Here is a 109,171-nt window from a genome sequence, read left to right on the forward strand (position 1 = left end):
TGGCTGCTGTCGCTCGCGGCGAGGACTATTGATCCAGGCGGAAACGCTCGCGGCGGCTTATCCCTCGCGCGCTGCCCGCTCGAATTTCAGGCAGTCGAGGATCTTCGCGCCCGCCATGAACACCGCGCCGGTGCAGGCGAGGAACAGCAGCTTGCCGCCCCAGCCGGGATATTGCGTGAGGTAGTTCGCACCGCGGCTCGTCGCGCCCAGCGCCAGCGCATAGATGATCAGAAACGCCTCGAACCGGGTCTTGATCACGAACAGGCGTGAGATTTTGCGAAGCATCCATCATCCTTAACGCGCGTGGCAACTTTCCGTCGCAAACAGCATGCCAACCGAGCATTGCCGCGAGTCGGTAAAGTTAACGTGCGGGCCAGTGTAAGCCTGCCCGACATGGTGGCCAGCGCGTTAACCCAATTCGGAGAGATCGAGCGCCTCGAGAAGCGCGTTTCGCGCGGTCTGCACCTCCTGCGTCAGCGCTTGTGTCCCAAGCTGGGCCGGTTCGATGCTTTCCGGCCAGTGCTTCGCGATCACCGCCTCGATCCGCTCCGCCTTCGCCTCGTCCAGCAGGAAGCGCGCATCGACCGTGGCGGGGTCTGCGACCACGCGGAGGCGCAGGCAGGCGGGGCCGCCGCCATTGGCCATGGACTGGCGCACGTCGACCGGGATAACCTGCCGGATCGGGCCGTTGCCGGCGGTCATTTCTTCGCAGAAGCGCCACACGCTCTCGCTCTCGCGGCATTCGCTCGGGACGATCAGCGCCATCGTGCCGTCGGGCAGGGTAACGAGCTGCGCGTTGAACAGGTAGGTGCGGATCGCCTCTTCCAGACTCACCGCGCTCTCGGGCACTTCGACCAGTTCGAGCGCGGGGAAGGCCTCGCGCATCGCGCCATAAGCGCCCTGCGGATCGGCAAAGGCGCGCGCGTGGGTGAACAGCACGCGCTCGTTGGCCACCGCGACCACGTCGTTGTGAAAAGCCCCCGCCTCGATCGCTTCGGGGTTCTGTTCGACGAACAGCGCGCGCGCGGGATCGAGGCCATGCTTGCGTGCCACTGCCCGGCTCGCCTGTTCGTGCTGGCGCGCGGGGAATTTTCCGCCGGGGCGGCCATAGACGAACACTTCGACGCCCGGTTCACCGTGGCTCTCGCAGAGCCGCATGTGGTTCGCCGCGCCCTCGTCTCCGAAAGCGGGCGGCACTGCATCGTGCACCGCGAAGTGCTGCGCGTTGCCAAAGGCGATGTCCAGCTGCGCCTTGGTGTCCTGCCATTCCTGCGCGCGGTGGAGCATGGTGATGAGGTTGGCGGGCGTCAGGTGGCAGCGCCCGTCGCGCGTGTCGGGGGCAGGAGAAACGGTCGCCGCGTTGGCGGTCCACATCGCAGAGGCCGACCAAGGCGCGGCGCGCAGCGCGGGGTCGGCGGTCTCGTCGAGCGACAGCGCGTCGGAAAGCACGCCGTTCGGACGCGGCAGCGGCAGCAGGAAGCCCTGCGGCAGGCCGCGCGCCATATTGCCCCGCATCTTTGCGAGGCCCTGCAGCGCCGCCTCGCGCGGGTGACTGGTCTGCCCGCCATGGCTCGCGCTGGCGATATTGCCGAGGCTGAGCCCTGCGTAATTGTGCGAGGGGCCGATGATACCGTCGAAATTGATTTCTGTGAGCTTCATTCAGAACTCCGCTCGCCCTGAGCTTGTGAAAGGGCTGTTCTTCGCTTTGGGACCCGCTCCCCGAAAGGAAATGGCAGGGCTTCGACAGGCTCGGCCCGAACGGGTTCGGTCAAACTGAGTTATCTGGTCACGCTCCATACGGTATCGCCCTTGCCGACGCCCAGCGCCTGGGCCCCGGCATCGTCGATGGCGATCTCCTCGCCTTCGACAGTGCGCCTGCCGTAGCAGCAGCGGAAATCGGTGAGCGTGCCGCTCGCCAGCAGCGCCCGTTCCCCTGCCTCCCCGTCGACCGTATCGAGCGTACGCGGCTCCGCATCCGCCACGCTCACCACATCGTCGGTTCGCGCTAGCATGGTCGGGCCGCCGTCGAAGATGTCGACGTAATTCTCGAACCGGAAGCCTTCCTTCTCTAGCATCCGCATCGCCGCACGCCCCGTGGGGTGGGGCAGGCCGATGACCTCGCGCGCGTCGTCGTCCAGCATGGCGACATAGACCGGGTGCTTGGGCATCAGGTCAGCGATGAACTGGTTGCCGTTGATGGCGTTGAAATAGTCCGCTTCCTGGAAGCTCATCCCGAAGAAGCGGCCCGCAACCCCGTCCCAGAAGGGCGAGCCGCCGCGATCGTCGATGATCCCGCGCAGTTCCGCGATCACCCGTTCGGCAAAACGCGCGCGGTGCATCGCGATGAACAGGTAGCGGCTGCGCGCGAGCAGCAGGCCGAGGCCGCCCGCACGCTCGTTGGGATGAAGAAACAGCCCGCCGACTTCGCTGCACCCTTCCAGATCGGTGACGAGGTTGAGCATTTCGGCCCGCACCGTGCGGTCGAGCTCCTTGGAATACTGCGTCAGCGTGTTGAGGCGGTAGGAATAGAACGGCCAGCGCTGGCCGACCTGCGTCATCAGCTGGCAGGTGCCGCGTACCGCGCCGGTTTCGGTATTTTCCAGCACGAGCACGAAGGTCTCGTCGACCAGCTCGTCGCCTTTGTTGGCAAAGGCCTTGGCCGATGTCGCCAGCTTGCCCGCCAGCGCATCGCGGTCGGCAGGCAGGTTGGTGAACCCGCCACCGGTCAGCTTGGCCATTTCGTACAGATGCTCGAGGTCGTCCTCGCGCGAGGGGCGGATCACGAAGCTCATGCCAGGTTTCCTTCGGCCAGGCGGCTGATGACAAGGGCGGAAAGCGCGGCGCGTTCCTTCAGGCTGGGCACGATCATGAACTCGTCCGCCGAGTGGATCTTGCCGCCACGCACGCCCATCGTGTCGACAACGGGCACGCCGGTGGCCGCGATATTGTTGCCGTCGCACACGCCGCCGGTCGATTTCCAGTCGATATCCTGTCCCAGCTGCGCCCCGCAATCGCGCACCAGATCGAACAGCGCCTGCGCCTTGCGATCGACCGGCTTGGGCGGGCGGGATATGCCCCCGTGCACCGCAATCTCCACCTCGCGCGACTGCTGCACCGCGCCGATCACCCCGGTCAGCTGCTGCGCGAAGCGTTCGGCTGCGTCGGGCGCCTTGGGGCGGATGTTGAACCGCAGAACGGCATGGTCGGGCACGACATTGTTGGCCGACCCGCCTTCGATCCTGGCCGGGTTGATCGAGATATCCTCCTGCTGCAGCGCCTCCAGCCGCAGCGCGATGTCCGAGGCCGCGAGCACCGCGTTGCGCCCGTCCTGCGGGTTACGCCCTGCATGCGCGGCAAGCCCCTTGATGGTCAGCGCATAATTGCCGCTTCCGCCGCGCGCATGGGCCAGCGTGCCCTCCGGCGTGGCGGCTGGTTCGTACGTCAGGGCCGCGTATTTGCCCTGCGCCAGCTGTTCGATCAGCGGGGCGGAGGAAAGCGAACCGGTCTCCTCATCCGCGTTGATGAGCACGTCGTAGCCAAGCATTTCGCCGCGCCCGCTGCGCTCGACCGCCATCAGCGCATGCAGCATCACCGCGATGCCGCCCTTCATGTCGGCGGTGCCCGGTCCGTTGACCGTATGATCGTCCAGCCAGGTGTTCTGCTGGAAGGGATGATCGGGCGAGAAGACGGTGTCCATGTGTCCGGTCAGGATCAGGCGGCGCTGCGCGTCGGGGCGAACGCGGCAGATCAGGTGCCTGCCATTCGCCACCTCGACCTCGCGCCCATCGCCGTCGATGGCGGTGACCGGCGCTGGATCGACCAGTTCGACCTCCCCGGGCAGGGCGGAAAAAGCCTCGCTCAGCTCGCTCGCCATCTTCGCCAGGCCTTCGAGGTGGCCGGTGCCGCTGTTGATCGCGGACCAGCGCAGTGCCTGTTCGCACATGGCCTCGCCATCGATGCTGTCGATCGTTTCATTGTCCATATGCGGCGCGGGTCTAGTCTGCCACGGCGGGCCTTGCAATCGCAGGCCCGGCACCGGATCAGGGGCGGCATGACGAATAGCGGAGTTATAGGGCGAATCCTGCTGCTGGGCGCCATGGGACTGGTGCTTGCGATCGCCTGGCAGAACCGAGATGCGCTGGTTCGCCAGGTGACCATTCCGATCCCCGTCTCCGGCGTTGGCAGCACGTCGAAACCCGCCTTCGACGCGTGGCTTGCGCAGGACGAAAGCCGCGCGCGGGCTTTCGCCCAGTTCGAGAGGTTCCTTGCCGAAGAGGGCGTCGCCGAGGTCGTGGAGCCATGGCAGCTTGCCAGAATAGACGGCTTTGTGGCGCGCGAATGCGACGCGGAGCCGTTCCTGATTCCGCCCGAAGACCTATGGCCCAAAGTGTTGCCTGCGCTCAGACTGTTGCGTGAGGAAGTGATCCCGACGTTAGGCCCCGTGGAGGTGCTTTCGTCCTATCGCAGCAGTGCGCTCAACAGCTGTGCGGGCGGGGCCGGGCGATCCAACCACCTCGAATTTTCCGCGCTCGATCTGGTGACCGCGCCGCGCAGGCGGGGCGAAGGCCTGTACCGTGAGTTATGTGCGATGCACGATGATGCCGGGCCATCGAGCCGCATGGGGTTGGGGGCCTACTACGATCTTGCGGAAGGCGACTACTCGGGCGGTCGCTTCCACATTGATGGCGAGGGCTATCGCACCTGGGGCCGCAGCTATACTTCGGCAAGTAGCCCCTGCGGTCGCTTCGACTAACGCGTCAGCGCGCGGGCGATGGCAACGAATTCGTCGATGGAGAGCGTTTCGGCGCGCCGTTGCGGGTCGATGCCCAGGGTTTCCAGCGCATCGGGCGCACCCGCAACGCCCTTCAGGCTCTGGCGCAGCATCTTGCGCCGCTGGCCGAAGGCAGCGGCGGTGACGGCCTCCAGCTTCGCCGCCGACACGCCTTCGGGCATTGCGGCGGGCTGCACGTGGACGATGGCGCTCATCACCTTGGGCGGCGGGGTGAAGGCGCTGCGGTGGACCTTCATCGCCAGCCTTGCGATGCCGCGCCACTGCGCGAGAACCGCGAGCCGTCCGTAGGCGCTGCTGCCGGGCTGTGCGACGATCCGCTGCGCGACCTCCTGCTGGAACATCAGCGTCAGGCTGGTCCAGTTCGGCGGCCATGCCTCGCCCCCCATCCAGCGCGTGAACAGCGCGGTACCGACGTTGTACGGCAGGTTGGAAAGGATCGCGTAGGGCGCTCCATCGAACAGCGCGTCGTGATCCATCTTGAGCGCATCGCCCTCGATCACGGTCAGCCGGCCAGGGAAGGCGTCGCCCAGTTCGGCCAGCGCGGGCAGGCAGCGGCGGTCCATCTCGATGGCCGTCACCTGCGCCCCCGCACGCAGCAACGCGCGCGTGAGCCCGCCGGGACCGGGGCCGACTTCGAGCACGTTTCGGTCCGAAAGGTCGCCGGGGATGGCGGCGATGCGATTGAGCAGCTGCTCGTCGAACAGAAAATTCTGGCCGAGCGATTTGGACGCGCTGAGGCCGTGCGCCGCGATCACTTCGCGCAAGGGCGGAAGGCCGTCACCCACGAGCGGCTCCGGGGGGCAGGCTGCGCCGCGTCATGATCTCGCCCGCCAGCCGGATTGCCGCGATGGTCGGCCCTGCGCTGGCCGCGCCCGTCCCCGCAATGCCGAACGCCGTTCCGTGATCGGGCGACGTGCGGACGATCGGCAGGCCTATCGTCACGTTCACGCCATCCTCGAAGTCGAGCGCCTTGAACGGGATCAGCGCCTGATCGTGGTACATGCACAGCGCGGCATCGAAGGTGGCCAGCGCGGGCGGGGAGAACAGGCCGTCGGCGGGGAAGGGGCCGCGCACATCCATTCCGGCTCCGCACAGCGTCTGGATGGCGGGGGCGATGATCTCCGCTTCCTGGTTGCCGAAGCGGCCGTCCTCGCCTGCATGGGGGTTGAGCCCGGCCACCGCGATGCGGGGGCGCGCTATTCCAAAATCGCGTCGCAGGGCCGGTACGGTGGCCATCGCGGCACCCAGGATCGCATCCTGTGTGATTCTGCCGGGTACGTCTTCCAGCGCGATGTGCACCGTCACCGGGACCACCCGCAGACGCGGGCCGGCCAGCATCATGGTGCCGGCACCGGCGTTGAACCCGCAAGCTATCGAGACATATTCGGTCTGGCCCGGGTGCGCGAAGCCCACCTCTACCAGCCGGGACTTGGAAATCGGCGCGGTGACCAGCCCTCCGGCGTATCCGTCCACCGTCATCTGTGCGGCATCGCCCAGCGATTCGAGCGCCAGTTTCGCGCCGTCGCGGCTGGGGGCGCCAGGCGTGTAGTCTGCATCGAGATCGCCATAGACGGGCAGCGCATCGGGGAAGACGCGCGCGGCTTGATCGCGCCTGGCAATCGGTTCGACCCGAATGTCGATCCCGCGGGCCTGAGCTGCCGCCAGCAGCACTTCGCGACCGTGGACCACGAAGAAGGGCGGCAGCCGCCGCTCCTTGCGGCGGGCCCAGGCCTCGACGATCAGTTCCGGCCCGACACCCGCCGGATCGCCGATGGTAACGGCCAGCGCAAGCGGGGCCATTGCCGGTTCTGGCACCGCCTCAGTTATACTCTATCAGGGCGTCGGTGCGCAGGTCGCGCAGGAAGCGCTGGGCGCGCTTGCTGATCCGTTCCTGCTCGATCCGGTCCATGATCTGGTCGAAATCGGGCTCGTTCGCCATCTGCGGATCGTCGCGGCCACACAGCAGCAGCACGCGCACGCCGTCTTCCAGCGAGCCGAAGGGCGGCGTCGACTGGCCCACCTGCAGCTGCAGCAGCGAACCCTGCAGCTGTTCGGGAAGGTCGCGCACGGCAATCGCGTTGTTGTCGACCACGGTCGCGTTGACCGTCTGGGCCACGCGCGCGGCATCGCCGCAGCCGCGGATCGTCCCGACCGCATTGGCGAATTCCTCCACCTTGGCGGCGGCCTGATCCTGGGTGATGCCCTCCGGGAAGTCGATCGCGATCTGCTTCAGGCTGAGCGTCGCATCGCGCGGATCGGCGGTGAGCACCTGGCGCTTGTCGAGCAGCAGCATGATGACGAAGCCGCCGGGGATCGGCACGGGGCCGACGATCTGGCCAGGCTGCAGGTCACGCGCCACCTCGGCCATTTCCTCGGGCAGGGTCGCAAGGCGAACGAAGCCCAGATCCCCGCCGACCGCGGCGGTGGTCGATTCGGAGAACTGGCGGGCATAGGCCTGGAAGCTGCCGCCTTCACGGATCTGCCCGATGATGCGGGCGGCGTTCTGGCTGACCGCCTCGGAGGTTTCCGGGGTGGCGGACAGATAGATTTCGGCGATCCGGTATTCTTCCTGCCCGCGCGATGTCTTGAGCCGCTCCATCGTGTCGTTCACCTCTTCGGACGACACGTTGATGAAGGGGGCGACGTTGCGGCGCAGCAGATTGTTCCAGGCAAGCTCGCCCTCGATCTGGCGCTTGAGCGCGGCGGGGGAGGAGCCAACGCCGATCAGGTAGGCGTCCATCTGCGCCGGGTTCTGGCTGAAGTTCTGCCGGGCGAGCGCTTCGTAGCGCTGTTCGACCTGTTCCTGGGAAACGGCCATGTCCTGCGCGGCCGCGGCCTGGATCTGCAGGGTTTCGTCGATGAGATTGCGCAGCACCTGCATGCGCAGGGCGTTCATTTCCTCGGGTGGAAGACCGTCGCGCTCCGAAGCGGCAAGCACCAGCGCAACGCGCTGGTTGATGTCCGTGCCCGTAATCACCGCGCCGTTCACCTTCGCGGTGGCCGTGCGCACGTTGGGGTCCTGCTGTTCGAACATCACGATGTCGGCCGGGAACCCGAATGGATTGGTGGCGGCGCCCGCCTCCTGCCCGCCCTGCTGGGCGGTCTGCTGGGCCTGGGCGGCCACCGGCAGCAGCGCCATCGCGAGTGCGGCGGTGGTGCTGAGGATTTTCGAGAAGATGCTGTCGGTCACGTAGAACGCCTGTCTTTCGCAATTATTCGAAGGAGCGCAGTATTCGCGCCATCCCTGCCTTTGGGTCGGGGAGGCTGAACCTGCGCTGAGTCCGGTTGCTGCCCCTAGCGTGTCTGGCCTTTCATGCCAATGCGGCTGGCCGGGGCGGCATGCTGCGCGGTTATCCGCTGAATCCGAGGTTGAGCAGGCGGAACGTCAGTTCGATGGTATTGCCGCGCAACGCATCGCCCTGCGTCACGAAGTCGCGCCGCCAGGTGATGCCCAGATCGATGCAATCGTCCTGGTAGGCAATGCCCAGACGCGTGCGGATCGGTTCGAATCCGTCGGCCTGCAGGGTCGGGTCCTCGTCGCGGTTGGTCATGTTGACCACTGCCGAGCCGAACAGCGACCAGTAATCGGCAAAGGCCACGCGGCCCGCGGCGCGCAGTTCCTCACGGTCGCCGAGATCCTCGTTGAGGAGAGGGATGTTCCGATCCAGCCGCAGATAACCGATTTCGGCATAGGTCCGCCGGTTGCCGACCGTCGCGTCGATTTCCGTCCGCCGGGCGGTGAGGTTGTCCTTGTCGAGCCGGAAGCGGTAGGTGAGGGAAACGAAATCCTTGTAGCGCACGCGCGTCCGCCCGACGATGTCGGAGAACCTGTCGGACAGGCCGGTGCCGTCGGGAAAGATGATCTGCTTGTCGTCGAGGCGGTAGGACTGGCCGATATTGGCGGAAACCCGCCAGTCGGGCTTGGTCAGTTCCCAGTCGACCCCGTAGGTGATCCGCGTGCCGTCTTCGAACCGGTCGTCTCCGGGGAAGCGGTTGAGCGAGAACAGGTTCACATCCTCCAGGTCGATCGCGCGCGAATCCTCGTTCGGGATGTCGGTATTGCGGATGGGCAGGGTGCCCACGATCTGGACCCGCGGGGTGAGGACCTGCGATCCCCCGAAAAGCGGCCCGACAAGGGGCCATGAAACGTCCATTGCGGCAAGCCCCAGGGTGCGGCCCTGCCAGCCTTCCTCGCCGCGATAGCTGGCCACGCTGGTCAGCGCGGTGTTTTGCGTATGGTAGACATCGCCGCGCGCCAGCGCGGTCAGTTCCACGACCTGGCCCAGGGGCGTCACGCGGCGCAACTGCCACTGCGCACTGGCGAGAGCGCGCTGCGTATCCTGCCCGTCGCTGCGCGTGACGGCCAGCGAATTGCCGCGCAGCGTGATCGTGCCGCCCAGCAGCGGGTCCTTGATCCGGTGGCGATAGTCGATCAGCGGCAGCGCGATCGGCACTTCGCCCTGCTTCTGGTCGAGCCGAAGGGTCTGCGTGGCGAAGCCGGCGACCACGAAATAGCTGTCGTCGTCGATCCGCTCCAGCTCGGCGACGGTGCGCAGGCGGTCGTCCCGGCTGATGTCGTAGCGGCGCAGGAAGGTCCGGTCGCTCGTGACCCGGGTCGCCCCGGTGAAGCTCCAGTTCTCGTCGAACTGGTAGCGGCCGTTGATTGCCAGGTAGCCGCGGAAATCCTGCGTGCCACGTGGGGTCTGCGTGAAGGGATTGATGCGGCGGCTGCGCGTCAGATAGCCGGTGGCCTGAAACGCGCCCTTGTCCGAAAGTTCGCGGTAGGTGGCAGTCGCCATCGGCGCGGCTTCGGTGAAGATGTGCGCACCCAGCTTCAGGTCGCGATTTTCCGCCAGACGCCAGTAATAGTCTCCGCTCAGCTCCACGCCGTTGGAGCGCGATATGCTCAGACTGGGGACCAGCAGCCCGGAACTGGGCCCTCCATCGGTGCGCAGTTCCAGCGTGGGAAGCGGCAGGATGCGCTGGCCGAACAGCGAGAAATATCCGCCTTCGAACCGCACCCGGCTGGCATCGGGATCGTAGACGACGCGCTCGGCAGTGATCTTCCAGCTCGGGCGCTTTGGGCAGCCTTCCGGGGTGGTGACGGCACAGCCGGAATAGGCGCCGCGCACCAGCGCGATCCGCCCGTCGTCGGTCCGCTCCCCGCTTTCGGCCGCCAGCCGCCCGCCTTCGCGCAGCACCAGCAGCAGGTCGCTCAGCGCGCCGGTTTCGAACTTGTCGGACAGCTCCAGCTGGCTGGCGTAGAGCTGGTTTCCGTCGCCATCCACGTAGCGTACGTTGCCACTCGCATCGATCCTGCCGGCGGGGCGGTTCCAGCGAACCTCGTCCGCCCGCACGGACCGGTCGCCATCGCGCAGCAGCACGCTGCCGCGCGCGAAGATGATGTCCTGTTCCGAATCATATTCGAGCGTGTCGGCCTCGAATCCGATCTCGCGCTCGCCGCCGGGCGGGGGCGGATTGGCGCCGTCGATATAGTCGGCGACCGCCTCTTCCACGCCGTCATCCTGCTGGTCGGATTCGGCCTGGTCCTGCGCGCTGGCCGGGGCCGCCAGGGCGAGCGACGCGAGCGTGGCCAGGCCAACGCCGCCGAGCAGAAAGGTGCGATGCGATGCTGACATCGGGGCGGAACGATCCTTCGGGCGCATCGCTTGCCTATTGCACTCAGCCCCCGTAATCGCAATCGCGCTTAGCGGGGCCTGTGACTGCAAATGTTCATGGCTGCCACGCGCCCCGGCAGCGGGGCGCCGCAGCATGCAGCTTTCGCCCGCACAGAAATTTCCGAAGGATCCTCCACATCATGCAATTCACCTTCGCCGACAGCCTTCCTGCCGACGCCGCCCTGGTCGCCAGCATCGCAAACAAGGGCGCCATGCCCGACGGGATCGAACCCGTGCTCGCCGAAGGTGCGAAGCGCGGCCGGTTCAAGGGCTCGGCGGGCCAGCTGGTCGAAGGCTTCGTGGAGCGCGGCGGCAAGGTCGTGCGCGTGGCGCTGGCAGGCGCGGGCGAACCGGGCGCGAAGGACCGGCGCGCCAATCTCGAAAAGGCAGGTGCCGCGCTGGCCGCGAAGTTCCTGACCTCTGGCGAAAGCAGCATCGCGCTGGATCTTTCGGGCAGCGATCTTTCGGCAGAGGATGCGGCGGCGGTACTGCTGGGCCTGCGGCTGCGCGCCTGGCGGTGGGACGAATACCGCACCACCCAGAAGGATGCGGAGAAGGTCTCCCTCAAGGCGGTCGTCACGGTCGGCGCGCCCGACGGCACCGATAGCGCGTGGGAACGCGAGAGCGCGCTTGCCGACGGGGTGGAGTTCACCAAGGAACTCGTCACGCTGCCCGCCAATATCCTCTACCCCGAAAGCTTCGTGGAGCGCTGCCGCAAGGCGCTCGACGGCACCGGGATCGAGATCACCGTGCTCGACGATGCGGAGATGGAAAAGCTCGGCATGGGCGCGCTGCTGGGCGTGGGGCAGGGGTCCTCGCGCCCCTCGCGCATCCTCGCCATGCGCTGGAACGGCGGCAAGACGGACGACAAGCCGACGCTGTTCGTGGGCAAGGGCGTGACCTTCGATTCGGGCGGCATCTCGATCAAGCCGGGCGCGGGCATGGAAGACATGAAGTGGGACATGGGCGGCGCCGGCGCGGTGGCCGGCGCGATGGTCGCGCTCGCCCGGCGCAAGGCGAAGGCCAACGTGATCGGCGTGTGCGGCCTGGTGGAGAACATGCCCGACGGCAATGCCCAGCGCCCCGGCGATGTCGTCACCACGATGAGCGGGCAGACGGTGGAAGTCATCAATACCGACGCCGAAGGGCGGCTGGTGCTGGCCGACGCCCTCCACTGGGCGCAGGAAGAGTACAAGCCTGCCGCCGTGATCGACCTCGCCACGCTGACCGGCGCGATGCTGATCTCGCTCGGCAACGAACAGGCGGGCGTGTTCTCCAACGACGACACGCTGGCGGAGCGTCTGCTGGCCGCCGGTACGACCAGCGGCGACAAGGTGTGGCGCATGCCGATCGGCCCGGCCTACGACAAGCTGATCGACAGCCCGATCGCGGACATGAAGAACGTCGGCCCGCGCGAGGCCGGATCGATCACCGCCGCGCAGTTCCTCAAGCGTTTCATCAAGAACGGCACGCCGTGGGCGCATCTCGACATTGCGGGAATGGCTTGGTCGAACAAGCCGGGCGCAACCTGGGGCAAGGGTGCCACCGGGTATGGCGTGCGCCTGCTCGACCAGTATGTCCGCGACGTGCTGGAAGGCTGATCGCGGAGCGCATTTTCCCGTGGGACGCATGCGCAAGAAGGGCGACCTGCCGAGCAAGACCTGCGCGGCCTGCGGGTTGCCCTTCGTGTGGCGCAAGAAGTGGGAGCGCGACTGGGATGCCGTGAAATATTGTTCGGAGCGGTGCCGCCGGGCGGCCAAATCGGCTAGTCCGGGCTCGTGAAAGTCGATTTCTGGCTCCTCTCCCGCGATCCGGCGGAACGCGTGGTCGCGATGATTGCCGAGCGGGTGCTGGCCGATGGCGGGCGCGTGCTGGTGGTCAGCGGCGATGCCGCGCAGCGCGAATCGGTCTCCGCCACCTTGTGGGAGGCGCGGCCCGAAGCCTTCCTCGCCAACGGGCAGGCGGGCGGGGTGCATGATGCGGACCAGCCGATCCTGATCGGCCAGGCATGCGTGCCCGCCAATGCGGCCACCGCCTGCATCCTCGCCGATGGGCACTGGCGCGCAGAAGCCTTGTCGGGTGACCGTTTCGAACGCGTGTTCCTGCTGTTCGGCGACGAGCAGCGGGACGCCGCGCGCACCGCCTGGCGCGAGGTGAGCGCGACCGACGGCCTCGAACGCAGCTTCTTCGAACAGAAGGACGGGCGCTGGGTGAAGGTCGCCTGATGCGCTTTCGCAACGCGTGACCGGGCGATGGATCGTGCCGGAAACGCGAGGGCAGGAAATGGCGGCGCGGGCAGTGAAATGCTAGCCGGCCCGCGAAGGAGATTCGATATGCGCACCCTTGCCGCCACCGCCCTCCTTGGATTGCTCGCCGCCTGCGGCAGCAACGAGGATGATACGACCACTTTCAAGACCCCGGATGGTGAAACGGTCACCATCGCGGAGCGCAAGGGCGAGAGTGCATCCTGGCCCGAGGGGTTCTCTCCCTATCCCGACGCGCAAGTCGTCAGCGACATGAGCATGGGGACCGACGAGGCATCGGGCCAGATCATCACGTTCGAAAGCGATGATCCAGCCGATGATATTGCGGACTTCTATCGCGAGCAGGCCGAAACCGCGGGCTTCGCGATCAACATGGACTTCAAGGTCGATGGCGACCGTTTGCTGACCGCTGAAGCGCCGGACGGGCGCACGTTCTCGATGAACACCGAGACGGCGGCGGATGTCACCGAAGTCTCGCTCTCCATCAGCGGTGGGGGCTGAGCGCCCCCGCCGGACTCCGGGCACACGGCGGTGGGATGGGATGCGGGGAAGCCTGCATCAACGCCGCCGCATCTTGCAGGCCCCGTGGAAGCTGCTAGGGGCGCGCGCAACGCATTTTCCCCCCGACAATTTGCAAGGAACAACACCATGGCGGCTACCCGCACCTTTTCGATCATCAAGCCCGACGCCACCCGCCGCAACCTGACCGGCGCGGTCACCAAGATGCTGGAAGATGCAGGCCTGCGCGTCGTCGCTTCCAAGCGCATCCGGATGACCGAAGACCAGGCGAAGAAGTTCTACGAAGTGCACGCAGAACGCCCGTTCTACGGCGAACTGGTCGACTTCATGACCAGCGGCCCCGTGGTCGTGCAGGTCCTCGAAGGCGAAGACGCCGTGAAGCGCAATCGCGACGTGATGGGCGCGACCAACCCGGCCGACGCCGAAGAGGGCACGATCCGCAAGGCCTTCGCCGAATCGATCGAAGCCAACTCGGTCCACGGTTCGGACAGCGACGAGAACGCCGCAACCGAAATCGCGTTCTTCTTCAGCGACGACGAAATCGTCGGCTAAAGACCTTCACCGAACGGTTGGAAAAAGAGGGCTCCGGAGCGATCCGGGGCCCTTTTTGCTTGGTCGTTGAAGGCATCCAAAGCGTGATCGCCGGGAAAGGGCGGCGCGCGTTGCCCTCCGGCTGAGGTCACGATAACCGCCTCCTGGATCGTTCGTGCCGTTCTGCGAACCATTTCGCCATGTTTCCGGTTCCGCCTCGAACTCGGTCATCGAAGCTGGGCGGGCCGCTACCTGAAGTCCGCTCTAAAACTCTTCCGCCGCATCGATCAGCCTCGTCAGCCGCTTGGGCGCGACGCTGCGCCATGAGCGTTCCAGCCAGTGTTGCACCTGGTCCCAGTCGCAGTCCGGGCGATTGAGCGCGATGCCGACCCAGCCGGTCGCGTGGTAATAGGCGGGGCGGAAGAACACTTCGGGGTCGCGCTCCACCAGATTGGCCAGTTCGTCCTGCCCGCTTGTTTTCGCGAGCAGCGCGATCTGGTGCGCGCCGTGGTGGCGATCTGCGAAATGGGCGAAGAACTTGCCGGTCTTGCCCGCGATCTTGAAGGCGGGGGAGCCGTGGCTGGCCTGTTCCTCTGCCTCGGGCAGGGCCAGCGCCAGTTCGCGCACCCGGCGCAGCAGCCAGTCGGCATCGTAGGGCCGCGAGACATAGTCCGCCAGCACGCGCGGGTAGAGCTGATGCTCGGCCACCTGCACCCGAAGGGCCAGCGTTTCGGGCGTGTCGCCCGCCATCACCGCGACCTGCGCCTGCCCAAGCACCTCCCCCCCATCGAGTTCGGTACTGACCAGATGCACGGATGCGCCCGCAATCTCGTCGCCCGCCTCCAGCGCGCGGGCGTGGGTCTGCAGCCCCTTGTATTTCGGCAGGAGCGAGGGGTGGATGTTGAGCATCCGGCCCTCCCACCGCTTCACGAAGTCATCGCCGATCACGCGCATGTAGCCCGCCAGCGCCACGAATTGCGCGCCGCTGTCGCGGATCGCGGCATCCATCGCGGCGTCGTGCCCGGCGCGGTCCATGCCCTTGTGCGAGCATGCGAAGGTGGCAATCCCTTCGGCCTCCGCGATGGCGAGTCCGCCCGCGTGCGGATCGTTGCTGGCGACCAGCACGATCTCGAACGGCGCGCCCTGCCTGCTGGCATAGAGCAGCGCGGCCATGTTGGTCCCGGCGCCCGAAATCAGCACCGCGATCCTGGCGCGCGGTGCAGCGACGTCAGTGCTCATGAGTCTCAGTGATCATGCTGGGCGACCCAGTCGCTCTGCGCGGACCACAGGCCTGCCGTTCCGTCGACATCGCAGCCGCGCGTCCCCGCCTCGACCTCGCCGATGGCGAACACGGTTTCGCCCGCCTGCGTCAGCCTTTCGGTAACTGCCTGCGCGTTCTCCTGCGTTACCATCAGCACCATGCCGATGCCGCAGTTGAAAGTGCGCGCCAGCTCGCCCGGCTCGATGTTTCCCTGCGCCTGCAGGAAAGACATCAGGCGCGGCAGCGGCCAGCGCGATGCGTGGACCTTCGCGCGGGTGCCATCGGGCAGGGCGCGCGGGATATTCTCCAGCAGGCCGCCGCCGGTAATGTGTGCCAGCCCGTCGATCAGCCCGTCACGGATCAGCGGCAGCAGGCTGGCGACGTAGATCCGCGTCGGCTCCATCAGGTGGTCGACCAGCAGCTTGTCCTGGTCGAACAGGGCGGGGCGGTCCATCTTCCAGCCCTTGTCCCCGGCCAGTCGCCGTACCAGCGAGAAGCCGTTGGAATGCACGCCCGAACTGGCGAGCCCCAGCAGCACATGGCCGGGTGCGATTCGCTCTCCGGTAAGCTGCGCCCCACGCTCCACCGCGCCGACGCAGAAGCCCGCAAGGTCATAGTCGCCCGGCGAATACATGCCCGGCATTTCGGCGGTCTCGCCGCCGACCAGCGCGCATCCCGCCTGCTTGCAGCCTTCCGCAATCCCCGCAATCACGCGTTCGGCGACGCCGCTCTCCAGCTTGCCGGTGGCGAAATAATCGAGGAAGAACAGCGGCTCTGCGCCCTGCACGATCAGGTCGTTCACGCACATCGCCACCAGATCGACGCCCACGGTGTCGTGCCGGTCGTGATCGATGGCCAGTTTCAGCTTGGTGCCCACGCCGTCGTTCGCGGCGACCAGCAGCGGGTCCTTGAACCCGGCGGCTTTCGGATCGAAGAAGGCACCGAAGCCGCCCAGTTCGGCATCCGCGCCCGGTCGCGCGGTCGCGCGGACAAGCGGTCCGATCGCCTTGACGAGGGCATTGCCCGCCTCGATCGAGACGCCTGCGCCTTCGTAGGTGTAGCTTTTTGTGCCGTCGGCTTTGTCTGCATCGCTCATGCGGGCCACGTCTTACGCTTTCGCGCTTGGAAATCCATCGCCACTTGGGCAAAAGGCTGCCAGCTTTCCCCCATGACTCTCCCAGCCACCCCCTTGCCGCGCATCGCACTCGTCCTGCTCGCCCTTCTGGGCGGGCTCGCCGCGCTGTATGCGGGCGGCGCCTTCGCGCAGGTGGAAGGGGATCGCGGGATCGCCCCGCTGATGGCCAGCACGGACATCAACGTGGGCGGGATCGAGGTGAACGTCACCGCCGACACGGCGGAGGAAGCGCGGCAGACCGCGTGGAAGGAAGCACAGCGCAAGGCGTGGGAAAAGCTGGGCGGGCCCGATATTTCGGACGGCCAGCTGATGGGCCTCGTCTCGGCCATCGTGATCCAGCACGAGGAAGCGGGCCCCCGGCGCTATGTCGCAACGCTGGGCGTGGCGTTCGACCGGCAGAAGGCGGCGGGCTATCTCGGCCGTTCGGGCGAGACGCGCCGGTCTGCGCCCATGCTGCTGCTGCCGGTTACGCTGAGCGCGGGCAGCGAACTGATGTACCAGCAGGTCAATCCGTGGCAGCGCGCCTGGGCCGAATACCAGCCCGGCGCCAGCCGGATCGACTATGTCCGCCCCACCGGCGCGGGCGGCGAATCGCTCCTGCTCACCTATGGCCAGACGGGCCGCCGCAGCCGCAACTGGTGGGCCACCATCCTCGACCAGTTCGGCGCAGCCGACGTGCTCGTGCCGATTGCGGAGATCGATTACAGCTTCCCCGGCGGGCCGGTGACCGGGCGCTTCACCGCGCGGCACGGACCCGACAACGAATATCTGGGCAGCTTCACCTTGCGCGCGAAAAGCCCGCGCGAACTGCCCGCGATGCTCGAACGGGCGGTGGCGCGGTTCGACGAGATGTTCGTGGAAGCGCTGGCGGAGGGCACGATCAAGCCCGATCCCACGCTCAGCCGCGGTTCGGGCATGATGGATTCGCAGATCGCCCGCCTGATCGAACAGAGCCGCGCGATCCTTGCCCGCGCGGAGGCTGCGCGCAACGCGGCGACACAGACTCAGGAAGAGGAAGACGTGGCCGACGCCAATACCGCGCAGGCGGGCGCGGCCGCCGGGGGCGAGGGCGCCAGCGTCATCAACCTGTTCATCAACTTCCCGACGCCCGACGCCTCCGCTTTCGACGCAGGGCTTGCGGCCGTGCGCGGCACGCCGGGCGTGCGCGGTGCGTCGGTTTCCAGCACCGCGATCGGCGGGACTTCGGTGATGAGCGTGAGCTATGCCGGCACCCTCGACGAGCTGGTCGGCGCGATCGCCTCGCGCGGCTACAACGTCCAGCGCGCGGGCACCAATCTCACCATCAGCCGCTAGAGCGGAGGACCAGCGTGGGTCGATCCGTTTCGCAGATTGCGCTCCCCTTGCCCCCGGCGCGGGAGGGGGATCCGGACAGCATCGTGATCGGCAACGCGAATCAGGCGGTGGTCGAAGCCTTGCGCGATCCCTCGGGCTGGCCTTTCCGCACCGCGATCCTGCGCGGGGCCGCCGGTTCGGGCAAGACGCTGCTGGGCCGCTGGTTCGCTGCCGCAGGGCTGGGAGAGACCATCGACGGCGCCGACACCATCGACGAGACGGCGCTGTTCCACCGCTGGAACCGCGCGCAGGAAGACGGCACGCCGCTGCTGCTGATCCCCGACGCCGACATTGATGGCGAGGAAGGCTGGGAGATCGCGCTGCCCGATCTCCGGTCGCGGCTGGGCGCCGCGCTCGCGCTGGAGATCGGCACGCCGGACGACGATATGATGCGCGATCTGATCGTGAGCCATGCGGAGCGGCGCGGGCTCGTCCTGCCCGAAGATGCGCTCGCCTACGTGGTGCCGCGCATGACGCGCAGCTTCGCGGCGGCCGAACGCTTCGTGGCCACGCTGGACCGTCTCGCTCTGGAACGACAGGCGCGGCCCACACGTAATCTGTGCCGCGATGCCCTCGAATACGTCGATGGTCCCGCGCAAGGCCGCTTGATTTAGCGAATGAAGGGTGAAACACTCGTGAGACGATGTTCGTGGGTCTGATCGACTATCTCGACTCCGTGAAAAAGCGGGACCCCGCGCCACGTTCGCGGTGGGAAGTGCTGCTCTATCCGGGCGTGCTTGCGCTGGGCCTGCATCGGCTGGCGCACTGGCTGTTCGAGGCGCGGCTGTATTTCCTCGCCCGGCTGGTCAATCATTTCTCGCGCTTCCTGACCGCGATCGACATCCATCCGGGCGCAAAGATCGGGCGGTATTTCTTCATCGACCATGGCTTCACCGTGATCGGCGAGACCGCGGAGATCGGCGACTGGGTGACGATCTACCAGTGCGTGACGCTGGGCGGCACCAACCCGACCAACGGCAAGGCGGGCAAGCGCCACCCGACCATCAACGATTATGCCATCATCGGTTCGGGCGCGCAGGTGATCGGGCCGATCACGGTCGGCGAACGCGCGCGCATCGGGGCCAATGCCGTGGTGACCGACGATGTGCCCGACGGCGCGACGATGATCGGCATGAAGGCGCGCTCCACGCTGGTCCCGGCGGAGGAATGGCTGCGCGAGTTCATCCCCTATGGCACGCCATGCGACGAACCGTGCGAGGATCAGACGATCGGCGGCAAGCGACGGACCGACGCGCTGGAGGCGGAAATGGCTGCGCTCCGCGCCGAGGTGGAAGCGCTCAAGGCCGCGCAATCCGACGAACCCCGGCGCAGCGGAACGGGTAGCTGATGGTCGGCAATCCAGGCGGCACCGTGCTCGCCTTCCCCGGATCGAAGCCAAATCAGGTGGGCTTTGCGCGGGAAGAGCTGATGCGCATCCTCGATCTTTACGGCCGGATGGTCGCGGCGGGCGAATGGCGCGACTATGCGATGGATTTCGGACGCGATGCCGCCAGCTTCGCGGCGTTTCGCCGCACCGCCGAACGCCCGCAGGCGCGGGTGGAAAAGCGCCCCTCGCTGCGCAACCGGCAGGGCATGTGGACGCTTTTCGGCGAACACGGGCAGGTCCTCAAGCGCGGGCACGATCTGGCGGGCGTGCTGGCCCCGCTGGAACGGCGGCTGGTCAAGGCCATCGACGACTAGGGCCTCGCTGCGAGCCGCATGACAAAAGGCCCGCCATCTTCAGCGATGGCGGGCCTTTTCTTTTCTCCCAATCGCGCGCTGGTCAGGCTGGAGCGGCGACCAGATCACGCTCGCTGCTGGGCAGGGCATCGCGCCAGTCTTCGGGTACGATCCCCATCACGCCGCGGCGGATCGGTGCCCAGAAGGCCGAGAGCGACAGCAGCGCCGACCCGATCACCAGTGCCGTGAGTGCCACGGTCAGTTCCACCGCGCCGAAGCGGTCGAACAGGAAGGCCAGCGCCACCAGCACGTAGATCAGCGCGGAGACGAGCAGCGCGCGCCGATCCACGATCAGCGCCACGATGCCGAAGGCGATGTAGATCGCCAGCACGGCGATCGCCTTGCCCACTCCGATTTCCGAACCGCCCATTACGCCCAGCGTGTAGAAGATCGGGTGCGCGATCATCGGCGCGGCGAGCAGGTGCAGCCAGAAGGCCACATCGCTGCGCCGCGTCGTGCGTGCCGGGTCTTTCAGATCCCACACCATCGCGAAGGCGAAGATGGCCAGTCCGGCCACGAAGGTGAGCCACAGGGCGACATCGCCCTGGTCGAGACCGGTCGGTTCGAGTGCAGCGACAATCAGGCCGATCAGCGTCGCGGCAAGCGCTGCGGAGCCTGCCGCCACCGTGATCGGCACCTTGAAGCGCAGCCAGTGCAGCCATGCGGCCAGCGCGGCAATCACGCCCGCTCCGGCCACGAAATAGCCCGCGATCGGTTCGCTCTGTTCGGTACCGACAAGCGCCACGCCGAGCGCGGTGCAGCCGACGAACACGCCGCCGACGAAGCCGAGCAGCAGGATGATGGAGGGCAGGGCCATCCGGCGGCGCAAAGTGAAGAATTCCGCCAGCGGCCAGCATGTGAGCGCGATCAGCCCGGCGGCGATGGCGATCTGCGTCGCGGTTCGCAGACCGGAAAGCTGCTGGTAAGCCTGGTATTCGGCTTCGGTCCACTCGCTTCCCCAGTCCCACGCGGGAACCTCGACGAGCATGTTGCCCAGCTGCTGTCCGATCGCGCCTGCGGCGAACAGCATGATGGCGATGCCGATGGCGACGAAGATGTCGTTGAAGGAATTGAGGAGCTTGAAGTTCTCCTCGTCCCCGCGCGAGATGCCGCGCACCTCGCTCATGTGCGCGCGGAAGGATGCGGCAGCATCCTCGCTCAGCGCGCCCGCCGCGACGGCGGAATTGATATCGTCTTCGGAATACACCGGCCAAGCCTCCCCTGCCTGTTCAGCGCAAAAGGCTAGGACTGGTGTATTACGCTGTCAATACAGCACGACGGTATGCGTTCGCCTTCCCGGCACGCGTGCCCTATTCGAACACTGCGCGCATGTTCACCTCGGTATTCTGTGCCGACGTGATGTCGCGGATGATGGTGCGCAGCAGGAACGCGCAGGCGATCAGCATCGCGCCCGCCACGACGGAGAGCGCAATGGCGATGGTGATGCTGTCGCCGGTGCCGTAGGACGTCATCCGCAGGCTCACGTTCGAGAGGATGTTGCCAACGATCCAGAGCCCCCACCACGCGCCGATCGCGCCGGGTGCCGGGTCGCCATAGCTGTCGCTCTCGAAGTGGCTCTCGCTCCACAATTCGCGCATCGCCTGGAACGGCTTGAACAGGTTCATGATCGGCACGAAGAACCACCCCACGGCCCAGCCGGGCGAGGTTTCCATCTCGATCCCGCGATCTCTCAGATTGGCGTGCGCACGGTAAATCCACATGCTCACCAGCACGACCGAGCCGACGAAGATCACGAACATGAGAATGGCGGCGAGGCCGTAGGCGTCTTCCAGCGGGCCGGGGGTCAGGCTCATCAGGTCGACGAGGCCGGCCAGTTCGAGCAGCTCGAACACCAGGACGATCGCCGAGATTCCGATATAGGCGAAAATGGCATATTCGGCGTTGCGTGCGCGCGAGCTCAGCCGCGCGAAGTCGTTATCCGTGCCGGTCGCGGCCGGGTATTCGGTTGTGGTCATGCAAAAATCCCCCGGAGGGATCGCCGACTGGTGCGCGGCTCTCCTGCCCCCCCGAGGGATGAATATTCCGATCGGGCCCGGCGCGCTATCGAAAAAGAGCGCGGGGCCTTCGGGTTTTTGGCTTAGCCGCGTGCGCTGCCCGGCCCGCTGCCCGTCACCTTCTGCATGGCAGCGAGGATCGCGCCCGACTGCTCCTGGCCCGACTGCGGGGCCTTGAGGTTGGACTGTTCGCTGATCTTGTCCCAGTTCTCGGCAAAGCCTTCGACCGTGCGCTCACCCTCGGGCAGCCACACTGCGTCGTTCATCACCACCCATGCCGAGTGGAAGCCGCCCGCGCCCGCGCCGACGATGGCGTTGGTCGGGGAATCTTCGCTGACGAGGTAGAGCGCGGCGGGAACCACGTTTTCCGGCGCGAACAGCTCGAAGGCTTCCTTGGGGAACAGGTCTTCGGTCATCCGCGTGCCCGCGACGGGCGCCAGCGTGTTGACCTTGATGTTGTACTTCGCGCCTTCGAGCTGGAGCGTCTTGGTCAGGCCGGCAAGGCCCAGCTTGGCCGCGCCGTAGTTCGCCTGGCCGAAATTGCCGAACAGGCCGGTGGAGCTGGCGGTCATCAGGATGCGGCCATAGGCCTGTTCGCGCATGGTTTCCCACACGGCCTTGGTGGCGTTGGCCGATCCGTTGAGGTGCACGTCGACCACGAATTCGAAATCGGCCGGCTCCATCTTGGCGAAGCTCTTGTCGCGCAGGACGCCGGCATTGTTGATAAGAACGTGGACGCCGCCCCACTTCTGCTTGGCGTCGGCGACCATCTTTTCCATCTGCTCGTATTCGGTGACCGACGCGCCGTTGGCCATCGCTTCGCCGCCCGCGCGCTCGATTTCCTCGACCACTGCCGAAGCCGCGTCGGAAGACCCGGTGCCGTCACGCGAACCGCCCAGATCGTTCACCACGACCTTCGCGCCGCGCCGTCCGAGTTCGAGCGCATAGGCACGGCCAAGGCCGCCGCCTGCACCGGTTACAATGGCGACTTTGTCTTTGAACGAGATGCTCATGAGGGGACTCTCCGCTTGGCGTTTCTAGTAAGAAAATCGGCAGCGGAGTGGCAGGTTCCGGCCATTCTGGCAACACCGCCGAAGCAAGCGCCGGATGCCGTAGGGGCAGGCCGCGCCTGCATCGCGCGGCCTGCCATTTTGCGGCGCCTCAGTCTGCCAGCTGCTGCAGCAGGTAGACCATCTGCATTGCGCGCAGGGTAGCGCGCTGTTCGTTGTCGACGCCGCCCGAGTGGCCGCCCTTGGTATCCTCGTAATAGAGGTAATCATCGCCCTGCGCGGACATCCGCGCGGCGGCCTTGCGCCCATGGCTGGGATGGGTGCGATCGTCGGCGGTGGAGGTGACGAAGAACACCCGTGGGTAGTCCTTCTCCTCCAACAGCTTCTGGTAGGGCGAATAGCCTTCGATCCATGCGCGCTGCTCGGGAATGCGCGGGTCGCCATACTCGCCGATCCACGACGCGCCGCGGCCGATATACTGGTAGCGCAGCATGTCGAACAGCGGGATCTGGACGATCGCGGCGTTGAACAGGTCCGGCGCCTGGGTGAAGGCGGTGCCGACCAGCAGCCCGCCCTGCGAGCCACCCTCTACGCCCAGATGCTCGGGGCTGGTGATCCCGCGTTCAACCAGATCGCGGCCCACGGCGATGAAATCGTCCCACGTGCGCTGCTTGTTCTCGCGAATGGCGCTCTGGTGCCAGTTCGGCCCGAACTCGCCGCCGCCGCGGATATTGGCGAGGACATAGGCATTGCCCCGCTCCAGCCACATCTTGCCAGTGCTGCCGAGGTAGGAGGGCAGGCGCGGCACCTGGAAGCCGCCATAGCCGCCCATCAGCACCGGCGTGCTGCCGTCCATCTCCATGCCCTTCGGCTTCACGAGGAAGTAGGGGATCCTGGTGCCGTCCGGGCTGGCCGCTTCGAACTGTTCGATCGTCATCCCTTCCGCGTCGAAGCGGGTGGGGCTTTCCTTCACGACCTCCAGGTTCACCCCGTCCTCGGCATAGTAATACGTGCCGGGCGAGAGGAAATCGGTGGAGGTGAACATGATCTGGTCGGTGTCGTCCGACGCGGTGGCAACGCCGACCGTGGCGTTCTTCGGCAGGTCGATCTCGGTCCAGCCCCAGCCGCCGTCCTCGTAATCGAACTTGAGGACCTTGCCCTTCACGTTGTCGAGGATGGAGACATACATGCTGGACTTGGTCGACGCGCCGCCGCGCTTGGTCTGGCGTTCGCCCGGCGCCCAGACGAGCACCTTCTGCGCGCCGTTGGGGTCGGCCTTCCATTCCTCCAGATCGGCTGCAACGATCGAATCCGCCGGGAACATCACGCCGTTCGATTCCCAGTCGACATCGGTGGTGAACAGCATGTGCCCGTCGATGATGCCGAAGGGGCCGGCCTTGGCTGGCAGGTCCAGCTTCACCCACTCGCCATCATGCTCCACGAAATATTCGCGTTCGTGGAAGGAGATGCCGCGATAGCCGATCCGCGCGTGGATCGTGCCCTCGCCGTCGCGCAGCAGATAGGCCCCGGCAGAAACGTCGGTCGGCTCGCCGCGGAAGATTTCCTTCGCGGATTCCAGCGGGGTGCCGCGCTTCCATTCGCGGGTGGTGAAGGGGTAGAAGCTCTCCGTCACCGTGCCTTCGCCGAAATCGCGGCTGACCAGCAGCGTGTCGCGATCGACCCAGCTGGCGCTGCCCTGGCTCTCGGGAAGCTCGAAGCCGCCATCGACGAAATCGAGCGTCTCGAGGTCGAATTCGCGCGCGATGCTCGCGTCCTTCCCGCCGTCGGACAGGTAGACCATGCAGCGCGTGCCGTCGGGCGGGAGGCAGTTCATCCCGCCATAGACCCATTCTTTGCCCTCTTCCGCCGCCAGCGCGTCGATATCGAGGATGGTCTCCCATTCAGGATTGTCGGTCCGCCAGCTTTCCAGCGTGGTGCGGCGCAGGATGCCCTTGGGGTTCTTCGCGTCCTGCCAGAAATTGACCATGCCGTAATGCGTGAAGCTGACGCCCGGAACGCGGTCCTCTGCGTCGTAGATGGCCAGCGCTTCGGCCTTCAGTTCCTCGAACCGGGGGTCGGACTGCAGGGCGGCGACCGTCTTCTCGTTCTCGGCCTCGACCCATTCGAGCGCGCGATCGCTGCGGGTTTCCTCCAGCCAGATGAAGGGATCGTTCTCGGCTTCGAATTCGGGTTCGACCACGGCGTTGGTGTCCTGTGCGCTAAGAGGTGCGACGGCCAGCGGTGCGCCCGCCATCGATGCGGCGAGTGCCACGCCAAGCGCGCGAATGGATACCGGTTTCATAAGCGAATCCCCCAGGGTGTCGTTTCGGATCGATAAAAAATCGCAGGACTGTCCAACGGCTTGTCCCGCTTGCCAATGGCATTCGACGGGCGGGACCGTGAGTTGGTCGATTGACCTCGCGCATCACGATGACCCGAGGCGCTCCAGCGCGGGGATGAGCGCATCGAACCGGTCGATCACCGCGTCCGCGCCCAGTTCATTGGCGGGCCTGTCGCAATAGCCATAGCCTGCCGCCACCACCGGGACCTGCGCGGCGCGCGCGGCCATCACATCGTACGTGCTGTCGCCCACGAAGGCGAGGCGAATGGCGGCGCAGCGCTCGATTGCGGCGTGGATCGGATCGGCGGCGGGCTTGGCGCGGAAATTTCCTTCGGCGTCCTTGCCCAGGCTGTCACCCCCGATCAGCGTCACGAAACGGTCCGAAAGGCCCAGCTGGTCCAGGATTTCGGCCGCGAAACTTTCGAACTTGTTCGTCACCACGGCCAGCTTCACATCCTTCGCGGCGAGTGCGTCCAGCGTTTCGATCACGCCGGGGAAGGGCGCGGTGTGGACTGCGTTGTGCTCCGAATAATAGCGCAGCAGGGTCTTGTAGAGCGGGCGGAAATCCTCGCGCTCCAGGCTGCCGCCCTGATGCTCTATCGCGCGGGCCAGCATCACCTTCGCGCCGCCGCCGATCAGGCCTTCCACCTTTTCGGGGGGCACCTGCCGGTATCCGCCTTCGGCCAGCGCATGGTTCACTGCGGCGGCGAGGTCTGCCTTGGTGTCGAGCAGGGTGCCGTCCAGATCGAGGCCGATCGCGTCAAAAGGAAAATCACTCATGCGCCCTCGCGTGGCGAAACCTTCTTCATTCTGCAAGCCGATGGTGGCACAGCGCCGGTTATGAGAGATTTCGCCGCCATCATCCTCGCCGCGGGCAAGGGCACCCGCATGAAATCCGATCTGCACAAGGTGCTGCACCCGATTGCCGGGCGCCCGATGCTGCATCACCTGATCGACTCACTCGATACGCTTGGGCCGAAACACAAGGTCGTGGTGGTCGGCGCTGGGCGCGAACAGCTGGAGGCCGCACTGGGCGAGGAAGCGCAGACGCGCGTGCAGGAGCCGCAGCTAGGCACCGGCCATGCGGTCCAGCAGGCGGAGGACGCGCTGGGCGATTTCACCGGCGACGTGCTGGTGCTCTACGGCGACGTTCCCTTCGTGCGCGGCGAGACGATGCAGGCGATGCTCGACCGCCTGCATGCCGAGGATGCGCCCAAGGTGGTGGTGCTGGGCTTCGAGCCCGAAGACGCGCTCGCCTATGGCCGCGTGATCGCGGACGACCAAGGCAAGATCGCCAAGATGGTCGAATTCAAGGACGCGTCCGAAGAAGAGCGTGCGTGCAATCTGTGCAATTCGGGCCTGATGGCCGCGCGCGCTGCCGACATGTTCGATCTGCTGCGCCGCGTGGGCAACGACAATGCGCAGGGCGAATATTACCTGCCCGATATCGTCAATATCGCGATTGCCGATGGCGACACCTGCGCGGCGGTGACCGCGAGCGATCCGGGCGAGGTCGCGGGGATCAACAGCCGCGCCGAACTCGCCCGCGCCGAAGCGCAGTGGCAGGATCTGAAGCGTGAGGAAGCGATGGCGGGCGGCGCGACTTTGCGCGCGCCCGAAACGGTGTTCTTCAGCTACGATACCGAAATCGGGCGCGATGTGACGATCGACCCCAATGTCGTCTTCGGCCCCGGCGTGCGGATCGCCGACGGCGCGCATATCAAGGCGTTCAGCCATCTGGAGGGCGCCACGGTGGGCGAAGGCGCGCAGGTCGGCCCCTACGCGCGCCTGCGGCCGGGTGCGGTACTGGAAAAGGACGCCTTCGTCGGCAATTTTGTCGAGATGAAGAAGGCGACGCTGGGCGAAGGCGCCAAGGCGAGCCACCTCACCTATTTGGGCGATGCCAAAGTCGGCGCAGGCGCGAATATCGGCGCGGGCACGATCACCTGCAATTACGACGGCTACTTCAAGTACAAGACCGTGATCGGGGAGCGGGCCTTCATCGGATCGAATTCGGCACTGGTCGCACCCGTGACCATCGGCGCGGACGCCATCGTGGCGGCGGGCAGCACGGTGACGCGCGACGTTGCGGCGGGCGAGTTGCGGATGGAGCGCGCCGAACAGTCCATCAAGCCGGGCTGGGCGGATCGCTTCCACGACACGATGAAGAAGAAAAAGGCGGGGCAGGGCAAATGAAGCATGCATGGCTAATGGCGGCGGCCGCGCTGTCTATCGTGGCGTGCGACCAGACGGGTGACGGGGCCGACCAGCTCGACACGGCCGACCTTGAATCGCGCGAGGATACGCCCGCCTCCCAGGCGCCCGAAGGCGCCGACAGCAATGCTGCGGACGACGCACAGGTGGCAGAGCAGGCCATGCAGCAGATGGCCCAGCCGGTCGCCTGCTCGCAGGACGAGCAGACGCTTTTCTTTTGCGAGGCGGGGCGCAAGCAGATCGCGGTCTGCGGCGTAAGCGACGCGCAGGGCAATCCCGTTGCGCAGTATCGCTACGGCTCGGACACTGCGGAAATCATGCTGACCGGCGGGCGCTTTTCCAACACGCCCTACTCCGGTGGAGGGGAATCGCAGATCCAGTTCGCCAAGGGCCCGGTTCGCTATATTGTCTACAGCCGGACGATACGCACCAATTTCGCGTCGGGAGAGCCGAACAATCCCGAATTCACCGATGGCGTTCTCGTCGTGCGGGACGAAGAGGTCGTGGCGGACCGGCAATGCACGGCCCGGGTAGAAGCGGTCGATGTGATGGCTGGCGAATCCTATGGCGGAGTAAGCAAGGATATCTTCTACGCCGTCGATTGAGGGCAGGGGCGGCCCGCTGGTGTGCTGGCTGTGCGGGCGGCCCGTCGAAAGCCGCCTGCAGTGGCATCATCCCGTGCCCAAAGCGAAGAAGGGGCGTGTGACGGTGCCGGTTCACCCGATCTGCCATCGCACCATCCACGCGAATTTCACCAATGCGCAGCTGGCGCGGATCGGCGACGATCCGGCACGGCTGAAGGAGAACGAGACGGTCGCGAAATTCGTGGCCTGGATCGCGGACAAGCCGCCCGATTTCCACGCGCCTACGCGCTGAGCGTCAGGGGAGCCGGGTAAGGATCCGGGCCATCACGATACCGATGAAGGCGCCGGCCATGTCCGCGCCAAGGTCGGCCCATTCGGCGGAGCGGCCCCAGTCCGTCAACCACTGCGCGATCTCGATCAGACCGCCGAAGATCGTCAGAAAGATGAAGATCCCCACACCGCTGCGACGGCGGAAGCCGGCACTGGCCAGCCCGCCCAGGCCGAAGAAAGTCATCGCGTGCAGCAGCTTGTCGTTCATGTGTCCCGCGCTGCCGCTGCTGGGGACGAGGGCGATGACGAAAGCGCTGCAGAGGGCCACGACCAGCGCGAAACGCGCCAGCCAGACCAACGGACGGTTCATGGCGATACGGGACATTGGTAGGTGTCGCCGGAAGCGGCGATCAGCTCTCCACGTGTTCGGCGAGGATGGTCAGCCCGTTCTCGCCCACTTCGGCGAAGCCGCCGCGCACCTCGATCGTCTCGGGGCTGGCACCGGCGGTCTTGAAGATCTGCACCGCGCCGTCGCGGATCGTCGACATGAAGGGCGCATGGCCTTCGAGCACGCCGAATTCGCCTTCGGTACCGGGCACGACGACCATGTGGACATCGTCGCTGCGCACGTGGCGGGCCGGGGTCACCAGTTCGAAATGGAGGGGCATCTTGTCAAATCTCCGTAGCGGGCTGCCGCATGGCGGCGGCCTGTGATGTGCTGTCGAGCCGCAGCCCGATAATGATCGCAATCGCGCCGCCGATCCCATAGCCGATAAAGCTCAGAATGTCCGGCCAGATCATCCGGTGGACCACCGTCTGCCACGCCGCCAGCGGCATTGCGGCAATGGCGATGGCGCTGATGGCAAACAGCGGAACCATGATCGGCGCGCGCTTGCCGCGAAGCCACTGGACCATGCAGCCGAAATTGGCGGCCACAAAGGGGAAGGCGAAGGCGTAGAGCCAGACGGGCTGGGCAGGCTGGTCGAACACCATGCGCGCCGCGATCTGGAACATTTCCTCGAAATTCTGCCAGTTCTCGCGCCGCCAGCGATGGATGTCGAAGGCGGAGATCAGCAGGAAATCGGCGATCCCCAGCTGCAACAGCCGCCGGAGCAGAAGGTCGACCCCGATGGGGGCCGGTGCCTGCTGCTCCGTGGCCATGTGCTTACGCGTCCTCGGCCAGCTTCTTGGCCTTCTCGACCGCCATGTCGATCCCGCCGACCATGTAGAAGGCAGCTTCGGGCAGGTGGTCGTATTCGCCGTCGACCACCGCCTTGAACGACTTGATCGTGTCTTCCAGCTGCACGAACTGGCCCGGGATGTTGGTGAACACCTCGGCCACGTGGAACGGCTGGCTGAGGAAACGCTGGATCTTGCGCGCGCGCTGCACGGTCAGCTTGTCCTCTTCGGACAGTTCGTCCATCCCCAGAATGGCGATGATGTCCTGCAGGCTCTTGTACTTCTGCAGCGTTTCCTGGACCTTGCGCGCCGTCTCGTAGTGCTCCTGGCCCACGACGCGCGGTTCGAGCACGCGGCTGGTGGAGTCGAGCGGGTCGACCGCCGGGTAGATGCCCAGCTCCGAAATCGCGCGGTTCAGCGTGGTCGTCGCATCAAGGTGGGCGAACGAGGTGGCAGGCGCAGGGTCGGTGAGGTCGTCCGCAGGCACGTAGATGGCCTGCACCGAGGTGATCGAGCCCTTGTTGGTCGACGTAATGCGTTCCTGCAGGTTGCCCATGTCGGTCGCCAGCGTCGGCTGGTAGCCCACGGCCGAAGGAATACGGCCGAGCAGTGCGGACACTTCCGAACCGGCCTGCGTGAAGCGGAAGATGTTGTCGACGAAGAACAGCACGTCCTGGCCTTCCTCGTCGCGGAAATATTCCGCCATGGTCAGGCCGGACAGCGCCACGCGGGCACGCGCACCGGGAGGCTCGTTCATCTGGCCGAACACCAGCGCCACCTTCGACCCTTCGGAGATCGCATTGCCATCGGCATCCTTGGCGATGACGCCCGCGTCGAGGAATTCGTGGTAGAGGTCGTTACCTTCACGGGTACGCTCACCCACGCCCGCGAACACGGACACGCCGCCGTGGCCCTTGGCGATGTTGTTGATCAGTTCCTGGATCAGCACGGTCTTGCCGACGCCCGCGCCGCCGAACAGGCCGATCTTGCCGCCCTTGGCGTAGGGGGCGAGCAGGTCGATCACCTTGATGCCCGTGACGAGGATGCTCGATTCGGTCGACTGGTCGACGAATTCGGGAGCCTCGGCGTGGATCGGGGCGGTCTTTTCCGCACCGATGGGGCCGCGCTCGTCGATCGCTTCACCGATCACGTTCATGATCCGGCCGAGCGTCTTGGGGCCGACGGGCACGGAGATCTGCGCGCCGGTGTTCACCACTTCGCTGCCGCGGGTGAGGCCGTCGGTGCCGTCCATCGCGATGGTGCGAACGGTGCTTTCACCGAGGTGTTGCGCAACTTCGAGAACCAGCGTGTTGTCGCCGTTCTTGGTTTCGAGCGCGGTCAGGATCGGCGGCAGTTCGCCTTCGAAATGCACGTCGACGACGGCGCCGATCACCTGGGCGATCGTGCCGTTGCCCGTCAGGTTGGGCTTGGTGGTGGTTGTAGCGGCGGTGGCCATGTATCAGTCCTTGCCTTTTCAGTCCTTGTTGGCCTCTGTCCACGAGAGACCGAGGTAGTTTATTAAGGGCCCGTCTTGCTTGGTCGGCCCTATGTATGAAAGACCCCGAATTTGCGGGATCTTCTGATTTTTTGCCTAAGCTGCGCGACCAATTTCGCGTCCCGACAATGAACCTACCTGAGACGTATCACTTCAGTGTCTCCAGCCTCGACCTTCACCCTCTGCATGATGATGATGCCTTCGAAGTCATCGAAATCGAAGATTTCGCCCGGGTTGTAGTTGAGCCTTCTCGTCCCCGTGTTATTCAGGTTTGCGAACACGAAATATTCCCCGGCAGGAACATTGCTGAACTCGAACTGGCCATATTCGCAATGACTGTTTTGAGTGACGACTGGCAGTTTCAAGATCAAGTCGCCAAGCAGTTCGCGGTCCTCTTCGACCGAAGTACGGCCTTGGTCGGCCCCCCCGAAGACTTCACGAACCAAGCGCTCGGAATCCTCATCGACCGGAGAAAGAGCGATGGCGCTGCTTCGCCCACATTGTCGAGTGCTTCCATTGAGGGCCGCGCTGGCCGTCCCTCTGATCGAGCCGGTCGATACGCCATCCGTCTGGGCGGCGTTGAGAACATTGGGCGCCCAGAAGCCGGCAATTGCCATAAATCCGACTGCAGCGAATACTTTAGTAGCACTGGCGATCATAGGGCGCTCCTTGGCTTGAGGCCCAACCCTACACCAAAAACCGATGTGCGGGAATTCGGTCGAATCACAACGCCTCCGCGCCAGCGATGATTTCGATCAGTTCGGTCGTAATCGCGGCCTGGCGGCTGCGGTTGTATTCGATGTTGAGGTCCTTGATGAGGTCGCCCGCGTTGCGCGTCGCGTTGTCCATCGCGGTCATCGAGGCGCCCTGTTCGGAAGCCGCGAGTTCGAGCAGCGCGCCGAACAGCTGCGTGCGCACGTAGCGGGGCAGCAGTTCCTCGAGAATTTCCTCCTCGCCCGGCTCGTACTCGACCACGGCATCGCCGCCCGTCGAGACGGCATCGGCTTCGGGCGGGGGCACGGGGATCAGCTGCTGGGTCACCGGTTCCTGCGCCAGAGCCGACTTGAAGATCGGGTAGATGAGGTGCGCGACGTCGAACTTGCCTGCCTCGAACATCTCGAGCAGCTCGTTGGCGATCTTTTCCGCCTCGTCGAAGCCGGGGTCGCGCACGTCGGACGTGTCGAACTGTTCGGCTACATCGGCAACATTGCTGCGCTTGATCGGTGCGCGGCCCTTCTTGCCGACGAGGTAGAATTCGACCTGCTTGCCATCGGAGATCAGGCCGCGCGCCTTCTTCAGCGCTTCCTTCACGATATTGGCGTTGAGGCCGCCGCACAGGCCCTTGTCGGTGTTGATCACCACCAGCAGGTGGCGCTGGTCCGATCCCGTGCCGCTGAGCAGCCTGGGCGCGGATGCGCTGTCACCCACCTTGGCCGCCAGGCTGGCCATCACCGCGTTCAGCCGCTCCGCATAGGGGCGCGCGGCCTCGGCGGCCTCCTGCGCACGGCGCAGCTTGGCCGCCGCGACCATCTGCTTGGCCTTGGTGATCTTCTGCGTCGACTTGACCGACTTGATCCGGCCCTTGAGTTCCTTGAGGCTAGCCATCTCGGCTCCCTGTCCTTCTAGGGCTTACGCGAACTGCTTGGCGAAAGCGTCGAGCGCCTTGACCGTGCGGTCCTTCACGTCGTCTTCGAACTTCTTGCTTTCGCGGATGTCCTTGAGAACGTCCGCATGTTCGTGACGCATGAAGCTGAGCATCTGCGTTTCATATTCGGTCACCCGGTCGGTCGCGACATCGTCGAGATAGCCGTTGGTGCCCGCGAAGATCGACACGGTCTGCTCTTCGAACGGCATGGGCGAGAACTGCGGCTGCTTGAGCAGCTCGGTCAAGCGCGCACCGCGGTTGAGCAGCTTCTGCGTCGAAGCGTCGAGGTCGGAACCGAACTGCGCGAACGCCGCCATTTCGCGGTACTGCGCCAGCTCCAGCTTGATCGAGCCCGAGACCTTCTTCATCGCCTTGGTCTGTGCGGCACCGCCCACGCGGCTGACCGACAGGCCGACGTTAATCGCCGGGCGCACGCCCTGGTAGAACAGGTCCGTTTCGAGGAAGATTTGCCCGTCGGTGATCGAGATCACGTTGGTCGGGATGTAGGCCGACACGTCGCCTGCCTGCGTTTCGATGATCGGCAGCGCGGTCAGCGAGCCGGCGCCCTGTTCGTCGCTCATCTTCGCCGCGCGTTCGAGCAGGCGGCTGTGGAGGTAGAACACGTCGCCCGGATAGGCTTCGCGGCCCGGCGGGCGGCGCAGCAGCAGCGACATCTGGCGATAGGCGACGGCCTGCTTGGAAAGGTCGTCGTACACGATCACGGCGTGCATCGCGTTGTCGCGGAAGAACTCGCCCATCGCGGCGCCGGTGTAGGGCGCGAGGTACTGCAGCGGAGCGGGCTCCGATGCGGTCGCGGCGACCACGATGGTGTATTCCATCGCGCCGTTTTCTTCGAGTTGCTTGACGATCTGCGCGACGGTCGAGCGCTTCTGGCCGACCGCAACGTAGATGCAGTACAGCTTCTCGTTCTCGTCATCGCCCTTGTGCGCATCGCGCTGGTTGATGAACGTGTCGATCGCGACGGCGGACTTGCCGGTCTGGCGGTCGCCGATGATCAGCTCGCGCTGGCCGCGGCCGACGGGGACGAGGGCGTCGATCGCCTTGAGGCCCGACTGCACGGGCTCGTGCACGCCCTGACGCGGGATGATGCCGGGGGCCTTCTGTTCGACCAGGCGACGTTCGGTCGATTCGATCGGGCCCTTGCCGTCGATCGGGTTGCCCAGCGCATCGACCACGCGGCCCAGCAGGCCCTTGCCCACGGGCACGTCCACGATGGTTTCGGTGCGGCGAACGGTGTCGCCTTCCTTGATGTTGGTGTCCGAGCCGAAGATCACGACACCCACGTTGTCGGCTTCCAGGTTCAGGGCCATGCCCTTCACGCCGCCGGGGAACTCCACCATTTCGCCGGCCTGGACCTGGTCCAGCCCGTGGATGCGGGCGATCCCGTCCCCTACGGAGAGCACGGTGCCGACTTCGCTTTCCTGCGCAGATGCGTCGAAGTTGGCGATCTGGTCCTTGATGACCTTGCTGATTTCTGCGGCGCGAATATCCATTGCCTTAGCCTTTCATCGACAGCCCTCCCGAAAAGGAGGCGACTGTCAGCCTTTCATTGCCTGCGTAAGCGCGTTGAGACGGGTGCGGATCGAACCGTCGATCCGCCGGGAACCGATGGTGACGATCAGGCCACCGAGCATGTCCGGGTCGACGCTGTGCGTCAGTTTGACCGTGCGGCCTTCGCGCGCGGTCAGTTTCTTCTTGAGTGAAGCGATCTGGTCTTCCGCCAGCGGGTGCGCGCTGATGACCTGCGCGCTGACTTCGCCACGCTGCGCGGCGGCGATTTCGCGGAAGGCGCGAATCATGCGCGGCAGTTCCGCCAGCCGGCGGTTCTCCGCCAGCACGCCGAGGAAGCGGCGGGTGAGCGGATTGAGTTCGAGCAGCTTGGCCACATCTTCGATCGCCGCCATCTTGGCCTTGCGGCCGAGCTGCGGATTCGTGGTCAGCCCGACGAGATCGGATGACTGGTCGAGCGCGGCGGCAAGCGTGTCGAGATCGCTCTCGACCGGGCTCACTACGCCGTCCTCTGAGGCGAGCTCGAACAGGGCAACAGCGTAGCGTCCTGCAAGGCTAGCCTGAATACCGGCGGAAATCTCCACGCCTGGGTTCCTCTTCGGGTTCGGAAAAACGAAAGCGGTACTTGCCGTACGGGGCCGCATCCTAAGCGTAAAGGGGGCCGCCCCGGCAAGGCTGGCGCGCGCCTAGCATTGGGGTTTCAGAAGCGCAAGCCGAGGGGGTGTGATTCGTGGGTCGCACGTCAGAGCGTTCGGGAAAGCCATGCGATCGGAATGAACGACATCGCTACGTAACCTGCGCCCACCTTCCACCATTTGTCGGCGAAGATCATCCATCCGACGAGCAGCATCGGCAGCCATTCGCCCCAGCCGCGGATCATCCCCTGGACGAATCCGTAGCGCGTGAAGAGTGTCGCGAGCCAACTCCCGCCGACCGTCGCGACGAGTATGAGGACGAGCGACCACTGATAGCGCCGGTTGACCATGTAATATTCGCCGAGATCGAGCCGACCCTCCTCCGGCACCCTGTCGGGCAGGGCGGCCGCCGCGATCAGCACGATGACCACCAGCAACCCCATGATCGGCAGAAATTCGCCAAGCGTGATGGATCGTCCATCGGCGCGATTCGCCATCATCCACCAGAACATCAGCACAATCATCAGCGCGAAGACTGCGAAGATCGGCTGTGCCCAATGCCAGCGGACATTGGGCGCGCGGACCAGCCGGTTGAGATTCTCCAGTTCGAAGGTGATGGCGACACCGAGCACGATGGAAATGAGGACGAGCGCCTGTTCCATCGTTCAGGTCAGTCCGCAGGCTGGCAGGTATAGACCAGCCGCTCGTTCGGCTGGGAGGGAAGGGCGGCCAGCACCGCGTCCTGCCGTCGGCCCAGCTCCGCCGCGCCGTCGGGCGCATCGCAGGACGGCGCCGAATAGGAACCGCGTGCCTCGCGCGCGGCGGCAATGGCTTCGCGCGACAGCAGATAGCGGTCCGCCCGGTAGGTGCGGGTTTCGGGGTCGTAGCGCGCGACGCTGACGATATCTTCCTCGTTGGGCACGAATACGCGCGCCCACTGGCCGCCGGCAAAGCCGTATTGCGTGCGCCCGTTCACGCAGCCATCCGCCGACCAGCGCAGCGAGACCGACTTCTGCGCATCGCCCGTCACGCGGCTGCGCACGGGCTCCAGCGTACACACGAACTTGCCGGCATTCGCCAGCGCGGCATCGTCTCCGGCTTGCTGGCTGCCGGTTTCCTCTTCCAGCGCTGCCGCCACCCGGCGGTCGATCGCGTCGAGCCCGGGGCGGGTGAGGTAGAGTGCGGCTGCGGCCACCGCGCAGATTGCGGCCAGGGCGTAGCACGCGGCAGGCAGCCATTCGGGAAGGCCCTTGCGTGCATCGCTATCCCATTCCGGATCGTCTTCAAGCGCTTCGTCGGGCAGTGCTTCCCCGCTCGCCAGCTCGCGCTCGCGGCGCTGGGCAAGCATGTAGCCGAGCACGCCGAGCCCGATGGCCGCGATCAGCAACAGCAGGGAAAGTGCGATGCGATTCTCGCGCTCTTCCTGAACTTCCATCTCGGCTTCGAGCTGGAGGCGGGCCCGCCTTTCGCTCGCCGCTTCGGAGCGGGCCTCCATCTGTTCGCGCGCGGCCTGCGCGGCGGCGGCGCGGCGCTGGCGCTCGGCTTCGTCCAGCTCGGCCAGACTGCGGCAGGGCAGATCGTTGAGCCGGGGGTTTACGTTGTGCGCGCGCAGGAAGGGCAGCAGTTCGCGATTCGAGACCGCGAAGTAGAATTCCGCGTCGGTCCCGTCGCTCTCCGCGCCGAAGGAATTGACCCCCAGCACGCGCCCGCAATTATCCAGCAGCGGACCGCCCGAATTGCCGCGCGCGATGGGGGCGGTGTGCAGGATCGTGTCGAACTGGCGGCTGGGCCGCTCGCCCGAGATGAAGCCCCGGCTCTTCACCGGCGGCTGCGAGCGCACGATGTCCTGGATCGAGAGCCCCTGCGCGCGGTCCACGTTCATGGGATAGCCCACGGAGGTCACGGCATCGCCGCTGCCGCCCGGCTTGTTGGCAGCGAGCGTGAGCGGGGGCATGCGCAGCGATCCCTGGATGGCCAGCAGCGCGAGATCGGTGCCCGGGTCTATCGCCACGATCCGGGCGAAGGCGGGCGCATCGCCATCGGGCGGGACGATACCGATCACCCGATCCTCTCCGAAGGGGCCGGCGGACATGGCCTCGCGCACGACATGCGCGTTGGTGATGATCCGCTGCGGCGAGACCGCGAAGCCGGTTCCGTGGCTGACCGGATAGAGCTGTTCCTCCCCCGTATCCTCCACGGCCTTGTCGAAGATCACCACCCGCACGACGCCGCGTGCGGCTGCGTCGATATCGGCAGCTTCGGCATGGGCGGCACTGGCGAGGCCCAGCGATGCCAGCGCCAGGGCGAGAAAGAAGAGGATTCGCGTCATGGCGGCCTATTTGAACGTCGGTGGATTTGGCCGCAAGCTTCGGGATGCGGCGAATCCGTCACTATTCTAAGAGCAAGGTCATGACGAAAGATGAAAGCGAAGCGCCGATCGACGAGCAGCAGGCGTGGCCTGCCGTGCTGCGGCGCGACCGGGCGTTCGACGGGCAGTTCGTCACCGGCGTGATGAGCACCGGCATCTATTGCCGTCCGAGCTGCGCGGCGCGGCATCCCGCGCGCGAGAATGTACGGTTCTTCGCCGACGGGGCGCAGGCGCGCGCGGCGGGGCTGAGGCCGTGCAAGCGCTGCCTGCCCGACGATATTGCGCGCGACGAGGCGGCGGTGCGCGCGGCGATCGACGCGATTCGCGGGGGAGAGCGCGCTACGCTGGACGAACTGGGCTCCATTACGGGCTATTCGCCCACCCACATCCAGCGGGTCTTCAAGCGGGCCGTCGGGCTTTCGCCTGCTGCCTATGCGCGTGCGCTGAAGGAGGAGCGGGCGCGGGACGCGCTGTCGGGCGCTCCGCGCGTGACCGATGCGATCTACGATGCCGGCTACGAAGCGCCCAGCCGCTTCTACGCGGCGATGGAGGGCAGGATGGGGATGAGCGTGAGCGCATGGAAAAATGGCGGCAGGGGAGTGACGATCCGCTGGGCGGTGGTGGAAACGACACTGGGCCCCATGCTGGTCGCCGCCACCGACAGGGGCGTATGCCGCCTCTCTTTCGGCGAGCGCGAAGACGCGCTGCGAGCCCGCTTCCCCCATGCGGAACTGGTGGAGGGCGGGGCCGATTTCGCGCAGCTGCTCCGGCGGGTGGTTGCCGCGGTCGAGCGGCCGGGGACGGGCGCGGACATTCCGCTCGACGTACAGGGCACGGCCTTCCAGGAGGCGTGCTGGCAGGCCCTGCGCGAAATCCCGCCGGGCGAGACGCGCAGCTATGGCGAGCTTGCCGCGGCGCTCGGCAAACCGAACGCCAGCCGCGCAGTGGGCGGAGCCAACGGTGCGAACAATGTCGCTGTGTTGATCCCATGCCACCGTGTGATCGCCGCGGATGGCGGGCTGGGCGGCTATGCCTACGGGACGAAGATCAAGGAGGAGTTGCTGAAGCGCGAGCGCGACGAATGAGGACTGTCGCCGGGCCGGGGTCTGGCGTATGATCGCGGCATGATCAGCGCGTTTCCCGTACCCTCTCGCCCCGCGCTGGCAACGATTGCGGGGCCGGTCGTCGTAGCCGGTTCGCTGGCGCTGATCGGCACCGGCTGGGCGGCGGGAAACCCGATGCTCGCCGCGTTCCTGTTCTGCTGGCTGATCGCCGATGGACTGATGCTGGCCACCATCGCGAAGCATGAATCCTCCCGCCCTGGCCCCAGGGCATTGCTCGGCGCCCTCGCAGCGGCCAGCCTTGTCGTGCTCGTGGGAAGCCACGGCCCGGTGCGCGAGGCGATCATGGCAATGCGTGCGGTTCCGGCGGCACTGGTGCTGACGGTGGCCGCCTATTGCGGCTGGTCCGGGTGGAAAGCCGTCGTGACCTGGCGGGCCGATGGCTCACTGGAGGAAGGTCTGGCGCAAATCTTCCCGCGACCCTTCGTCGCGCTGGCACTGGCAGAGGCACGCGTGCTCCATCTCGCGCTGTTCCGCTGGCGTGCGCCCGCCGACATTCCCGCAGGCGCGCAGGGGTTCGGCTACCACCGCTACCTGGCTCCGATGCTGGCCGTTCTGCTCGTGCTGCAATTGATAGAGCTGGGCGCAGTCCATGTGCTGGTGATGCTCTGGAACCCCACTCTTGCGTGGGTTCTTCTCGGGATAAGTGCGTGGGGAGCCGTCTGGATACTTGCTCTGCTCAAGAGCTTGCGCCTCAAGCCGATCCTCCTCACCGACGAAGGCTTACGGGTGCGCGCAGGGTTCCTCGTCGATGTGAACGTCCCGCTGGACGACATCGCGGAGGTTCGTAGCAGCTTCGGCTCGCAAGAGGTGCGGGCGAAGACGGCGCTCAACGCGGCGCTTGTGTCTTGGCCCCAGTTCCTGGTCGAACTGCGCGGTCCGCTTGCCGTGCCGGGGCTCTTCGGCGCAAATCGCAACGTCGAGCGGGTGGCGTTCAAGCTCGACGATCCGGCCGCCTTTCGGGCCGAACTGGATCGCCGGCTCGCGGAACGCGCTACGCCTTTTCGCGCCTGAAGATCGTACGCGCGGCCAGATCGAAGCAGGCAGACAGGTCCTGCGCGGGCGGGATCGTGTTCCCGAACAGCAGCGGAGAATAGAGCGGCGAGTAGAGCAGGGCGAGGGCCGCGCGCGGTTCCACTCCGGGTAGCAATTCGCCCGCTTCCGCGGCGCGCGCCATGCGCATGCGCGCCCAGTCGCGGCGCGGGTCGAGCCAGCGCTTGCGCACCGCTGCCGAGACGGTGGGGCTTTCCCGCCCGCCCATCAGCAAGGCTGCGAATGCCCGACCGGGCGGGCCGCGCAGATCGCGGGCCATGCCGTTGATCTGGGTGCGGAAATCCTCCTCGGCAGAACCGGTTTCGGGCAGATCGGGTGTCTCGTCGATGGTGGCGAAAAAGGCATCCACCGCCAGATCGCCGCGGCCTCCCCACCAGCGATAGATCGTGCTCTTGCCCGTACCCGCCTCGCGCGCGACGCCTTCGATCGACAGATTTTCGTATCCCTCGCGCACCAGGATTGCGAGCGCGGCGACAAGGATCGCCTCGCGCGCTTCCTCGCTACGGGGGCGGCCGGCGGCCTTTCGGGGATTGTTTTCCATACGAAACGGTATCGTATCGGGCAGGGAAAGTCCATCCGATCGGATGGGCTATCTACTTGCCGATTCTTCTGAACAAGGCCCTGATCACTTCTGCGGAGGAACGGCGTTTCCGGGGTTTCCAAGGCGTCATATCGCTGTACCTGAACGCCCGCCCGCGAAGCTTGGACTTCTGACCGCAGGTGAGCCAGGCGAGGCCAAATATGAGCGCGGCAGCCGTCCCCTCGACAATGAGGACCGATCGGAGCTCCGAAGCAATTCTTTGCCACTCGGGCTCGAGCATGATTCCCGCCGCAACCGCAAAAACTACCAGCCAGCCCGTGAAGAGAAGCTCTAGAAAACGCTCGTTGACCCGGCTTACGGAGTAGCTGACGTCGTTTCTTAGGAGCGCGGTCTTGTGGAGCCGTCCTTCGACCTCGTCTTCGAGGAAGTCGACGTGCTTCTCCCAGTTTTCCTGCCAGAATTTTGAACCTCGCGCGGACAGGATCGCCGTCCATGCTGCAAGTGCGCCGAGAACAGCGATTACGAGGACCAGGGCAGGGTCGAAATCTCCGCCGTTCGAACTGAGGGCGAGTGCACCGAAGGTGACGAACTGGAAGCCCCAGAAATAGGTCGAACGGCGCCAGTAGTTCTCGATCTCGAATTTGCGAAGCTCGTGCGCTCGTTCGAGCGCTCGGAGATGGGATTCGCTCGGCCCGCAGTCGCTCAGGCTGAGCTGCTCGCGGTACCTCGATTTTGTCAGAAGAATCGGTCGAGGAGTTTCCATGGGCCGGAACCTAGGGCGATTCCCCTCCTAGCCGAAGTGCAAATTCATCGGGCCGCTAGGGCAGTTCGTAGCGGCGCGCAGAACGGCTGCGTATCGGAACCGGTTGGCTTGTGAAATGGGCGCGGCCAAAGCCGCGCCCATAGCTTGGTGCGCTTACTCGGCGCCGACGAAGATGGCCTTGGCGTTGGCGAATTCCTTCACCCCGAAGCCGCCGTGTTCGCGGCCGTAGCCGGAATTCTTCACGCCGCCGAAGGGCATAGAGGGGTCCGCCACGCCGAAGGTGTTGATGAAGACCATGCCCGTATCGAAATGCTTGCTGGCCAGCTCGATCGCGCGGTCGACGTTCTTCGACATGATTCCGCCACCCAGGCCGTAGCGGCTGTCGTTGGCGATGCGCATCGCATCCTCGTCATCCTTCGCCTTGATGATCGAAGCGACCGGGCCGAACAGCTCGTCGTCATAGGCGGGTTGGCCTGGTGCGACGTCGGTCAGCACGGTGGCGGGATAATACGCGCCGGGGCCGTCCGGAATTGCGCCGCCGCACGCGATCTTCGCCCCATTGTCGACCGACTTGTCGACCTGCTCCTGCAAGGTCTTGCGCAGGTCCTCGCGCGCCATCGGGCCCATGTCGGTATCATCCGAGGTCGGGTCGCCGGTCTTGATCGCTTCGAATTTGGCGACGTATTTCTCGACGAATGCATCGTAGACCTTCTCGGTCACGATGAAGCGCTTGCCGTTGATGCAGGTCTGGCCGTTATTATACAGCCGCGCGGTGGCGCAGATGCCGACGGCCTTGTCCAGATCGGCGTCCTCCAGCACCATGTAGGCATCGTTGGAGCCCAGCTCGAGCACGGTTTTCTTGAGCGCCTTGCCCGCCTTTTCGGCGATATGCTTGCCAGCACCGTCGGAGCCGGTCAGCGTTACGCCGCGCACCTTGTCGTAGCCGATCACCTCGTCCGAGGTGTCGTGGTCGATCACCAACACGGTGAACAGGCCATCGGGCAGGCCGCCCTTCCGGAAGATCTCCTCGATCTTCAGGCCGCTGCCGGTGCAGTTGGCCGCATGCTTCAGCAGCACGCCGTTACCGGTCATCAGGTTGGCGATGGCGTAGCGGATCACCTGATAGGCGGGGAAGTTCCACGGCTGGATGCCGTAGATCACGCCGATGGGGGAGTAGGTGACGATGCCGCGCCCGGCATTGTTGGGATCGCGCTTCTCGTCCGCCAGCTCCTCGGGGCCGTTCGCGGCAGTGTAGTCGCAGATCGCGGCGCACAGGGCGACCTCGTCGCGGCTGTCCTTCAGCAGCTTGCCGACCTCTGCGGTCATCAGCTGGGCGAGCTCTTCCTTGTTGTCGCGCAATGCCTTGCCGAGGCCCTTGATGACTTGCGCCCGGTCTTCGAGGCTGCGCAGCTTCCATTCGGCGAAGGCATCGTGGCAGGCATCGACCTTGGCGAAGGCTTCGTCTTTCGTGAGGTGCTGGTAGGTTTCGAGCTGTTCGCCGGTGGCGGGGTTTACGGTTGTGGCTTGTGACATTGGGGGTCGCTTTCTCTTTTAGGGGTTTACCTACCCAAGTCGTGCGGCGGGCCGATGTTCCGCAGGGGCGGCAACGCAGGGCGCTGCCCGCCATTGCATTTGCGAAGCGTTCGCATTAAGTGCGCTGCCATGAGCCAGAGACCCGAACCCCGCCAGTTGACCGTCCTCCGCCGCGACCGGATCACTCCTTCGCTCCAGCGCGTTACCCTCGGCGGCCCCGGTCTCGCCGGATTTCCCGCAGATCAGGAAGGCGGCTATCTCAAGCTGTTTCTCGGCGAGGCGGAAAACGGCAAGCCGATCATCCGCACCTATACGATCCGGCACCAGCGCGATGGCGAACTGGATATCGACTTTGCGCTCCACGGGGGCGAGGCGGCGGGCCCGGCGACGAAGTGGTCGCTCACGGCCGAGCCGGGCAGCCCCATCACCGTAGGCGGGCCGGGTGCAGCCAAGCCGCTGCCTTCAGGCCACGATTTCTACCTGATCGCCGGCGACATGACCGCGCTGCCTGCAATCAGCGTGAATCTCGCCGCCTTGCCGCCGGGCGCGCGCGGGGTGGCCGCGATCGAGATCCAGAACGAGGCAGACAAGCTCGACCTGGACAAACCCGACGGCGTCGAAATCCGCTGGCTGGTCAACCGCGAGCCGGGGAGCCAGCCCGACCTCCTCGTCGACGCGCTGCGGAATGTGGAACTGCCGGAGGGACAGCTTGCCGCGTGGGCGGCGTGCGAGTTTTCCTCCATGCGAAACCTGCGCGCATTCCTGCGCGACGATCTGGGGCTGCGCGGCGAATCGCTCTACATCTCCAGCTACTGGAAGGCGGGGCTGATCGAAGACGAACACAAGCTCGCCAAGCGCGAGGATGCCGAGGCGCAGGCGGCCTAGGCGGCGCTGGAGCGGCGTTCTACCGCCTGACGCATCAGACCCAGCGCGGTGCGCAGCGCGGCCAGCCGGACGCCATCGCGCCCGATCGCACCATAGTGCTTTTCGCGGTGTATCGGCTCTTTGTCCCGGGTTGCCAGCGCGAAGTGCACGAGCCCTTCCTCATCGTCCTCTCCGCCGGGCCCTGCGAAGCCGGTGATCGAGACCGCGATATTGGCCTGGGACCGGGCGAGCCCCCCCTGCGCCATCGCCAGCGCGACATTCCGGCTGACCGCCCCGCAATCCTCGACCAGCTTGCGCTCGATCCCGAGCAGGTCGCATTTGGCTGCGTCCGAATAGGCGACGAACCCGCGCTCGAACGCATGGCTGCAGCCGGGCACGTCGGTCAGCAGAGAGGCGAGCAGGCCGCCAGTGCAGCTTTCGGCGGTCGCCAGTCGCAATTCGCGCTCGCACGCGGTTTCGAGCACGGCATGGGCCAGCTGCGTGATGTCGTCCGGAAGCGCGTATTCGAGTTCTTCGACCAATTCATTCAATCCGTTGCGCGTGCCCACTTGCTGTCGGCGGGTGTCAACGAAACGAGAAATTCCTCGGCGGTTTCCAGATAGGCCTTTTGCTTGTCTTCCCCCATCCGGTCCCAGTTGGAATAGATCCGGCCGATGCGATGATTGCTTTCCAGCCTGTCGCGGTGGCGGTCCATGAAATGCCAGTAGAGCGAGTTGAACGGGCACGCGCCTTCGCCGGCCTTCTTGCTGACCGAGTAGGCGCAGTCGCCGCAGTAATTGCTCATCTTGTTGATGTAATTGCCGCTCGCCGCATAGGGCTTGCTCGCCAGCTTGCCGTCGTCGGCGTAAAGGATCATCGCGGCCACGTTGGGCAGTTCGACCCATTCGTAGGCATCGGCGTAGACCACCAGATACCAGTCCTGCACTTCGCGCGGGGAAATCCCGGCGATCAGGCAGAAATTCCCGAGCACCATCAGCCGCTGGATGTGGTGCGCATGCGCATTGTCGCGCGTGGAGCGGATGCAGTCCGCCAGGCAGCGCATGTCGGTCTCGCCGGTCCAGAAGAACTCGGGCAGCGCGCGCTGCGCGTTGAGCGCATTGGCGCGCTGCAGGTGCGGCATGTGCAGCCAGTAGAAGCCGCGGACATACTCGCGCCAGCCGATGATCTGGCGGATGAAGCCCTCTACGCTGTTCAGAGGCGCCTTGCCGTCGCGGTATGACTGCTCGGCGCGCTCGCACAGCTCCAGCGGATCGAGCAGGCCGAGGTTGATGCTGGTCGAGAGCATCGAGTGAAACAGGTCGTCCTGCCCGTGGACCATCGCGTCCTGAAACGGTCCGAAGCACTCGATCCGTTCGGCGAAGAAGGCATCCGCCGCTTCCTCCGCCTGGTCGCGGGTCACGGGCCAGCCGAACTTGTCGAGGCTGCCGAAGTGAGCGGCGAACCTGTCCTCCACCAGTTCGATGACCTCCTGCGTGATCTCATCGGGCGCGAACAGCGGACGCTGCGGCGCTTCCAGCCCCTCCTTGGGCGGCTTGCGGTTTTCGCTGTCGTAGTTCCATTCGCCGCCCTCGGGCTGGCCATCATCCATGAGCAGACCGGTCTTCCTGCGCATCTCGCGATAGAAGAACTCCATCCGCAGCGTGTCGCGGTCCTCGGCCCAGTCGCGGAATTCGGCCAGCGAGCACACGAAGCGGCCGTCGGGCAGGATCTCGACGTCGCAGGCGAACTTGTCGGGCCATTCCTCGATGGCCTGCTGCACCCGCCACTCGCCCGCCTCCACGATATGGACCGCGCGCGGATCGTGGCGCTCGATGGCGCGGGCGACCTCTCCGGTGAAGCTGCCCGCATTGTCCGGATCGGTCAGCTCGACATAGTCGACGCTCCACCCCGCATCGCGCAGTTCGGCGGCGAAGTGGCGCATCGCGGAGAAGATCAGCGCGATCTTCTGCTTGTGGTGGCGCACATAGGTCGCCTCGTCCCACACCTCCATCATCAGGATGACGGTATCGTCCTTCGCGCGCCCCCGCAGGGAGGCGAGGGTGCGGGTCAGCTGATCGCCGAGGATGGGGACGAGGACGGGTCGGGAAGCCATATCCTAGACGAAGCTATAGGGATCGATATCGATCCCCACACGCACCCCGCGCGGCAGCTCCAGCGGGCCCAGCCAGTCGCGGATGGCGTCCTGCAGCGCGGCGGTGCGTTTGGCATTGATCAGCAGGCGATAGCGGTAGCGGCCGCGCAGCTGCGCGAGCGGGGCGGGTGCGGGGCCGAGGATCATTATGTCGTTCAGCCGGGGGCGCGCATCCCCGATCCGCGCGGCGGAAAGCCTCGCTTCCTTTTCGTCCTCGCTCGACACAATGATCGCTGCCCAGCGGCCGAAGGGCGGGGCGTTCGCATCCCTGCGCGCATCGAGCTCTGCGGCGTAGAAGGCATCGCGGTCGCCCTCCGCCAGCGCGGCGATCACCGGCGCCTCGGGATGCCGCGTCTGGATCAGCACTTCGCCCGGCTTGGACGCGCGGCCCGCGCGGCCCGCGACCTGTGCGATCTGCTGATAGACGCGCTCTGCGGCGCGCAGATCGCCGCCTTCCAGGCCGAGGTCCGCATCGACAACGCCCACCAGCGTCAGGTCGGGGAAGTGGAAGCCCTTGGTCACCAGCTGGGTGCCCACGATCACGTCGATCGCGCCGGCCTCTGCCATCGCAACGAATTCGGCGGCGCGCGCGGGCGTGTTCAGCGTGTCCGAGGTGGCGACCGCGATGCGTGCCTCGGGGGCGATCTCGCGTACCTCGTCCGCCACCCGCTCGACGCCGGGTCCGCAGGGGACGAGGCTATCGGGCTCGCCGCATTCGGGGCAGGCTTCGGGCGTCGGTTCCTCGTGCCCGCAATGGTGGCAGGCGAGCCTGTGGCTGAACCGGTGCTCCACCAGCCACGCGCTGCACTGCTTGCACTGGAAGCGGTATCCGCAATTGCGGCACAGCGTCAGCGGGGCATAGCCGCGCCGGTTGAGGAACAGCAGCGTCTGCTCCTTGCGCTCCATCCGCGCGAACAGCTCGCGCGCAAGGCTGGGGGCAAGCCAGCGGCCGCGTTCGGGCGGCTCCTGCGTCAGGTCGATCAGGCGGATCGTCGGCAGCGTGGCCCCGCCGAACCGGCTGGGCAGATCCAGTTTTCGATACGTACCCGTCTCGGCCATGTGCAGGCTTTCCAGCGCGGGCGTCGCGCTGGCGAGCACCACCGGAATCCGCTCGAAATGGCCCCGCATGACGGCGACGTCGCGCGCGTTGTAGCGCACGCCATCGTCCTGCTTGAAGCTGATCTCGTGCGCTTCGTCGACCACGATCAGCCCCAGGTTCGCGTAAGGCAGGAACAGTGCCGAGCGTGCACCCACCACCACCTGCGCACCGCCGTCTTCCGGCGCGCGGGCAATCGCCCTCCACGCGCGGCGGCGTTCGGAGGATTTGAGCGAGGAGTGCCACAGCACCGGCGGCGCGCCGAAGCGATCCTCGAACCGGCGCAGAAAATTCTCGGTCAGCGCGATTTCGGGGAGCAGAACCAGCACCTGCCTGCCCGCGCGAATAGCGGACGCCACCGGCTCGAAATAGGTTTCGGTCTTGCCCGATCCGGTCACCCCGTCGAGCAGGATCGGTGCGAAATCCTCCGCCTCGACCGCCTCCACCAGTTCGTCCGCGACCTGCTTCTGGTCCGCCGACAGCACCGGCTCTGCATGGTCGGGCAGGGCGCGGGGATAGGGGCGGTCGGCGTCGACTTCCTCGGGCTCGAGCACGCCCTGGTTGACCAGCCCGCGCAAGACGCCTTCGGAGACGCCCGCCAAGACGGCGAGCTCTCGAAGCGTGCCCTGCGCGCCTTCCAGCTTCTCCAGCGCCTGCTGGCGCTGCGGCGTCATCCGGTCGGGCTGCTCGCCCGTGAGGCGATACTCGGTCACGCTCACACCGCCCTTCAGCGCGCCGCCGCTTGCCAGCACCATCCGCGCGACAGAGCTCATGGGCGCGCAGTAATAATCCGCGGTCCATTCGATCAGACGGCGCAGTTCGCTGCGAATCGGTGCGACCGGCAGGACCGACAGGATCGGGCGCAGCTTTTCCTCGGGCACCTCGGCGCCCGGCAGGCGTTCCTCCTCCCACACGATGCCGGTGACCTGGCGCGGGCCCAGCGGGGCAATCACCACGTTGCCGTGCTCCACCGCCATGCCATCGGGCACACGGTAGTCGAGCACGCCGAGCGCGGCGTTGAGGACGAGGAGGCGGATACGGCGCATGGGTCGACCGCCAATATGGGCGCGGGGGCTCCCGCGCGACAAGCAGGGAAGGTGAGATGATGACCGGAATTCTCGAAGCAGGGCTGAATCGGCGCAAGCTGCTGGGCTCGATCGGCGTGGGCGCGGGTGCGCTGATGATCGGCGGCTGCACCACCTATCAGGGCCGGGTAACCAACGTGATCGAGCGGCTGCTCCTCCTGTCGAGCGAGCGGGCCTTCGCCCGGCTCACGGCGCCCGGCGGGTTCTGGGACGAGCAGGTTGCGGCCATTGGGCTCGACACGATGCTGGGCGCGCGCGGCTCGGTGCTCGCCAACATCCTGACCTCGGGGCTGATCAAGGCACGGGTGGAGCGCGAATTCGCCGGTTTCGCCATCGACGGGAGCGAGCGGGCGGCGCCCGTGATCTACGATACGATCCGCCTGATCGGGGTGCGCAACACGATCGACCTGATCACCGGCGGGCCCACCGCGGCGACGGCCTATCTGCGGGGGCAGACAGGCAACCGCCTGATCGACGCGATGGTGCCCGAACTGGGCGAGGCGATGCGCGTGGCGCAGGACCCGCTGATCGGCCAGCTCGTCTCGGCGGCAGTCGGGGTGGATATCGGCGCAGCGGCAAACCGTGTGGCGCTGAGCGTAAACGATACGATCTGGACCGAGATCGGGCGCGAGGAAGCGGCGATCCGCGCCGACCCGCAATCGACCAACGATCCGGTGCTGATCGGTGCGCTCGGCGTCGGCTCGCGCCTCTAGGAGCGTTCTGCAACCCGACCTTGCCTTCGCGCGGAAACCTTTTCTAAGCTTGGACAGGTTTTCAGGGAGGGTGTGACATGCGGATTTTGATGGCGGTGGCGGTTGCCGCGCTTGTGCTCGATGCGTCGGGAGCTTCGGCGCGCGAGTTCGGCGATATCACCCGGCCCTATACGGAAAAGTACGGGGACTGGAAGAAGACGCGCAAGGCCTTGCGCAAGATGCAGAAGAAGGACCAGCCCATGAGTGGGGACGACTGGTTCGTGCTGGCTGCAATGTGCAATGTCGAGCCGCCCAAGGGCCCCTCCATGATCATGAACTTCGCCAACCGATCGCCCTGCAAGGACGATGTGGTGGAGTATTTCGTCAAGGCCGGGATGGAAGGCACGCCAGAGGGGTTTTACGAGGCGGCCAAGATGATCGGCAGCGGCGATGCGGCCTGGCTCTATGCTGAGCTTGCCTATCGCCTGGCGGGCAATGACACCGCGTTCGAGGACAAGGCCTTCTCTCTGCTCGAGGACATCTGGCTAGATCCATCCTCGGAAACGCGGATGAAGGCGCAGGCGGCGGGTATGGTCACCCAGCTGACGAGTGACGGACCGTATGACGGACGCGCTTCTTCCACGCAGACCGCGCCGCAGGGCAATGATGGGTATCGCTCACCCCCGCCCATTGCGCGTGGCGGCGTCGGCGACCTGCGATGGCTCGATTTCACGAACCCGCGCCGCTGCCAGTGGAGCAGGCAAGCCGCAGATGTGATCTCCGGCAGTATGCGTTTCGACGAACGCGGTGACCGCCCGATAGGCCAGCGCGTTCGCGTACCCGGTGTCTCGCAGCCGTTATGGGTCGGGTCAGCCGCCCCGACAGGGATGGCATCACCTGGAAGTCGGTCGACTTTCGCGGACAGTGGAACGGGCTGACCGTGCTCGGCTTGACCGACGGTTTCTTTGAACGCAGCCACGGTGTCGATGCGACGGGCATCCGGTTTGCAGAGCCGGTGGAAACCGTGGCGCGCAAGCTCTCCGCGCAGGGCTTCGTCGTCAACGCAGATGGGTCGGAGCGGCGTCAGATCGACAAACGGGGCCAGTACGGCGACTTCGACGGGGTGCTGACGCGGATCGAGCGGAAGGATGGCGAAACGATATTCTTCTGCAACGAGATTTTCTGGGCCAGCTACGGTGAAGGCACGTAATACGGGTCAGCCTGTAGCCCGGACGCCGCGCAAATGCCTAGAACCGGTAAGCGATGCTCGCCTGCGGCACGTGGGTATAGGTGTCGCCGCCGGGGCGCGGGCGCAGCTGCAGCAGGTAGCCACCGGTGACGTCGAGCCGATCAGCCACGCGGTAGGTCAGCCCCGCATTGAAGCGCCACTGGTCGATCCGCTGCGGTCCGCCGTCATTGCGTGACCGCAGCTGGTAGAGCAGTTCGACCGATCCTGCCGCCTTCAGCTTCGGGGCGATCGTATCGCTCAGCTGCACCCGCTGGCGCAGACGCAGGGCCATCCGGTCGCTGTTGTCGTAGAAGCGTTCCTCTATCCGGGTACGCAGAGAGAGGATGCCGCTGGAATAGCCGGCCTGCTGGTAGGGGCGAATCTCCGAAAAGCCGTCGGTGTCGTGCACTTCCACTCCGCCGCCGATGGAGAAGCCTTCGCCGACTTCGTGGTCGACCACGGCGCCCACGATGTACTCGTTCGGCCCGTCCTTGCGCCGCTCTTCCACCTCCAGTTTCAGGCTGGTGCCGGGCGCGATCTCGCCCTTCGCGGCAAGTTCTACCCAGAACTCGCTCTCGTCGGCGAGTGCCGCGCTCGGTTGCAAAAGCAGGGGCACGGCGGCAAGTGGGAGGACGCGTGCCGAATGGCTAACTGATCGCATGGAGAATCCTGACATCCGGGGTTCGATTGTGACGCTCATATGACAGGTTTGTAACGAAAATGAAGTTCTTCGCCGACACCGCCGACATCGCCGAGATCAAGGACCTGGCCGAAACGGGCCTGATCGACGGGGTGACGACCAATCCCTCGCTGATCCACAAGTCGGGCCGCGACTTCATCGAGGTGACGAAGGAAATCTGCGGGATCGTGGATGGCCCGGTCAGCGCCGAGGTGGTCGCCCTCGATCACGAGACGATGATGAAGGAAGCGGACAAGCTGCGCGCCATTGCGGACAATGTCTGCATCAAGGTGCCGCTGACGCTGGACGGGCTCAAGACCTGCCGCGCGCTGACCGACGACGGCACCATGGTCAACGTGACGCTGTGCTTCTCCGCCAACCAGGCGCTGCTCGCCGCCAAGGCCGGCGCGACCTTCATCTCGCCCTTCGTGGGGCGGCACGACGACAATGGCTTCGACGGGATGAAGCTGATCGACGATATTCGCCTGATCTACGACAACTACGCGTTCGACACCGAAATCCTGGTGGCCAGCGTGCGCCACACCAACCACGTGCTCGAAGCCGCGAAGATCGGTGCCGACGTGATGACCGCGCCGCCCAAGGTGATCCGGGACCTCGTAAAGCACGTGTTGACCGACAAGGGGATCGAAGGCTTCCTGAAGGACTGGCAGTCCACCGGGCAGTCCATCCTCTAAGGTGAGCATCCACTAAGTTGAGCGAAGAAACCCCTCTCGACAAGTTCAAGCGCGCGCTGACCGGCGGCGCGCGCGCCATCGCGCGCGAGCCCGAGGTGGAGGTCGCGTGGAGCGCGGACCGCCCCGGTGCGGCGGGCAAGAACTTCCGCGTGCCGCTGCCCGGCCGCCAGCTGCCGCCCGAACAGGCGGCCGAAGCGCGCGGCTTTGCGGATAGCTTCGCGCTCAAGATGCGGCTGCACGACACCGCGCTGCACGACAGCGGCGCGCCCGGCGATCCGGTGGCGCGCGCAGTCTATGATGCGGTCGAGCAGGTGCGCTACGAGGCGCTGGGTGCGCAGGGTTTCGCGGGCGTGGGCGAGAATCTCTCCGCTGCGACCGAGCTGCGTACCGCCAGCGATCCGATTGCCCGCGCCACCGAAGCGCGCGACGTGCCGCTCTCCACCGCCGTATCGCTGATGATGCGCGAGGCGCTGACCGGCAAGCCGATCCCCGAGCGCGCGAAGAAGGGCGTGGAACTGGTCCGCGGCTACGTGACCGAACGCACGGGCGGCGATTTCTCCGCTTTGGCCGACAAGCTGGACGATCAGAAGGCCTTTCAGGACCTCTCGATCGAGATGCTGCGCCAGCTCGACCTGATCGAGGGCGCCGACAGTTCGCCCGAGGATGCAGACGAGGAAGGCGACGACGAGGACGGTGAAACCCCCGAGGACGACACCGACGAGGAAGACGGCGGCGACCAGTCGCCGCAGCAGAGCCCCGAAGCCGCCGCGGAACAGGCCGAAGGCGACGCGGACGAGGATGGCGAGGCCGAGCTTTCCGAAGAGGAAGGCGACAGCGACGATGCTGGCGACGACGGCGAGGAGGGCATGATGCCCGTTCGCCCGAACCGCCACTGGACCGACATTCCCGACGATTTCGACTACAAGATCTATTCGAAGAAGTTCGACGAGGAAATCGCGGCAACCGAACTGTGCGACGCCGAGGAACTGGACCGGCTGCGCGCCTATCTCGACAGCCAGCTTACCGGCCTGCAATCGGTCGTCACCAAGCTCGCCAACCGGCTCCAGCGGCGCCTGATGGCGCAGCAGAGCCGCAGCTGGGATTTCGACCAGGAGGAAGGCCTGCTGGACGCCGCGCGGCTGGCGCGCGTTGTCGTCAGCCCCGGCCATTCGCTTTCCTACAAGCGCGAGCGCGAGACCGAGTTCAAGGACACGGTCGTCACCCTGCTGATCGACAATTCGGGCTCCATGCGCGGGCGGCCCATCAGTATCGCCGCGATCAGCGCGGACATCATCGCGCGCACGCTGGAGCGGTGCGGGGTGAAGACCGAAATCCTCGGCTTCACCACCCGCGCGTGGAAGGGCGGGCACACGCGCGAGAAATGGCTCGCCGACGGCAAGCCGCAGCAGCCCGGCCGCCTCAACGACCTGCGCCATATCGTCTACAAGCAGGCCGACGAGCCCTGGCGCCGCGCGCGCCGCAACCTCGGCCTGATGATGCGCGAAGGGCTGCTGAAGGAGAACATCGACGGCGAGGCGCTGCTATGGGCGCACCAGCGCCTGCTCGCCCGGCCCGAGGACCGCCGCATCCTGATGGTGATCTCCGACGGCGCGCCGGTCGATGACAGCACACTATCGGTCAACCGCGCAGGCTACTTGGAAGCGCACCTGCGCAAGGTGATCGAATGGATCGAGAAAGCCTCGCCCGTCCAGCTGGTCGCGATCGGCATCGGCCACGATGTGACGCGGTATTACAAACGCGCGGTGACGATCATGGATGTCGAGCAGCTCGGCGGGACGATGATAGGGCAGATGGCCGACCTGTTCGAGGTGGAGGGGTGATTGGCGAAATCTGATATCGCCGGATTCCGAGTTGCCGAGATGCAGCCGCCCAAACCGGATGGGTCCTGGGGACTATATGAGATCGAGGAGGTCTCATGGAACGGTCGCAACCTGATAATCTGCATGAACGACAAAGATCGAGAGATCAGCATTTGCTTCGACATGCCTGTCAGTTTCCGCTCCCAGGATGAGGGCGATATGCTTGGCTATTGGTCCGCAAGAAGCGATGAGAAGGTCGCGGTTGCTACGGCTTATACGATTGAAAAAAGTCCATATCTGGATTGGATCAAGAGGAATAGCGTAACCGCTCTTCGCGCCGATTTGCGCCACTGGCTGATTGCCGGATTGAACCAGTGCGTGGAGGTAATTTGCGAGGCGGATGAGATTCCCTCGATAGTAGCCTGAGAAGCAGTACCGACGAGTAACGCCCAGCGGGGGGCGGAAAACGGGTAGCGAGCATATTAGGAGATCACACATCGTGTGATATATGCATACGCATGAGTAAGCTCGAACGCATCACCGTCACCATGCCCGCCGAAATGGCTGCGCGGCTTCGCGCGGCGGTGGAGCGGGGCGAATATGCTACCACCAGCGAGGTGGTCCGCGAGGCGCTGCGCGACTGGGGCGAGGAGCGTGACAAGGGCGAGGCCCGGCGCCAGTGGTTGCGATCCGAGATCGAAAAGGGGTTGGCGGGACCGTTCTACCCTGCCGATCAGGTTTTCGCCGAATTGCGCGATCGGGTGCGAGAACAGGTGGCCGACTATTCCGGCAAGGATGAATGACCGACCTCGTCATCTCCGAGGCTGCTCGCGCAGACCTTCGCGAGATCGTCGACTATATTGCGCGCGACAATCCTGAGCGGGCCGAGACATTTCTCGACGAACTGCTCGCTCGCATCACGGCTGTCGCCGAGCATCCCCAGGCCTACCCGGTCAGAACCGACTGGCCAGTGCCGGTGCGTGCCGCTGTCCACCGCCGATATCTGATCGTCTTCCGCGAACAGGAGCAGCGGGTCGAAATCGCGCGCGTCCTGCATTCGGCGCGCGACATTCCTGCCATCCTGCGCGACCAGTAGCCGAACGCGGCCGCTGCTTTACACCACCATACAGAACGGCGCTGACGGCCTGACCACGCCCATCTCCGCTGCGCACGCCACCAGCTCCGGCACGCGTTCCTCCCGCCCATCCAGCACCGCGGTCCTGAGTCGCTCCCACGGGAACAGGCTCCCAGGATCGCTGCGGCGGGCGGGATCGAGCATCGCGTGGCTCACCACATGGCGCAGGTTGGGATATTTGGCCCAGGCATAGCGGACGATTTGCGCGGTTGCCTCGACCTGCCAGTCGGAGAATGCGTCGGAGCGGACCTGCCGGTTCACCACCTCGATCCCGAGCGACCAGTGGTTGATCCTGCCGCGCCCGCCCCAGATCGCGGGGTGAGAGCAGACATTGCGCACGTGCCATGCCGCGCGTGCCTCATGGCAGGTGGCCCATACGAAGGCCCCGTGCTGCGGCTCGTCCTCGTCGGGCACCAGCCAGTGGAAGCTCGCATTGCCATCGAAAATCACGCTCGCCGCCCCGGCGGAGCTGCCGCCGGCGGTGGCGTGGACCACCACGGCGCGCACGCCCAGAATCGAGTCGTAGATGCGCGCGCTCGACGCCTTGAGCGCTGCATCGCGGATGCCCGGCCACCAGCGTTCCTCCAGCGGAGCGTGCGCCGGTCGCAGCGCCGGGTCGAGATCGAAATGATAGGTGGTGGGGTCGCCCATGTGGTCCTCCCGAAAGGGTCGCAGGGCGAATCCAGCTAGAGCGCGATTTGCGAGTAGGACAGCACGAAATGCAGCCCGCCGGGTTGGCGCGACGGCGGCCAGCCGCTAGCCAGCCGCACATGAGCGATCAGACAATGTCCGTTTCCGAAGCCGTCACCTCGCGCCGTTCGGTGCGCGATTTCCTCGATACGCCGGTTCCCCTCGATACGATCCGGCAGGTCATGGATACCGCGCGCTGGGCACCTTCGGGCTGCAATTACCAGCCGTGGGAGGCGACGATCCTGACCGGCGAGCCGCTCGCGCAGCTGCGCGAAACACTGCGCAGTTCCGAGATGAAGCAGCCCGATTACGACTGGGATGCGCCCAAGCAGGAAGACCGCTACAAGCAGCGCCTCTACGAACTCTCCGCAAGCATGTTCGAATCGCTGGGCATTGCGCGCGAGGACAAGGCGGGCCGCGCCGCCGCGATGGGGCGCAACCTGGTCAGCTTCGGCGCGCCCGTGCTGCTGCTATGCTATTTCCCGCGTCTGATGAAGGAGGCGCAGTGGTCCGATACGGGCATGTGGCTCCAGACCGTCATGCTGCTGCTGCGCGAGCAGGGGCTCGATTCCTGCCCTCAGGAATTCATGGCCTACTATGCCGATCCGATCATGGAGCACATTGGCGTGAGCACCGAAACGCACCGCTTCTTCTGCGGCATGGGCATTGGCTATCGCGATCCGGATGCCCCGGTGAACACCTTCGATCGCAACCGCGTGCCGCTGGAAGAGCATGTCCGTTTTGAAGGCTTCGAATAAGGATACACGCCCCATGAACACCCGCCATCTCGTTGCACTGCTGCTCGCCCTGTCGGCGATCAACCTGGCGCTGATGATCCCCGGCGGTTTCGTGGAGACGCGCGACTTCAGTGCCTATCCGGCGAGCGTCCTGGCCGCGTTCAACATCTTCCTCACCGTGCTCGGCCTCGGTTCGCTGGTGCTCGCATGGCTGACCTGGCGCGGCGGCGTGCGGCGAGGGTGGAGCATGGCGGCGGCGATCGGCTTTGCGGCCACCTACCTGCTCGACCTGTTCGAGATTTTCCCGGTGACGCCGGTGCCAATGTCATCGCTGCTCGAAACGCTCGAATGGCTGGGCACCGCGCTCGCCATCCTGCTCGCCACGGCGGTACTGACCGCTGGCGGACGCGATGCGGGCGACGGCCGCACGGCGGCGATCCCGCGCGGGCTGACCATCGTGATGGGAATAGCGGGTGTCGGCATCGTGATCTTTGCGACGATCGCCGCGATGGGGGGCTGAAGCGCGGAACCGTGTGCCGCGCCTGGCGATTGACGGTGTGCGGAGCAAGGGAGCGAGCATGCGTAAGATCGGCTGGGTTTCGATAATGGCGGCCTCCGCTGCGCTTGCGGCCTGCGGTACGCCGGTGACGGAAGCTCCCGAACGGCAGCCGACCGAGGCGCCCTCGTCAGATCCGGCTCGCACGACCGATCCAGCCGCTCCGGACGAACCGGCCCCCACTTCTCGGCCCACCGCAAGCGAAGATGGTCGCCCCCCGCTGGACAACAGCGCGGCGCAGGCCGAGGCCGGGTCGTGCCTCGCCGAACTGGGCCGTGAGAAGGCGGAGGAGCTCTCCGAGCAGTGCTATGCCATGTCGCCAGCCACCCGGCCGCCGTGCAACATCCAGAATTCGTGCGAGCGGATCCGCGAGGAGCTAGAGCGCGGCTGCGCGTTCGGCGATACGTCCGACAACCCGGATTATTGCAGCGAGGTCTAGCTTCGCTCCTCCTCCGGAACCTGCCTGACCACATCCGGATCGCGCCAGATCATCACGCCCATGGTGACGAACCATGCCAGCTTTCCGAAGGCGAGCGCACGCTCGTACAGCCCATCCCATGCGGTCGGCACCACGAACAGGAAGGGCGCGGCAACCGCCCATAACACGCCGCCGACATAAAGTGCGATGCCCAGCCGCCGCTCTATCTCGACAAACTGGCCTGCGGTCAGCAGCACGGTGAGCGGGAAGGCCGCGCCCATGAAATAGACCAGCTTGTAATGGATCTGCGGGCCGTCCCCGGTCGAATAGGCCTCGTAGGCCGCGATCAGCGCGTAATCGAGCGCCAGCAGAACCAGCAACACCGTGCCCGCGCGCCAGTCCCATCGCGATACCCGCCAGCGGATCAGGCCTGCGGTTACCGCCAGCACGCCGACGACGAAGGCATAGATGCCAAGGTCGGAGAGGATGTCCCACTGCCCCGCGGCAAGGTTGCTGATCGTGTCGCGGACCAGGCCGATCCTTTCGGAGAGCGCAGCGCCCAGCAGGTCGCACGCGACCGAGATCGCGCACCCCACGATGGCAATGCCGCCGAGGATGCGCGATAGGGTGTCTGTTCCGGAATCCTTGCTGATATGGTCGCTCCCTGTTGCGCACACGTGCGGCTTGGCGCATTTGCGCGCCCATGACCGATGCGCCGCAACTCACCCTGTTCAACAGCCTCAACCGCCAGCTCGAACCCTTCGTTCCGGTCCATGAGGGGGAGGCGCGCGTCTATACCTGCGGGCCGACGGTCTATAACTACCCGCATATCGGCAATATGCGCGCCTATGTGTTCGCCGATGTGCTGGGGCGCACGCTCAGCTGGCGCGGCTACAAGCTTACCCACATCATCAACATCACCGATGTCGGCCACCTGACCGACGATGCCGATGCGGGCGAGGACAAGCTGGAGAAGATGGCTGCGCAGAAGAAGCAGTCGATCTGGGATATTGCTGAGCATTATACGCAGGCCTTCAAGGCCGATGTGGCAGCGCTCAACATCCGCGAACCGGCCGAATGGTCGGTCGCAACCGATTACATCGCCGAGATGATCGACTTCGCCAAGAAGATCGAGGCGAAGCACTGCTACCAGCTGGAGAGCGGGCTCTATTTCGACGTCTCCACCGTCGCAGATTACGGACGCATGGCCCGTGCCGTGACCGAGGATGAGGGCGAGAGCCGGATCGGCGATGTGGAGGGGAAGCGCAACGCCGCCGACTTCGCGATCTGGCGCACCACACCCAAGGGTGAGACGCGCCAGATGGAATGGGATTCGCCGTGGGGCCGCGGCGCTCCGGGCTGGCATCTCGAATGCAGCGTGATGGGCGGCGAGCTATTGGGCTTCCCGTTCGACATCCACACCGGCGGGATCGACCACCGCGAGATCCATCACCCCAACGAGATCGCGCAGAACCAGGCTTTCTGCGGGTGCGGCGGGCTCGACGATCCGGCCCATTCGGGCGCGCGTTACTGGATGCACAACAACTTCCTCGTCGATCGCACCGGCAAGATGAGCAAGTCCTCGGGCGAGTTCCTGCGGCTGCAGCTGTTGATCGACAAGGGCTATCACCCGCTCGCCTACCGGATGATGTGCCTCCAGGCGCATTATCGCAGCGAGCTGGAATTCTCGTGGGAGGGGCTGGGCGCGGCGCTCACGCGGCTGAAGCGGATGGTGATGGCGGTGCAGCCGCTGCGTGACGTGGAGAGCGGCGCGACCGATCATCCCAAGTTCGCGCAGGCACTTGCCAAGTTCGAGGAGGCGATGGCCGACGACCTCAACACCGCAATCGCGCTGACCGCACTCGAGGATGCACTGGCGACCAAGAAGGTCGATGCGGGGATCAAGCGTGCCGTGGTGGAGCGGATGGACGCCGTTCTCGGCCTCGGCCTGCTCGACCTCGCGCGGACCGATCTCCGCATCCGTCCGAAGGACGCGCAGATCACCGAAGCCGAAATCGAGGACGCGCTGGAGCGCCGCAAGGCTGGGCGGGCGGAGAAGGACTTCGCCACCTCCGACGCGATCCGTGACGAACTTGCGGCCAAGGGCGTCGAGGTGATGGACGGCGATCCGCTCGGCTGGGAGTGGAAGCTCGCCTGAAAATCCCCCTCCCGCTTGCGGGAGGGGTTAGGGGTGGGCAAAGTACGTGCGTGCCGACCTGGACCGACCGCGACACCAAACGCGCCCGCGAACTGCGCAATGCCGCCACACCGGCGGAGCGCGCGCTGTGGAGGCATCTCGCGAAGTCCCAGCTCGGCGTGAAATTCACTCGGCAGATGCCGGTGGGACCGTTCTTCGCCGATTTCCTGTGCCGCTCGCAAAAGCTGACCTCGAAGTCGACGGCCATTCGCACGACGTGCTGCCCGAGTGTGACGAAGCGCGCGATGCACACCTGCGAAGCGAAGGATTTCGCGTTCTGCACTTTTCAAATGCCGATGTACTCGCCAACACGGATGGCGTGATCGAAACCATCCGCACCGCGCTCCAGGAAGAGCCCACCCCCGGCCCCTCCCGCAAGCGGGAGGGGAGCAAGTGACCACCGCTGTTCTCTCCACCCTGATCCGCCCGCTGGTCGAACCGCGCCTGCCCGACTGGGTCGAGCCGCTGTGGTTCATGAGCAAGGAGGAAGCGGTGGAGCTGGCGCCGCGCGCCGAGATCGGCTGGTTCGACTTCAACCAGCCAGAACCGATGTGCGAGGTCGTGACAGCGGCCGAGAACCTCAAATGGCTCAACTCGATCTACGCCGGGCTCGATTTCCTGCCGCTCGACCTGCTGAGCCAGCGCGGCACGATCGTCACCAACGGGGCGGGTATCAACGCGATCACCATCGCCGAATATGTCGTCATGCTGATGCTGACCCACGCCAAGGGCTACCGCGAGGTGGTGCGCGCGCAGGACCGGCATGAGTGGCTGCTCGACAGCCCCGGCAAGCGCGAGCTGGCGGGCGAGCGCGTGCTGCTGCTGGGCCTCGGTGCGATCGGGCGGCTGGTGAAGGCCCGGCTCGAAGCTTTCGACATGGAGGTTGTCCCCGTGCGCCGCTCGGGCGCCGACGGCGCGCTGAAGCCCGACGAGTGGCGCGGCAAGCTGGACACATTCGACTGGGTGGTGCTGGCCGTGCCCTCCACCCCCGAAACGCACCACATGATCGGGGCAGACGAACTCGCGGCGATGAAGCCGACCGCCGTGCTGGTGAACGTTGCGCGCGGCGATGTGGTGGATCAGCCCGCGCTGGTCGATGCCCTTGAAGCGAAGAGCATCGAGGCAGCCTTGCTCGACGTGACCGATCCCGAACCGCTGCCCGAAGGCCACCCCCTGTGGTCGCTTGCCAATGCGCAGGTCACCATGCACCTGTCGGGCCGCGCGCAAACCGGGATGTTCATGCGGTCCGCCGACCGTTTCATCGAAAACCTGCACAAATGGCACGCGGGCGAACCCGTGCAGCCGCAGATGGACCTCTCGCTCGGGTACTAGGGGCGCGGAACCACCACCAGCCGGTAGGGAATGTACAGCAGCACCTCCCCGGGCCCCGATTGCGCCCATTGCACGGGCATGTTCAGCCCCTCGATCTCGACCCCGTAGCCATCGCCGAGCCGCGCCGCCATCGCGAGCGAATCCTCGGCGATTTTCTCGGCGATCTGGGGACGGTAGCTGTCCGGCCCGACGATCGAGAGCGTGCTGTCGCCCCATTCGTCCATCTGCGCGCGACCGACTTCGGGCACCGAGTCGATGTAGCGTGCAATCTGCGCCTCGGCCGCCTCGCCGCTCTGCGTCCCGCCGAGCCGTGCCTTGACGAGGAAGGCCACCCGCTCGCTATCGGGCCGGTTATCGCCTTGCAGGCCGATCTCGTCGACATTGGCGGCTGTCAGCGTCGTCAGGATGTAGTCGCCGTAGGCAAGCTCGATGCCCATCGCGTCGGCCCGCCGCACCGCGTCGGCCAGCATCTTGCGGATTTCCTGCCGCCGCTGGGCCTGGTCGCGGGTGTCACCCCGGATGACGACGCTCTGGACCAGAAAGTCTGCCGGTCGGCGCAGGCCCACTGCGGGCATCGTGTCCGAGTAATTGTCCTGCTCGATCCGCGACCCCGTGACGACGATTTCCTGCCTCTCGAGATCCTGCGCCATCGCCGGGGTGGCCACGGCCAGCAAGGCCAGCAACAAGCACGTATTGCGCATCGATATTTCCCTCTTCCCAACCGGCATTGCGCCGTGTGGCGGGTCTAGCGGATTATCCATCCTCCAGCAGCAGCAATTCGCATGTGACGGTGAGGCATGGAGCAGGCTCCAGCACGTGATCCACCGCGCTCACCGTGGCATCCGCCACCAGCCGTGCCGGGAGCGCGAATTCGTGATCGGGCAGGGCGGCGATCAGCGTTTCCCCGCCTTCGATGGCCTCCGGCGTGTCGAAGGCGATGCGCAGCGTGTGGCGCGTACCCGCGAAGGTGATGCTCGCCCAGCTGCGCTCGCGATGGGCGAGGACCGTGCCGTGCCCCTGCGCAAGCTCTTGCAGCGCAGCTTCCAGCCTGCGGGCATGGCCGCGGGAGGCGGTGCGGGGTGCGTGAATGGCTTCAGCCCGCATGACGCGCCTCCCGCCATTCGCGCATGAAGCCATCGACGCGCTGTTCGGTGCCCGCACGCGGCAGACGGCCATTGCGCAGGTCGAGCACGAAGCGCGGATCGTGCGCCGCGAGCCGCCCGAATTTCGTCGCGGGCATGTCGAACTCGCGCAGAAACTTCTCTATCCTTCGAATCAGCATATTTTTCCCTCACTCATGCCCGATGGGATCGAATCATTGGCCGCGGTGAAGGATTGCTCGCGCGCGAAATCCTACTTGTCTAGGAAAAATCTTTCATATAGGGAAATGCGTATGAATGACGATCCTAGATCTCCATCGGTGGTGGATGGCGGCGATGCGCGGACCCGCCTGCTAGAGCTGGCCAGGGAGCGTGGCTCCAGCCTTGCCGGGCTTTCCGCGCTTATCGGGCGTAATTCCAGCTATCTCCAGCAGTTCATCCGCAAGGGGAGTCCGCGCAAGCTGGAGGAGCAGGATCGCAAGGTGCTCGCGGAATTCTTCGGTGTGGACGAAAGCGAGCTGGGCGGGGCGCCGGATGGTACGGGGGAAAAATCCTATACATCCTCCCGCAGCGACGAGGATTTCCATGCCATCCCGCGTCTTTCGCTCGCCGCGGCCGCGGGGCCGGGCCAGTTCGCGGGGGGCGAGACCCCGTTCGACAATTTCGGCTTTTCGGGCCGCTGGCTGCGCGAGAACGGCTTCGATCCCAAGATGCTCTCCGCGCTCACCGTGGAGGGCGACAGCATGGAACCGCTGCTGCGCCACGGCGATGAAATCCTGGTCGATCGCGGATCACGGTTTGAACGCGACGGGGTCCATGTCGTGCGGATGGGCGACACACTGATGGTCAAGCGGCTGGCCAGCGCAGGGGCGGGGCGGATAGCCCTGCTCAGCCAGAACCTCGCCTACCCGCCGGTGGAGGTGTCACTGGACGAGGTCGAGGTGCTGGGCCGCGTGGTGTGGAAGAGCGGGCGATTGTAGGTGCCTTTCCTGCCGGGCAGCAGAGCGCCGTCCTCTAGGCCACGCCTATGGCAAGCGGGGAGCAGACGCCTATGGTGGTCGGCATGATCAATTCTCTTGCTGTCTCCGGATATCGCTCCCTGCGGGATGTCACGATAGCGCTGGGTCGGATCAACATCGTGACCGGCGCAAATGGAAGCGGGAAGACAAGCCTGTATCGCGCTCTCAAGCTGCTGGCCGATGTTGCCCAGGGGCGCGCGATCGCTGCTCTGGCTGCCGAAGGCGGCTTGACGTCGACGCTCTGGGCCGGTCCCGAAAAGTTCAGTCAGGTGATGCGTGTGGGGGAGCATCCCGTTCAGGGGACGGTGCGAAAGCACTCTGTCAGCCTCAAGCTCGGCTTTTCTTCGGATGACTTTGGCTACGCCATCGATCTTGGCCTGCCGACTCCTTCCCGCACACGCTTCGACCGTGATCCCGAGATCAAGGTGGAGGCGGTATGGGTAGGGGAAACCTATGGCCGTGCGAATGTCGTTGCGGCCAGGCGAGGTCCCGGTGTCCGGGTGCGCAGCAGCGCATCGGGGGCCTGGTGCGACAGCTTCGGCGATCTAACTGCGTTCGACAGCATGATGACGCACTGCGCGAACTCTGCCGATGGTCTCGAACTGCTGCTGCTGCGCGATCGGATGCGCGCGTGGCGTTTCTACGACAACCTGCGGACAGACGTCGACGCACCTGCGAGGCGCGCGCAAGTGGGCACTTTTACCCCCATGCTGGCCGGCGATGGGTCGGATATCGGAGCGGCCATTCAGACCATCTTCGAAATCGGCGATGCCGAGACCCTCGAACAGACGATCGCGGACGCCTTCGATGGCGCCACCCTGTCGGTCAGTGACAGGTTCGAGATACAGATGCAGCAGCACGGCCTGCTTCGCCCGTTGGTCGCGTCCGAGCTATCGGATGGAACCCTTCGCTACGTGCTGCTTGCTGCAGCCCTGCTTTCGCCTCGCCCGCCCGAATTGATGATCCTGAACGAGCCCGAGGCCAGTTTGCATCCCGACCTTCTCGATCCTCTTGCGCGGCTCCTTACGAAGGCATCGCAGCGCTGCCAGATTATCGTGGTCTCGCATTCGTCGAGATTGGTCACCGAACTGGAAAAGTACCCGGAGAGCCAATCGATCGAGCTGCACAAGGAAATGGGTGAAACCGTCGTGCCGTTGTGGAGCAGGCCGGAATGGAAGTGGCCTTCGAGATAATTGCGGGCCAGCCCGAGAGTTCGGAAACGATCGCTCAGGACGGCGGCTGGCGGTAGTCCGGGTCCTGCAGCGACACCATGTAGTCGACCACCAGCGCCACGTCTTCGTCGGTCAGCCCGACATCCATGATGTCCGGGTAATTGTGCGCGTCGCGCAGATAGGTGGTGAGCGTTTCGCGCGTCAGGCCCTCGCGGTTGGCGATCGAGGGGAAGGTGGGGGCCTGAGGCAGTGGCGATAGTTCGCCCGGCGCCACCGCGTGGCAGCTGCCGCACATCGCCCCCACCAGCATGGGCACGCCGTCCGCGTCGGGCTCCGCCAGCTCGGCGCGGCTCAAGCCCGCGGTCGCCTGCGGGTCGGCGGACGGCGCCGGCTCCGGCGTCTGGCAGGCGGCGAGCGCGCATGTGGCAAGCGCGGCGGGCAGGATGAAGCGCGATGTCATGGCCGGGGGTCTCTCCTCGCAGTCGGCGTGTCGTCAGGATAGACGCGCCGGGCACGCCGATCAAATGCGCTGATGCGCGTGCATCGCGCATCAGCCTTACCGATTTAGCGATGTCTTCACCTTCCCGAGGCATGGTGGCCGCGAATTTTGGGGGGACAACATGATTAACACGGATCTTCTGCGCGATGAATCGGGCGTTTCGGCCATAGAATACGTCGTGCTGGCGGCCCTGGTGGCGCTGGTTCTGGTGGGAGCGCTCAACACGATCGGGGTCGGTACGTCGAACAACTATTCCAGTGCGGCCGCCGGGATGGCTGGCCCTCCGGGTGACGAGGCGGAAGCGCCGGTCCAGGAACCGCCTGCACGCGTGCCGGTCCGCGGCGGCGGCGATAACCGCGTGCCGCGCAGATAACGGGCAGCGCAGCAGATCCGGGGCGCGGCCTGTAGACGCCGGTGCTTGCAATGGCAGGGCCCGTCGACCAACTTGGCCGCATGACCGAGACCAAGACCTCCCCCCAATCCTCGCCGATGAAAGCCGCGATCCTGCCGGTTACGCCGCTGCAGCAGAACTGCTCGCTGATCTGGTGTACCCAGACCAACAAGGCGGCACTGATCGATCCGGGCGGCGATCTGGACAAGCTGAAGGCAGGCGTCGCCAAGGCGGGCGTGGAGCTGGAGAAGATCCTGATCACGCACGGCCACCTGGACCATTGCGGGCAGGCGGGCATGCTGGCGAAGGAGCTGGGCCTGCCCATCGAAGGCCCGCACGAGGCGGACCGGTTCTGGATTTCGCGGCTGGATGAAGACGGCGCGCGCTTCCAGATGGAGGCAGCCAGTTTCGAGCCAGACCGCTGGCTGGAAGACGGCGATACCGTGACCGTGGGCAACCTGACGCTGGAGGTCATCCACTGCCCGGGGCACACGCCCGGCCACGTGATCTTCTTCAACCGTGACCGCAAGTTCGCGATCGTGGGCGACGTGCTGTTCCAGGGAAGCATCGGACGCACCGATTTTCCGATGAGCGATCACCAGAGCCTGATCGACGCGATCACGCAGAAGCTGTGGCCGTTGGGCGACGATGTCACCTTCATTCCCGGCCATGGCCCCACCAGCACCTTCGGCCAGGAGCGCAAGACGAACCCCTTCGTGGGCGACGCTGCGCTGGCTTAGGCGAACCCTGCTTCAAGCTCTGGGCGAGCGGGCGCCTGCCGGAAAGCTAGGCCAGCCCAAAGCCCAGCAGTGCGGCATAGACGCTCAGCCCCAGCAGCGTCAGCATCGTCACCCCGGTTCCGATCTGGCGCGGTCGTCCCGCCGAATCCGCATCCATCCCGATCCCGTGCAGCACCCTGCCGAAGACGAACAGGATCGACACGCCGTGCAGCCACATCCCGCCGCTTCCGGCCAGCTCCAGCACCACGATCAGCGCGAGCACGAAGGGCGCGGTCTCCACGAAATTGAGCTGCGCGCGCATCCGGCGGGCGAGCAGCATGTCGCCGCCATCACCATGGCCGACCCTGGCCTTCAGCCGCGCCCGGCCGCTGCGCACCGCAAGCCACAGCGCCAGCAGGCCGAACATGGCCGCGCTCGTCAGCGATACCGGCAACTCGATTTCCATCATCGCACTTCCCCTCGTTACCCGGTCGCAAGCAACGCACCCCTTGCGTCCAGGAGCAAAATCAGTATACCGCGCGCCTCTTCCGCCATTGACGGAGCGTTAGCGGGGCACGACTAAGCCGTTGTGCTGGCCCTACCCCTCGCTTAAGGGCGGTCCTTAAATATCGAATATTCAACGTAGGAACAGGTGCCGCCATGGCTGTCCCAAAAAGAAAAGTTTCGCCGCATCGCCGTGGCAATCGGCGCGCGCATGATTCGCTGAAGGTCGAAGCCTTCCACGAGTGCAACAATTGTGGCGAGCTCAAGCGCCCCCACAACCTGTGCCAGCACTGTGGCTTCTACAACGGCCGCGAAGTCGTAGCCGTCGGTTTCTGATCGCGTCCGCGCGATCAAGTTCGGAGATTGCAATGAGTCTGCCGCGTATCGCAGTTGACGCGATGGGCGGCGACGAGGGCGTGCGCGTAATGGTCGAGGGGGCCGCCCTCGCACGTCGCCGGCACGAGAATTTCAGTTTCCTTCTCATGGGCGATTCGGCGCGGATCGAACGCGCGCTGGAAAATCACCCCGGCCTGGCCGGGGCTGCCGAGATTCGCCATTGCGAAGATGTGATCGCCGGCGAGGACAAGCCTTCGCAGGCGCTGCGCCGCTCCAAGGGCACCTCGATGGGCGAAGCGGTCGCCGCGGTGAAGCGCGGCGAGGCGGGCGCGGCTGTCAGCGCGGGCAATACCGGCGCGCTGATGGCGATCAGCAAGGTCGCGCTGCGCACCCTGCCGGGGATCGACCGGCCCGCACTCGCAGCGCTGCTGCCCACCCTGGAAGAGCAGGATGTCATCATGCTCGACCTTGGTGCCAATACCGAGTGCGATGCGCGCAATCTCGTCCAGTTCGCCATCATGGGCGCTGCCTATTCGCGGATCGTGACCGGCCGCCCGCGTCCGCGCGTGCGCCTGCTCAACATCGGCACCGAAGACATCAAGGGCACCGACGAGGTGCAGGAAGCCGCGCAGCACCTGCGCGCGACCAAGACGCTTGAACTCGACTTCGACGGCTTCGTGGAAGCGGACAAGATCAACCGCGGCGATGTCGACGTGGTGGTGACCGACGGTTTTTCCGGCAATATCGCGCTGAAGGCGATCGAGGGTTCGGCCCGCTTCGTGACGGACCTGCTTCGCAGCGCGTTCGCCTCGTCCTTCCGCTCCAAGGTGGGCTTCCTGGTCTCGCGTCCCGCGACCGAGCTGCTGCGCCATCACCTCGATCCCAACAATCACAATGGTGCGGTCTTCCTCGGCCTTAACGGCGTTGTGGTGAAGAGCCACGGCAGTGCCAATGCCAAGGGTGTGGCCCACGCCGTGGCGGTCGCCGCGCGGCTGCTGGAAGAAGACCTTACCGCGCGGATCGGTGAGGATCTGGGCGCGTTGGGCGACAGCCTGCTGGCGCATGGCAATGGTGCGGCCAGGAGCAGCGGCCCCAGCAAGATCGAGAGCGACGCCAAGTGATTCGCTCGGTGATCCGGGGCGCAGGCTCGGCCTTGCCGCAGCGCATCGTCACCAATGACGAACTGGCCGCGCAGCTGGACACCAGCGACGAATGGATCGTGGAGCGGACCGGTATCCGCCAGCGCCATATCGCGGGCGAGGGGGAGACGACCAGCACGCTCGCGATCGAGGCGGCGCGCGCCGCGCTGGACGATGCGGGGATCGACGCGAGCGAGATCGACCTGATCGTGCTGGCCACGGCCACGCCGGACAACACCTTCCCCGCCACGGCCACCAAGGTCCAGGCAGCGCTCGGCTGCAATGGCTGCCCTGCGTTCGACGTCGCCGCCGTATGTTCGGGCTTCCTCTATGCGATGAGCACCGCCGACGCGATGCTGGTGAGCGGGCAGGCGACGCGCGCGCTGGTGATCGGCGCGGAAACCTTCAGCCGCATCCTCGACTGGGAGGATCGCACCACCGCCGTCCTGTTCGGCGATGGCGCGGGCGCGATCGTGCTGGAAGCGCAGGACGGCGACGGCACGCGTGGCATCCTGACATCGCAATTGCATGCCGACGGCGCGCAGCACGACCTGCTCTATGTCGATGGCGGCCCCTCGACCACGCAGACCGTCGGGCACCTGCGGATGAAGGGGCGCGAGGTGTTCCGCCACGCGGTGGGCAACCTGGCGCAGGTGCTGAGGGATGTGGTCGCCAAGGCGGGGATCGAGATTTCCGACATAGACTGGGTCGTTCCGCACCAGGCCAATATCCGCATCCTCGAAGGAACGGCGAAGAAGCTGGGCCTGCCGCCGGAGAAGGTGATCGTGACGGTGGATCGCCATGCCAACACCTCCGCCGCGTCCGTGCCGCTGGCATTCGCTGCGGCACGCGCCGACGGGCGGATCAAGCAGGGCGATCTCGTCCTGTTCGAGGCGATGGGCGGCGGCTTCACCTGGGGCGCCAGCCTCGTGCGGATGTAACGCGAGAGCAGTCGTGTAAAAATGGGCCTGAACAATTGCGGCCTGGCGTAACAATTGCTAATCCCGGGATTATCTTGCAGTGGGTCGCACTCGGAAAACCGTAGAATAATAACAGGGGGGTTCCAGTCCATGTCGCGTTCGGCGGGTACGCTGACCAGGGCCGATCTGGCCGAAACTATCAATCGCAAGCTCGGCTTCAGCCGGGTCGAATCGCTCGCGCTTGTCGAGTCCATTCTCGCGCATATGTGCGACGCGCTCAAAGACGGCGAGAACGTGAAGATTTCCGGCTTCGGCAGCTTTATCCTGCGCGACAAGAAGGAACGCATCGGCCGCAATCCCAAGACCGGGGTCGAAGTGCCGATTACGCCGCGCCGCGTGATGACCTTCCGTGCCAGCCAGACCCTGCGCGACCGGATCGCAAGCGGAAGCTGATATGATCCGGCCAGCATGACCCGTTGGAGCTTCGACGATGGAAAGGACGCGGATGCGCTTCGGACCATCGGCGAGCTTGGTCGGGCCCTTGGCCTCAAACCCCATGTCCTGCGCTATTGGGAAGAACAGTTCCCGATGCTCAAGCCGCTGAAGCGCAGTGGCGGTCGCCGGTATTACCGGGCCGAGGATGTCGCGCTGGTGCAAACCATCGACCGGCTGGTAAACGAGGAAGGCTACACCTTGAAAGGTGCGCGCGCAGCGATCGAGAAGGGCCGGGCAGGCATGAACGAACCTGACGATGACGGACAGTCCGAAGCCCCGCGCGAAGGCATGCGCCGTTACCTGACCGCGAAGGACCTGCCCGACCGGGACGATCCCCGGGACCGGGCAGCGCCCCAGATATCGGCCGAAGGTGGCGCGGAGCGCGCCGACGGGTCCTTCGGGACGTCCACCAGCTTGCGCGGAGAATCCGATCTGCGCATGAATGTCGTGCGCAAGCTCAAGGATATCCGCGCCGCTTTGGCCGAAGCTATCGGGGACTAGTCCCCCGCAAGGACCATCCCCACGAACAACGCGTCGACCGCTGCGGCAAAGGCCGCGTCATCGCGGCGCTCGGGCACCTCGTCCACACGCTGCAACTCATCGGTGATGAGCGCTTCCAGTCGCGCCGATCTGTGTGTCGGGGCCTTTTCGCGTGCCTGTGCCTTTGTTTCGATCAGCTCCTCGATCGTCCGGATCAGGTCCGCGTCAAGGGCGGTCGCCGCCATCAGATCCTGCAACCGCATGGGTGGCCGCCGATCGGGATCGAGACGGAGTGCGCGGATGCACAGGGCGGGCCGAAGTGCATAGAAGTAGGCTTTGGCCGGGACCGTCAGTTCATCCTCAAGCCACCGCTGGACCTGATTTGCGCCCAGATTCGCGTAATGCAGGGCATAACCGTGCGGATTGAAGAAGCGATCCACCAGCGCTCTCAATTCGTCGATCACGGGGGCTTCGGGCAGGTAGCGGATCGGCGAATCGAGCCATTCCGAGACCACCGCATTATGCTTCAGCAACAGGCCCAGCGTCTTCGAAATATCCCAGCCATTCACATCGAAATCGTCGAGGATCGGCCGCTCCACGACATCGCGCTTCGGCTGGAGGGAAAGATATTCCGGCGCGGTGCGACGATAGATGAAGCGCACATCATAGTCGCTGTTGGGTGACGGGAAGCCCCACGCGCGCGAACCCGATTCGATGGCGAGCAGGTAGGTGATGCCCTCTTCGCGCCGGATGGTTTCCAGCCGCCGGGCGATCTCGGCCCGGGCGCCCGCCTCGATCGTCATCGAAAGCGCTACTCTGCCGCCAGCAGTTCGGCGGCCTGCAGGTCCACGCTGACGAGGCGGCTGACGCCCTGTTCGATCATGGTCACCCCGAACAGGCGGTGCATCCGGCTCATCGTCACGGCATTATGGGTGACGATCAGGTAGCGGGTGGTGGTCTGTTGCGTCATCGCCTCGAGCAGGTCGCAGAAGCGGTCGATATTCGCATCGTCCAGCGGTGCGTCGACCTCGTCCAGCACGCAGATCGGCGCCGGATTGGTCAGAAACAGCGCGAAGGTGAGCGCGATGGCCGTCAGCGCCTGTTCCCCGCCCGACAGCAGCGTGAGCGATTGCAGCCGCTTGCCCGGCGGCTGGGCGTAGATCTCCAGCCCGGCCTCCAGCACATCGTCGCTGTCGATCAGCGCGAGGTGGGCGCTGCCGCCCTCGAACAGACGCGCGAACAGTTTCTGGAAATGGGCATCGACCTGCTCGAACGCCGCCTTCAGCCGCTCGCGCCCCTCGCGATTGAGCTGCCCGATCGAGCCGCGCAGTCGGTGCACGGCTTCGGTCAGCTCCTCGCGCTCCGCGGCGGTGGAACCGTGCTCTTCCTCGATCTTGGCCAGCTCGTCCGCCGCGACAAGGTTGACCGGGCCGATTCGTTCGCGCGAAGCGGTCAACCTGTCGAGCGCTTCGGCTTCGGCATCGCGGTTCGACACATCCTCTTCGGCGAACTCGAACGTGGCGGGCAGCAGCGGGGGCGGCTTGTGGAAACGCTCGCCAGAAACGCGCGCCATTTCCGCTCGGCGGGCATCCTCGTTCTCGGCCTGGTTGGCGAGCTGCGCGCGCCGCTCGCGCGTTTCAGCCAGGGCTTCGTTGGCACCGCGCTGCGCTGCATCCGCCGTATCGGCGGCCGCCTGCGCGGTGTCGAGCGTTTCCTGCAATGCTGCAAGGCGCGCGGCGGTTTCCTGGTGGCTGGTGCGCGCGGCTTCGATATCGGCCTGCAGGCGATCGGGCAGATCGCCGATTTGTTCGCGCGCGCTTTCTATCTCGGCCACACGTCCGTCCATATCGGCGAGGCGCCGTGCGGCTTCGTCTGCCCGGCGATCCCAGTGCGATCGGTCCGCCTTGTGTGCCGAGACACGCTCGCGCGCCACCGCCAGCGCCTGTTCCTGCGCCGCGCGTGCAGCGGTCGCCGCGCTCAGCCGACCGCGTGCGGTCTCGTGCGCCTCGCGGGCCGCATCGCGCCGGTTGGCGAGCGCTTCGGGATCGGTCAGCTCCGCCAGCCTGGCCTGTGCGGCTTCGCATTCACGCTCTGCCGTGGTGCGCTGATCCGCCAGGTCCCGGCGCGCTTCTTCGAGCTGGCGCGCCTTGTCGGCATGGCTGGCGAGCGCAGCCTCCGCGCGGTCGAGCGCGCGTAGCGCCTCGCGCTCCGCCTGCGCGGCCCCCTCGCTCTCGCTTTCGGCGCGGGAGAAATCGGCCTGGCTCGCATCCAGCCGTTCGCGCGCCCTGGCAGAGCGCGTTTCGGCATCCGCCACGGCCTGCTGCAGAGCGGGAAGCTGCTCGGCCAGAGCGGCAAGCCGGTTTGCGGCTTCGAGCCTTGCCGCTTCCGCGCCGCCTTCGCCGCGCACCACCAGACCGTCCCACCGGCGCAGCGCACCGTTCATGGTCACGAGCCAGGTTCCCGGTTCCAGCGCGCGGCCATCGTCGCTCTCAGTCACCTGCACCCGCGCGAGGCGCGCGCGCAGTTCTGCCGGGCAGTCGGGCACATGATCGAGCAGGGCATGCTCCACCGGATCGGGCTGCGGCGCGCCGGTCCAGAAGCGGCCATCCTGCGCATCGGGCAGCAGGCCGAGCGGGCTCCGCCCGTCGCGCCCCAGCACGGCGGCCAGCGCGGCTTCATATCCGGGCGCCGCGCGCACCTTGTCGAGCGCCACCGGCAGCCCGGCCTTGGCCGCGCGCGCCTTGTCCCGCCCGGCACGGTCCTTCTCCAGCGCGGCGTGTTCGCGTTCCACTCCGGAAAGTTCGGCCCGTGCCCCGGCAAGCGCTTCCTGCGCCTGCTCCAGTTCACTCCGCGCCGCATCGCGCGCTGTGCGCAGATCGACGATCCGTGCAGCAAGTTCTTCGCGGCGCGTGCCCGCGCGTGCGGCATCGTGCTTCGCTGCCTCGAGAGCCTTTGCCGGATCGTCCTCGCTTGCCCGCGCGCGCTGCGCCTCGTCGAGCCGTTCCGCTTCCTTGGCGAGGCTGGCGACCCGTCGCTCGGCCTGCTCCACCGCGGCGCGCGCTACGCGCCATTCGGCATCGAGCGCGGCGAAATCCGCGTTGGCGCGGGCAAGGTCCAGCTCCGCCGCGCGTTCCGCCTGCTCTGCCCGGTCGGCATCCGCGATCACCTGCGGTAGCGCTTCTTCGGCCTGCGCACGCGCCTGTTCACTCGCCGCCAGTTCGGCTTCCAGACGCTTGAGCGCATCGGCGGCATCGCGCCCGGTGCGCCCGTAATCCTCGCGGTCCTGCTCCAGCCGCTCGGCCTGCCGGTCGAGATCGGCGAGCCGGGCAAGAGCCGCCTCGCGCTCTTTCTCGAGGCTGGCGAGCCGTTGTTCCTGCGCGCCCGCATCGGTCCGCGCGGCGACCAGCGCATCGCGCGCATCGGCAAGCGTTTCCGCCGCCTCGCGCTGCGCCGCTTCGGCTTCCCCAGCGCGCGTCTTGGCCGCAGCGACCGCGCTTTCCGCCTCGCCCGCAGCCTTGCGTGCAGCTTCCGCGCTGGCCGCCGCATCGCGCCACCGGGCAAAGACCAGCCGCGCCTCGGCCACTCCGATCTCGTCGGTCAGCTTCGAATACCGCTCCGCCTGCTTGGCCTGCCGCCGTAGGCTGGCGATCTGGCTGTCGAGTCCGGCGAGCAGGTCTTCCAGCCGCTCCAGGTTCTTCTCGGTAGAGCGCAGCTTGCTCTCGGCATCCTTGCGGCGCACGTGCAGCCCCGCAATCCCCGCCGCCTCTTCCAGCATCTGCCGTCGCTCGGCGGGCTTGGCGGCGATCATGTGCGCGATCTTGCCCTGGCTGACGAGCGCGGGGGAATGCGCGCCGGTTGCCGCATCGGCGAAGGCCAGCGCAACGTCCTTCGCGCGAACATCATTGCCGTTGACGCGGTAGGCGCTGCCCGCACCGCGTTCGATCCGGCGCACGACTTCCAGCTCGTCGCCACTATCGTCCGAACCGGTCAGCACCACTTCGGCGAACTGGCGCGGCGGGCGCTGTTCGGTGCCCGCGAAGATCACGTCTTCCATCCCGCCCGATCGCATCGACTTGGCGGAGGTTTCCCCCATCACCCAGCGGATTGCTTCGAGCAGGTTGGACTTGCCGCAACCATTGGGGCCGACCACGCCGGTCAGCCCCGGTTCGATGCGCAGTTCGGCGGGCTCGACGAAGCTCTTGAAGCCGGAAAGACGAAGTCGCCGTATCTCCATCGAGGCGCCTTAGCTGGCCATTACTCGTCGCGGGCGCCCGCGCGCTGCAGGGCCGCTTCGACCTGCGGCCAGGTGGGGCCGGGGTCCAGCGCCAGTTCGGTCCCGTTGATCAGGAACGTCGGCGTGCCGGTGATGTCGTCCTGCGTGCCGTAGGATTGCGAAGCCTCGGCGATTTCGGTCAACCGCTCCGCATCGGCAAGACAGGTGCGCGCCTGATCGCGGCTGATCCCGCGCGCGGCGAAGAAATCGATCAGGCCGGCTGTTTCCGCAAAGGCGACGAAGCGCTGGTCTTCGGGCAGCGAAAGCGCCTGGTCGAGCTGCTGCGTGCGTTCCTGCACGGGCGGAAGAAGGGTCTGCAGGTTGGCCCAGACCTGATCGGCCAGCGGTACGGCCTGCGACACCGTGCCGCATTCGATCAGGCGCGTGAGCGCGAGGTCGATCGGGCCGTGAATGGCGAAACTGCGGAATTCGAAGCTGACGCGTCCGCTGTCGACATATTCGTTCATCAGCGGCTCGCTCGCCTGGATGGAGAACTGAGCGCAGCCCGGGCAGGTGAGCGATCCGTATTCGATCAGCTTGATCGGCGCATCGGGATTGCCGACCAGATAGCCGTTGCGATCGGTAATCTGCGCCACTTCGGACCATTCCTGCCCGTCGGGCGCGGGGACTTCGGCGGCCGGCTCGCCGTTAAGCGAGGCTTCGCCACCATCGCCCGATCCACAGGCGGCGAGCGCCAGGGCAAGGGGAAGGGCCATGGCGGTGAGGGCGAAGCGCCCGGTGTTGGTGCGTAGGGTCATCGGACGGTCCTTTATCGAGCCGATTGGGAAGGATAGGCGCGCTGGCCAGCGATTCGGAAGGGGCGGCGGCGGGTTCTCCACCGGCACTCTACACGCTTATTCGGATGGGGCGGCAGGCAGGGGCGAGGCAAGCACCTGGCTCAGCCTTTCCCAGCCATGCACGTTTTCGAGCATCTGCCCGTTGACCGCGAAGCTGGGCGTCGGGATCGGGCCGTATTTCTCCACGTCCTGCGCGATGGCACTCTCGATCCTGTCGGCAAGCGCCTGATCGGCGAGGCACTGATCGAGTTCGGAGCGCGAATAGCCCCGCTGTTCGAGGATCGCGTACAGGTTGAGGTCGCTCGCCACCGCGCGGCGGCGGGCGGCCAGGTCGCCATTGGTCCAGCGGTCCGTCTGGCTCTTGGTGGCCATCCGGCGCAGCGCGTTGAACTGCGGCTGCGCGGCCATCAGCGCGGCATGGTTGCGCGGGAATTTTTCGGGCGCGCCGCAGAACGCCAGCATCGTGGCGGTCATGTCGATGATGTTCGCCGCCACATGACGATATTCGAAGCGCAGATCGCCCGGCTGGACATAGCCGACCTTCAGGATCTCTTCGCCCTGGAGGGTGAAGTCGCGGCAATGCGGACAGGTGTAGCTGATATATTCCGTCACCGTGACGGGCGCATCGGGGTTGCCGACGAGGTGCGACGCGGGGGTACGCTCCACCGTGCCCAGCCAGTTCTGCGTTGCGGCCATGCTTGCCAGCCCGGCAATCAGAACCATCAGGCCTGCGACGATCCGTTTCACTCCTGCGATCCTTCCGTGTCGTTACCCATCGTGCGGGCCAGCCCTTCCAGCACCGCGCGCAGTTCGGGGTCGCCGATATCGCGCAAACTGTCACCCAGTTCCATGGGAATCGGCTTGAGTTCGGGCGGGCGGGCGCCTTTTTCCGCCTCTACATCGCGTTGCTGAACCGCGCCTTGCCGCATCTTCACCTTGGCGACGGCGCGATAGCCGAAGAAGCGGTTCACCCGCTCGATAATCTCGGGGATCACGTGCTGGATGATCGGCGCATGCGCGGGCGCGACGACCATCTGCAGGATCCCCTCGGATCGCTCGCCGGGCGGGAAGCGGATCGCCTCGGGCGCGCAGACCTTCGCATGTTCGGGGCCGACGATCTCCGGCCAGCGGGTGACGACCGAGCTTTGCACGAAGCCGTATCGGCGGAAAGCCGTTCGCCCGACCTGCGGCATCAGATCGCCCACCGCCTTCGGCCCGCCGCCGCGTGGCCGCTCGAACGGGCGGACGTTGCCTTTCGCAGGGCTTCGGCCCGTGCGCTTTTTCGTGGCGGGCGATTTGGGAGGAGGGGTGCGTTCCATTGGAAGGGAGAGAATGCCATAGCCCGCGCGTGACCGCCACCCGCCCCGACCGACAGATTCCGGCAAAACTTCTCGACTGGTACGATGCGAAAGCGCGCGCCCTGCCGTGGCGCGCCCTGCCGGGCGAACCGCGGCCCGATCCCTACCGCGTGTGGCTGTCCGAAATCATGCTTCAGCAAACGACCGTGGCGGCGGTGAAGCCCTATTTCGCCGATTTCACCGCGCGCTGGCCAGCCGTCGAGGCGCTGGCTGCCGCGCCGGAGGAGGACGTGATGGCCGCGTGGGCTGGGCTGGGCTATTATTCGCGTGCGCGCAATCTGGTGAAGGCGGCGCGCGCGGTCGCCGATCTGGGCGGTTTTCCCGATACCGAAGAGGGGCTTCGCAAGCTGCCGGGCGTGGGCGACTACACTGCCGCTGCCATCGCCGCGATTGCCTTCGGGCGGCGTGCCGTGGTGGTCGATGCGAATGTCGAGCGGGTGGTGGCGCGGCTGTTCGCAATCGAGCAGCCGCTGCCCGCTGCGCGCAAGGCGATCCGCGAGGCAGCGGACACGATCACTCCGGACGAGCGCGCGGGAGACTTCGCGCAGGCGATGATGGATTTGGGCAGCCGCATCTGCACGCCGCGCAAGCCGAACTGCGATGCCTGCCCGCTGGCGGGGGCGTGTGCCGCGCGCGGCAACGATCCCGAACGTCTGCCGGTCAAGGCGCCGAAAAAGGCCAAGCCCGTGCGGCAGGGGCGCACCTACTGGATCGAGCGGGAAGGGCACGTGTGGCTGGTGCAGCGCCCGCCCGAAGGCATGCTGGGCGGGATGCGCGCGCTGCCCGACGATGGCTGGTCGGCCAGGGCCGACGGGGCGGGCGTGGCGCCCATGCGGGGAGACTGGGCCGATGCAGGGGCGGTCCGCCACACCTTCACGCATTTCACCATCGAACTGACGGTGCTGCGACTGGACGGTGCGGATCCAGACCCAACCGGAGATGGCGTCTGGTGGCCGCTGGAAAAGCTGAAGGACGCGGGCCTTCCGACCCTGTTCGCCAAGGCGGCTCGGCTCGCCGAGGCGGCGCGCGAACGCCTGCTCTAGGCTGCCTTCCTAATGGGCGATCAGAGGAGACCGCCGCCCAGCACCAGCCGGATGATCGAGATGATCATGACGATGATGCAGAAGGTCCGCCCGCTGGTGCTGGAGGACAAGAAGCCCAGGATCGTCCCGATGACGAGGAAGGGCAGGGCGATCCAGTTGAGGATCCCGATGAAAGGAACCAGCCCGAGGATCACGATGACGAGGCCGACGAGGCCGAACAGCCAGGAGAGAATATTGAGCATGTGTCTTATATGTCTAAGGCACCGGCGTCTGGCAAGATGGTAAATGAACGCTGAAGCGCCGCGCCTTGCACAGCCAATAGGACGGCCGGACCAATTGCCTCATTGACGGCTCACGATGGCGCTTTAGTTTCCAGGCGCAACCGAACCGGAAGAGAGACCTGATGGCATATACCCAATTCGACGAGGGCGGGTTCTCTCGCCGCAGCATCCTCAAGGGCGGAGCACTGGTCGCGGGCGGCGGCATGCTTGCCACGCTGCCTTTCGGCAGTGCGCTGCTGGCGCACGACGTCAGCGAAGCCTGGCCGCGCGTGGCCGCAGAGATCGAGAGCTATCTTGCCGAAAAGAAGGTCGCCAACATGATCGCCACCTTCGGGTGGAAGCAGGACGATCACGTCCACAACGTGGGTGGCGGCACGCTGGCGATGGGCGGCACCACCCAGGCCGATATCAATTCGCTCTACCGCATCTATTCGATGACCAAGCCGATCACCGGCATGCTCGCGATGCAGCTGATTTCGGAAGGCAAAATGGGGCTCGACCAGCCGCTGTCGGACATTCTGCCCGCCTTTGCGAACATGCAGGTGCAGAAGGAATATGACGGCGCGATCACCGAGGATAATCTGGAGCCCGCGAAAAGCCCGATCACCATCCGCCATCTGCTGACGCACACTGCAGGGCTCGGCTACCAGATCGTGCAGCAGGGCCCGATCAAGGACGAATACGACCGGCTGGGTCTCGTCGCCGGACAGGTCAGCCGCGTGCCGATCCCTGGCATGGGAATGGCGCAGACCGCAGAGAGCCTGGAGCTGTTCGCCGACCGGCTCGCCACCGTGCCGCTGGTCTACCAGCCGGGCACCAGGTGGTCCTATTCGGTCGGCCTCGACCTGATGGGCCGCGTGATCGAAGTGGTGGAAGGCAAGCCGTTCGACCAGGTAATGCAGGAAAGGATTCTCGGCCCGACGGGAATGACGAGCACGTTCTTCACCGTGCCGCAAAGCGAGGTCGGGCGTTTCACCACCAATTATGCCGTGTTCGGCGGGAAGGTGATCCCGATCGATCCGGCGGCGTCCTCCATCTATCTCGACAAGCCTGCCTTCCCCTTCGGCGGCGCCGGGCTGGTTTCCTCCCCGCGCGATTACGACCGGTTCCTGCGCATGCTGCTTGGCAAGGGGATGATCGACGGCAACCGCGTGCTGAGCGAAGGCGCGGTCATGGTCGGCACGTCGAACATCCTGCCCGACACGGTGGACCTGACCGGCAGCTGGACCGAAGGGCACGGCTATGGCGCGGGCGGGCGCGTGGTCGGCTGCAGCTATGGCTGGGGCGGCGCAGCTGGCACCGCCGCGATGGTCGATTTCAAGCGCGGCCTGCGCGCGCAGCTGTTCACCCAATACATGCCGAGCGAGGCCTACCCGATCCAGGGCAAGTTCTCCGAACTGGTCGAAGCCGATCTCGCCGCGCACTACGGTGTCTGAGGCGTCTGCAACGGCAAGGCCGATCGCGTTTTCCGGTTCCCCGCTCGATCGGGCGGACAATCTGCGCGCAGACCCCGATGGGCTTGCCGCGCGGATGGACTGGAAAGCGCGGCTTCTGCTGCTCGACGGGCTGAACCCTTCCATGGATGAAGGCGGGCGGCTGGTGTGGGGCACGCTGGCCGACGCGCCCGAGGATGCGGAACTGGTGTTCCTGGGCCTCGACCGGTCGGACGGGGGAGAGAAAGCCTGCTTCGCCTGCGTCCCGCCCGAAGGCGATGCCCGCCCGCGCATGGCGAACCCGCAGCTATGGGCCCTCATGACTGCGCTCGCGCCGGACCAGCTCGCGCTGTACGGCGGCGCGCGCAGCCTGGTGGACTGGCACGCGCGGCATCGCTTCTGCGCGCAATGCGGCGGTGGAACCACAATCGCAAAGGGCGGCTGGCAACGCACCTGCACCGCTTGCGGCGCGGACCATTTCCCGCGCACCGATCCGGTCAGCATCATGCTGGTGGAGCATGGCGGCAAGTTGCTGCTCGGCCGCGGGCTGGGCTGGCCCGAGGGTCGCTTTTCCGCGCTTGCCGGCTTCGTCGAACCGGGTGAGACGATCGAGGAAGGCGTGGCGCGCGAAGTGCTGGAGGAAGTCGGCGTCGTGGTGCGCGATGTCCGCTATATCCTCAGCCAGCCGTGGCCTTTCCCCAGCCAGCTGATGATCGGCTGCATCGGCCAGGCCGAGGGAACCGAAATCACGCTCGACGAAACCGAGATGGCAGAGGCGCACTGGTTCACGCGCGAGGATGTGATCGCCTCGCTCGAAGCGAGGGACGACGCGCCGATGGTCTCGCCCCCGCCGCACACCATCGCGCATCAGCTGTTCCGCTGGTGGGTCGCGCAATGACGCAGACGCTCACCATAGACATTTGGTCCGATGTGATGTGCCCTTGGTGCCTCGTTGGCTGGGGCGGGCTGAAGCAGGCCCTCGACACGCTTGAGGGGGAGGTCGAGGCGGAAATCCGCTGGCACGCGTTCGAGCTCAATCCCGACATGCCGCCCGAGGGCGAAGAGCGCACCGCGCATATCGCGCGCAAGTATGGCCGCACGATGGAGCAGTCGCGCGGCGTGCAGGATCAGATGCGCGAAGCAGCGCGGGCGGCGGGCGTCTCGCTCGACTATGAGGGTGGCGAACCCGCACCCGATGCCATGATGTGGAACACGCTGGCGGCGCACAAGCTGCTCGCCTGGGCGCTGGAAACCTACGGGCCGGCAAAGCAGACCGAACTGAAGCTCGCGCTGTTCGCTGCCCACTTCAACGCCCGCCGCCGGATCGGCGAGCCTGAGGTGCTGCTGGATATCGCCGAAGAGAGCGGGCTCGACCGGGCGGGAGCGCAGGCCGCGCTGGAAGATGCGGATTACACCCACAAGGTTCGCGCCGAAGAGCGCGCCGCGTTCGAGATGAACATCACCGGCGTGCCCGCGGTGATCGTGGCGGAGAAATTCATGATCCCCGGCGCGCAGCCCGCCGAGGCGTATGTCAACGCGCTGCGCCGGGTCGCGGAGAAGGTGGGGTGAGGTGGCTCTGCGCGCTTGCGCTCGCCTCTCTTGGTATCGGCAGCGCGCATGCGCACAGCATCGCTACCGGTCCGTTCTATCTGTCTTACGATGGCGATGCACTGCAACCGGAATCGGATCATGCGATCGACGTCGTCGATGACGTTGTCGGTCTGGTCCCGGATGTTCTGGTGTACGCCTGCGCGCTCGATGCCACGCATGAACAGGCCCGGCAGCGGCTGGGCCTGCTGAGCGCAAGGCTGACTTCGACAGTTAAGGGGCGTGCGGTGGTTCATGTCGACGCGCAGTGCCCCGATCCGGTCATTGCTTCGGCACCGGGGAACGTTGAAGAGACATCCCTGGTGCTCTGGATCGATCTCTCGGCGGCGGAAAAGGCGCGGACCGATGCATTATAGGCTCCTACTCGCTCTCTCATGCTTGCTCGGACTGCTGGCCGCCGTGCCGGCCGCGGCCAGCGAGGAGCCGCGCGATTTCATCTATACCGGCGATCTTGCGGAGAACGCCGACCTGCTCGACCGGCGCGACATCGAAGGCGCGCAGGTGATCTACACCTGGCGGATGCTGGAACCGGAAAAGGGCGTGTACGATTTCAGCGCGATCGAGGCCGACCTCTTACTTGCGGAAGCGCGCGGAAAGCAGCTCTTCGCGCAGATCCAGGACCGGTTCTTCCTGCCAACCGCGCGCAACGTGCCGCAATACCTGCTCGACGATCCCGAGTATGACGGCGGGCTCGCGCGGCAGTACGACAACCCCGGCGAGGGCGAACCGGAGGGGCAGGGGTGGACCGCAATGCACTGGAACCCGGCGGTGCGTGCGCGCTTCCAGGCGCTACTCGCAGCGCTGGGCGAGCGGTTCGACGGGCGGCTGTTCGGAGTGAATCTGCCCGAAAGCTCCTTCGATCCACTGGCTGAGGAGGGCGATGCGAACGGCTTCACCTGCGATGCCTATTTCGATGCCACGCTCGACAACATGCGCGCCGCGCGCGCCGCGTTCGAAGAGACGCACGTGGTCCAGTACCTCAATTTCTGGCCGTGCGAGTGGAACAACGACCACCGCTACATGGAGCGGGCCTTCGCGCTCGCCATGGAGCAGGGGATCGGCGCGGGCGGACCCGATATCGTCCCGCACAAGCGCGCGCAGATGAAGAACAGCTACCCCTTCTTCAACCGCCACAAGGCCGATCTGCCGCTGGTCGCGATGGCGATCCAGGAGCCGACGCTGACCTACACAAACCCCGAGACGGGCGAGAAATTCACCCGCGAGGAGTTCGTCGCCTTCGCGCGGGATTACCTGGGCGTCGACGTGATCTTCTGGAGCATCGAGGCCCCATGGCTCGCGGCGGAGTAGACGCCGCGCACAAAAAACCCCGCAGGATGGGGCGGGGTTCCTCGTATTTCTGGCAATCGCGCGGGGCGATCAGCCTTCGGCCTGTTCTTTCTTGAGGCGGGCCAGGGTCTGGTCGACGCGCGCCTGAAGCGTCTCGCTGGTCTGCAGCGCAGCGCCGATGGTGTTGAAGCGCTGCGGCGTCATCTGCGCCTGCGAAAGAACCTGCATCGCGGCCTTTTCCTTCTCCGCGCCCGCGATTTCCTCGCTGCGCTGGATCTGGCCGATCATCGATGCGGCGATGACGAAATTTTCCAGCTCGGCGTCGGAAACCGGCGCCATCTGCTGCGCGGACGGAGCCTGAGCCTGTTGGGCCACTGCGGGCTGGGAAAGGGTGGCGAGCGATGCAGCCGCGAGCGCGGCATATGCGAGTTTCATGGGTGTCTCCCGTTCGGATGAGTCGATACGGGCGCGCACCTCATGATCGCACCGCGCCACTTCAACCATAGCGCGCTGGGCCGTGAATGAGTTTGGACGAGTGGGGCGCGGCCCGAAGGTTCGGGCGCGCCCCGCGCCAGCATTACGAAGCCTGTTCGCCCTTCTTGATGGCGCGCATGGTCTTCTCGCCCTTGCGCGCATCCTGCTCCGGATTGTCCGAGCCCACGGCCGGTTCGCGATTGTCCGGATCGGTCGCGCGGTTGAGTTCGTCGCGCGCGCCGACGCGGCGGTTCACATCGCCATCGGCGCGGCCCTGCTGGTCGGGCGTGGGGTTTTCGGTGATCTTGTCGATCAGATCGTTGTCGGGGTGACGCGATTGGCGTTCTGGCATGTAATTTCTCCTTTCCCCATCAACGGTTAGGGGCGCAGGAGCGTTCCAAATCAGATCAGCCCCAGCTTCTGCAGCCTGGTGGCGAGCGCGCCCGGCAGCACATCGCCCACCTCCTCGCCCTCGGCCAGGTCGCGCGGCGGCTCGCCCTTAAGGTAGCGCCAGCCCTGGTGCGCGCGCTTGGGCTGCGGGTATACCGGGATCAGCCGCGGTTCGAGGTCGATCGACCAGCGGCCGTTCTCGGTCTCGCTGAAGCCGAGGATTTCGCTGCGCGCGACGAGGTTGTGCTGGTGGATCCAGAACAGCGACCCGCCGATGCACTCCTCCCACCGCGTCGGGCGATAGCGGGTGGTGAGGTTGGGGCTGCGCCGGTTCGCGTACCAGCTTTCGAGGTCGGAGAAAGACTGCGCGCCGAACGCGATCTTGGTCAGGTTGAGCGGCATGGGGGTGAGGTAGGGGCTGCGGGCCAACGCATCAACTTGCCTATTTATCACCCCACCCGTCGTCCCGGATTTGATCCGGGGCTGGGCTACCTTTGGCGCTGCGCTGGAAGGAAGCTGGGCCCCTTCAATGGAGCGGTTGGGAGCATTCAAGATATGTGATTTTTCTCGTTCGAAGGTCGAACTCTAATTGAATTGCCGCGCAGTCCTTCCCTGCCACGGCAGGATAATCTTCGAACTTCACCCACCTCCGTTCGCCAGGTTGGGCATCGGCTGGCGCGGCACAAGCGACTGTCTTCCAGCTGCCATCCACTTGAAGCTCTTCGCAGCCGTAATCCGAAGGCCGAGGGGCTTCTACTTCGGTTGTGTAGGCTCCGTGAACCGATCCCTTATGCTCAGTGTAATAGCGCGCATAGCTTTCTAGCGGTCCTGCATCGGCAGGTAAGCGTATTGAACTCTCGATTTCATCCATCAACGCTGTTCGGCTATTGGCCTGATCTGAGGCGCAACTTGCCAGTGCAATCAGAGAGACGATGAAGATAACGGGCTTCATCTGCTCATCCTCGCACTCAGGCCGAATGTCCGCAATGGGCCATTCTATGACCATTCCGTGGACCTCAAGCACTCTCCCTCGACGGGAGAGGGATACGAAGCCTAGCGAGCCGGCTCGCTAGGCGAAGTTGGGTGAGGGTGAAGAGGGCCGCCCGGCACCCTCATCCAGTCTTCGGTAGCGCGCTTCGCGAGCAACCTTCGCCATCCTTCTCCCGTCGAGGGAGAAGGATCAGGAAACCAGCCCGCTCGCCACCGCCAGCCCCAGAAACGCGAAGAAGCCCATCGAGTCGGTCACCATCGTCACGAACACCGATGACGCCACCGCCGGGTCCTGCCTGGCGCGTTCGAACAGCACGGGGACGAGCACGCCCGCCAGCCCCGCGGTGACCACGTTGATGACCATCGCCAGCGCGATCACGCCGCCCAGCTTCCAGTCGAACACCAGCGCGGTCGCGATGCCGACCAGCACCGCGATGGTCACGCCGTTGAGGATCGCGACGCGCAGTTCGCGCAGCAGGATCTTGCCGGTATTGGCCTTGGTCAGCTGGTTGGTCGCGATCGCGCGCACGGTCACCGCCATGGTCTGCGTGCCCGCATTGCCGCCGATGCTGGCGACGATCGGCATCAGGATGGCAAGCGCCACCAGCTGCTCGATCGCCGCGCCGAAGGCCGCGATGATGAGCGAAGCGACCAGCGCGGTGCCGAGGTTCGCGACCAGCCAGCGCACGCGGCTGGAATACGCCTCGCGGATCGGCTCGTTGATGTCGCCGTCACCCGCGCCCGAGAGCAGCAGCGCGTCCTCGCCCGCTTCTTCGGAGATGATGTGGACCACGTCGTCGACCGTCATCTGGCCGACCAGTCGCCCGGTTCCGTCGATCACCGCGGCGGAGATCAGCGCGTATTTCTGGAACATCAGCGCGACCTCTTCCTGGTCCATCATCACGGGTATGACGGTCTGGTCGCGCTTCATCACGTCGGTCAGCGCGATGGCGCGCGGCGTGGTGAGAATCCAGCTGAGCGCACAGGTGCCCACGGGATGGTGCGCCTCGTCCACCACGAAGACCTCGAAGAAGTCGCCCAGCAGTGTGCCGTGGATGCGCAGGTAATCGATCAGGTCGCCGACGGTGAAATGTTCGGGCACCGCCACGAACTCGCGGCTCATCAGGCGGCCGGCGGTTTCCTCGGGATAGGACAGCGCGCTTTCGATGGCGGCGCGGTCTTCCGCCTCCATTTCGGCGAGGACGGCTTCTCGCTCCTCCGCGCCCATGTCCTCGATCATCTGGACCGCGTCGTCGGTTTCCAGCTGCTCGGCGATGAGGGCGACCGCCTCTGCGGGCAGCCCCTCCATCATTTCCTCGCGGACCCAGTCGTTCAGTTCGGCGACGACCTCGCCGGTCATCAGATCGCTGATCGCGATGGTCAGCAGGCCGCGCTCGTCATTGTCGAGCAGTTCGAGCAGGTCGGCGACGTCGGCGGGGTGGAGCGGTTCGACCAGCTCGTAGACCTCGCCGCGCCGGTCTTCCTCCAGCGCGAGGCGCACGGCGCGCACATATTCGGGCTTGAGGCGGTTTTCCTCGTCGTGCCGCGCGTCGTCGACGCGGTCGTCCGGGCGACCGCCTTCGTGCGCGCCGTCCTGCGCGTTATCCTCGATCACCTCTGCGGTGTCTGTCGTTTCGTCGAGGAGAGGATCGGCGGCCATGCCTTCCGGCCCCTAAGGCGATGGCCCGCAAAAGCAAGTCGGGGCGTCACCGATCCGGCCCTGACGCGGTTCCAGCCCGGCTCCAACTCGACAGGGCGCGGTGCGGCGTCTAGCGAACGGGCCAACGCAAATTCTCAAGGAGATTCCCCATGGCGGAAAAACTGACCTTCACCCTCGATACCGGCGACGGGGAGAACAAGGACGTGGTGATCAAGCTGCGCCCCGATCTGGCGCCCGGCCACGTGGAGCGGATTACCGAGCTGACCAAGGACGGCTTCTACGACGGCGTCGTGTTCCACCGCGTGATTCCCGGCTTCATGGCGCAGGGCGGCGACCCGACCGGCACCGGCATGGGCGGCAGCGAGAAGCCCGACCTGAAGGCTGAGTTCAACAGCGAGCCGCACACCCGCGGCACCTGCTCGATGGCACGGACCCAGGTGCCGGACAGCGCGAACAGCCAGTTCTTCATCTGTTTCGACGATGCCGAATTCCTCGATGGCCAGTACACCGTATGGGGCCAGGTCGAGAGCGGAATGGAACATGTCGACGCGCTGCCCAAGGGCGAACCGCCCGCAAACCCGGGCAAGATCGTGAAGGCGACGGTCGGCTGACCCAATCGATCAACCGCTCGCGCTGAGTTTGTCGAAGCACCGTCCTTCTTGAACAAGGAGAAAGACCCTTCGACAGGCTCAGGGTGAGCGGGGATTGAAGGTGGACGCTAAACTCGATCCCAGGGCGCGTTGCCGCGTTCGTCGAGCGGCGCATTGATAGCTCTGTCGTACAGGGATAACACTCGCTCGGGATCAGCCTGCTCGCCGAGATGCAGGATATGGAACCGCTGCAATCCGACGTCGGGATGGCTGGCACAGTGGTGGCTAAACCACATGGCTGCCTCCAAAGGCTCATTCTGGTGCCACGTGGTCATGACGAACGCATCGTCCGGAATGTCGCCGAAATCGTGTGCGGCCAGGTTCGCTTCATCGACGCAGTCATGCCAGACGCTGCAGTCGCTCCCCCAGACAAGAAAATACATGCATCCGGTCGCAACCAGATGATGGGCAAAGCGGGCGCGCCAGCCGCATTCAGCCTCATTTTCGGCAACCAGCAACGCCCGATATGGCTCCGGTCCAAGCTCGGGCATCGGGCCGCCGGAGTGGACCCGGACATAATCCGGCGTCAAAGCCCCGCCTTCACCAGCCAGTCGTGGAACATGCGCACGGGCCGCTCTTCCAGCGCGCCGGGCTTGCAGACGAACCAGTAGGAATAGGGGCTGTCCACGTCCGCGTCGTACAGGTCGACCAGCCGATCGTCGGCCGCGCGGCGGCGATGGTCGTCGTGCATGATTGCGATGCCCAGCCCCTGGGCGGCCGCTTCGAGCATCAGCTGGCCGGAATCATAGTGGTCGATGGCCGCAGGTTCGAGATCGTGCAGGTCCAGCGCGTCTTTCCATGCGGTGAAGCTGTGCGGCAATTCGTTGTGGATCAGGAAGGTCTGCTTGGACAGCAGCGCCGCATCCGGCCTCGGGCCCAGCATTTCCGCCAGTTCGCGGTTGGTGATCGCATGCACCTTGTTTTCGTCCAGCCGCACGGCGTGCAGGCCGGACGTCGGCCCGCGAGAGAGGATGATGGCGGCATCCAGCAGGTCGCCCACCCGGTCTTCCAGATGGGGGCCGGTATCGATGTCGATATGCAGGATCGGGTGCAGCCGTCGCAATTCGCCCAGCCGCGGGAACAGCCGCTGGCTGCCGAACAGCGGCAGCACGCCCAGCCGAAGCCGCAGCAGCCGCGTGCTCTCGGACTGGCCTTCGACCGCGCGCGCGAGTGCTTCGAAATGCGGCAGCACCGCTTCGTGAAACGCCGCGCCCTCGTCGGTCAGCTGCATGGCCTGCCGCGCGCGGGTGAACAGCTTCTTGCCGATGAACTCTTCCAGCGTGGCGATCCGGCGGCTGAGCGCAGACGGGCTCAGCCCCAGCTGGTTGGCCGCCGCGCGCGCCGAACCGAGGCGCACGGTGAACATGAACGCTTCGAGCGAACGCAAGGGTGGAAGGCGGCGGTTGGACATTGCGCGGAACTGTTACAGCATGGCGCGGCGCGAAAAAGCGTTATTTTGGGTCAGGGTGGGGTTGCGTAAATTGCATCCCGCCTATTCCTCTTCCCCGTTATCGCGGGTCTCGTCCCGGGCGTGCAGCCGCACGCGCTTGACGTGGGTTTCGTCGCCTTCGATCACCTCGATCGTCCAGCCATTGGGATGCTGCACGCTGGCGCCCACCTGCGGCACCTGTTCGGCGAGGATGAAGGTGAGGCCGCCCATCGTATCGACCGATTCCTCCACCTCGGCCAGCGCCGGGTCGATCCGCTTGGCGATGTCTTCCAGCTCCGCGCGCGCGTCGATTTCCCACACGCCTTCATCGACCTGACGGATCAGGTCCTGCGCCAGCTCGTCGTGCTCGTCTTCGATCTCGCCGACGATTTCCTCGACCAGATCCTCGATCGTGATGATCCCGTCCGTGCCGGAGAATTCGTCGACCACGATGGCGAGGTGGGTTCGGTTGGTGCGCATGTCCGCCAGCACGTCGAGCGCACCGCGGCTCTGCGGGACGTAGAGCGGCTGGCGCATCAGCGTGGTCCAGTCTTCCGGAGCGGGCCGGTCGTCCACCAGGAAAGGGAACACATCCTTGATGTGGATCATCCCGATCACTTCGTCGAGCTGTTCGCGGTAGACCGGCAGGCGCGAATGGCCGTGTTCGGAAAAGACCGCGAGAAGCTCTTTCCAGGTCGCACCGGCTTCGACCGCGATGATCTCCCCGCGCGGGATGGCGACATCGTCCGCATCGTGCTCGCTGAAATGCAGGAGGTTGCGGAGCATCTGGCGTTCTTCGGAGGAAAGATCGCCATTCCCCGGCGCATCGTCCCCGAAGGCGCTGTCGCCTTCGTGCTCGTCTATCGTCTCCTCGATCTGGCGGCGCAGGCTGCGTTCGCCGCGCTGCTGATCGAAGAACTTGCGCATCGCGAGCCAAAGCCCGCGTCTACTGTCCGCGTCTCCCGCGGCCGAATCACTTTCGGGCATGGCCCTGTGCTGCACTCCTGTTGCCTAGCGATCCCCATATGGGTCGGCGATGCCCAGCTGTGCAAGCGCCTTCACCTCCAGCGCCTCCATTTCCTCGGCATCGTGTGGCGAGATTTCATGATCGCGCCCGGCGAGATGGAGCAGGCCGTGGATCACCAGATGGCTGGCATGCTCGTGCAGCGAGCGGCCCTTTTCACCCGCCTCTCGCGCGCATGTTTCGTGCGCGAGCGCAATGTCGCCCAGCAGTACGGGCGCGCCTTCGGGCGCAAGCTCCAGCAGTTCGGCGCGCTCCAGCATGGGGAAGGAAAGCACGTTGGTAGGCTTGTCCTTCTCGCGCCAGCCCTTGTTGAGCTCGTGAACTTCCGCGTCGCTGGTGAACAGGATGCTGGTCTCCAGACGCGCGTTGGCCAGCGCCGGTTCGACCGAGGCCGCGGCCCGCGCAGCCTCGCTCGCCAGTTCGGGCCAGTCCTGCCCCGGCCAGCCTTCAACGTCGATTTCAAGTCGCATGTCGTCCCTGTCCGCTCGCCGCAATTGGCGCCTGCCCGACGCGGGGCCGCCCCGCAAGGCCCCGGTCGCCTGCCGACATCGCGTGATGACAGGGGGCAGGGCAATGCTCTATGCACCCGCGCGGCAACCACGCCGTATCGCGAAGGCCCAACTTGAAGCTAGCTATCGCCCGTCTCGCAGAGATATCCCCCAATCCCTATGTGCTTCTGGACACGGACCTGCGGCTGGTCTGGATGAACGACGCCTATCTCAAGGCGACGATGCGCAACCGGGCGGATATTACCGGCAAGACGATGTTCGAGGCATTTCCGAGCGATCCGCAGTCGGAGAGCTACCGGCAGCTCAAGGACTCGCTCGATACCGTGCTGCAGACCGGCGAGGCCGACGAGATCGCCCTGATCCGCTACGACATCGCCCGCCCCGATGGCGGAATGGAAACACGTTACTGGAGTGCGACCCACACACCCGTGAGAGACGAGGCGGGGGCCCTCAAGTTTATCCTGCAACACACGGTCGATGTTACCGAGCTGCAGGAACTGCGTCAGCTGCGCGACGAGATGGGCGTTGTTCGCCGCGCGGGCGCGGTGCAGGCGCGCAACCGCGATCTTGCACGCGAAAGCCGGCGGCTGATGGAGTTCTTCCATCAGGCGCCCGGGTTCGTCGCCGTTCTGGCGGGACCGGACCATGTCTTCGAGATGACCAACGCCGCCTATCTGGACCTGGTGGGGATGGAGGACATCCTCGGCCAGACGGTCGAACAGGCGCTGCCCGAGGTGGCGCGCCAGGGTTTCACCGAGGTTCTCGACCGGGTCTACCGCACTGGCGAGCCCTATTTCGGTCGACGCGAACCGGTGGTGCTCGAAGCGCGCGAACGCGGCAAGGCAGAGCGCGTGCTCAACTTCATCTTCCAGCCGATCTTTGAAGCAGGGGGCGCGGTGAGCGGGATCATCGTGCAGGGCTACGACGTAACCGAGGAGATCGAGTACGAGCAGCGGCAGGCGCTGCTCATCAACGAACTCAACCACCGGGTCAAAAACACGCTGGCCGTCGTGCAGGGGCTGGCGCAGCAGACCTTCCGCAACGTGGAAGGCGCCGATGCGGCCATCGCCACCTACAAGGCGCGCCTGCAGGCCCTCGCAGCGGCGCACGGCCTGCTGACCGAATCGAGCTGGAGCCCGGCCCGGGTGCGCGATGTGCTGACGTTGACCATAGACGCCGCCTTCGGATCGTTCGAAGACCGCGTGCTGCTGGAAGGGCCGGATTTCCTTCTCTCTCCCGAAGTCGCGCTGGCACTCACCATGATCGTCCACGAACTGACCACCAACGCGCTCAAGTACGGGGCGCTGTCGAACGAGACCGGCAAGGTTTCGGTCTCATGGACGGTAGAGAAGGGGGATTGCGAGCTGGGAGAGGGGTGCGATGCCTTTACGCTGACCTGGCAGGAACGCGGCGGGCCACCGGTAGAACAGCCGAGCCGACAGGGCTTCGGCACCAAGCTCATCAATAGCGGGATTTCGTCGAGACGGGGAACGATGGTCGATATTCGCTACGAGCCGGAAGGGCTCGTCTGCGTGCTCGAAGCCAATCTCGAACCGCTCACGCGTTGAGCGGGAAGCGGCTCAGTCCAGCATCAGGGCCAGATTGACCCGGCCCGTGCCGGAGCGGATCAGGCCGATAGTGCGCGCGGCGGCGGTAGAAAGGTCGATCACGCGATTGCCGTGGAACGGCCCGCGATCGTTGATCCGCACGACCACGCTTTGCCCGTTGCGCGGATTGGTGACGCGCACCTTGCTGCCTAGCGGCAGCGTGCGGTGCGCGGCGGTCAGCTTTTGCGGATCGAACACTTCGCCGCTGGCGGTGCGATTGCCCGCCAGCTCGTTGCCGTAATAGCTGGCCTCGCCGCCGGCCATCGGGCTTTCCGAGGTGACGGGCGTTGGCTCGCCGGTCGCGCTCGGCGTGGGGCGGGGCTCGTAGGCCGTGAGCGGCTCAGCTTCGACACTGGCCTTCCCTGCGCCCAGCTTCACCACATCGGGCGAATTGCTCTCATTGGCGAACGCCCCCGCGAAGGCGGCGGTCGACACGCCGAGCGCGGCAATCCCGCCGATCAGATAGCGGCGTTGCGATTTCAGTCGCATGAAAGCGTGCAACCGCTCGCGGCGGCTGGGCATGTGGTGAGCGGAATGGTCGATGCTGTTCTGTTCTGTCCCCATACCCAATCAAGGGATGGGCAGCCGGCGATGTTCCGGGAATTTCCAGAACGCACAATTCCAAGGATCGGCGACATAATCGGTGGCTCGTGCCACGGATACTGTTATTTTATTCGTTCTTGTGCGGCGATTATTATTTCCGCAGAGATGTGAAGGCTTAGAACGACCGCGGCATCCCCAGCACATGCTCGCCGACATAGCTCAGGATCAGGTTCGAGCTGATCGGGGCGACCTGGTACAGCCGCGTTTCGCGGAACTTGCGCTCGACGTCATATTCCGCCGCGAAGCCGAAGCCGCCGAAGGTCTGCATGCAGGCGTTCGCGGCCTTCCATGAGCTTTCGGCGGCGAGGTGCTTGGCCATGTTGGCTTCCGCGCCGCATGACTGGCCATCGTCGAACAGGCGGCACGCCTCGTAGCGCATCAGGTCAGCCGCGCGCACTTCCATATAGGCCTGCGCGATGGGGAACTGGACGCCCTGGTTCTGGCCGATGGGGCGGTCGAACACGACGCGCTCGCTGCCATACTCCGCTGCCTTCTCGACGAACCAGTAGCCATCGCCGATGCACTCCGCCGCGATCAGCGCGCGCTCAGCGTTCAGCCCGTCGAGGATGTAGCGGAAGCCCTTGCCCTCTTCTCCGATCAGCGAGGAGGCGGGCAGCTCCAGCCCGTCGAAGAACACCTCGTTGGTCTCGTGGTTGACCATGTTGCGGATCGGGCGGATTTCCATGCCCTTGCCGATGGCCGCGTGCAGATCGACGAGGAAGATCGAGAGCCCGTCGGACTTGCGCTTTACCTCATCGCGCGGGGTGGTGCGGGCGAGCAGGATCATCAGGTCCGAATGCTGGATGCGGCTGATCCACACTTTCTGGCCGTCCACCACGTAGCTATCGCCCTTGCGCACCGCGCGGGTCTTCAGATCGGTGGTGTTGGTGCCGGTGGTCGGCTCGGTCACCGCCATGCTCTGCAGCCGCAGTGCGCCGCTGGCGATCTCGGGCAGGAACTTCGCCTTCTGCTCCTCGCTGCCGTGCCGCAGCAGCGTGTTCATATTGTACATCTGCCCGTGGCACGCGCCCGAATTGCCGCCCGCCCGGTTGATCTCCTCCATGATGATGCTGGCTTCGGTCAGGCCCAGCCCCGCGCCGCCGTATCCTTCAGGGATCAGCGCGGCCATCCAGCCTTCCCTGGTCAGCGCCTCGACGAACTCCTCGGGGTATTCGCGTGCGTCGTCCTTTTCGCGGAAATAGGCATCGCCGAAGCCGCGCACCAGCGCGCGCACCGCGTCGCGGATTTCGGGATGGTCGTTCCGGGCAGCGGGAATGGGCACGCGCGAATTCCTCCAGATTGGCTTGGTGGTCGGGGATAGGCGGCGAAGACCTCTCCCGCCAAGAGCTATCGCATCCGCTCGGCCCAACGCCGTGCTGCACCGAGTTGTCGTGATTTGCGGCTCCCGGACCATTCGATCGGGAACGCCGTGTAGGGGCCGTCATTGGGTTGGCTCGTCAGTCGAACGTTCGTCACCGCACTGAACTGACGGGGGCTTCACATGCCGGTCTCTTCGACGAGGCGACCGGACCAAACCTTGCCCGCCGGGTTCGGCGGCGGGGCCAAATCGATGGAGTCGAGACGATGAAAACCATTTCCAACACCACCAAGGCGGCCTTCGTCTGCGGAATCGCCGCGCTCGCCCTGCCGGCAAGCCTGTCCGCGCAGGAGCAGTGGGGCGAGGCCTCTACCGAAACCACAGCCGAGAACACGCTGACAGTGACCGGCACGATCCCGGCCGATATCTCCGAGCTTCCCGAAGGGCCCGAGATCGACGGCTTCATCTCGGCGCAGGGGGAAGACCGCATCCAGATCACGTCCGAGGACGGATCGCAGACGGTGGTGTTCGTGGGCGATGCAACCGAGATCAAGTCGCGCGGCGGGTTTCTGGGCCTGGGCCGCACCACGCTGGATGACGAGCAGCTCTTCAACGGCGTGCCCGTTTCCGTGCGCACCGTGCAGTGGGCCCAGGGGCTGATCGCCCAGCGGATCAGCATGAAGGAAAGCGACCTGAAGACCGCCGCGATGATCCAGCGCGGAACCGAGCAGGGCTTCGCTGAACAGACCGCCGCGACTGAAGCGCTGCGCGGGCGTGTGGCCGATATCGACAATTACAACGTCAAGGGCACGACCAACGTCTATTTCGACACTGGCGAGTACACGCTGTCGGGTCAGGCGCAGGCCGAGCTGTGCAGCGCCGCCGCGCAGGCGGACCAGATGGACAACGCCCTACTGCTGGTGGTCGGCTACACCGACTCGACCGGCAGCTACGAGATCAACCAGGAGCTGAGCGAGAAGCGCGCCGAGCGGGTGGTCAACTATCTGCAGCAGCAGTGCGGCTGGAAGCCGTATCGGATGCTGACGCCCACCGGCATGGCGCAGGCCGACCCTGTGGCGGACAACAGCACCGACTACGGCAAGCAGCAGAACCGCCGCGTTGCGGTGAACATCCTCGTCAGCAAGGCTGTCGACGGGATGGGCGGCTAACTGACGAAGGGGGCGGGCTGAAAGGTCCGCCCCTTTTGTTTTCCTTCGTCATCCCCGCGAAGGCGGGGATCCCGCTTCCCTTCCGCCTCACAGAATATCCGAATACCGGTCGAGCCAATCCGGGTTCTGCTCCTCGATCAGACGGATCTTCCATTCGCGCCGCCATTTCTTCATCGCTTTCTAGCGTGCGATGGCGTCTTCGATCCGCTCGTGGTGGGCGGCGTACACGAGGCGATTGAGGCCGTACCGATTTACGAAATCCGAGCCTTCGCCCGTCCGGTGCTGGTGAATGCGCGCTGCGAGGTCAGCAGTGACGCCGATGTAGATTGTCCCGCGATAGCGGTCGGCCATGATGTAGACCCAACCGCCCTTCATTCAATTAAGCGGGACCCCCGCCTTCGCGGGAGTGACGAGGGAAAATTCTCACTCCCTCGTTCCCTCATACGCATCGACGATCCGCCCCACGATCGGGTGGCGTACCACGTCGGCGCTGGTGAAGCGGATCGTGCCGAAGCCTTCGACGCCTTCCAGCTTCTCGACCGCGTCGGCGAGGCCGCTCATGCGGTCGCCGCCGGGGATGTCGACCTGCCGGGGGTCGCCTGCGATCACCATCCGGCTGTTCTGGCCGAAGCGGGTGAGGAACATCTTCATCTGTTCGCGCGTGGTGTTCTGCGCCTCGTCGAGGATCACGAAGGCATCCGCCAGCGTGCGCCCGCGCATGAAGGCGATGGGCGCGATCTCGATCACGCCGCTGGCGATGTGCCGTTCCACCTGCTCGGGCGGCATGCAGTCGTACAGCGCGTCGTAGAGCGGGCGCAGGAAGGGATCGACCTTCTCCTTCATGTCGCCGGGCAGGAAGCCGATCTTCTCGCCCGCTTCCACCGCCGGGCGGCTGAGGATCAGGCGCTGCACGCTGCCGCTGATCAGCTGGCTGACCGCCTGTGCCACCGCGAGGTAGGTCTTGCCGGTACCCGCCGGCCCCAGCGCGAAGATGATGTCGTCCCGGCTGAGCGAGCGCATGTAGTGCGCCTGCACCGCGCTGCGCGGCACGATCGTCTTGCGGCGCGTGCGGATCATGATCGGCGGCGCGCCATCCTCGCCCGCCTGCTGGCCCTTGATGATCCCGTCGAGCGTGGGCTCGTTGGTCATCGCGATGATCGCCTCGATCGCGCCTTCGTCCAGATCCTGACCCAGCGCCAGCTTGTCGTACATTGCCTGCAGAACGTCGCGGGCACGTGCGACCGAATCTTCCGGCCCCTCGATCATCACCTTGTCGCCGCGGGCGGAGATGAACACCGACAGGCGGTTTTCCACCTGCACCAGATTGGCATCGAACTGGCCGAACAGGGGCACCAGCAGCGACTGGTTCTCGAACTCCATATCCACCTTGGCGCGGCGATGTTCACGCTGCGGGTGCGGTGGGGGGGAGAGGCGCGGCTCTCCGGCGCGGGTTGGTCTGCGGCCCATGCGTCTCCTTGGCAAAAAGGCGGTTGCGAGTCGTGAATGTAGGCTGCGGGTAGGGGGAGGCAAGCGCTCCGGCCCTTCGGCACGGTGGAAAGTCACCTCACTGTCACGCATCGGTCGCGTTACAATCCGCGACACATTTTTTCCTCGATGAACGCAATGGTGCGCCAAGCGTTCATGTTGAGCGTTATATTTCTGAACACGTGCTCGATCGCGGGCATTCTTCAGGAGTGATCGTAATGCGTAATCTTGTGATCCTGGCGGTAAGCGCAGGGCTTGTCCTGCCGACCGCCGCCAGCGCACAGCGTGGACCGGAAAACCGCCAGCAGGTTCGTGCAGAGGCCCGTGCCGATGCTGGAGGCGACCCCTATCAGAAGACGTGGGACAACCGCCGTGCCGCGCGCGAGGCATACCAGCAGCAACAGCAGCGCGAAGCCCGGCAGGACCGGCGGGGCGACCGCCGCGAGACGCGGCAGGACCGGCGCGAGGATCGCCGCGAGGACCGGCAGGATCGCCGCGAAGACCGGCGTGAGACTCGGCAGGACCAGCGCGACTATCGCCAGGATCGCCGCGAGGCCCGGCGCGACTACCGTCAGGATCGCCGGGAGGATCGTCGCGATTACCGGCAGGCCCGCCGCCAGAACTATCGGGACTGGCGCGCCTATCGGCAGGCAGAACGGCATGCTTTCCGCCGGGGTGCCTATGTCGCGCCGCGCGGCTACTATTACCGGCCGCTGCGCGTGGGCAACTTCCTGCGGGCGAACGTCTTCTGGGGCCAGCGCTACTGGATCGATCCCTATGACTACTACCTGCCCACGCCGCGCTACGGCTATCAGCGGTGGATCCGCTACGGCAACGACGTACTGCTGATCGATACGCGCAACGGCCGCGTGATGGTGGTGTACGACAACTTCTTCTGGTGATTGCGCCCGCATTGGCGGGCTGGTCATCCGGCGCAGCAGCAGGCGCCCGGCTCCGGTGGGGGAGCCGGGCGTCGGCGCGTTTGCACACCGCCCGGGACTCTCGAACGCGTGACAATCGCGGGGAAAGACGGTAAAATCCCGGCATGCGGAAACTTGCTTTCCTGTTCCTTGCAGCCGCGTCCTTCGCCCCTCCCGAGGAGGAAGAGCGCGGTCCCGAACTGCAGGCGGCGATTACGTGGATCGATGAGACCTACGGGCCGCTTGCTGCGGCTCCGGAAAGGTTCGGCGAAGTCGATCTCGATGGCGATGGCTCGGTCGAAGTGCTCGCCTACGTGCGGTCTCCGGAGACCTGCGGCAGCGGCGGCTGCACGCTGATGGTGTTCGATATGGTGGGCGGCGAACTCCTGCAGGTCGGACGTATTCCGGCCACGCGCCTGCCGGTCAGCATCTATCCCGAGCGCTCCGGCGGTTTCCACGATCTCGGCGTGACGACCGCCGGCGGTGGCTACCGCCCCTCGGTTCGTCGCATCCCCTTCGCGGGCGGCTCCTATGCGGACAGCGCTTGGGGCGACACGACCCGCGCGGAAAGGGCGCATGGCACCATCGTCATCCCGGCGCAGTAAGGCCTGCGCAGGTCAGGCGAGGGCGGGCTGGCGCAGCGGAGTGCCGCGCAAGGAGTTGGGCCCGGCGTCTTCCAGTCTGACCTGCACCAGATCGCCGATGCTTATGTCCGCGCCTTCGAAGAATACCGATTGCAGCCAGGGCGATTTGCCCAGCCACTGACCCGGCAGCTTGCCCTTGCGCTCGACCAGAACTTCGCAGGCGCGACCGACACTCGCCTGATTGAAGGCGTGCTGGTCGCGGTTGAGGCGATCCTGCAGCCGGGCGAGCCGGTCCTTCATGACCTCGGCGGGCACCTGTCCGTCCATGCCAGCCGCAGGCGTTCCGGGGCGGGGCGAATATTTGAAGCTGAACGCCTGCGCGTAGGCCACCTCGTCGACGAGCTTGAGCGTATCCTCGAACTCGGCCTCGGTCTCGCCCGGGAAGCCAACGATGAAATCGCCGCTCAGCGCCAGATCGGGCCGCGCGGCGCGGAAGCGTTCGAGCAGCTGCAGATAGCTTTCGACCGTGTGGCTGCGGTTCATCGCCTTGAGCACGCGGTTGTTGCCCGCCTGCACCGGCAGGTGGAGATAGGGCATCAGCTTGTCGAGCTCGCCATGCGCGGCGATGATGTCCTCATCCATGTCCGCCGGGTGGCTGGTGGTGTAGCGGATGCGCGCGAGGCCATCGATCTTGGCGAGCTCGCGGACCAGCCCGGCGAGCCCGGTGTGATGGCCCTTCGCGTCCTCGCCACTCCATGCGGAAACGTTCTGGCCCAGCAGCGTCAGCTCGCGCGCGCCGCCTTCGACAAGCCTGTGCGCCTCGGCGACCAGTTCGGCGAAGGGCCGGCTGATCTCCGCGCCGCGCGTATAGGGCACCACGCAATAGGTGCAGAACTTGTCGCACCCTTCCTGGATGGTGAGAAACGCGGCCGGGGGCGCGGTGCGCCGCTGCGGCAGGCCTGCGAACTTCGCCTCGGCGGCAAGGTCCATCTCTGTCGTGCGCTGGCCCGAGACCGCGCGTTCGAGCATCGCGGGCAGGTTCTGATACGCTTGGGGGCCGACCACCATGGAGACGGCGGGCGCGCGCGCCATGATCTCCTCGCCCTCTGCCTGCGCGACGCAACCCGCGACCGCGATCAGCGGGCTGGAGCCGTCCTCGCGCCGCAAGCGACCGATGTCGGAGTAAACCTTCTCGGTTGCCTTCTCGCGGATATGGCAGGTGTTGAGGACCACCAGATCCGCCTCCTCGCCCTCGGGCGCAGGCACGATGCCCTGCGCGGCAAGCAGCTCGCCCATGCGCTCGCCATCATAGACGTTCATCTGGCAGCCGAAGCTCTTGACCCGGTAGGTCCTGGGAGGAGTCGTGGGTTTCATGGAAGCGGCGCGTTTAATGCATTGCGCCGAGCGCTTCAATCGTCCGGTGCCGCCTACGCCTCGATCCGGTAGTGGATCGGCTTGAAGCTGCCGCCGTTCGAGGCATAGGCCGAACAGGCTGTCAGCCCGATGACGAGGTCCATCTTCGCGCGGAAGCGGACCGCCTCGCCCGGCTGGCTGGCGGGTGGATCGACCGATAGCCTGCCCGTGCCGCCGTCGACCGGCACATTCATGAACACGTTGAACGCGGTGGGGATCGCATCGCGCTCGATCCCGTAGGGGGCCAGTGCTTCAGCCAGATTGCCCATGCATCCGCGATGCACCGGCTTGTCCGGGTAGAAGTGGCGGAAGGTATCCTCGCTGCACGGGGTCAGAAGGTAATCGTGCTGGCCGAGGCTGTCCTCCTCGATCTCCAGCATCACGTTCGACCGGTTCGACCACAGGCGATTGCCTGCCGTGAGGTGTATCGTCTCCTCGTAATCGAAGGTGCGGCCATTCGACATGACCTCGCGCACGTCGTCGCGCGCGTAGGCGACCATGTCGGACACCTGGGTGCCCTGTGGATCGATAACGGTGAAGGCCTGTCCGGCCTCCACTACGAAGGCGGTGCCGCTGCGCGGGGGGATTTCGATCGTCTCGCTCACAGGCCCCTCCTGAATGGGCACGCCCAGTCTTCTTCTACCGCACGGCCGCTATACTGCCGCGCCTCGCTGCTCTCACCATGACGCGCGAGCATGGGATTGATATCCCCCGCAAGCGATTTGTCGCGGTCGAGAATGCGCTGCCGCATCTTCTCGTAAACGCCGCTCTCGCGCAGCCATTCGAACTGTTCGTGCAGGTTGAACACCAGCGAGGGGCGGGGGAAGCGCCGGGCCGGACGCGAGGCATTGGGGTGCAGCCCGACCACGAAGAACGCCCGGCCGCCGAAGCTGAGCGAGAAATCGGGCTCTGCCGGATTGCTGCTGACGGAGGGATCGGGGCGTTGCGATAGCCATACATCCTTGTCCGCCAGCGATTGCAGCCGTTCCCACATCGCCTCTTCGAAGGCCTTTTCGTCCAGATCGAGCGGCCTGTCGAAGATCACGACGAGGCTGCGAAGCTCGTCGGGCGGCAAGTCGCGCTTGGCCCAGGCCATCAGCGCTTCGTGAATCTTGATGTCGTTCCAGGCACTGGTGAGATCGCGGGCAAGCACGAATTCCATATTGCCGGTCGCCAGCGCCGACTTGGCCCCCACACAGGGAAAGTCCGGCCCCCGGATCACGTTCTCGAACTGCTCGACGCGCGGGTCGGTAAGCGTATTGGCATCCATGGTCGTGGAACATGGCCACCGGAGAACCGGGCCCGAAATCAACCTTTAGTGAGATTCGCGCGTCAGCGCTCACTCCACCGGTGGCAGTTTCGCCTTGCTGTAGCGGATCGGCGCCACGTCGTGGTCGAAGGGGCGCAGTTCGTGGCCCATCTCGCGCACCAGCGTTTCCTCGATGCGCTTGCGTGCCTCGTTGGAGACGGCCTTGCGCCCGCGGTGTTCAGCGGGGCTGAAGGGTTCGAGGAAATGGACGGCCAGCGGAAAGCTGCCGGGGCGCGCCATGACGCGCTTGAAATTGTTGAGCCCGCCTTCCTCGCCGATCCAGCCGATCCATTCGGCAACCTTGCCGTAATCGAGCACCACCGGCTGGACGAGCACGCCCGGCGGCGGCGGTTCGAGCACGCTGAGCATCGAGGATTTGAACGGCAGCAGCGAATGCCCGTCGGTGGTGGTGCCTTCGGGGAAGACGGTGACGGACCAGTTGTCCATCAGCGCCTCGCGCAGGGCGTTGATCTGGTCCGCCACGCGCAAGCGGTCCTCACGCTGGACGAAGACCGTGCGGTTCAGGCCCGCCAGCCAGCCGACCAGCGGCGAACTCGCCAGTTCCGCCTTGGCGACGAAGGCTGTGCCGCTGGCACCTGCCAGCGCAAGGATATCGACCCAGCTGACATGGTTGGCGATGAAGAAGACGTCGCGCCGCAGGGGCGTGCCATGCCGTTGGACCCGCGCGCCCACGACCCAGGTCGCATAGGCGAGAAACCACTTGGGGAAGGGGGATCCGTAACTGACGACCCGGTATACGTAGTGGCACGGAACGATCAGCAGCAGGCCGAGCGCCAGCGCCAGCGTGCGCGTCCACAGCCGGACCCAGCCAAGCAGGGATATGGAGGTTTTCTCGCCCCGTGCGGCAGCCTGGCGCGTCTCCCACTCGGGCCCGAAATCCCGGGGTGGCTCAGTTTTCGCGTTCGAGGCGGACGCCATAGAGTTCCATCCGGTGATCGACGAGGCGATAGCCCAGCTTTTCGGCGATCTGCTTCTGCAGGGCTTCCAGTTCCGGGTCGACGAATTCGACGACCTTGCCGGTTTCCACGTCGATCAGGTGATCGTGATGCGATTCGGGCGCGGGCTCGTAGCGCGAGCGGCCATCGCCGAAATCGTGCCGGTCGAGCACGCCAGCCTCTTCGAACAGGCGGACCGTGCGATAGACGGTGGCGATCGAGATGCCGGAATCGATCTTCGAGGCGCGCTCGTGCAATTGCTCGACATCGGGATGGTCGTCGCTGTCCGACAGGACGCGTGCGATGACGCGGCGCTGCTCGGTGATGCGCAGGCCCTTGTCGGCACATAATTGTTCAAGATCGATTTTCTGGGGCACGGCCGACTTCCTCAAGCTTTCCCCTGTCGCATAGGACGGGCGCGCGGCCCGCTCAAGCCTTGCCGGTCGGCTCGCGCGAGCCGACCGGCGCGATGGAGCTTATTCAGCAGTCTTCTTGCGGCGACCGCGCTTCTGGTTCGGTGCGCGACCCAGGCCGATCTTCTTCGCCAGTTCGCGGCGCTTTTCGGCATAGTTGGGGGCAACCATGGGATAGTCGCTCGGCAGGTTCCAGCGCTCCCGGTATTCTTCCGGGCTCATGTCGTAATTGGTGCGAAGATAGCGCTTGAGCATCTTCAGCTTCTTCCCGTCCTCGAGACACACGAGGTAATCGGGCTTCACGGACGCACGCACAGACACGGCCGGTTCGGGACGCTCTTCTTCCTGCTCGGTCGCGCCGCTGAGGCCCGACAGCGTGGAGTAAACACTGTTTATCAGCACCGGAATATCGTCAACTTCGGCAGAGTTATTGCTGACATAAGCTTCGACGATGTTGGACGTGAACGCGATAAGCGTTTGCGTCATTTCGATTTCTTGGTCTTCCATTATTTCCTCTAGGGTTTTTCATACGCCATGCTCTGGGGGGTAGAGCCGCATACGCAAAAATCCCTGTCGCATTGATTGTCGAAATGCAATGCCTGAGCTTACGTTTTTTGTATCATTATTTGTGGTTAATTCAGCTCAGCTCTTGTCGAGGTCCAACCCGAAGGTAATCGCATCCATTCGCGCACCATCGCCGAGGCTGTAATAGTCTTTGCGCCGGCCGATCTGCCTGAACCCGACCGCTTCGTAGAGAGAGCGCGCCGGGTTGTTCTCCCGCATTTCGAGGAACAGCTTGTCCGCACCGCGTCGTCGTGCGTCGGTCGCGAGTATCGCGATCAGGCTGCGGCCCAGCCCCTTGCGCCGTTCCCGGGGGTCGACCGCGATCAGGAGGATTTCCTCTTCGCCCGGCGCGGCCCGTACTATGGCGAAGCCAACGGCTTCACCGGGAACGGTCGCCCGCGTGCCTGTCGCTGCGACCAGTGTCGGGAGCGTGTTGGCCAGCTGCAATGCGGATTCGATCTGTGGGCGGGTCCAGGCTTCGCCCCACTGCGGATCGAACGCGGCGTCCATGATCCGCATGATTGCGTCGATCGGTGTCTCGCTCATGCCCGGGCTCCCCGAGGCGAGGAAGGGGCCTTGGCATCGGGCGCACGGCCGTAGATCGGCGCGGCGTCGGGGGTCAGCTCGCTCTCCGGCAGAGTGCGGAATTCGCGCGCGTCGCTGTGCAGAGGCAGCGCACTGCCGCTGCCTGCGCGCGCCACGAAGTCTTCTGCCACGGTGCCCGCGACCAGCGCGGATGGGAAGGCGGCGACCGCATCTTGGGGCCGCAGCGATCGCGTTTCCGCGAGGGCGCGGCCATCTCCGTCGAAGCCTTGCACGAACCATTCGCCGTGCCCGCCTTCCATAGCGACCGTCACGGGAAGAACGCCTTTGCGGGCGCGTGCCATCGCGGCGACCAGCGCCATGGTGGAATAGCCGACCAGCTCTGCCTTCCATGCAAAGGCGAGGCTGCGCGCCACCGCGAGGCCGATCCGCACGCCGGTAAAGCTGCCCGGCCCGCGCGCGACCGCGATCCTCGTCGCGCGCCCGCGCTCGGGCAGGGCGGCGATCATCGGCACCAGCCGTTCGGCATGGCCGCGGCCGAGCACATGAAACTCGCCCGCGATCATCTCGCCTTCCGCAAAGAGCGCGACCGAGCACGCCGCCGTGGCGCAGTCGATCGCCAGAAACCGTTCCGCAGTTATCGTCCGCCCCCTACAAAATGCGCACGGCGCACCGCGCCATCAGGCGATGCGGTTGAACTTGTCGAAATCGGGCCGCGGGCTGCGGTCGAAGATCGAATCCTTGTCGCCATAGCCGATCGAGCAGACCCAGTCCGCGCGGTATTGTGGCTGGTCGGCGAAGAACTCTTGCGTCACACCGTCCAGGTCGACGCCCGACATGGGGCCGCAATCGAGGCCGAGCGCGCGCGCGGCGATCATCAGATAGGCGCCCTGCAGCGCCGAATTGCGCTTGGCCTGCGTGATGCGGCCTTCCACGTCGCCGGTGAACCAGCTCTTCGCGTCGGTATGCGGGAAAAGCCACGGCAGTTCTTCGTGGAAATCGATGTCGTAGCCGATGATGACGCACCAGGGCGCGGTCCTGATCTTGTCCTTGTTCGCGTCCATCGCATGCTTCGCCAACCGGTCCTTCGCATCGTCCGAACGACACCACACGAACCGGGCGGACTGCTGGTTGGCGGAGGTCGGCCCCATCTTCAGCAGATCGTAGATCTTGCGGATCTGATCTTCCGACACGTCCTTGTCGAGCCAGGCATTGTAGCTGCGCGCTTCGAGGAACAGCTGTTCGAGCGCTTCGTGCGACATCTCGTGGCCGTGAAACTGCTTGGTCATGGGCGGTGGGGCTTTCTTGCTTGTTCGGGAGGCTGGGATTTTCGCGGCCGCCTCAGGCGGCGCGTACCTCAACGACCTCGGGCACGTAATGTTTCAGCAGGCCCTCGATCCCGTGCTTGAGCGTGGCGGTGGCGGAAGGGCAGCCGTCGCACGCGCCCTGCAGGGCAAGGTGAACCACCCCGTCCCGGTAGCCGCGAAACGCGATGTCGCCTCCATCGCCCGCCACGGCGGGGCGGACCCGGGTTTCGAGCAGGTCCTTGATCTGGTCGACGATGTCGGCATCTGCCGCGTCGGTCTCCACGACCATCGTTTCTTCCGCAGGCACGGAAATGCCCGCTGCGCTGCCGCCGTGGAACAGCGGCGCTTCGGACACGAAGTGATCGAGCAGGATGGCGACCACCTGGGGCTTGAGGTCGGTCCACTGCGCGCCTTCACCCTTGGTGACGGACACGAAATCGCTGCCGAAGAACACTCCGGTCACTTCTCCGGTGTCGAACAGTGCCTGGGCAAGCGGACTCGCCTCCGCATCTTCGGGGCTGGCGAAGTCGCGCGTGCCCTGGGACATGACCTGCTGCTGCGGCAGGAACTTGAGTGTGGCGGGGTTGGGTGTGGTTTCGGTTTCTATATACATTGCACCCGCGATGTAGGGGCGTGGCGGGAACGCGGCAAGCGGTCGCTCGTCCCAATCCTTGCAAGCACGTGCGGTTGCGTGCGCGATTTGCCCCATTGTTCACTCGGCCTTCACTTCCGGGCCCCCTATAGGCAGGCTTATGCACTTTGTTCCGTCCGGCCTGCGCCGCCTCGCCCTGTTCGCTCCCCTTCTTGCGGCGGCCTGTGCGACCCCCGGCGTACAGACCGAACAGACGCCGCCTCCGGTCGCCTCCGCGCCGGAGAGTGCCGTTCCCGCCACCGTGGATTCCGGGGCACCTGCCACGGTGCCGGTCGAACCGCGCGCCTTTCCGACTTCGCTTCAGGCGCCGGATGCGACCCCGTGGCTGTACGAAGGCAGCAACATCCCGGTCGATCGCGACTGGCGCTTCGGCGTGCTCGACAACGGGCTGCGCTATGCCACCCGCGAAAACGGCGTGCCGCCCGGCCAGGTCTCGATCCGCATCCGGATCGATGCCGGCTCGCTGCACGAGAACGATGACGAGCGCGGCTTTGCCCATCTGCTGGAGCACCTGCTGTTCCGCCAGTCCCGCTATCTCGGGGTGGGGGAGGCGATCCCGACCTGGCAGCGGCTCGGCGCGACCTTCGGCAATGATACCAACGCGATCACCAGCCCGACGCAGACGGTCTACCAACTCGACCTGCCCGAAGCGGACCCCGCCAAGCTGGACGAGGCGTTCCGCCTGCTCTCGGGCATGATCCAGGAACCGATCATCAACGAAACCAACGTGCGCACCGAGGTGCCCATCGTGCTCGCCGAAAAGCGCGAGCGGGGCGGGCCGGGAGAGCGGGTTGCACGGGAAAGCCGGGAAACGCTGTTCAACGGCCAGCGTCTCGCCAATCGCAATCCGATCGGTGACGAGGCGACGCTGATGGGTGCCAGCGCCGAAGCGGTCGAGGCATTCCACGAACGCTGGTACCGGCCGCAGGAAACCGTGATCGCGGTGGCCGGCGATGCCGATCCGGTGGCGCTCGCCCGTCTGATCGAAACCTATTTCGGCGACTGGCAGGTTGCAGGCGGCGTATCGCAGGAGCCCGATTTCGGCGATCCGGCCGCCCCTGAAGGGACCTCGCCCGACAACCCCGTCGGCGAAACCGCCGTGCTGGTGGAACCCGATCTGCCGCGTTCGCTCACCTTCGCCATCATGCGTCCGTGGGAGCCGGTGCAGGATACGATCCGCTACAACGAAGGCCTGCTGATGGATGCGCTGGCGCAATCGCTCATCAACCGGCGGCTGGAGGCGCGCGCGCGTGGCGGGGGCGATTATCTCTATGCGCAGGTGCAGCAGGAAGATGTCAGCCGCAGCGCGGATGTCACCTTCGTCAGCTTCGCGCCGCTGACCGAGGACTGGCAGGCCGCGCTGTCCGACGTGCGCGGCGTGATTGCCGATGCGACGACCACGCCGCCGACCGAAGAAGAGCTCGAACGCGAGATCGCCGAATTCGATGTCGCCTTCGTCGCCGGGGTCGAGGAGGCCGATGTCGAGCCAGGTTCGCAACTGGCGGACACGCTCGTCAACGCGGTCGATATCCGGGAAACCGTTGCATCCGCGCAGACCATCCTCGACGTTTTTCGCGGCATGCGGGAGCGGGTGACCCCGCAGGCCATCCTCGAACGCACGCAGGCGCTGTTCGCAGGCGAGGTCGTGCGCGGTGTCTATGTCACGCCCCAGGGGGGCGAAGCGGACGCGCAGAACCTGCGCATGGCGCTTGCCGAGCCGATCGAAGCGGACGGTTCCGCACGGATCGCGGCGAGCACGGTGGACTTCGACGAGCTGCCGCAGCTCGGCGCGCCGGGCGAAGTCGTCTCCGCACAGCCGCTGGGCGTGCTGGAAATCGAACGGGTGGAGCTGGCGAATGGAGTCACCGCATTGCTCTGGCCGAACGAAGCCGAGCCGGGCCGCGTGGCGGTGCAGGTCCACTTCGGAGCGGGTATCCGCGCGTTCGATGAGGAAGAAGCGCCCTATATCTCGCTGGGTGAGGCGGCGCTCGTCAGTTCGGGGTTTGCCGGGCTGGACCAGGAAGATATCGACCGGCTGGCGACGGGTCGCAAGTTCGGTTTCGACTTCTCCGTGGGCGTCGCCAACTTCACCTTCTCCGCCGACACGCGCGAGGCCGATCTGGCCGACCAGCTCTATCTGTTCGCGGCCAAGCTCGCGCTGCCCGAGTGGGACGAGCGCCCGATCAAGCGGGCGAGGGCCGGGGCACGGCTCGCCTATGATACCTATGTCACCAGCCCGGGCGGCCTGCTCAACCGCGATCTGGAAACCCTGATCCGCGACGGCGATCCCCGATTTGCGACGCCCAGCCCGGAAATGATCGAGCAGACCAGCGCGCAAGGTTTCCGCGATGTGTGGGAGCCCCTGCTCAAGCAGGGCGAGATCGAGGTGCTGATCTTCGGCGATTTCGAGCGGGCCACCGCGATCGAGGCGCTGAAGTCCTCTTTCGGGGCCTTGCCCGAACACCAGCCGATCGATCCTGCAACGCTCGCGCCGCAGCCGGGCACGCCGCCTGCGGGCGAGCGCGAGGTGCTGTACCACCGGGGCGACAATAATCAGGCGGCCGCAGTGGTCGCCTGGCCGGTCGGCAGCGGCCTCGCCAATATTGCGGAGGGGCGCCAGCTCGAAATCCTCGGCCAGGTCGTGATGAACCGCCTGTTCGACGAGATGCGCGAACGCGCGGGTGCCAGCTATGCGCCGCAGGTCCGGGTCGACTGGCCGATGGACGATGTCGGCGGGGGCACGATCCTGGCGCTGGCACAGCTGCGCCCCGGCGACGTCACCGCCTTCTATGCTGCCGCCGACGAGATCGTCGCCGATCTTGCGACCAACGGCCCGACCGCGGACGAGCTTGCCCGCGTGACCGAGCCGCTGCGGCAGACCATCCTGCGGGCGACCACCGGGAACGGGTTCTGGATGTGGCAGCTGCGCGGCGCGACACGCGATCCGCAGCGGCTGCGGGTGATATCCGGCCTGCTGAACGATTATTCGCAGACCACCCCGCAGCGCATGCAGGCCCTGGCGGCGAAATATCTCGCCAGCGAACCGATCGAGATTGCCATCGTGCCCGAAGGGACCGAACTGGCCGAGTGATCCTTCTGGCAAAGGCAGATCGACAGGCGGGAAAGAACAAATAGGCTTGCGTACGCGCATCCTAGTTGCCAGTCGTCTTGCCTGCACGAACGGATCGAACCAAAAAGAGCATAGTATCATGGCTTCCGACTGGAGCCCCGAAAGCTGGACGAATTTCGAGGCGAAGCACCTGCCTGCCTACGAAGATGCCGAGGCGCTGGCCAAGGCGGAAGCGGAGCTGGGCGCGTGCCCGCCGCTGGTGTTCGCGGGCGAGTCCGAAGCGCTGAAGGGCGAGCTTGCCGAGGTGGAGGCGGGCAAGGCCTTCCTGCTGCAGGGCGGCGATTGTGCCGAGAGTTTTGCCGAATTCGCGCCCGATACGATCCGCGATACGTTCCGCGTCATCCTCCAGATGGCGGTGGTGCTGACCTATGCCGGATCGCTGCCGGTGGTGAAGGTGGGCCGCATGGCGGGCCAGTTCGCCAAGCCGCGCTCCAGCGATACCGAGACGCAGAAGGATGCAGAGGGGCGCGACGTCACGCTGCCCAGCTATTTCGGCGATAACGTTAACGGGATCGAATTCACGCCCGAATCGCGCCGCAACGATCCGCAGCGCATGGTACGCGCCTATTATCAGGCCTCCTCCACGCTCAACCTGCTGCGCGCCTATGCGGGCGGCGGCTATGCCAACCTGCGGCAGGTGCACGACTGGACGCTCGACTTCATGGGCCGCAGCCCGTGGTCGGACAAGTTCCATTCGATGGCCGACCGGATTACCGAAGCGCTCGATTTCATGGCCGCCTGCGGGATCGATCCGGGCGAGCTGCCCCAGCTGCAGGGCACCGATTTCTACACCAGCCACGAAGCGCTGCTGCTGCCTTACGAGCAGGCGATGACCCGCCGCGATCCGGGCAACGGCCAGTGGTACGATACCAGCGCGCACATGCTGTGGATCGGCGACCGCACCCGGTTCGAAGGCAGCGCGCACGTGGAATTCATGCGCGGCATCCGCAATCCGATCGGCGTGAAATGCGGGCCCAGCCTCGATCCCGATGTGCTGCTGCGGCTGCTCGACACGCTCAATCCGGCGCGCGAAAGCGGGCGGATCGTGCTCATCACCCGTTACGGGCACGACAAGGTGGAAGCGAACCTGCCCAAGCTGATCCGCGCCGTACGGCGCGAAGGGCACCCCGTGGTGTGGAGCAGCGACCCGATGCACGGCAACGTCGTGAAATCGGAAAGCGGCTACAAGACGCGGCCTTTCGATCGCATCAAGGCGGAACTGGCCGATGTCTTCGCGGTCCACCGGGCCGAAGGCAGCTACCCGGGCGGGGTGCATCTGGAGATGACGGGCCAGAACGTGACCGAATGCGTCGGCGGCGCGGTGGCGATCACCGATGCGGAGCTTTCCAGCCGGTATCACACGCACTGCGATCCGCGCCTCAACGCGGCGCAGGCGCTGGAACTGGCCTTCGCGATTGCCGAGATGCTGCAGCCGCAGGTCGACCGCTCCGCTGCGGCCGCCTGAGCGGAATTTCGCGCGCGCCAATTCCCCACGGCAGGGCTTTCACCACCTGCTTTAGGCCAAGCAAAGGATAATTCGGGAAACCGGGTTTCCCCTGCCGCATTCCTGTCTCTAGGGTGGGTCAGGATTGCTCGCCAGGTGGGAGAGAGTCCGTGGCTTCAACGAACCTGCGAATATCGGCGGAGGACAGCCCGCTCGAAGAGCGTTTCCATGCGACCAGATCGCTGACGGAGGCGCTCGCCGCGCCGCTCAGCGAAAGCGATGCCACCATCCAGTCGATGGAAGATGCCTCGCCCGCCAAGTGGCATCTGGCGCATACGACATGGTTCTGGGAGACGTTCCTCCTGCGCGACCATCTGGATGGCTACGCGCTGCACGACGAGCGCTGGCCGTTCCTGTTCAATTCCTACTACGAGGCGGAAGGATCGCGGATCGCGCGCAATTGGCGCGGGATGCTCTCGCGCCCCACCGTCTCCGAAATCCTCGAATGGCGTGCGGCTGTGACGGAGGCGATGGCGCCCCTGCTGGGCAATTCCGCCGTCACAGATTTGATCGAGCTGGGCATCGCGCACGAACAGCAGCACCAGGAACTGCTGCTGACCGATATCAAGCACGCGCTGTTTCAGAATCCGCTCGGCCCGGCGATGTTCGACGGACCGCTGCCCGCTGCAACCGCGCGGGACCGGGGCTGGACCGAACATCCCGGCGGGATCGGCGCGGTGGGCCACAAGGGAGACGGCTTCGCCTTCGATTGCGAGGGACCGCGCCACCGCGTGCTGCTGGAACCCTTCGCGCTGGCCGACACGCTCGTCACCAATGCCGAGTGGGACGAATTCATCGCAGATGGCGGGTACGAAGACGCCTCGCTGTGGCTGTCCGACGGCTGGGCGTGGGTCAACGAAAATGCCATCGCCGCGCCGGATTACTGGCGCGATGGCGAGGCCAGCGAAAGTGGGGCCCCCGAGCATTTCACGCTCGCCGGATGGCAGCCGCGCGATCCGCATGCGCCGGTCACCCATATTTCGTATTTCGAGGCCGACGCTTTCGCTACCTGGGCAGCCCGCAGCATCGCTGGCACACGCCTGCCAACCGAGTTCGAATGGGAAGCGGTGGCGCGCGGGCAGCATGCCGAAGAGGCACCGGCGCACGATCCTGCCGAAGGCAACCAGCTGGACGGCGCAGGACCGGCGCAACCGCTGGGCAGCGACGGGCTGTTCGGCGATTGCTGGCAGTTCACCCGCAGCGCCTACCTGCCGTACCCGCGCTTCCAGCCTGCCGAGGGCGCGGTGGGTGAGTACAATGGCAAGTTCATGAGCGGGCAGTTCGTGCTGAAGGGTGCCAGCTGCGCCACCGCGCGCGGCCATTCGCGCGCCTCCTACCGCAACTTCTTCTATCCGCACCAGCGCTGGCAGTTCACCGGCCTCAGGCTCGCGAAGGACATCTGATGACCGATAATTCCGGCCTCAAGCTCGTCGATCTCGACGAGGCGGGCGTCGACCGCGCCTTCCGCGCCGACGTGCTGTCGGGCATGCGCGAGGCGCAGAAGGCGATCCCCGCGCGCTGGCTGTACGACGATGCGGGCTCGCAACTTTACGAGGATATCACGCAGGTGCCGGAATATTATCCGGCGCGCGCGGAAACCGAGATCCTGAAAACGCGCGGCGCGGACTTTGCCGAGGCGATCGGGAAAGGGCGCGCGGTGGTGGAATTCGGCAGCGGCTCCTCGGTGAAGACCCCCGCATTGCTGAGCGCCATCCAACCGGCGGCCTACGTACCGCTGGACATTGCGGGCGATTTCCTGCGCGCTGCGGCGGCGGACCTTGCCGCCAAGTTCCCCGGCCTGCCGGTCCATCCGGTAGAGGCGGACTTCATGCGCCGGGTCGAATTGCCCGCCGAAGTCGCAGACCTGCCCAAGCTGGGCTTCTTTCCCGGCGGCACGCTGGGCAACATGGTCCCGCGCACCGCGACCGACCTTCTGCGCACCATGCGCGAGACGCTGGGCGAAGGTGCCATGCTGCTGGTGGGGATGGACCTCATCAAGGACGTCGCCGTGCTGGAAGCGGCGTATGACGATGCAGGGCGGGTGACGGCGGAATTCAATCTCAATCTCGCGCGTCGCATCAACCGGGAGCTGGACGGCACCATTCCGGTGGACAAGCTGGAGCACGAGGCCCGCTGGAACGATCAGTTCGCGCGGATCGAGATGCATCTGGTGGCGCAGGACGACATCGCGTTCGAAATCGCCGGAGAAGAATTCTCGATGCGAGCGGGCGAGACGATCCATACCGAAAACAGCCACAAGTTCACCGCGCGCAGTGCCGACAAGCAATTGCTCGCGGGCGGGTGGACCCCGATCGACCGCTGGCTCGACAGCGAGAAGCGCTTCAGCGTCGTTCTGGCCGAAGCCAGCGTACTACGCAGCGCGCCCTGATTTTGCGCGATCGCCTCATGAGAGTATGCCGGAAGCCAAGCTCGAAGAGTTCCAGCTTCTCCCACACCATCCCATTCATGGAATAGAGAACCGCTCCGTTCTATATAGCGCCCATGGACCTGAAGGCCGTCTTCGATCAGCTCGCCGCGACCATTGGCAGCATCCCGCAATCCGGGCTGCTGATCATCGCCGTGGCCGCGCTTGTCCTGGGCTGGCTGGGCGGGGCGCTCGCGCGGCGCGACATCTTTCCCGGCCGCCTGCTGAGCACGGGAAGCACGCTGGTGCTGTGCGGCGTGCTGGTGCTGATCGTGCTTCAGCTCGCCCGGCTCGATCCGCGCTTCGATGTGGCAATGTCGGATATCGGCCTGCCCGAACAGAG

Annotated in this window: 122 protein-coding genes and 2 pseudogenes (2 of these 124 only partly in view); 56 read left to right on the forward strand and 68 right to left on the reverse strand. The window is 65.7% G+C overall.

The genetic code is table 11. From position 1 onward, the window contains the following. On the forward strand, nt 1-32 hold the end of the coding sequence (locus ADAD_RS0105055) for a hypothetical protein (RefSeq protein ID WP_139020345.1). Its footprint begins 478 nt before the window's first position; the window shows 32 of its 510 coding nt (coding positions 479-510); its start codon lies off the left edge, out of view; the stop codon is at nt 30-32. 25 nt (nt 33-57) lie between these two features. On the opposite strand, the gene ADAD_RS0105060 is transcribed toward ADAD_RS0105055, so the two are convergent. The 4 genes from ADAD_RS0105060 to ADAD_RS0105075 form a co-directional block, all read right to left on the reverse strand. Then, nucleotides 58-285: a hypothetical protein gene (locus ADAD_RS0105060; RefSeq protein WP_010410527.1), complete on the reverse strand. Its 228-nt coding sequence runs from the start codon at nt 283-285 to the stop codon at nt 58-60. 123 nt (nt 286-408) lie between these two features. Next, nucleotides 409-1,659 (reverse strand): N-succinylarginine dihydrolase, encoded by a 1,251-nt coding sequence (locus tag ADAD_RS0105065; RefSeq protein ID WP_010410529.1) that lies wholly within the window; start codon nt 1,657-1,659, stop codon nt 409-411. 119 nt (nt 1,660-1,778) lie between these two features. After that, nucleotides 1,779-2,792 (reverse strand): arginine N-succinyltransferase, encoded by a 1,014-nt coding sequence (locus ADAD_RS0105070; RefSeq protein ID WP_010410532.1) that lies wholly within the window; start codon nt 2,790-2,792, stop codon nt 1,779-1,781. Then, nucleotides 2,789-3,982: a hydrolase gene (locus ADAD_RS0105075; protein WP_010410535.1), complete on the reverse strand. Its 1,194-nt coding sequence runs from the start codon at nt 3,980-3,982 to the stop codon at nt 2,789-2,791. The genes ADAD_RS0105070 and ADAD_RS0105075 overlap by 4 nt, the downstream gene beginning before the upstream one ends. Before the next feature lie 69 nt (nt 3,983-4,051). On the opposite strand from ADAD_RS0105075, the gene ADAD_RS0105080 reads away from it, so the two are divergent. Next, nucleotides 4,052-4,753: a D-Ala-D-Ala carboxypeptidase family metallohydrolase gene (locus ADAD_RS0105080; protein WP_158005185.1), complete on the forward strand. Its 702-nt coding sequence runs from the start codon at nt 4,052-4,054 to the stop codon at nt 4,751-4,753. Here the strand turns inward: ADAD_RS0105080 and rsmA are convergent. The 4 genes from rsmA to ADAD_RS0105100 all read right to left on the reverse strand — a co-directional run bounded on the left by rsmA (nt 4,750) and on the right by ADAD_RS0105100 (nt 10,431). Next, nucleotides 4,750-5,577, reverse strand: a complete 828-nt coding sequence (rsmA, locus tag ADAD_RS0105085; RefSeq protein ID WP_033193192.1) for a 16S rRNA (adenine(1518)-N(6)/adenine(1519)-N(6))-dimethyltransferase RsmA — start codon at nt 5,575-5,577, stop codon at nt 4,750-4,752. The genes ADAD_RS0105080 and rsmA overlap by 4 nt on opposite strands. Next, entirely contained in the window at nt 5,570-6,592 is a 1,023-nt protein-coding gene (gene pdxA / locus ADAD_RS0105090; protein ID WP_010410544.1) for a 4-hydroxythreonine-4-phosphate dehydrogenase PdxA, read from the reverse strand. Before pdxA ends, rsmA begins: the two co-directional genes overlap by 8 nt. A 19-nt stretch (nt 6,593-6,611) precedes the next feature. Further along, nucleotides 6,612-7,982, reverse strand: coding sequence for a peptidylprolyl isomerase (locus ADAD_RS0105095; protein ID WP_010410547.1), 1,371 nt, complete (start codon nt 7,980-7,982; stop codon nt 6,612-6,614). 160 nt (nt 7,983-8,142) lie between these two features. After that, a complete protein-coding gene (locus ADAD_RS0105100; protein ID WP_237700774.1) occupies nt 8,143-10,431 on the reverse strand; it encodes an LPS-assembly protein LptD in 2,289 nt (762 codons plus the stop codon). 179 nt (nt 10,432-10,610) lie between these two features. Between ADAD_RS0105100 and ADAD_RS0105105 the strand changes: the two genes are divergently transcribed. The 5 genes from ADAD_RS0105105 (at nt 10,611) to ndk (ending at nt 13,805) form a co-directional block, all read left to right on the forward strand. Further along, nucleotides 10,611-12,071, forward strand: coding sequence for a leucyl aminopeptidase (locus ADAD_RS0105105; protein ID WP_010410553.1), 1,461 nt, complete (start codon nt 10,611-10,613; stop codon nt 12,069-12,071). A 28-nt stretch (nt 12,072-12,099) separates the two neighbouring features. Beyond that, nucleotides 12,100-12,252: a DUF2256 domain-containing protein gene (locus tag ADAD_RS16595; RefSeq protein WP_010410558.1), complete on the forward strand. Its 153-nt coding sequence runs from the start codon at nt 12,100-12,102 to the stop codon at nt 12,250-12,252. Next, a complete protein-coding gene (locus ADAD_RS0105115; RefSeq protein ID WP_010410560.1) occupies nt 12,249-12,695 on the forward strand; it encodes a DNA polymerase III subunit chi in 447 nt (148 codons plus the stop codon). Before ADAD_RS16595 ends, ADAD_RS0105115 begins: the two co-directional genes overlap by 4 nt. Nucleotides 12,696-12,803: 108 nt before the next feature. Beyond that, nucleotides 12,804-13,235 (forward strand): hypothetical protein, encoded by a 432-nt coding sequence (locus ADAD_RS0105120; RefSeq protein WP_010410563.1) that lies wholly within the window; start codon nt 12,804-12,806, stop codon nt 13,233-13,235. A gap of 147 nt (nt 13,236-13,382) precedes the next feature. Continuing rightward, nucleotides 13,383-13,805, forward strand: coding sequence for a nucleoside-diphosphate kinase (gene ndk / locus ADAD_RS0105125; protein ID WP_010410567.1), 423 nt, complete (start codon nt 13,383-13,385; stop codon nt 13,803-13,805). Between the two features lie 243 nt (nt 13,806-14,048). Here the strand turns inward: ndk and purN are convergent, their stop codons facing one another. Together purN and purM are read right to left on the reverse strand one after the other, a co-directional pair. Beyond that, nucleotides 14,049-15,023, reverse strand: coding sequence for a phosphoribosylglycinamide formyltransferase (purN, locus tag ADAD_RS0105130; RefSeq protein WP_010410570.1), 975 nt, complete (start codon nt 15,021-15,023; stop codon nt 14,049-14,051). A 5-nt stretch (nt 15,024-15,028) separates the two neighbouring features. After that, the gene (purM, locus tag ADAD_RS0105135; RefSeq protein WP_010410573.1) at nt 15,029-16,141 is read right to left on the reverse strand and encodes a phosphoribosylformylglycinamidine cyclo-ligase; all 1,113 of its coding nucleotides are present in this window, start codon (nt 16,139-16,141) and stop codon (nt 15,029-15,031) included. A gap of 72 nt (nt 16,142-16,213) precedes the next feature. Between purM and ADAD_RS0105140 the strand changes: the two genes are divergently transcribed. Genes ADAD_RS0105140 through ADAD_RS0105155 form a run of 4 tightly spaced genes read left to right on the forward strand, consistent with a single transcriptional unit; the run spans nt 16,214 to nt 19,234 of the window. Next, on the forward strand, nt 16,214-17,494 hold the full coding sequence (locus tag ADAD_RS0105140) for a hypothetical protein (RefSeq protein WP_033193193.1): 1,281 nt from the start codon (nt 16,214-16,216) through the stop codon (nt 17,492-17,494). 47 nt (nt 17,495-17,541) lie between these two features. Continuing rightward, on the forward strand, nt 17,542-18,147 hold the full coding sequence (locus tag ADAD_RS0105145) for an HdaA/DnaA family protein (RefSeq protein ID WP_010410577.1): 606 nt from the start codon (nt 17,542-17,544) through the stop codon (nt 18,145-18,147). Nucleotides 18,148-18,176: 29 nt separating this feature from the next. After that, entirely contained in the window at nt 18,177-18,881 is a 705-nt protein-coding gene (epsC, locus tag ADAD_RS0105150) for a serine O-acetyltransferase EpsC (RefSeq protein ID WP_010410581.1), read from the forward strand. Further along, complete coding sequence (locus tag ADAD_RS0105155; protein WP_010410584.1) at nt 18,881-19,234, forward strand: DUF2794 domain-containing protein; 354 nt, start codon at nt 18,881-18,883, stop codon at nt 19,232-19,234. Before epsC ends, ADAD_RS0105155 begins: the two co-directional genes overlap by 1 nt. An 82-nt stretch (nt 19,235-19,316) precedes the next feature. Here the strand turns inward: ADAD_RS0105155 and ADAD_RS0105160 are convergent, their stop codons facing one another. The 5 genes from ADAD_RS0105160 to ADAD_RS0105180 all read right to left on the reverse strand — a co-directional run bounded on the left by ADAD_RS0105160 (nt 19,317) and on the right by ADAD_RS0105180 (nt 25,419). Beyond that, entirely contained in the window at nt 19,317-20,480 is a 1,164-nt protein-coding gene (locus tag ADAD_RS0105160) for a hypothetical protein (protein ID WP_010410588.1), read from the reverse strand. A gap of 103 nt (nt 20,481-20,583) precedes the next feature. Then, nucleotides 20,584-21,249 carry a DUF4328 domain-containing protein gene (locus tag ADAD_RS0105165; RefSeq protein ID WP_010410590.1) on the reverse strand — a complete coding sequence of 222 codons (666 nt, stop codon included), beginning with the start codon at nt 21,247-21,249 and terminating at the stop codon, nt 20,584-20,586. 122 nt (nt 21,250-21,371) lie between these two features. Further along, nucleotides 21,372-22,301 carry an SDR family NAD(P)-dependent oxidoreductase gene (locus ADAD_RS0105170; protein ID WP_010410592.1) on the reverse strand — a complete coding sequence of 310 codons (930 nt, stop codon included), beginning with the start codon at nt 22,299-22,301 and terminating at the stop codon, nt 21,372-21,374. A gap of 148 nt (nt 22,302-22,449) precedes the next feature. Beyond that, nucleotides 22,450-24,600 carry a prolyl oligopeptidase family serine peptidase gene (locus ADAD_RS0105175; protein WP_010410595.1) on the reverse strand — a complete coding sequence of 717 codons (2,151 nt, stop codon included), beginning with the start codon at nt 24,598-24,600 and terminating at the stop codon, nt 22,450-22,452. A gap of 123 nt (nt 24,601-24,723) precedes the next feature. Continuing rightward, nucleotides 24,724-25,419 carry an HAD hydrolase-like protein gene (locus tag ADAD_RS0105180; protein WP_010410596.1) on the reverse strand — a complete coding sequence of 232 codons (696 nt, stop codon included), beginning with the start codon at nt 25,417-25,419 and terminating at the stop codon, nt 24,724-24,726. Nucleotides 25,420-25,479: 60 nt separating this feature from the next. On the opposite strand from ADAD_RS0105180, the gene glmU reads away from it, so the two are divergent. From glmU to ADAD_RS0105195, 3 genes are read left to right on the forward strand one after another with little or no spacing between them, the layout of a single operon-like run. Beyond that, nucleotides 25,480-26,835 carry a bifunctional UDP-N-acetylglucosamine diphosphorylase/glucosamine-1-phosphate N-acetyltransferase GlmU gene (gene glmU, locus ADAD_RS0105185; protein ID WP_010410599.1) on the forward strand — a complete coding sequence of 452 codons (1,356 nt, stop codon included), beginning with the start codon at nt 25,480-25,482 and terminating at the stop codon, nt 26,833-26,835. Then, nucleotides 26,832-27,458, forward strand: a complete 627-nt coding sequence (locus tag ADAD_RS16300) for a hypothetical protein (protein WP_192807574.1) — start codon at nt 26,832-26,834, stop codon at nt 27,456-27,458. The genes glmU and ADAD_RS16300 overlap by 4 nt, the downstream gene beginning before the upstream one ends. Before the next feature lie 19 nt (nt 27,459-27,477). After that, nucleotides 27,478-27,729 carry a hypothetical protein gene (locus ADAD_RS0105195; protein WP_010410601.1) on the forward strand — a complete coding sequence of 84 codons (252 nt, stop codon included), beginning with the start codon at nt 27,478-27,480 and terminating at the stop codon, nt 27,727-27,729. A gap of 3 nt (nt 27,730-27,732) precedes the next feature. Here the strand turns inward: ADAD_RS0105195 and ADAD_RS15565 are convergent, their stop codons facing one another. The 10 genes from ADAD_RS15565 to ADAD_RS0105245 form a co-directional block, all read right to left on the reverse strand. Beyond that, complete coding sequence (locus tag ADAD_RS15565; protein ID WP_033193195.1) at nt 27,733-28,092, reverse strand: VanZ family protein; 360 nt, start codon at nt 28,090-28,092, stop codon at nt 27,733-27,735. Between the two features lie 25 nt (nt 28,093-28,117). After that, the gene (locus ADAD_RS0105205) at nt 28,118-28,375 is read right to left on the reverse strand and encodes an ATP synthase F1 subunit epsilon (protein WP_010410605.1); all 258 of its coding nucleotides are present in this window, start codon (nt 28,373-28,375) and stop codon (nt 28,118-28,120) included. 4 nt (nt 28,376-28,379) lie between these two features. Further along, nucleotides 28,380-28,868, reverse strand: a complete 489-nt coding sequence (locus ADAD_RS0105210) for a hypothetical protein (RefSeq protein ID WP_010410607.1) — start codon at nt 28,866-28,868, stop codon at nt 28,380-28,382. Nucleotides 28,869-28,872: 4 nt separating this feature from the next. Further along, nucleotides 28,873-30,342, reverse strand: coding sequence for a F0F1 ATP synthase subunit beta (gene atpD / locus ADAD_RS0105215; protein ID WP_010410608.1), 1,470 nt, complete (start codon nt 30,340-30,342; stop codon nt 28,873-28,875). 173 nt (nt 30,343-30,515) lie between these two features. Continuing rightward, on the reverse strand, nt 30,516-31,040 hold the full coding sequence (locus tag ADAD_RS0105220; protein ID WP_139020348.1) for a hypothetical protein: 525 nt from the start codon (nt 31,038-31,040) through the stop codon (nt 30,516-30,518). Nucleotides 31,041-31,104: 64 nt separating this feature from the next. Beyond that, the gene (locus ADAD_RS0105225; protein ID WP_010410611.1) at nt 31,105-31,986 is read right to left on the reverse strand and encodes a F0F1 ATP synthase subunit gamma; all 882 of its coding nucleotides are present in this window, start codon (nt 31,984-31,986) and stop codon (nt 31,105-31,107) included. 24 nt (nt 31,987-32,010) lie between these two features. Further along, a complete protein-coding gene (atpA, locus tag ADAD_RS0105230) occupies nt 32,011-33,540 on the reverse strand; it encodes a F0F1 ATP synthase subunit alpha (protein WP_010410615.1) in 1,530 nt (509 codons plus the stop codon). A 45-nt stretch (nt 33,541-33,585) separates the two neighbouring features. After that, nucleotides 33,586-34,140, reverse strand: a complete 555-nt coding sequence (locus ADAD_RS0105235) for a F0F1 ATP synthase subunit delta (RefSeq protein ID WP_029139925.1) — start codon at nt 34,138-34,140, stop codon at nt 33,586-33,588. 158 nt (nt 34,141-34,298) lie between these two features. Further along, complete coding sequence (locus ADAD_RS0105240) at nt 34,299-34,853, reverse strand: hypothetical protein (protein WP_010410623.1); 555 nt, start codon at nt 34,851-34,853, stop codon at nt 34,299-34,301. An 8-nt stretch (nt 34,854-34,861) separates the two neighbouring features. Continuing rightward, a complete protein-coding gene (locus ADAD_RS0105245) occupies nt 34,862-36,520 on the reverse strand; it encodes a S1 family peptidase (protein WP_010410625.1) in 1,659 nt (552 codons plus the stop codon). Between the two features lie 80 nt (nt 36,521-36,600). On the opposite strand from ADAD_RS0105245, the gene ADAD_RS0105250 reads away from it, so the two are divergent. Together ADAD_RS0105250 and ADAD_RS0105255 are read left to right on the forward strand one after the other, a co-directional pair. Beyond that, the gene (locus ADAD_RS0105250) at nt 36,601-37,644 is read left to right on the forward strand and encodes a bifunctional transcriptional activator/DNA repair enzyme AdaA (RefSeq protein WP_010410628.1); all 1,044 of its coding nucleotides are present in this window, start codon (nt 36,601-36,603) and stop codon (nt 37,642-37,644) included. A 39-nt stretch (nt 37,645-37,683) separates the two neighbouring features. Then, the gene (locus ADAD_RS0105255; protein ID WP_010410631.1) at nt 37,684-38,694 is read left to right on the forward strand and encodes a hypothetical protein; all 1,011 of its coding nucleotides are present in this window, start codon (nt 37,684-37,686) and stop codon (nt 38,692-38,694) included. Here ADAD_RS0105255 and ADAD_RS0105260 read toward each other — a convergent pair. The 3 genes from ADAD_RS0105260 to ADAD_RS0105270 form a co-directional block, all read right to left on the reverse strand. After that, nucleotides 38,675-39,274, reverse strand: coding sequence for a TetR/AcrR family transcriptional regulator (locus ADAD_RS0105260; RefSeq protein WP_010410633.1), 600 nt, complete (start codon nt 39,272-39,274; stop codon nt 38,675-38,677). The two genes, ADAD_RS0105255 and ADAD_RS0105260, sit on opposite strands and share 20 nt — an antisense overlap. 52 nt (nt 39,275-39,326) lie before the next feature. After that, nucleotides 39,327-40,037, reverse strand: a complete 711-nt coding sequence (locus tag ADAD_RS16305; protein ID WP_010410636.1) for a RipA family octameric membrane protein — start codon at nt 40,035-40,037, stop codon at nt 39,327-39,329. A 153-nt stretch (nt 40,038-40,190) separates the two neighbouring features. Then, nucleotides 40,191-41,570 (reverse strand): NAD-dependent succinate-semialdehyde dehydrogenase, encoded by a 1,380-nt coding sequence (locus ADAD_RS0105270; protein WP_010410641.1) that lies wholly within the window; start codon nt 41,568-41,570, stop codon nt 40,191-40,193. A gap of 129 nt (nt 41,571-41,699) precedes the next feature. Here ADAD_RS0105270 and ADAD_RS0105275 point away from each other — a divergent pair, with 129 nt between their 5' ends. Further along, nucleotides 41,700-42,455, forward strand: a complete 756-nt coding sequence (locus ADAD_RS0105275; RefSeq protein ID WP_010410643.1) for a siderophore-interacting protein — start codon at nt 41,700-41,702, stop codon at nt 42,453-42,455. On the opposite strand, the gene ADAD_RS17185 is transcribed toward ADAD_RS0105275, so the two are convergent. The 3 genes from ADAD_RS17185 to ADAD_RS0105290 are packed head-to-tail and all read right to left on the reverse strand — an operon-like array spanning nt 42,452 to nt 46,728. Next, entirely contained in the window at nt 42,452-43,003 is a 552-nt protein-coding gene (locus ADAD_RS17185; protein WP_010410646.1) for a CinA family protein, read from the reverse strand. The two genes, ADAD_RS0105275 and ADAD_RS17185, sit on opposite strands and share 4 nt — an antisense overlap. Further along, nucleotides 42,982-44,547 carry a cryptochrome/photolyase family protein gene (locus ADAD_RS17190; protein ID WP_010410650.1) on the reverse strand — a complete coding sequence of 522 codons (1,566 nt, stop codon included), beginning with the start codon at nt 44,545-44,547 and terminating at the stop codon, nt 42,982-42,984. The genes ADAD_RS17185 and ADAD_RS17190 overlap by 22 nt, the downstream gene beginning before the upstream one ends. 3 nt (nt 44,548-44,550) lie before the next feature. Beyond that, entirely contained in the window at nt 44,551-46,728 is a 2,178-nt protein-coding gene (locus ADAD_RS0105290) for a primosomal protein N' (protein ID WP_010410653.1), read from the reverse strand. 56 nt (nt 46,729-46,784) lie between these two features. Between ADAD_RS0105290 and ADAD_RS0105295 the strand changes: the two genes are divergently transcribed. The 3 genes from ADAD_RS0105295 to ADAD_RS0105305 all read left to right on the forward strand — a co-directional run bounded on the left by ADAD_RS0105295 (nt 46,785) and on the right by ADAD_RS0105305 (nt 48,669). Then, entirely contained in the window at nt 46,785-47,480 is a 696-nt protein-coding gene (locus tag ADAD_RS0105295; protein WP_010410656.1) for a DUF4197 domain-containing protein, read from the forward strand. 77 nt (nt 47,481-47,557) lie between these two features. Further along, nucleotides 47,558-48,397: a hypothetical protein gene (locus tag ADAD_RS0105300; protein WP_010410657.1), complete on the forward strand. Its 840-nt coding sequence runs from the start codon at nt 47,558-47,560 to the stop codon at nt 48,395-48,397. 11 nt (nt 48,398-48,408) lie between these two features. Then, the gene (locus ADAD_RS0105305) at nt 48,409-48,669 is read left to right on the forward strand and encodes a hypothetical protein (RefSeq protein WP_010410660.1); all 261 of its coding nucleotides are present in this window, start codon (nt 48,409-48,411) and stop codon (nt 48,667-48,669) included. A 37-nt stretch (nt 48,670-48,706) separates the two neighbouring features. Here ADAD_RS0105305 and ADAD_RS0105310 read toward each other — a convergent pair whose 3' ends face one another. Then, nucleotides 48,707-49,348, reverse strand: coding sequence for a DUF2490 domain-containing protein (locus tag ADAD_RS0105310; RefSeq protein ID WP_050803700.1), 642 nt, complete (start codon nt 49,346-49,348; stop codon nt 48,707-48,709). Nucleotides 49,349-49,407: 59 nt separating this feature from the next. Here ADAD_RS0105310 and fsa point away from each other — a divergent pair, with 59 nt between their 5' ends. From fsa to ADAD_RS0105335, 5 genes are all read left to right on the forward strand, one after another. Continuing rightward, nucleotides 49,408-50,061, forward strand: coding sequence for a fructose-6-phosphate aldolase (fsa, locus tag ADAD_RS0105315; RefSeq protein WP_010410666.1), 654 nt, complete (start codon nt 49,408-49,410; stop codon nt 50,059-50,061). 17 nt (nt 50,062-50,078) lie between these two features. Next, nucleotides 50,079-51,902 carry a cobaltochelatase subunit CobT gene (cobT, locus tag ADAD_RS0105320; protein ID WP_010410668.1) on the forward strand — a complete coding sequence of 608 codons (1,824 nt, stop codon included), beginning with the start codon at nt 50,079-50,081 and terminating at the stop codon, nt 51,900-51,902. Further along, nucleotides 51,903-52,307 carry a hypothetical protein gene (locus ADAD_RS15575; RefSeq protein ID WP_237700778.1) on the forward strand — a complete coding sequence of 135 codons (405 nt, stop codon included), beginning with the start codon at nt 51,903-51,905 and terminating at the stop codon, nt 52,305-52,307. A gap of 92 nt (nt 52,308-52,399) precedes the next feature. Then, complete coding sequence (locus ADAD_RS0105330) at nt 52,400-52,684, forward strand: ribbon-helix-helix domain-containing protein (protein WP_010410674.1); 285 nt, start codon at nt 52,400-52,402, stop codon at nt 52,682-52,684. After that, nucleotides 52,681-52,977 (forward strand): type II toxin-antitoxin system RelE/ParE family toxin, encoded by a 297-nt coding sequence (locus ADAD_RS0105335; protein WP_010410678.1) that lies wholly within the window; start codon nt 52,681-52,683, stop codon nt 52,975-52,977. The genes ADAD_RS0105330 and ADAD_RS0105335 overlap by 4 nt, the downstream gene beginning before the upstream one ends. 18 nt (nt 52,978-52,995) lie before the next feature. Here ADAD_RS0105335 and ADAD_RS0105340 read toward each other — a convergent pair whose 3' ends face one another. Beyond that, a complete protein-coding gene (locus tag ADAD_RS0105340; protein WP_010410683.1) occupies nt 52,996-53,667 on the reverse strand; it encodes an N-acetylmuramoyl-L-alanine amidase in 672 nt (223 codons plus the stop codon). A gap of 119 nt (nt 53,668-53,786) precedes the next feature. On the opposite strand from ADAD_RS0105340, the gene ADAD_RS0105345 reads away from it, so the two are divergent. From ADAD_RS0105345 to ADAD_RS0105355, 3 genes are read left to right on the forward strand one after another with little or no spacing between them, the layout of a single operon-like run. Continuing rightward, nucleotides 53,787-54,464, forward strand: a complete 678-nt coding sequence (locus ADAD_RS0105345; protein ID WP_010410686.1) for a nitroreductase — start codon at nt 53,787-53,789, stop codon at nt 54,462-54,464. A 13-nt stretch (nt 54,465-54,477) separates the two neighbouring features. Beyond that, complete coding sequence (locus ADAD_RS0105350) at nt 54,478-54,963, forward strand: hypothetical protein (RefSeq protein WP_010410688.1); 486 nt, start codon at nt 54,478-54,480, stop codon at nt 54,961-54,963. A gap of 58 nt (nt 54,964-55,021) precedes the next feature. Continuing rightward, nucleotides 55,022-55,438 (forward strand): hypothetical protein, encoded by a 417-nt coding sequence (locus tag ADAD_RS0105355; RefSeq protein ID WP_029139929.1) that lies wholly within the window; start codon nt 55,022-55,024, stop codon nt 55,436-55,438. On the opposite strand, the gene ADAD_RS0105360 is transcribed toward ADAD_RS0105355, so the two are convergent. After that, nucleotides 55,435-56,094, reverse strand: coding sequence for a DUF998 domain-containing protein (locus tag ADAD_RS0105360; RefSeq protein WP_010410694.1), 660 nt, complete (start codon nt 56,092-56,094; stop codon nt 55,435-55,437). The genes ADAD_RS0105355 and ADAD_RS0105360 overlap by 4 nt on opposite strands. Before the next feature lie 26 nt (nt 56,095-56,120). Here ADAD_RS0105360 and cysS point away from each other — a divergent pair, with 26 nt between their 5' ends. From cysS to ADAD_RS0105375, 3 genes and pseudogenes are all read left to right on the forward strand, one after another. Further along, nucleotides 56,121-57,575 carry a cysteine--tRNA ligase gene (gene cysS / locus ADAD_RS0105365; RefSeq protein ID WP_010410699.1) on the forward strand — a complete coding sequence of 485 codons (1,455 nt, stop codon included), beginning with the start codon at nt 56,121-56,123 and terminating at the stop codon, nt 57,573-57,575. Between the two features lie 50 nt (nt 57,576-57,625). After that, nucleotides 57,626-58,011, forward strand: a pseudogene (locus tag ADAD_RS16185) (endonuclease domain-containing protein). After that, a complete protein-coding gene (locus ADAD_RS0105375) occupies nt 58,008-58,946 on the forward strand; it encodes a D-2-hydroxyacid dehydrogenase (RefSeq protein ID WP_010410706.1) in 939 nt (312 codons plus the stop codon). Before ADAD_RS16185 ends, ADAD_RS0105375 begins: the two are co-directional and overlap by 4 nt. On the opposite strand, the gene ADAD_RS0105380 is transcribed toward ADAD_RS0105375, so the two are convergent. From ADAD_RS0105380 to ADAD_RS0105390, 3 genes are read right to left on the reverse strand one after another with little or no spacing between them, the layout of a single operon-like run. Continuing rightward, complete coding sequence (locus tag ADAD_RS0105380) at nt 58,943-59,647, reverse strand: hypothetical protein (protein WP_010410708.1); 705 nt, start codon at nt 59,645-59,647, stop codon at nt 58,943-58,945. The two genes, ADAD_RS0105375 and ADAD_RS0105380, sit on opposite strands and share 4 nt — an antisense overlap. Before the next feature lie 52 nt (nt 59,648-59,699). Further along, nucleotides 59,700-60,050 carry a hypothetical protein gene (locus ADAD_RS0105385; RefSeq protein ID WP_010410712.1) on the reverse strand — a complete coding sequence of 117 codons (351 nt, stop codon included), beginning with the start codon at nt 60,048-60,050 and terminating at the stop codon, nt 59,700-59,702. Then, entirely contained in the window at nt 60,040-60,228 is a 189-nt protein-coding gene (locus ADAD_RS0105390) for a hypothetical protein (protein ID WP_010410714.1), read from the reverse strand. The genes ADAD_RS0105385 and ADAD_RS0105390 overlap by 11 nt, the downstream gene beginning before the upstream one ends. Before the next feature lie 111 nt (nt 60,229-60,339). Here ADAD_RS0105390 and ADAD_RS0105395 point away from each other — a divergent pair, with 111 nt between their 5' ends. Beyond that, nucleotides 60,340-61,026 carry a LexA family transcriptional regulator gene (locus ADAD_RS0105395; protein ID WP_033193197.1) on the forward strand — a complete coding sequence of 229 codons (687 nt, stop codon included), beginning with the start codon at nt 60,340-60,342 and terminating at the stop codon, nt 61,024-61,026. Nucleotides 61,027-61,109: 83 nt separating this feature from the next. After that, a complete protein-coding gene (locus tag ADAD_RS0105400; RefSeq protein WP_029139930.1) occupies nt 61,110-62,258 on the forward strand; it encodes an AAA family ATPase in 1,149 nt (382 codons plus the stop codon). Nucleotides 62,259-62,292: 34 nt separating this feature from the next. Here the strand turns inward: ADAD_RS0105400 and ADAD_RS0105405 are convergent, their stop codons facing one another. Beyond that, nucleotides 62,293-62,697: a c-type cytochrome gene (locus tag ADAD_RS0105405; protein WP_010410724.1), complete on the reverse strand. Its 405-nt coding sequence runs from the start codon at nt 62,695-62,697 to the stop codon at nt 62,293-62,295. A 160-nt stretch (nt 62,698-62,857) separates the two neighbouring features. Between ADAD_RS0105405 and ADAD_RS0105410 the strand changes: the two genes are divergently transcribed. Together ADAD_RS0105410 and ADAD_RS0105415 are read left to right on the forward strand one after the other, a co-directional pair. Continuing rightward, a complete protein-coding gene (locus ADAD_RS0105410; RefSeq protein WP_010410727.1) occupies nt 62,858-63,109 on the forward strand; it encodes a Flp family type IVb pilin in 252 nt (83 codons plus the stop codon). A 116-nt stretch (nt 63,110-63,225) separates the two neighbouring features. Further along, nucleotides 63,226-63,867 carry an MBL fold metallo-hydrolase gene (locus ADAD_RS0105415; protein WP_010410729.1) on the forward strand — a complete coding sequence of 214 codons (642 nt, stop codon included), beginning with the start codon at nt 63,226-63,228 and terminating at the stop codon, nt 63,865-63,867. Nucleotides 63,868-63,913: 46 nt separating this feature from the next. Here ADAD_RS0105415 and ADAD_RS0105420 read toward each other — a convergent pair whose 3' ends face one another. Then, complete coding sequence (locus ADAD_RS0105420; protein WP_010410733.1) at nt 63,914-64,315, reverse strand: MAPEG family protein; 402 nt, start codon at nt 64,313-64,315, stop codon at nt 63,914-63,916. A 191-nt stretch (nt 64,316-64,506) separates the two neighbouring features. Here ADAD_RS0105420 and rpmF point away from each other — a divergent pair, with 191 nt between their 5' ends. From rpmF to ADAD_RS17345, 5 genes are all read left to right on the forward strand, one after another. Further along, nucleotides 64,507-64,686, forward strand: a complete 180-nt coding sequence (gene rpmF, locus ADAD_RS16605) for a 50S ribosomal protein L32 (RefSeq protein WP_010410735.1) — start codon at nt 64,507-64,509, stop codon at nt 64,684-64,686. Between the two features lie 32 nt (nt 64,687-64,718). Further along, nucleotides 64,719-65,807: a phosphate acyltransferase PlsX gene (gene plsX, locus ADAD_RS0105430; RefSeq protein ID WP_010410737.1), complete on the forward strand. Its 1,089-nt coding sequence runs from the start codon at nt 64,719-64,721 to the stop codon at nt 65,805-65,807. Then, entirely contained in the window at nt 65,804-66,766 is a 963-nt protein-coding gene (locus tag ADAD_RS0105435; RefSeq protein ID WP_010410739.1) for a beta-ketoacyl-ACP synthase III, read from the forward strand. Before plsX ends, ADAD_RS0105435 begins: the two co-directional genes overlap by 4 nt. Before the next feature lie 129 nt (nt 66,767-66,895). After that, a complete protein-coding gene (locus ADAD_RS0105440; RefSeq protein ID WP_010410740.1) occupies nt 66,896-67,198 on the forward strand; it encodes an integration host factor subunit alpha in 303 nt (100 codons plus the stop codon). 15 nt (nt 67,199-67,213) lie between these two features. Further along, nucleotides 67,214-67,741 (forward strand): MerR family transcriptional regulator, encoded by a 528-nt coding sequence (locus ADAD_RS17345; RefSeq protein WP_010410742.1) that lies wholly within the window; start codon nt 67,214-67,216, stop codon nt 67,739-67,741. Here ADAD_RS17345 and ADAD_RS15585 read toward each other — a convergent pair. From ADAD_RS15585 to ADAD_RS0105470, 5 genes are all read right to left on the reverse strand, one after another. Continuing rightward, nucleotides 67,738-68,523 carry a nucleotidyltransferase domain-containing protein gene (locus ADAD_RS15585; protein ID WP_010410744.1) on the reverse strand — a complete coding sequence of 262 codons (786 nt, stop codon included), beginning with the start codon at nt 68,521-68,523 and terminating at the stop codon, nt 67,738-67,740. The genes ADAD_RS17345 and ADAD_RS15585 overlap by 4 nt on opposite strands. Before the next feature lie 8 nt (nt 68,524-68,531). After that, complete coding sequence (locus tag ADAD_RS0105455; RefSeq protein ID WP_010410747.1) at nt 68,532-71,954, reverse strand: AAA family ATPase; 3,423 nt, start codon at nt 71,952-71,954, stop codon at nt 68,532-68,534. Nucleotides 71,955-71,974: 20 nt separating this feature from the next. Then, on the reverse strand, nt 71,975-72,751 hold the full coding sequence (locus tag ADAD_RS0105460) for a thioredoxin domain-containing protein (RefSeq protein WP_010410749.1): 777 nt from the start codon (nt 72,749-72,751) through the stop codon (nt 71,975-71,977). Nucleotides 72,752-72,847: 96 nt separating this feature from the next. Further along, nucleotides 72,848-73,537 carry a thioredoxin domain-containing protein gene (locus tag ADAD_RS0105465; RefSeq protein ID WP_010410750.1) on the reverse strand — a complete coding sequence of 230 codons (690 nt, stop codon included), beginning with the start codon at nt 73,535-73,537 and terminating at the stop codon, nt 72,848-72,850. Next, the gene (locus tag ADAD_RS0105470; protein ID WP_010410754.1) at nt 73,534-74,109 is read right to left on the reverse strand and encodes a DUF721 domain-containing protein; all 576 of its coding nucleotides are present in this window, start codon (nt 74,107-74,109) and stop codon (nt 73,534-73,536) included. Before ADAD_RS0105470 ends, ADAD_RS0105465 begins: the two co-directional genes overlap by 4 nt. 29 nt (nt 74,110-74,138) lie before the next feature. Between ADAD_RS0105470 and ADAD_RS0105475 the strand changes: the two genes are divergently transcribed. Then, nucleotides 74,139-75,191, forward strand: coding sequence for an A/G-specific adenine glycosylase (locus tag ADAD_RS0105475; protein ID WP_010410760.1), 1,053 nt, complete (start codon nt 74,139-74,141; stop codon nt 75,189-75,191). Nucleotides 75,192-75,211: 20 nt separating this feature from the next. On the opposite strand, the gene ADAD_RS0105480 is transcribed toward ADAD_RS0105475, so the two are convergent. Beyond that, entirely contained in the window at nt 75,212-75,433 is a 222-nt protein-coding gene (locus ADAD_RS0105480; RefSeq protein WP_010410761.1) for a hypothetical protein, read from the reverse strand. A gap of 161 nt (nt 75,434-75,594) precedes the next feature. Between ADAD_RS0105480 and ADAD_RS0105485 the strand changes: the two genes are divergently transcribed. From ADAD_RS0105485 to ADAD_RS0105505, 5 genes are all read left to right on the forward strand, one after another. After that, the gene (locus tag ADAD_RS0105485) at nt 75,595-76,908 is read left to right on the forward strand and encodes a serine hydrolase domain-containing protein (protein ID WP_010410763.1); all 1,314 of its coding nucleotides are present in this window, start codon (nt 75,595-75,597) and stop codon (nt 76,906-76,908) included. A gap of 94 nt (nt 76,909-77,002) precedes the next feature. After that, a complete protein-coding gene (gene nudC, locus ADAD_RS0105490) occupies nt 77,003-77,803 on the forward strand; it encodes an NAD(+) diphosphatase (RefSeq protein ID WP_010410766.1) in 801 nt (266 codons plus the stop codon). Continuing rightward, entirely contained in the window at nt 77,800-78,474 is a 675-nt protein-coding gene (locus ADAD_RS0105495) for a DsbA family oxidoreductase (RefSeq protein WP_010410767.1), read from the forward strand. Before nudC ends, ADAD_RS0105495 begins: the two co-directional genes overlap by 4 nt. Beyond that, the gene (locus ADAD_RS0105500; RefSeq protein WP_010410768.1) at nt 78,471-78,869 is read left to right on the forward strand and encodes a hypothetical protein; all 399 of its coding nucleotides are present in this window, start codon (nt 78,471-78,473) and stop codon (nt 78,867-78,869) included. The genes ADAD_RS0105495 and ADAD_RS0105500 overlap by 4 nt, the downstream gene beginning before the upstream one ends. Next, nucleotides 78,859-79,821, forward strand: coding sequence for a hypothetical protein (locus ADAD_RS0105505; RefSeq protein ID WP_029139934.1), 963 nt, complete (start codon nt 78,859-78,861; stop codon nt 79,819-79,821). Before ADAD_RS0105500 ends, ADAD_RS0105505 begins: the two co-directional genes overlap by 11 nt. 69 nt (nt 79,822-79,890) lie before the next feature. Here ADAD_RS0105505 and ADAD_RS0105510 read toward each other — a convergent pair whose 3' ends face one another. From ADAD_RS0105510 to mgtE, 5 genes are all read right to left on the reverse strand, one after another. Then, nucleotides 79,891-80,235: a DUF4168 domain-containing protein gene (locus tag ADAD_RS0105510; protein ID WP_033193198.1), complete on the reverse strand. Its 345-nt coding sequence runs from the start codon at nt 80,233-80,235 to the stop codon at nt 79,891-79,893. Between the two features lie 142 nt (nt 80,236-80,377). Next, nucleotides 80,378-80,626, reverse strand: coding sequence for a hypothetical protein (locus ADAD_RS0105515; RefSeq protein ID WP_010410772.1), 249 nt, complete (start codon nt 80,624-80,626; stop codon nt 80,378-80,380). Between the two features lie 50 nt (nt 80,627-80,676). Continuing rightward, nucleotides 80,677-81,066 carry a DUF1489 family protein gene (locus tag ADAD_RS0105520; protein WP_010410774.1) on the reverse strand — a complete coding sequence of 130 codons (390 nt, stop codon included), beginning with the start codon at nt 81,064-81,066 and terminating at the stop codon, nt 80,677-80,679. A gap of 124 nt (nt 81,067-81,190) precedes the next feature. Next, nucleotides 81,191-81,616: a hypothetical protein gene (locus ADAD_RS16805; RefSeq protein WP_139020349.1), complete on the reverse strand. Its 426-nt coding sequence runs from the start codon at nt 81,614-81,616 to the stop codon at nt 81,191-81,193. Between the two features lie 228 nt (nt 81,617-81,844). Next, entirely contained in the window at nt 81,845-83,314 is a 1,470-nt protein-coding gene (gene mgtE / locus ADAD_RS0105525; RefSeq protein ID WP_010410776.1) for a magnesium transporter, read from the reverse strand. Nucleotides 83,315-83,463: 149 nt separating this feature from the next. Between mgtE and ADAD_RS0105530 the strand changes: the two genes are divergently transcribed. Continuing rightward, nucleotides 83,464-83,925: a peptidylprolyl isomerase gene (locus ADAD_RS0105530; RefSeq protein ID WP_010410777.1), complete on the forward strand. Its 462-nt coding sequence runs from the start codon at nt 83,464-83,466 to the stop codon at nt 83,923-83,925. A gap of 107 nt (nt 83,926-84,032) precedes the next feature. Here the strand turns inward: ADAD_RS0105530 and ADAD_RS0105535 are convergent, their stop codons facing one another. The 4 genes from ADAD_RS0105535 to ybeY all read right to left on the reverse strand — a co-directional run bounded on the left by ADAD_RS0105535 (nt 84,033) and on the right by ybeY (nt 86,887). After that, nucleotides 84,033-84,494: a DUF7684 family protein gene (locus tag ADAD_RS0105535; protein ID WP_029139935.1), complete on the reverse strand. Its 462-nt coding sequence runs from the start codon at nt 84,492-84,494 to the stop codon at nt 84,033-84,035. Continuing rightward, on the reverse strand, nt 84,491-85,375 hold the full coding sequence (locus ADAD_RS0105540) for a LysR substrate-binding domain-containing protein (RefSeq protein WP_010410782.1): 885 nt from the start codon (nt 85,373-85,375) through the stop codon (nt 84,491-84,493). The genes ADAD_RS0105535 and ADAD_RS0105540 overlap by 4 nt, the downstream gene beginning before the upstream one ends. A gap of 81 nt (nt 85,376-85,456) precedes the next feature. Next, complete coding sequence (locus tag ADAD_RS0105545; protein WP_010410784.1) at nt 85,457-86,320, reverse strand: CBS domain-containing protein; 864 nt, start codon at nt 86,318-86,320, stop codon at nt 85,457-85,459. A gap of 84 nt (nt 86,321-86,404) precedes the next feature. Further along, nucleotides 86,405-86,887: an rRNA maturation RNase YbeY gene (gene ybeY / locus ADAD_RS0105550; protein ID WP_010410785.1), complete on the reverse strand. Its 483-nt coding sequence runs from the start codon at nt 86,885-86,887 to the stop codon at nt 86,405-86,407. 152 nt (nt 86,888-87,039) lie between these two features. On the opposite strand from ybeY, the gene ADAD_RS0105555 reads away from it, so the two are divergent. Beyond that, nucleotides 87,040-88,494: a sensor histidine kinase gene (locus ADAD_RS0105555; protein WP_237700779.1), complete on the forward strand. Its 1,455-nt coding sequence runs from the start codon at nt 87,040-87,042 to the stop codon at nt 88,492-88,494. A gap of 12 nt (nt 88,495-88,506) precedes the next feature. Here the strand turns inward: ADAD_RS0105555 and ADAD_RS0105560 are convergent, their stop codons facing one another. Beyond that, the gene (locus ADAD_RS0105560; RefSeq protein WP_010410790.1) at nt 88,507-89,097 is read right to left on the reverse strand and encodes a septal ring lytic transglycosylase RlpA family protein; all 591 of its coding nucleotides are present in this window, start codon (nt 89,095-89,097) and stop codon (nt 88,507-88,509) included. 154 nt (nt 89,098-89,251) lie between these two features. Next, nucleotides 89,252-90,418 (reverse strand): acyl-CoA dehydrogenase family protein, encoded by a 1,167-nt coding sequence (locus ADAD_RS0105565; RefSeq protein WP_010410794.1) that lies wholly within the window; start codon nt 90,416-90,418, stop codon nt 89,252-89,254. Nucleotides 90,419-90,720: 302 nt separating this feature from the next. Between ADAD_RS0105565 and ADAD_RS0105570 the strand changes: the two genes are divergently transcribed. Beyond that, a complete protein-coding gene (locus ADAD_RS0105570; RefSeq protein WP_010410797.1) occupies nt 90,721-91,623 on the forward strand; it encodes an OmpA family protein in 903 nt (300 codons plus the stop codon). Nucleotides 91,624-91,710: 87 nt separating this feature from the next. On the opposite strand, the pseudogene ADAD_RS16190 reads toward ADAD_RS0105570, so the two are convergent. Next, a pseudogene (locus ADAD_RS16190) lies at nt 91,711-91,998 on the reverse strand (GIY-YIG nuclease family protein). A 48-nt stretch (nt 91,999-92,046) separates the two neighbouring features. Beyond that, nucleotides 92,047-93,003 (reverse strand): PhoH family protein, encoded by a 957-nt coding sequence (locus ADAD_RS0105580; RefSeq protein WP_010410804.1) that lies wholly within the window; start codon nt 93,001-93,003, stop codon nt 92,047-92,049. Nucleotides 93,004-93,326: 323 nt separating this feature from the next. Here ADAD_RS0105580 and ADAD_RS0105590 point away from each other — a divergent pair, with 323 nt between their 5' ends. Both ADAD_RS0105590 and ADAD_RS16310 read left to right on the forward strand, forming a co-directional pair. Next, a complete protein-coding gene (locus ADAD_RS0105590) occupies nt 93,327-94,010 on the forward strand; it encodes an RcnB family protein (protein WP_010410807.1) in 684 nt (227 codons plus the stop codon). Nucleotides 94,011-94,153: 143 nt separating this feature from the next. Further along, nucleotides 94,154-94,633 (forward strand): hypothetical protein, encoded by a 480-nt coding sequence (locus ADAD_RS16310; RefSeq protein ID WP_010410810.1) that lies wholly within the window; start codon nt 94,154-94,156, stop codon nt 94,631-94,633. Between the two features lie 12 nt (nt 94,634-94,645). Here the strand turns inward: ADAD_RS16310 and miaB are convergent, their stop codons facing one another. From miaB to ADAD_RS0105645, 10 genes are all read right to left on the reverse strand, one after another. Next, nucleotides 94,646-95,986 (reverse strand): tRNA (N6-isopentenyl adenosine(37)-C2)-methylthiotransferase MiaB, encoded by a 1,341-nt coding sequence (miaB, locus tag ADAD_RS0105600; protein ID WP_010410815.1) that lies wholly within the window; start codon nt 95,984-95,986, stop codon nt 94,646-94,648. Nucleotides 95,987-96,039: 53 nt separating this feature from the next. Beyond that, complete coding sequence (locus ADAD_RS0105605; RefSeq protein ID WP_010410818.1) at nt 96,040-96,630, reverse strand: DUF1989 domain-containing protein; 591 nt, start codon at nt 96,628-96,630, stop codon at nt 96,040-96,042. After that, the gene (gene gntA, locus ADAD_RS0105610) at nt 96,627-97,295 is read right to left on the reverse strand and encodes a guanitoxin biosynthesis heme-dependent pre-guanitoxin N-hydroxylase GntA (protein ID WP_010410823.1); all 669 of its coding nucleotides are present in this window, start codon (nt 97,293-97,295) and stop codon (nt 96,627-96,629) included. Before gntA ends, ADAD_RS0105605 begins: the two co-directional genes overlap by 4 nt. 69 nt (nt 97,296-97,364) lie before the next feature. Further along, nucleotides 97,365-98,273 (reverse strand): lysophospholipid acyltransferase family protein, encoded by a 909-nt coding sequence (locus tag ADAD_RS15600; protein WP_010410825.1) that lies wholly within the window; start codon nt 98,271-98,273, stop codon nt 97,365-97,367. After that, on the reverse strand, nt 98,245-98,667 hold the full coding sequence (locus ADAD_RS0105620; protein ID WP_010410827.1) for a Fur family transcriptional regulator: 423 nt from the start codon (nt 98,665-98,667) through the stop codon (nt 98,245-98,247). The genes ADAD_RS15600 and ADAD_RS0105620 overlap by 29 nt, the downstream gene beginning before the upstream one ends. A gap of 99 nt (nt 98,668-98,766) precedes the next feature. Then, nucleotides 98,767-99,210, reverse strand: a complete 444-nt coding sequence (locus ADAD_RS0105625; RefSeq protein ID WP_010410830.1) for a MucR family transcriptional regulator — start codon at nt 99,208-99,210, stop codon at nt 98,767-98,769. 135 nt (nt 99,211-99,345) lie between these two features. Then, nucleotides 99,346-99,813 (reverse strand): GNAT family N-acetyltransferase, encoded by a 468-nt coding sequence (locus ADAD_RS0105630; protein WP_010410833.1) that lies wholly within the window; start codon nt 99,811-99,813, stop codon nt 99,346-99,348. Next, nucleotides 99,810-100,433 carry a tRNA (adenosine(37)-N6)-threonylcarbamoyltransferase complex dimerization subunit type 1 TsaB gene (gene tsaB / locus ADAD_RS0105635; protein WP_443101000.1) on the reverse strand — a complete coding sequence of 208 codons (624 nt, stop codon included), beginning with the start codon at nt 100,431-100,433 and terminating at the stop codon, nt 99,810-99,812. Before tsaB ends, ADAD_RS0105630 begins: the two co-directional genes overlap by 4 nt. Nucleotides 100,434-100,490: 57 nt before the next feature. Next, nucleotides 100,491-101,099 (reverse strand): malonic semialdehyde reductase, encoded by a 609-nt coding sequence (locus ADAD_RS0105640; RefSeq protein ID WP_010410840.1) that lies wholly within the window; start codon nt 101,097-101,099, stop codon nt 100,491-100,493. Nucleotides 101,100-101,151: 52 nt separating this feature from the next. Next, entirely contained in the window at nt 101,152-101,730 is a 579-nt protein-coding gene (locus tag ADAD_RS0105645; RefSeq protein WP_010410843.1) for a NifU family protein, read from the reverse strand. Between the two features lie 139 nt (nt 101,731-101,869). Here ADAD_RS0105645 and ADAD_RS0105650 point away from each other — a divergent pair, with 139 nt between their 5' ends. The 5 genes from ADAD_RS0105650 to ADAD_RS15605 form a co-directional block, all read left to right on the forward strand. Then, entirely contained in the window at nt 101,870-104,860 is a 2,991-nt protein-coding gene (locus tag ADAD_RS0105650) for a M16 family metallopeptidase (RefSeq protein ID WP_010410844.1), read from the forward strand. 118 nt (nt 104,861-104,978) lie between these two features. Next, the gene (locus tag ADAD_RS0105655; RefSeq protein ID WP_010410848.1) at nt 104,979-106,364 is read left to right on the forward strand and encodes a class II 3-deoxy-7-phosphoheptulonate synthase; all 1,386 of its coding nucleotides are present in this window, start codon (nt 104,979-104,981) and stop codon (nt 106,362-106,364) included. A 149-nt stretch (nt 106,365-106,513) separates the two neighbouring features. Next, complete coding sequence (gene egtB / locus ADAD_RS0105660) at nt 106,514-107,806, forward strand: ergothioneine biosynthesis protein EgtB (RefSeq protein WP_010410851.1); 1,293 nt, start codon at nt 106,514-106,516, stop codon at nt 107,804-107,806. Further along, nucleotides 107,806-108,792: an L-histidine N(alpha)-methyltransferase gene (gene egtD / locus ADAD_RS0105665; protein WP_010410855.1), complete on the forward strand. Its 987-nt coding sequence runs from the start codon at nt 107,806-107,808 to the stop codon at nt 108,790-108,792. Before egtB ends, egtD begins: the two co-directional genes overlap by 1 nt. A 113-nt stretch (nt 108,793-108,905) precedes the next feature. After that, nucleotides 108,906-109,171: the start of a retropepsin-like aspartic protease family protein gene (locus ADAD_RS15605; RefSeq protein ID WP_010410859.1), read on the forward strand. Its footprint extends 433 nt past the window's final position; the window shows 266 of its 699 coding nt (coding positions 1-266); it begins with the start codon at nt 108,906-108,908; its stop codon lies beyond the right edge, outside the window.

The sequence above is a fragment of the Citromicrobium sp. JLT1363 genome (genome assembly GCF_000186705.1).
GTDB lineage: Bacteria > Pseudomonadota > Alphaproteobacteria > Sphingomonadales > Sphingomonadaceae > Alteriqipengyuania.

Coding starts and splice junctions, on each gene's coding strand:
- ADAD_RS16805 (WP_139020349.1), bottom strand. CDS start 81,616: ATGAAGCCCGTTATCTTCATCGTCTCTCTGATTGCACTGGCAAGTTGC.
- fsa (WP_010410666.1), top strand. CDS start 49,408: ATGAAGTTCTTCGCCGACACCGCCGACATCGCCGAGATCAAGGACCTG.
- ADAD_RS0105335 (WP_010410678.1), top strand. CDS start 52,681: ATGACCGACCTCGTCATCTCCGAGGCTGCTCGCGCAGACCTTCGCGAG.
- purM (WP_010410573.1), bottom strand. CDS start 16,141: ATGAGCGATGCAGACAAAGCCGACGGCACAAAAAGCTACACCTACGAA.
- ADAD_RS0105260 (WP_010410633.1), bottom strand. CDS start 39,274: ATGGAAAACAATCCCCGAAAGGCCGCCGGCCGCCCCCGTAGCGAGGAA.
- plsX (WP_010410737.1), top strand. CDS start 64,719: ATGAGTCTGCCGCGTATCGCAGTTGACGCGATGGGCGGCGACGAGGGC.
- ADAD_RS0105225 (WP_010410611.1), bottom strand. CDS start 31,986: ATGGCTAGCCTCAAGGAACTCAAGGGCCGGATCAAGTCGGTCAAGTCG.
- ADAD_RS0105540 (WP_010410782.1), bottom strand. CDS start 85,375: ATGTCCAACCGCCGCCTTCCACCCTTGCGTTCGCTCGAAGCGTTCATG.
- ndk (WP_010410567.1), top strand. CDS start 13,383: ATGGCGGCTACCCGCACCTTTTCGATCATCAAGCCCGACGCCACCCGC.
- ADAD_RS0105515 (WP_010410772.1), bottom strand. CDS start 80,626: ATGCCAGAACGCCAATCGCGTCACCCCGACAACGATCTGATCGACAAG.
- ADAD_RS0105210 (WP_010410607.1), bottom strand. CDS start 28,868: ATGGCCACGGAGCAGCAGGCACCGGCCCCCATCGGGGTCGACCTTCTG.
- ADAD_RS0105395 (WP_033193197.1), top strand. CDS start 60,340: ATGAATGACGATCCTAGATCTCCATCGGTGGTGGATGGCGGCGATGCG.
- ADAD_RS0105060 (WP_010410527.1), bottom strand. CDS start 285: ATGCTTCGCAAAATCTCACGCCTGTTCGTGATCAAGACCCGGTTCGAG.
- ADAD_RS16305 (WP_010410636.1), bottom strand. CDS start 40,037: ATGGAAACTCCTCGACCGATTCTTCTGACAAAATCGAGGTACCGCGAG.
- ADAD_RS0105310 (WP_050803700.1), bottom strand. CDS start 49,348: ATGCGATCAGTTAGCCATTCGGCACGCGTCCTCCCACTTGCCGCCGTG.
- ADAD_RS0105080 (WP_158005185.1), top strand. CDS start 4,052: ATGACGAATAGCGGAGTTATAGGGCGAATCCTGCTGCTGGGCGCCATG.
- ADAD_RS0105295 (WP_010410656.1), top strand. CDS start 46,785: ATGATGACCGGAATTCTCGAAGCAGGGCTGAATCGGCGCAAGCTGCTG.
- ybeY (WP_010410785.1), bottom strand. CDS start 86,887: ATGCGACTTGAAATCGACGTTGAAGGCTGGCCGGGGCAGGACTGGCCC.
- ADAD_RS0105205 (WP_010410605.1), bottom strand. CDS start 28,375: ATGCCCCTCCATTTCGAACTGGTGACCCCGGCCCGCCACGTGCGCAGC.
- ADAD_RS0105345 (WP_010410686.1), top strand. CDS start 53,787: ATGAGCGATCAGACAATGTCCGTTTCCGAAGCCGTCACCTCGCGCCGT.
- ADAD_RS0105580 (WP_010410804.1), bottom strand. CDS start 93,003: ATGGAGTTCGAGAACCAGTCGCTGCTGGTGCCCCTGTTCGGCCAGTTC.
- ADAD_RS0105240 (WP_010410623.1), bottom strand. CDS start 34,853: ATGGAACAGGCGCTCGTCCTCATTTCCATCGTGCTCGGTGTCGCCATC.
- ADAD_RS0105300 (WP_010410657.1), top strand. CDS start 47,558: ATGCGGATTTTGATGGCGGTGGCGGTTGCCGCGCTTGTGCTCGATGCG.
- ADAD_RS0105075 (WP_010410535.1), bottom strand. CDS start 3,982: ATGGACAATGAAACGATCGACAGCATCGATGGCGAGGCCATGTGCGAA.
- ADAD_RS0105350 (WP_010410688.1), top strand. CDS start 54,478: ATGAACACCCGCCATCTCGTTGCACTGCTGCTCGCCCTGTCGGCGATC.
- ADAD_RS15585 (WP_010410744.1), bottom strand. CDS start 68,523: ATGACGATCGAGGCGGGCGCCCGGGCCGAGATCGCCCGGCGGCTGGAA.
- ADAD_RS0105165 (WP_010410590.1), bottom strand. CDS start 21,249: ATGACCACAACCGAATACCCGGCCGCGACCGGCACGGATAACGACTTC.
- ADAD_RS0105270 (WP_010410641.1), bottom strand. CDS start 41,570: ATGTCACAAGCCACAACCGTAAACCCCGCCACCGGCGAACAGCTCGAA.
- ADAD_RS0105380 (WP_010410708.1), bottom strand. CDS start 59,647: ATGCGCAATACGTGCTTGTTGCTGGCCTTGCTGGCCGTGGCCACCCCG.
- ADAD_RS0105570 (WP_010410797.1), top strand. CDS start 90,721: ATGAAAACCATTTCCAACACCACCAAGGCGGCCTTCGTCTGCGGAATC.
- ADAD_RS0105420 (WP_010410733.1), bottom strand. CDS start 64,315: ATGATGGAAATCGAGTTGCCGGTATCGCTGACGAGCGCGGCCATGTTC.
- ADAD_RS0105505 (WP_029139934.1), top strand. CDS start 78,859: ATGCATTATAGGCTCCTACTCGCTCTCTCATGCTTGCTCGGACTGCTG.
- ADAD_RS0105330 (WP_010410674.1), top strand. CDS start 52,400: ATGAGTAAGCTCGAACGCATCACCGTCACCATGCCCGCCGAAATGGCT.
- ADAD_RS16310 (WP_010410810.1), top strand. CDS start 94,154: ATGCGGAAACTTGCTTTCCTGTTCCTTGCAGCCGCGTCCTTCGCCCCT.
- ADAD_RS0105530 (WP_010410777.1), top strand. CDS start 83,464: ATGGCGGAAAAACTGACCTTCACCCTCGATACCGGCGACGGGGAGAAC.
- ADAD_RS0105100 (WP_237700774.1), bottom strand. CDS start 10,431: ATGTCAGCATCGCATCGCACCTTTCTGCTCGGCGGCGTTGGCCTGGCC.
- ADAD_RS0105520 (WP_010410774.1), bottom strand. CDS start 81,066: ATGCCGCTCAACCTGACCAAGATCGCGTTCGGCGCGCAGTCTTTCTCC.
- ADAD_RS0105255 (WP_010410631.1), top strand. CDS start 37,684: ATGATCAGCGCGTTTCCCGTACCCTCTCGCCCCGCGCTGGCAACGATT.
- ADAD_RS16595 (WP_010410558.1), top strand. CDS start 12,100: ATGCGCAAGAAGGGCGACCTGCCGAGCAAGACCTGCGCGGCCTGCGGG.
- ADAD_RS15565 (WP_033193195.1), bottom strand. CDS start 28,092: ATGTCCCGTATCGCCATGAACCGTCCGTTGGTCTGGCTGGCGCGTTTC.
- ADAD_RS0105355 (WP_029139929.1), top strand. CDS start 55,022: ATGCGTAAGATCGGCTGGGTTTCGATAATGGCGGCCTCCGCTGCGCTT.
- ADAD_RS0105470 (WP_010410754.1), bottom strand. CDS start 74,109: ATGGAACGCACCCCTCCTCCCAAATCGCCCGCCACGAAAAAGCGCACG.
- ADAD_RS0105560 (WP_010410790.1), bottom strand. CDS start 89,097: ATGGGGACAGAACAGAACAGCATCGACCATTCCGCTCACCACATGCCC.
- ADAD_RS0105640 (WP_010410840.1), bottom strand. CDS start 101,099: ATGACCAAGCAGTTTCACGGCCACGAGATGTCGCACGAAGCGCTCGAA.
- rpmF (WP_010410735.1), top strand. CDS start 64,507: ATGGCTGTCCCAAAAAGAAAAGTTTCGCCGCATCGCCGTGGCAATCGG.
- purN (WP_010410570.1), bottom strand. CDS start 15,023: ATGAGCACTGACGTCGCTGCACCGCGCGCCAGGATCGCGGTGCTGATT.
- ADAD_RS0105410 (WP_010410727.1), top strand. CDS start 62,858: ATGATTAACACGGATCTTCTGCGCGATGAATCGGGCGTTTCGGCCATA.
- egtD (WP_010410855.1), top strand. CDS start 107,806: ATGACCGATAATTCCGGCCTCAAGCTCGTCGATCTCGACGAGGCGGGC.
- ADAD_RS0105645 (WP_010410843.1), bottom strand. CDS start 101,730: ATGTATATAGAAACCGAAACCACACCCAACCCCGCCACACTCAAGTTC.
- ADAD_RS0105480 (WP_010410761.1), bottom strand. CDS start 75,433: ATGCTCAATATTCTCTCCTGGCTGTTCGGCCTCGTCGGCCTCGTCATC.
- ADAD_RS0105390 (WP_010410714.1), bottom strand. CDS start 60,228: ATGCTGATTCGAAGGATAGAGAAGTTTCTGCGCGAGTTCGACATGCCC.
- ADAD_RS0105340 (WP_010410683.1), bottom strand. CDS start 53,667: ATGGGCGACCCCACCACCTATCATTTCGATCTCGACCCGGCGCTGCGA.
- ADAD_RS0105140 (WP_033193193.1), top strand. CDS start 16,214: ATGACTCTCCCAGCCACCCCCTTGCCGCGCATCGCACTCGTCCTGCTC.
- mgtE (WP_010410776.1), bottom strand. CDS start 83,314: ATGGCCGCCGATCCTCTCCTCGACGAAACGACAGACACCGCAGAGGTG.
- ADAD_RS15600 (WP_010410825.1), bottom strand. CDS start 98,273: ATGGCGTCCGCCTCGAACGCGAAAACTGAGCCACCCCGGGATTTCGGG.
- pdxA (WP_010410544.1), bottom strand. CDS start 6,592: ATGGCCCCGCTTGCGCTGGCCGTTACCATCGGCGATCCGGCGGGTGTC.
- atpA (WP_010410615.1), bottom strand. CDS start 33,540: ATGGATATTCGCGCCGCAGAAATCAGCAAGGTCATCAAGGACCAGATC.
- ADAD_RS0105545 (WP_010410784.1), bottom strand. CDS start 86,320: ATGCGCAAGTTCTTCGATCAGCAGCGCGGCGAACGCAGCCTGCGCCGC.
- cysS (WP_010410699.1), top strand. CDS start 56,121: ATGACCGATGCGCCGCAACTCACCCTGTTCAACAGCCTCAACCGCCAG.
- ADAD_RS0105170 (WP_010410592.1), bottom strand. CDS start 22,301: ATGAGCATCTCGTTCAAAGACAAAGTCGCCATTGTAACCGGTGCAGGC.
- miaB (WP_010410815.1), bottom strand. CDS start 95,986: ATGAAACCCACGACTCCTCCCAGGACCTACCGGGTCAAGAGCTTCGGC.
- epsC (WP_010410581.1), top strand. CDS start 18,177: ATGTTCGTGGGTCTGATCGACTATCTCGACTCCGTGAAAAAGCGGGAC.
- ADAD_RS0105290 (WP_010410653.1), bottom strand. CDS start 46,728: ATGCGCCGTATCCGCCTCCTCGTCCTCAACGCCGCGCTCGGCGTGCTC.
- ADAD_RS0105440 (WP_010410740.1), top strand. CDS start 66,896: ATGTCGCGTTCGGCGGGTACGCTGACCAGGGCCGATCTGGCCGAAACT.
- ADAD_RS0105250 (WP_010410628.1), top strand. CDS start 36,601: ATGACGAAAGATGAAAGCGAAGCGCCGATCGACGAGCAGCAGGCGTGG.
- ADAD_RS0105245 (WP_010410625.1), bottom strand. CDS start 36,520: ATGACGCGAATCCTCTTCTTTCTCGCCCTGGCGCTGGCATCGCTGGGC.
- ADAD_RS0105455 (WP_010410747.1), bottom strand. CDS start 71,954: ATGGAGATACGGCGACTTCGTCTTTCCGGCTTCAAGAGCTTCGTCGAG.
- ADAD_RS0105180 (WP_010410596.1), bottom strand. CDS start 25,419: ATGAGTGATTTTCCTTTTGACGCGATCGGCCTCGATCTGGACGGCACC.
- ADAD_RS0105485 (WP_010410763.1), top strand. CDS start 75,595: ATGGCATATACCCAATTCGACGAGGGCGGGTTCTCTCGCCGCAGCATC.
- ADAD_RS0105275 (WP_010410643.1), top strand. CDS start 41,700: ATGAGCCAGAGACCCGAACCCCGCCAGTTGACCGTCCTCCGCCGCGAC.
- ADAD_RS0105155 (WP_010410584.1), top strand. CDS start 18,881: ATGGTCGGCAATCCAGGCGGCACCGTGCTCGCCTTCCCCGGATCGAAG.
- ADAD_RS0105630 (WP_010410833.1), bottom strand. CDS start 99,813: ATGAGCGAGACACCGATCGACGCAATCATGCGGATCATGGACGCCGCG.
- ADAD_RS0105065 (WP_010410529.1), bottom strand. CDS start 1,659: ATGAAGCTCACAGAAATCAATTTCGACGGTATCATCGGCCCCTCGCAC.
- ADAD_RS0105510 (WP_033193198.1), bottom strand. CDS start 80,235: ATGAAACTCGCATATGCCGCGCTCGCGGCTGCATCGCTCGCCACCCTT.
- ADAD_RS0105625 (WP_010410830.1), bottom strand. CDS start 99,210: ATGGAAGACCAAGAAATCGAAATGACGCAAACGCTTATCGCGTTCACG.
- ADAD_RS0105385 (WP_010410712.1), bottom strand. CDS start 60,050: ATGCGGGCTGAAGCCATTCACGCACCCCGCACCGCCTCCCGCGGCCAT.
- gntA (WP_010410823.1), bottom strand. CDS start 97,295: ATGGATGCCAATACGCTTACCGACCCGCGCGTCGAGCAGTTCGAGAAC.
- ADAD_RS0105175 (WP_010410595.1), bottom strand. CDS start 24,600: ATGAAACCGGTATCCATTCGCGCGCTTGGCGTGGCACTCGCCGCATCG.
- nudC (WP_010410766.1), top strand. CDS start 77,003: ATGGACTGGAAAGCGCGGCTTCTGCTGCTCGACGGGCTGAACCCTTCC.
- ADAD_RS0105405 (WP_010410724.1), bottom strand. CDS start 62,697: ATGACATCGCGCTTCATCCTGCCCGCCGCGCTTGCCACATGCGCGCTC.
- ADAD_RS0105105 (WP_010410553.1), top strand. CDS start 10,611: ATGCAATTCACCTTCGCCGACAGCCTTCCTGCCGACGCCGCCCTGGTC.
- ADAD_RS16300 (WP_192807574.1), top strand. CDS start 26,832: ATGAAGCATGCATGGCTAATGGCGGCGGCCGCGCTGTCTATCGTGGCG.
- ADAD_RS0105415 (WP_010410729.1), top strand. CDS start 63,226: ATGAAAGCCGCGATCCTGCCGGTTACGCCGCTGCAGCAGAACTGCTCG.
- ADAD_RS0105655 (WP_010410848.1), top strand. CDS start 104,979: ATGGCTTCCGACTGGAGCCCCGAAAGCTGGACGAATTTCGAGGCGAAG.
- ADAD_RS0105120 (WP_010410563.1), top strand. CDS start 12,804: ATGCGCACCCTTGCCGCCACCGCCCTCCTTGGATTGCTCGCCGCCTGC.
- ADAD_RS0105070 (WP_010410532.1), bottom strand. CDS start 2,792: ATGAGCTTCGTGATCCGCCCCTCGCGCGAGGACGACCTCGAGCATCTG.
- ADAD_RS17190 (WP_010410650.1), bottom strand. CDS start 44,547: ATGGCTTCCCGACCCGTCCTCGTCCCCATCCTCGGCGATCAGCTGACC.
- ADAD_RS17345 (WP_010410742.1), top strand. CDS start 67,214: ATGACCCGTTGGAGCTTCGACGATGGAAAGGACGCGGATGCGCTTCGG.
- glmU (WP_010410599.1), top strand. CDS start 25,480: ATGAGAGATTTCGCCGCCATCATCCTCGCCGCGGGCAAGGGCACCCGC.
- ADAD_RS0105220 (WP_139020348.1), bottom strand. CDS start 31,040: ATGATCGCCAGTGCTACTAAAGTATTCGCTGCAGTCGGATTTATGGCA.
- ADAD_RS0105590 (WP_010410807.1), top strand. CDS start 93,327: ATGCGTAATCTTGTGATCCTGGCGGTAAGCGCAGGGCTTGTCCTGCCG.
- ADAD_RS0105460 (WP_010410749.1), bottom strand. CDS start 72,751: ATGACCCTACGCACCAACACCGGGCGCTTCGCCCTCACCGCCATGGCC.
- ADAD_RS0105400 (WP_029139930.1), top strand. CDS start 61,110: ATGATCAATTCTCTTGCTGTCTCCGGATATCGCTCCCTGCGGGATGTC.
- atpD (WP_010410608.1), bottom strand. CDS start 30,342: ATGGCCACCGCCGCTACAACCACCACCAAGCCCAACCTGACGGGCAAC.
- ADAD_RS0105495 (WP_010410767.1), top strand. CDS start 77,800: ATGACGCAGACGCTCACCATAGACATTTGGTCCGATGTGATGTGCCCT.
- ADAD_RS0105650 (WP_010410844.1), top strand. CDS start 101,870: ATGCACTTTGTTCCGTCCGGCCTGCGCCGCCTCGCCCTGTTCGCTCCC.